This window comes from Acinetobacter faecalis, from assembly GCF_034187745.1.
GTDB classification, from domain to species: Bacteria; Pseudomonadota; Gammaproteobacteria; order Pseudomonadales; family Moraxellaceae; genus Acinetobacter; species Acinetobacter faecalis.
Window position 1 is genome coordinate 57,672 of the sequence record NZ_JAXHPF010000007.1, and the last position, 84,251, is coordinate 141,922.

At 36.0% G+C, this 84,251-nt stretch carries 84 protein-coding genes, 1 tRNA gene, 1 other RNA gene and 2 pseudogenes (1 of these 88 only partly in view); 26 read left to right on the forward strand and 62 right to left on the reverse strand.

Annotation, left to right across the window (positions count from 1 at the left end; genetic code table 11):
- A protein-coding gene (locus SKM54_RS09060) for a 3'(2'),5'-bisphosphate nucleotidase CysQ family protein (protein ID WP_321095200.1) crosses the window boundary here: on the reverse strand, positions 1 to 479 show its 5' portion. The gene continues 373 nt to the left of window position 1, outside the view; 479 of the gene's 852 nt are visible here — the first part of the coding sequence; its start codon is at positions 477 to 479; the stop codon falls past the left edge of the window.
- Positions 480 to 494: 15 nt separating this feature from the next.
- Between SKM54_RS09060 and SKM54_RS09065 the strand changes: the two genes are divergently transcribed.
- The 4 genes from SKM54_RS09065 to SKM54_RS09080 all read left to right on the forward strand — a co-directional run bounded on the left by SKM54_RS09065 (position 495) and on the right by SKM54_RS09080 (position 3,516).
- Entirely contained in the window at positions 495 to 1,181 is a 687-nt protein-coding gene (locus SKM54_RS09065) for an HAD-IA family hydrolase (RefSeq protein WP_321095201.1), read from the forward strand.
- Complete coding sequence (locus SKM54_RS09070; protein ID WP_154772918.1) at positions 1,174 to 1,614, forward strand: RNA-binding S4 domain-containing protein; 441 nt, start codon at positions 1,174 to 1,176, stop codon at positions 1,612 to 1,614. Before SKM54_RS09065 ends, SKM54_RS09070 begins: the two co-directional genes overlap by 8 nt.
- Before the next feature lie 144 nt (positions 1,615 to 1,758).
- A complete protein-coding gene (gene recA, locus SKM54_RS09075; RefSeq protein ID WP_154772919.1) occupies positions 1,759 to 2,799 on the forward strand; it encodes a recombinase RecA in 1,041 nt (346 codons plus the stop codon).
- Between the two features lie 102 nt (positions 2,800 to 2,901).
- Positions 2,902 to 3,516, forward strand: a complete 615-nt coding sequence (locus tag SKM54_RS09080) for a regulatory protein RecX (protein ID WP_321095202.1) — start codon at positions 2,902 to 2,904, stop codon at positions 3,514 to 3,516.
- A gap of 63 nt (positions 3,517 to 3,579) precedes the next feature.
- Here SKM54_RS09080 and ffs read toward each other — a convergent pair.
- Positions 3,580 to 3,676: signal recognition particle sRNA small type (gene ffs / locus SKM54_RS09085), an RNA gene on the reverse strand.
- Between the two features lie 279 nt (positions 3,677 to 3,955).
- On the opposite strand from ffs, the pseudogene SKM54_RS09090 reads away from it, so the two are divergent.
- A pseudogene (locus tag SKM54_RS09090) lies at positions 3,956 to 4,766 on the forward strand (YbgF trimerization domain-containing protein).
- A gap of 44 nt (positions 4,767 to 4,810) precedes the next feature.
- Here the strand turns inward: SKM54_RS09090 and lpxA are convergent.
- The 12 genes from lpxA to rimO all read right to left on the reverse strand — a co-directional run bounded on the left by lpxA (position 4,811) and on the right by rimO (position 17,074).
- Positions 4,811 to 5,599, reverse strand: a complete 789-nt coding sequence (gene lpxA, locus SKM54_RS09095; protein WP_321095203.1) for an acyl-ACP--UDP-N-acetylglucosamine O-acyltransferase — start codon at positions 5,597 to 5,599, stop codon at positions 4,811 to 4,813.
- A 2-nt stretch (positions 5,600 to 5,601) separates the two neighbouring features.
- Positions 5,602 to 6,081, reverse strand: a complete 480-nt coding sequence (fabZ, locus tag SKM54_RS09100; protein WP_154772942.1) for a 3-hydroxyacyl-ACP dehydratase FabZ — start codon at positions 6,079 to 6,081, stop codon at positions 5,602 to 5,604.
- Positions 6,082 to 6,086: 5 nt separating this feature from the next.
- A complete protein-coding gene (gene lpxD, locus SKM54_RS09105; protein WP_321095204.1) occupies positions 6,087 to 7,160 on the reverse strand; it encodes a UDP-3-O-(3-hydroxymyristoyl)glucosamine N-acyltransferase in 1,074 nt (357 codons plus the stop codon).
- Between the two features lie 3 nt (positions 7,161 to 7,163).
- A complete protein-coding gene (locus tag SKM54_RS09110) occupies positions 7,164 to 7,649 on the reverse strand; it encodes an OmpH family outer membrane protein (protein WP_154772923.1) in 486 nt (161 codons plus the stop codon).
- Between the two features lie 40 nt (positions 7,650 to 7,689).
- Entirely contained in the window at positions 7,690 to 10,137 is a 2,448-nt protein-coding gene (bamA, locus tag SKM54_RS09115) for an outer membrane protein assembly factor BamA (RefSeq protein WP_321095205.1), read from the reverse strand.
- A 38-nt stretch (positions 10,138 to 10,175) separates the two neighbouring features.
- The gene (rseP, locus tag SKM54_RS09120) at positions 10,176 to 11,531 is read right to left on the reverse strand and encodes an RIP metalloprotease RseP (protein ID WP_321088252.1); all 1,356 of its coding nucleotides are present in this window, start codon (positions 11,529 to 11,531) and stop codon (positions 10,176 to 10,178) included.
- Positions 11,532 to 11,543: 12 nt separating this feature from the next.
- Positions 11,544 to 12,734: a 1-deoxy-D-xylulose-5-phosphate reductoisomerase gene (ispC, locus tag SKM54_RS09125; protein WP_154772926.1), complete on the reverse strand. Its 1,191-nt coding sequence runs from the start codon at positions 12,732 to 12,734 to the stop codon at positions 11,544 to 11,546.
- Positions 12,735 to 13,559, reverse strand: a complete 825-nt coding sequence (locus tag SKM54_RS09130; protein WP_154772927.1) for a phosphatidate cytidylyltransferase — start codon at positions 13,557 to 13,559, stop codon at positions 12,735 to 12,737.
- 3 nt (positions 13,560 to 13,562) lie between these two features.
- Complete coding sequence (gene uppS, locus SKM54_RS09135) at positions 13,563 to 14,315, reverse strand: polyprenyl diphosphate synthase (protein ID WP_321095206.1); 753 nt, start codon at positions 14,313 to 14,315, stop codon at positions 13,563 to 13,565.
- 4 nt (positions 14,316 to 14,319) lie between these two features.
- A complete protein-coding gene (frr, locus tag SKM54_RS09140; RefSeq protein ID WP_154772929.1) occupies positions 14,320 to 14,874 on the reverse strand; it encodes a ribosome recycling factor in 555 nt (184 codons plus the stop codon).
- Between the two features lie 79 nt (positions 14,875 to 14,953).
- On the reverse strand, positions 14,954 to 15,682 hold the full coding sequence (gene pyrH, locus SKM54_RS09145; RefSeq protein WP_154772943.1) for a UMP kinase: 729 nt from the start codon (positions 15,680 to 15,682) through the stop codon (positions 14,954 to 14,956).
- Between the two features lie 48 nt (positions 15,683 to 15,730).
- On the reverse strand, positions 15,731 to 17,074 hold the full coding sequence (rimO, locus tag SKM54_RS09150) for a 30S ribosomal protein S12 methylthiotransferase RimO (RefSeq protein WP_154772930.1): 1,344 nt from the start codon (positions 17,072 to 17,074) through the stop codon (positions 15,731 to 15,733).
- A gap of 348 nt (positions 17,075 to 17,422) precedes the next feature.
- On the opposite strand from rimO, the gene glnL reads away from it, so the two are divergent.
- Positions 17,423 to 18,532, forward strand: coding sequence for a nitrogen regulation protein NR(II) (gene glnL, locus SKM54_RS09155; RefSeq protein ID WP_154772931.1), 1,110 nt, complete (start codon positions 17,423 to 17,425; stop codon positions 18,530 to 18,532).
- On the forward strand, positions 18,519 to 20,000 hold the full coding sequence (gene glnG, locus SKM54_RS09160) for a nitrogen regulation protein NR(I) (protein ID WP_321095207.1): 1,482 nt from the start codon (positions 18,519 to 18,521) through the stop codon (positions 19,998 to 20,000). Before glnL ends, glnG begins: the two co-directional genes overlap by 14 nt.
- A gap of 76 nt (positions 20,001 to 20,076) precedes the next feature.
- Here glnG and SKM54_RS09165 read toward each other — a convergent pair whose 3' ends face one another.
- Entirely contained in the window at positions 20,077 to 20,406 is a 330-nt protein-coding gene (locus tag SKM54_RS09165; RefSeq protein ID WP_321088258.1) for a hypothetical protein, read from the reverse strand.
- A gap of 56 nt (positions 20,407 to 20,462) precedes the next feature.
- Positions 20,463 to 21,071, reverse strand: a complete 609-nt coding sequence (locus SKM54_RS09170) for a carbonic anhydrase (protein ID WP_321088259.1) — start codon at positions 21,069 to 21,071, stop codon at positions 20,463 to 20,465.
- Positions 21,072 to 21,296: 225 nt separating this feature from the next.
- Between SKM54_RS09170 and SKM54_RS09175 the strand changes: the two genes are divergently transcribed.
- Positions 21,297 to 22,196, forward strand: a complete 900-nt coding sequence (locus SKM54_RS09175) for a LysR substrate-binding domain-containing protein (RefSeq protein ID WP_321088260.1) — start codon at positions 21,297 to 21,299, stop codon at positions 22,194 to 22,196.
- An 87-nt stretch (positions 22,197 to 22,283) separates the two neighbouring features.
- Here SKM54_RS09175 and map read toward each other — a convergent pair whose 3' ends face one another.
- A complete protein-coding gene (gene map, locus SKM54_RS09180; protein ID WP_321095208.1) occupies positions 22,284 to 23,078 on the reverse strand; it encodes a type I methionyl aminopeptidase in 795 nt (264 codons plus the stop codon).
- Positions 23,079 to 23,421: 343 nt separating this feature from the next.
- Here map and brnQ point away from each other — a divergent pair, with 343 nt between their 5' ends.
- The 3 genes from brnQ (at position 23,422) to SKM54_RS09195 (ending at position 26,393) form a co-directional block, all read left to right on the forward strand.
- Positions 23,422 to 24,714 (forward strand): branched-chain amino acid transport system II carrier protein, encoded by a 1,293-nt coding sequence (gene brnQ / locus SKM54_RS09185; RefSeq protein ID WP_321088261.1) that lies wholly within the window; start codon positions 23,422 to 23,424, stop codon positions 24,712 to 24,714.
- 378 nt (positions 24,715 to 25,092) lie between these two features.
- Positions 25,093 to 25,332 carry a hypothetical protein gene (locus SKM54_RS09190; RefSeq protein WP_321095209.1) on the forward strand — a complete coding sequence of 80 codons (240 nt, stop codon included), beginning with the start codon at positions 25,093 to 25,095 and terminating at the stop codon, positions 25,330 to 25,332.
- A 188-nt stretch (positions 25,333 to 25,520) separates the two neighbouring features.
- Positions 25,521 to 26,393 carry an alpha/beta hydrolase family protein gene (locus SKM54_RS09195; protein WP_321095210.1) on the forward strand — a complete coding sequence of 291 codons (873 nt, stop codon included), beginning with the start codon at positions 25,521 to 25,523 and terminating at the stop codon, positions 26,391 to 26,393.
- 69 nt (positions 26,394 to 26,462) lie between these two features.
- Here SKM54_RS09195 and SKM54_RS09200 read toward each other — a convergent pair whose 3' ends face one another.
- Positions 26,463 to 27,986, reverse strand: a complete 1,524-nt coding sequence (locus tag SKM54_RS09200) for a TerC family protein (protein WP_154772822.1) — start codon at positions 27,984 to 27,986, stop codon at positions 26,463 to 26,465.
- A 414-nt stretch (positions 27,987 to 28,400) separates the two neighbouring features.
- Here SKM54_RS09200 and SKM54_RS09205 point away from each other — a divergent pair, with 414 nt between their 5' ends.
- Entirely contained in the window at positions 28,401 to 28,865 is a 465-nt protein-coding gene (locus SKM54_RS09205) for a MarR family winged helix-turn-helix transcriptional regulator (protein WP_154772821.1), read from the forward strand.
- 124 nt (positions 28,866 to 28,989) lie between these two features.
- Here the strand turns inward: SKM54_RS09205 and SKM54_RS09210 are convergent, their stop codons facing one another.
- From SKM54_RS09210 to SKM54_RS09220, 3 genes are all read right to left on the reverse strand, one after another.
- Entirely contained in the window at positions 28,990 to 31,152 is a 2,163-nt protein-coding gene (locus SKM54_RS09210; RefSeq protein ID WP_321095211.1) for a malate synthase G, read from the reverse strand.
- A 378-nt stretch (positions 31,153 to 31,530) separates the two neighbouring features.
- Positions 31,531 to 32,652: a cell division protein ZapE gene (gene zapE, locus SKM54_RS09215; protein WP_321088451.1), complete on the reverse strand. Its 1,122-nt coding sequence runs from the start codon at positions 32,650 to 32,652 to the stop codon at positions 31,531 to 31,533.
- A gap of 87 nt (positions 32,653 to 32,739) precedes the next feature.
- A complete protein-coding gene (locus SKM54_RS09220) occupies positions 32,740 to 33,744 on the reverse strand; it encodes an AraC family transcriptional regulator (protein WP_321095212.1) in 1,005 nt (334 codons plus the stop codon).
- A 164-nt stretch (positions 33,745 to 33,908) separates the two neighbouring features.
- Between SKM54_RS09220 and SKM54_RS09225 the strand changes: the two genes are divergently transcribed.
- A complete protein-coding gene (locus SKM54_RS09225) occupies positions 33,909 to 35,375 on the forward strand; it encodes a flavin-containing monooxygenase (protein ID WP_321088449.1) in 1,467 nt (488 codons plus the stop codon).
- Between the two features lie 74 nt (positions 35,376 to 35,449).
- Entirely contained in the window at positions 35,450 to 36,358 is a 909-nt protein-coding gene (locus SKM54_RS09230; RefSeq protein ID WP_321095213.1) for a lysine exporter LysO family protein, read from the forward strand.
- A gap of 88 nt (positions 36,359 to 36,446) precedes the next feature.
- Here the strand turns inward: SKM54_RS09230 and pyrF are convergent, their stop codons facing one another.
- From pyrF to SKM54_RS09350, 24 genes are all read right to left on the reverse strand, one after another.
- Positions 36,447 to 37,127 (reverse strand): orotidine-5'-phosphate decarboxylase, encoded by a 681-nt coding sequence (pyrF, locus tag SKM54_RS09235; RefSeq protein ID WP_154772816.1) that lies wholly within the window; start codon positions 37,125 to 37,127, stop codon positions 36,447 to 36,449.
- A 232-nt stretch (positions 37,128 to 37,359) separates the two neighbouring features.
- A complete protein-coding gene (locus SKM54_RS09240) occupies positions 37,360 to 37,722 on the reverse strand; it encodes a LapA family protein (protein ID WP_154772815.1) in 363 nt (120 codons plus the stop codon).
- 20 nt (positions 37,723 to 37,742) lie between these two features.
- Entirely contained in the window at positions 37,743 to 38,045 is a 303-nt protein-coding gene (locus SKM54_RS09245; RefSeq protein ID WP_154772814.1) for an integration host factor subunit beta, read from the reverse strand.
- Between the two features lie 160 nt (positions 38,046 to 38,205).
- A complete protein-coding gene (rpsA, locus tag SKM54_RS09250) occupies positions 38,206 to 39,882 on the reverse strand; it encodes a 30S ribosomal protein S1 (protein WP_154772813.1) in 1,677 nt (558 codons plus the stop codon).
- 110 nt (positions 39,883 to 39,992) lie between these two features.
- Positions 39,993 to 40,676: a (d)CMP kinase gene (cmk, locus tag SKM54_RS09255; protein ID WP_154772812.1), complete on the reverse strand. Its 684-nt coding sequence runs from the start codon at positions 40,674 to 40,676 to the stop codon at positions 39,993 to 39,995.
- Positions 40,677 to 40,694: 18 nt separating this feature from the next.
- Entirely contained in the window at positions 40,695 to 41,126 is a 432-nt protein-coding gene (locus SKM54_RS09260; RefSeq protein ID WP_154772811.1) for an SRPBCC family protein, read from the reverse strand.
- Between the two features lie 56 nt (positions 41,127 to 41,182).
- Positions 41,183 to 41,692, reverse strand: a complete 510-nt coding sequence (tadA, locus tag SKM54_RS09265; RefSeq protein ID WP_248103033.1) for a tRNA adenosine(34) deaminase TadA — start codon at positions 41,690 to 41,692, stop codon at positions 41,183 to 41,185.
- A 3-nt stretch (positions 41,693 to 41,695) separates the two neighbouring features.
- Entirely contained in the window at positions 41,696 to 42,820 is a 1,125-nt protein-coding gene (locus SKM54_RS09270; RefSeq protein ID WP_321088447.1) for an enoyl-CoA hydratase/isomerase family protein, read from the reverse strand.
- Positions 42,817 to 43,530: a uracil-DNA glycosylase gene (gene ung, locus SKM54_RS09275; protein ID WP_321088446.1), complete on the reverse strand. Its 714-nt coding sequence runs from the start codon at positions 43,528 to 43,530 to the stop codon at positions 42,817 to 42,819. The genes SKM54_RS09270 and ung overlap by 4 nt, the downstream gene beginning before the upstream one ends.
- A gap of 45 nt (positions 43,531 to 43,575) precedes the next feature.
- A complete protein-coding gene (locus SKM54_RS09280) occupies positions 43,576 to 44,172 on the reverse strand; it encodes a 6-pyruvoyl trahydropterin synthase family protein (protein WP_321088445.1) in 597 nt (198 codons plus the stop codon).
- 337 nt (positions 44,173 to 44,509) lie between these two features.
- Positions 44,510 to 45,124, reverse strand: a complete 615-nt coding sequence (locus tag SKM54_RS09285) for a TetR/AcrR family transcriptional regulator (RefSeq protein WP_154772806.1) — start codon at positions 45,122 to 45,124, stop codon at positions 44,510 to 44,512.
- A gap of 48 nt (positions 45,125 to 45,172) precedes the next feature.
- On the reverse strand, positions 45,173 to 45,946 hold the full coding sequence (locus tag SKM54_RS09290) for a TatD family hydrolase (protein WP_321095214.1): 774 nt from the start codon (positions 45,944 to 45,946) through the stop codon (positions 45,173 to 45,175).
- A gap of 24 nt (positions 45,947 to 45,970) precedes the next feature.
- Positions 45,971 to 46,309 (reverse strand): PilZ domain-containing protein, encoded by a 339-nt coding sequence (locus SKM54_RS09295; RefSeq protein WP_248103036.1) that lies wholly within the window; start codon positions 46,307 to 46,309, stop codon positions 45,971 to 45,973.
- Positions 46,310 to 46,318: 9 nt separating this feature from the next.
- Positions 46,319 to 47,299, reverse strand: coding sequence for a DNA polymerase III subunit delta' (locus tag SKM54_RS09300; RefSeq protein ID WP_154772804.1), 981 nt, complete (start codon positions 47,297 to 47,299; stop codon positions 46,319 to 46,321).
- A gap of 14 nt (positions 47,300 to 47,313) precedes the next feature.
- Positions 47,314 to 48,075 (reverse strand): 3-deoxy-manno-octulosonate cytidylyltransferase, encoded by a 762-nt coding sequence (gene kdsB, locus SKM54_RS09305; RefSeq protein WP_321095215.1) that lies wholly within the window; start codon positions 48,073 to 48,075, stop codon positions 47,314 to 47,316.
- A 9-nt stretch (positions 48,076 to 48,084) separates the two neighbouring features.
- Positions 48,085 to 49,089: a tetraacyldisaccharide 4'-kinase gene (lpxK, locus tag SKM54_RS09310; RefSeq protein WP_321089862.1), complete on the reverse strand. Its 1,005-nt coding sequence runs from the start codon at positions 49,087 to 49,089 to the stop codon at positions 48,085 to 48,087.
- A 5-nt stretch (positions 49,090 to 49,094) separates the two neighbouring features.
- A complete protein-coding gene (gene msbA / locus SKM54_RS09315; protein WP_171501276.1) occupies positions 49,095 to 50,819 on the reverse strand; it encodes a lipid A export permease/ATP-binding protein MsbA in 1,725 nt (574 codons plus the stop codon).
- A complete protein-coding gene (locus SKM54_RS09320; RefSeq protein WP_154772801.1) occupies positions 50,819 to 51,241 on the reverse strand; it encodes an ExbD/TolR family protein in 423 nt (140 codons plus the stop codon). The genes msbA and SKM54_RS09320 overlap by 1 nt, the downstream gene beginning before the upstream one ends.
- A 9-nt stretch (positions 51,242 to 51,250) precedes the next feature.
- Entirely contained in the window at positions 51,251 to 51,883 is a 633-nt protein-coding gene (locus SKM54_RS09325; protein WP_154772800.1) for a MotA/TolQ/ExbB proton channel family protein, read from the reverse strand.
- A gap of 31 nt (positions 51,884 to 51,914) precedes the next feature.
- A complete protein-coding gene (locus tag SKM54_RS09330; protein WP_154772799.1) occupies positions 51,915 to 52,802 on the reverse strand; it encodes a ParB/RepB/Spo0J family partition protein in 888 nt (295 codons plus the stop codon).
- Complete coding sequence (locus tag SKM54_RS09335; protein ID WP_154772798.1) at positions 52,799 to 53,581, reverse strand: ParA family protein; 783 nt, start codon at positions 53,579 to 53,581, stop codon at positions 52,799 to 52,801. Before SKM54_RS09335 ends, SKM54_RS09330 begins: the two co-directional genes overlap by 4 nt.
- Before the next feature lie 24 nt (positions 53,582 to 53,605).
- Complete coding sequence (rsmG, locus tag SKM54_RS09340; protein ID WP_154772797.1) at positions 53,606 to 54,238, reverse strand: 16S rRNA (guanine(527)-N(7))-methyltransferase RsmG; 633 nt, start codon at positions 54,236 to 54,238, stop codon at positions 53,606 to 53,608.
- An 85-nt stretch (positions 54,239 to 54,323) separates the two neighbouring features.
- Complete coding sequence (gene murU / locus SKM54_RS09345; RefSeq protein WP_321088440.1) at positions 54,324 to 55,013, reverse strand: N-acetylmuramate alpha-1-phosphate uridylyltransferase MurU; 690 nt, start codon at positions 55,011 to 55,013, stop codon at positions 54,324 to 54,326.
- A complete protein-coding gene (locus SKM54_RS09350) occupies positions 55,014 to 56,027 on the reverse strand; it encodes an aminoglycoside phosphotransferase family protein (RefSeq protein WP_154772795.1) in 1,014 nt (337 codons plus the stop codon).
- A gap of 121 nt (positions 56,028 to 56,148) precedes the next feature.
- Between SKM54_RS09350 and SKM54_RS09355 the strand changes: the two genes are divergently transcribed.
- Entirely contained in the window at positions 56,149 to 58,584 is a 2,436-nt protein-coding gene (locus SKM54_RS09355; RefSeq protein WP_321095216.1) for an LPS-assembly protein LptD, read from the forward strand.
- Positions 58,584 to 59,891, forward strand: coding sequence for a peptidylprolyl isomerase (locus tag SKM54_RS09360; RefSeq protein ID WP_321095217.1), 1,308 nt, complete (start codon positions 58,584 to 58,586; stop codon positions 59,889 to 59,891). The genes SKM54_RS09355 and SKM54_RS09360 overlap by 1 nt, the downstream gene beginning before the upstream one ends.
- Before the next feature lie 113 nt (positions 59,892 to 60,004).
- On the opposite strand, the gene hfq is transcribed toward SKM54_RS09360, so the two are convergent.
- From hfq to tsaE, 4 genes are all read right to left on the reverse strand, one after another.
- Positions 60,005 to 60,520, reverse strand: a complete 516-nt coding sequence (gene hfq / locus SKM54_RS09365; RefSeq protein WP_154772792.1) for an RNA chaperone Hfq — start codon at positions 60,518 to 60,520, stop codon at positions 60,005 to 60,007.
- A 94-nt stretch (positions 60,521 to 60,614) separates the two neighbouring features.
- Positions 60,615 to 61,559 (reverse strand): tRNA (adenosine(37)-N6)-dimethylallyltransferase MiaA, encoded by a 945-nt coding sequence (gene miaA / locus SKM54_RS09370; protein WP_154772791.1) that lies wholly within the window; start codon positions 61,557 to 61,559, stop codon positions 60,615 to 60,617.
- A 6-nt stretch (positions 61,560 to 61,565) separates the two neighbouring features.
- Positions 61,566 to 63,509, reverse strand: a complete 1,944-nt coding sequence (gene mutL, locus SKM54_RS09375; RefSeq protein WP_154772790.1) for a DNA mismatch repair endonuclease MutL — start codon at positions 63,507 to 63,509, stop codon at positions 61,566 to 61,568.
- Entirely contained in the window at positions 63,502 to 63,978 is a 477-nt protein-coding gene (gene tsaE / locus SKM54_RS09380; protein WP_154772789.1) for a tRNA (adenosine(37)-N6)-threonylcarbamoyltransferase complex ATPase subunit type 1 TsaE, read from the reverse strand. The genes mutL and tsaE overlap by 8 nt, the downstream gene beginning before the upstream one ends.
- 130 nt (positions 63,979 to 64,108) lie before the next feature.
- Here tsaE and SKM54_RS09385 point away from each other — a divergent pair, with 130 nt between their 5' ends.
- Positions 64,109 to 65,017: a pseudouridine synthase gene (locus SKM54_RS09385; protein ID WP_248103522.1), complete on the forward strand. Its 909-nt coding sequence runs from the start codon at positions 64,109 to 64,111 to the stop codon at positions 65,015 to 65,017.
- A gap of 111 nt (positions 65,018 to 65,128) precedes the next feature.
- Positions 65,129 to 65,464, forward strand: coding sequence for a type II toxin-antitoxin system RelB/DinJ family antitoxin (locus tag SKM54_RS09390; RefSeq protein WP_154772787.1), 336 nt, complete (start codon positions 65,129 to 65,131; stop codon positions 65,462 to 65,464).
- A gap of 171 nt (positions 65,465 to 65,635) precedes the next feature.
- On the opposite strand, the gene SKM54_RS09395 is transcribed toward SKM54_RS09390, so the two are convergent.
- The gene (locus SKM54_RS09395) at positions 65,636 to 66,343 is read right to left on the reverse strand and encodes a pseudouridine synthase (protein WP_321095218.1); all 708 of its coding nucleotides are present in this window, start codon (positions 66,341 to 66,343) and stop codon (positions 65,636 to 65,638) included.
- A gap of 148 nt (positions 66,344 to 66,491) precedes the next feature.
- Here SKM54_RS09395 and SKM54_RS09400 point away from each other — a divergent pair, with 148 nt between their 5' ends.
- Entirely contained in the window at positions 66,492 to 66,944 is a 453-nt protein-coding gene (locus SKM54_RS09400) for a DUF441 domain-containing protein (protein WP_407061303.1), read from the forward strand.
- Between the two features lie 42 nt (positions 66,945 to 66,986).
- Here SKM54_RS09400 and SKM54_RS09405 read toward each other — a convergent pair whose 3' ends face one another.
- Both SKM54_RS09405 and SKM54_RS09410 read right to left on the reverse strand, forming a co-directional pair.
- Positions 66,987 to 67,907, reverse strand: coding sequence for a LysR family transcriptional regulator (locus SKM54_RS09405; protein ID WP_321088433.1), 921 nt, complete (start codon positions 67,905 to 67,907; stop codon positions 66,987 to 66,989).
- 207 nt (positions 67,908 to 68,114) lie between these two features.
- Positions 68,115 to 70,316: an OsmC domain/YcaO domain-containing protein gene (locus SKM54_RS09410; protein WP_321095220.1), complete on the reverse strand. Its 2,202-nt coding sequence runs from the start codon at positions 70,314 to 70,316 to the stop codon at positions 68,115 to 68,117.
- 413 nt (positions 70,317 to 70,729) lie between these two features.
- Here SKM54_RS09410 and SKM54_RS09415 point away from each other — a divergent pair, with 413 nt between their 5' ends.
- The 3 genes from SKM54_RS09415 to SKM54_RS09425 are packed head-to-tail and all read left to right on the forward strand — an operon-like array spanning position 70,730 to position 72,482.
- The gene (locus tag SKM54_RS09415) at positions 70,730 to 71,308 is read left to right on the forward strand and encodes a nuclear transport factor 2 family protein (RefSeq protein ID WP_154772782.1); all 579 of its coding nucleotides are present in this window, start codon (positions 70,730 to 70,732) and stop codon (positions 71,306 to 71,308) included.
- Complete coding sequence (locus SKM54_RS09420) at positions 71,278 to 71,778, forward strand: chalcone isomerase family protein (protein ID WP_321095221.1); 501 nt, start codon at positions 71,278 to 71,280, stop codon at positions 71,776 to 71,778. The genes SKM54_RS09415 and SKM54_RS09420 overlap by 31 nt, the downstream gene beginning before the upstream one ends.
- Positions 71,779 to 71,795: 17 nt before the next feature.
- Positions 71,796 to 72,482: a response regulator transcription factor gene (locus SKM54_RS09425; RefSeq protein WP_321095222.1), complete on the forward strand. Its 687-nt coding sequence runs from the start codon at positions 71,796 to 71,798 to the stop codon at positions 72,480 to 72,482.
- A gap of 44 nt (positions 72,483 to 72,526) precedes the next feature.
- On the opposite strand, the gene SKM54_RS09430 is transcribed toward SKM54_RS09425, so the two are convergent.
- From SKM54_RS09430 to SKM54_RS09465, 8 genes are all read right to left on the reverse strand, one after another.
- Positions 72,527 to 73,852, reverse strand: coding sequence for a sensor histidine kinase (locus SKM54_RS09430; RefSeq protein WP_248103528.1), 1,326 nt, complete (start codon positions 73,850 to 73,852; stop codon positions 72,527 to 72,529).
- A gap of 42 nt (positions 73,853 to 73,894) precedes the next feature.
- A complete protein-coding gene (locus tag SKM54_RS09435; RefSeq protein WP_321095223.1) occupies positions 73,895 to 74,944 on the reverse strand; it encodes an SAM-dependent methyltransferase in 1,050 nt (349 codons plus the stop codon).
- A gap of 8 nt (positions 74,945 to 74,952) precedes the next feature.
- Complete coding sequence (locus SKM54_RS09440; RefSeq protein WP_248103534.1) at positions 74,953 to 75,732, reverse strand: DUF1295 domain-containing protein; 780 nt, start codon at positions 75,730 to 75,732, stop codon at positions 74,953 to 74,955.
- Between the two features lie 35 nt (positions 75,733 to 75,767).
- Complete coding sequence (locus SKM54_RS09445; RefSeq protein ID WP_321095224.1) at positions 75,768 to 76,964, reverse strand: cyclopropane-fatty-acyl-phospholipid synthase family protein; 1,197 nt, start codon at positions 76,962 to 76,964, stop codon at positions 75,768 to 75,770.
- Positions 76,961 to 77,755, reverse strand: coding sequence for a DUF1365 domain-containing protein (locus SKM54_RS09450; RefSeq protein WP_321095225.1), 795 nt, complete (start codon positions 77,753 to 77,755; stop codon positions 76,961 to 76,963). The genes SKM54_RS09445 and SKM54_RS09450 overlap by 4 nt, the downstream gene beginning before the upstream one ends.
- A gap of 9 nt (positions 77,756 to 77,764) precedes the next feature.
- Entirely contained in the window at positions 77,765 to 79,051 is a 1,287-nt protein-coding gene (locus tag SKM54_RS09455) for an NAD(P)/FAD-dependent oxidoreductase (protein ID WP_321095226.1), read from the reverse strand.
- Positions 79,051 to 80,031, reverse strand: a complete 981-nt coding sequence (locus SKM54_RS09460) for an acyl-CoA desaturase (RefSeq protein WP_321095227.1) — start codon at positions 80,029 to 80,031, stop codon at positions 79,051 to 79,053. Before SKM54_RS09460 ends, SKM54_RS09455 begins: the two co-directional genes overlap by 1 nt.
- A gap of 145 nt (positions 80,032 to 80,176) precedes the next feature.
- A complete protein-coding gene (locus SKM54_RS09465; RefSeq protein ID WP_321095228.1) occupies positions 80,177 to 80,737 on the reverse strand; it encodes a lipocalin family protein in 561 nt (186 codons plus the stop codon).
- A gap of 204 nt (positions 80,738 to 80,941) precedes the next feature.
- Here SKM54_RS09465 and SKM54_RS09470 point away from each other — a divergent pair, with 204 nt between their 5' ends.
- The 4 genes and pseudogenes from SKM54_RS09470 (at position 80,942) to SKM54_RS09485 (ending at position 82,871) form a co-directional block, all read left to right on the forward strand.
- Positions 80,942 to 81,175: a TIGR03643 family protein gene (locus SKM54_RS09470; protein ID WP_248103548.1), complete on the forward strand. Its 234-nt coding sequence runs from the start codon at positions 80,942 to 80,944 to the stop codon at positions 81,173 to 81,175.
- Positions 81,176 to 81,507: 332 nt separating this feature from the next.
- The gene (locus SKM54_RS09475; protein ID WP_321095229.1) at positions 81,508 to 81,726 is read left to right on the forward strand and encodes a hypothetical protein; all 219 of its coding nucleotides are present in this window, start codon (positions 81,508 to 81,510) and stop codon (positions 81,724 to 81,726) included.
- Entirely contained in the window at positions 81,702 to 81,923 is a 222-nt protein-coding gene (locus tag SKM54_RS09480; protein WP_321095231.1) for a phytanoyl-CoA dioxygenase family protein, read from the forward strand. The genes SKM54_RS09475 and SKM54_RS09480 overlap by 25 nt, the downstream gene beginning before the upstream one ends.
- A 7-nt stretch (positions 81,924 to 81,930) precedes the next feature.
- Positions 81,931 to 82,871 (forward strand): annotated as a pseudogene (locus SKM54_RS09485) (IS5 family transposase).
- A 131-nt stretch (positions 82,872 to 83,002) separates the two neighbouring features.
- Here the strand turns inward: SKM54_RS09485 and SKM54_RS09490 are convergent.
- A complete protein-coding gene (locus SKM54_RS09490) occupies positions 83,003 to 83,734 on the reverse strand; it encodes a hypothetical protein (RefSeq protein ID WP_321095230.1) in 732 nt (243 codons plus the stop codon).
- Between the two features lie 79 nt (positions 83,735 to 83,813).
- A tRNA-Ile gene (locus SKM54_RS09495) sits at positions 83,814 to 83,890 on the reverse strand.
- Between the last annotated feature and the right edge of the window lie 361 nt (positions 83,891 to 84,251).

The following is an 84,251-nucleotide window of genomic DNA, read 5'->3' on the forward strand; positions in this document are numbered from 1 at the left end:
TCACTCTTTGAATAAATTGACCATTGGTGAGTTTCTATTTCGTATTTAAGTGGCAAACCTTCTTCAGGCGCAATATACAAAATATCTACACAAGGAATCGCAAGTACCGCAAAAGTCGTGTGTTCACCTTCAATCAAACTTAAATTAATGGTGAATTCAGGACGTTTATGTAAAAACTCCTTCGTACCATCTAGCGGATCTAACATCCAAAACTTTTGCCAATTTTGTCGTGTTAAATGATCACCTTCTTCCGAAAGCAAAGGCAAAGCTGATATTTCAGCCAATGCAGATGTCAAAAAATGATTCACTCGATAATCTGCCTGTGTTACAGGGGATTCATCTTGTTTTTTCTCTATATTAAAAGCCAAACCAGCGCAATATTGTTGATATTCTTCTCGCAAAATTTCACACGCTTGTGTCAGAATGGGAACAAGCTGCAAAGTCAAACTGTCTTGCGGTGCTGTTGTAGGCTTAAACATAGATTACCTTTAAATATGTCAAATCACTCTAAAAAACCAACAATCATTTTCGACATGGACGGAACTTTACTCGACCTTGCTTATGATGATTTTATTTGGAATCACCTATTACCTATTCGTTATGCAGAAACGCATCAATGCACAATAGAACAAAGTAAAAATACGCTTTATGATTTTTACCAAGAACATAATCATACGCTAAATTGGTACTCTTCACGCTTTTGGACAGCAAAAGTTGGTGTGGATGTTTTAGCTATGCAAATAGAATATAAAGATAAAGTCAAAAAACGTGAAGGCTGTTTAGAACTTCTCAATTATTTAAAAGATAATGATTATCCTATTTGGTTAGCCACCAATGCCGATGCAGCAGGCTTAAAATTTAAATTAGAAAAAACACATCTAGCAAAATATTTTGATGTAATTGTAAGCTCTGAAACCATTGGTCACGCCAAAGAATTTACCCAGTTTTGGGAAATACTAGCTAAACAGCATCCATTTGACGCTGAAACAAGTTATTTTATAGATGACACTGAAAAAGTGCTAAGTAGTGCAAAAAAATTCGGTATTAAAAATTTATTTAGCATTGTACAACCATCTTCCGATAACGCACCACGCACGGAATTTGCATATCCTATGCTAAATAATTTAACCGACTTAATTGAACACTTAGAACAAGCCGAGGAACGTGAAAAATATGCGTAAATCGAATCTAGCACCAGATGCTGTCGGCATGCGTGTTGATAAGTGGCTTTGGGCTGCTCGTTTCTTTAAAACACGCTCTATTGCTAAACATGCAATTGAAGGTGGTAAAGTCCACCAAAATGGCGAGCGCGTAAAAGTATCTCGTGAAATTCGTGTTGGAATGGAACTCACCATTCAGCAAGGAATAGAAAAAAAATCTGTAATTGTAAAAGCACTTTCTGATGTTCGTGGCCCTGCACCAGTTGCACAATTACTTTATGAAGAAACAGAAGTAAGTATTGCACGTAGAGATTTGATTAACACCCAAAGAAAGATGCATAATCTAGCTCGACCTGATCACCGACCAAGTAAAAAAGACCGTAGGGATATCAGCAAGTTCAAACAAGAAAATGATCAACAATTTGACCAATCTTGGTCTTATCATGATGATTGATAGACGCGTCATATTGTGTCGTACACAGTATGATTTCAATAGAACATAAGTAAACTTTCTGTCACTATAGTCAGGTGGAAATCGATTTAATGAAATACATCCACTTGAGTATATTGTTTAGTGACATCGTATTGAGGTTATAAGATGGATGAGAATAAAGGTAAAGCGCTGAATGCTGCACTTAGCCAAATTGAGAAACAATTTGGTAAGAACACAATTATGCGTTTAGGTGATAACGCTGTACAAGCTGTAGAAGCAATCTCAACAGGTTCTTTGACTCTTGATATCGCACTTGGTATTGGCGGCTTACCTAAAGGTCGTATCGTAGAAATCTACGGTCCAGAATCTTCAGGTAAAACAACAATGACATTACAAGCAATTGCTGAATGTCAAAAAGCTGGTGGTACATGTGCTTTCATCGATGCAGAACATGCACTTGATCCGCAATATGCACGTAAACTTGGCGTAGACATCGACAATTTACTTGTTTCTCAACCAGATAACGGTGAACAAGCGCTTGAAATCGCAGATATGCTTGTTCGCTCTGGTGCAATCGACATGATCGTTGTCGATTCTGTAGCTGCACTTACTCCTCGTGCGGAAATTGAAGGCGAAATGGGTGACTCTCACATGGGTCTACAAGCGCGTTTAATGAGCCAAGCGCTACGTAAAATTACAGGTAACGCAAAGCGTTCTAACTGCATGGTGATCTTCATTAACCAAATTCGTATGAAAATTGGTGTAATGTTTGGTAGCCCAGAAACGACAACTGGTGGTAACGCACTAAAATTCTATGCTTCTGTACGTCTTGATATCCGTCGTGTTGGTCAAGTAAAAGAAGGTGATGAAATTGTTGGTTCTGAAACAAAAGTTAAAGTTGTTAAGAACAAAATGGCTCCTCCTTTCCGTGAAGCATTATTCCAAATTCTTTATGGTAAAGGCGTAAACCATCTTGGTGAACTTATCGACCTTGCTGTTCAACAAGAAATTGTTCAAAAAGCAGGTGCTTGGTATTCATATCAAGGCGATAAAATTGGTCAAGGTAAAAACAATACCATTCGCTATTTAGAAGAACATAAAGAATTGGCTGAAACAATTGAAAAATTAGTTCGCGATCAACTTCTAACAATTGGTACTGTTGTAGAAGATACAGATGAGCAAGAACCTGATCTTTTAGATGCTTAATTCAGCATTTATATTATTTAAAGAATCAATACAGAGCGCCCTTCGGGGCGTTTTGTTATTATGTTGATATAACTTTTAGCAATACACTCAATTGGGAAAATCATGTCAGACGCAAAGTTTAACAAACTGCTCGATTATGAAACCTTAAAACAGCAATTTGGTGATGATGAAGATAAAGCTCAAACATCATCTGCAACTTCTGCTTTGGTTTTTAATCCTGAAGAGCGTCTTTTTGACCACTCCACTCAAGAAACTAAAAAACCAGGCTTAACAGGCTCTCGTTTGCGTTCTTATGCATTTGCCGTACTTACCCGTAAAGAATACTCGAAAGCAGAACTCATAGAGAAACTAGCGCTATATGCAGACAATAGAGATGAAGTTCTAAAGCTTGTAGATGAGCTATCTAAAGAAAATTACCAAAGCGACCAGCGTGTTGCTGAAATTATGCTTTCAAGCCAAAAGCGTAAAGGCAAAGGTCCAAATCAAATTAAAATGAAGCTTAAAAATAAAAAAATTGATGCTTCATTAATTGCAGATGAATTAAAAGAAACAGATTGGATTCAACAAGCATATGAACTAAAAGTTAAAAAATACGGAACCGAAGTAAGTAAAGATCCAAAAATTAAAGCCAAGCAAATACGATTTTTGATGTATCGAGGGTTTGAAATGGATGCAATTATTAAAGCGATTAGCAGAAAACCAAATGATTTTGAATAAATAGAATTGAAAGTTTAGATCAATAGAGAAAATTAAATATTTTTATTATAAAACTGGTGGCAACCCTACCAGCAAGACTTCGGCACATCATTATTCTGTTACCGTTGCTACCTTCCGGTCCTGGCGGGGTTCACAGAGAACAATTGCGAAGTAACCGGCAGGGCTACCATTGCAAGGAAAGAGTATAGTGATTTTTAATGAACTTGCAAGCGAACAAAGTTAATTTTCAGTAATGATTCATCCGATTGATTATTAATAAAACAAAATAATTATTTATTCACTTTATCTTCAATATTTTTCGCTAAACTCAATATCGCTTAAATAACGTAACTTTGTAAAAGCATATTGCAATTCACTGTGCAGACGTTTTAAATATCTCTATCAAATAAATCTTTGGTTATATGTTTTAACCAATACAGCAATCTAAAATGGACATCATATTATGCTAAAAAAGCATACTCTATTTACAATAACATTGCTCTGCTCTGCTCCACTTTATGCAATTCCTATTGAGTCTCGTGGACTAAGCCAAGATGCTGGAAACTATGTAGCAGCAACAGCTCCTGCCATTAATGTATCAAATTCACCTAATGATAATACTGCTACAACGCCAACGAACGTAAATTGGCAACTTATGCAAAAAGCAGATCGTTTAGAAAATGAGTTACGTAGTTTACGTGGAAAAATGGAAGAACAAGATAACGAAATTGCACAATTAAAACACGATTTGCAAAATCGTTATACAGATTTAGACCAACGCTTAGAACTACTTCAAGAAAAAGTTGATCCGGATTCTGTTACAAAGCCAGAGGAGGATAACCAACAGGATACTCCACCCAGTACAAGCTAAGGTAGAAACATCAAATTCCAATACTGTAGCAACGTCGAGCGCTGACAAAACTGCGTATACTGTTGCATTAGAAGCTTACAAACAAGGTGGTGCTAAAAAAGCTATTGCGCCAATGCAGGCTTTTGTAAAAAACCATCCCAATAGCATCTATATTAGTAATGCCTATTTTTGGTTAGCCGAATTTAATTTAGGAATTGATCCTGCAAATTATATTGAAGCTAAAAAGAACTTTGAGATTGTTGCAAACAAATATCCAAACTCATCGAAAGCTTCTAGTGCATTATATCGACTTCATAGCATTACGCTTAATGTTGATAAAAACACAGCTTTAGCGAATAAATATAAAACTCAAATTCTATCTAATTATCCAAAATCAGAAGAAGCTGGTTTTCTGAAGTAATAAAAAAGACACCATTTGGTGTCTTTTTTATTTTTAAACAGATTTTAACGAACAATACCACGCCTAGATTGCTCAACAGAGTCAATTAAACGCTGAACTTCAGGTACAGTTGGTAGAATTTCATTACGAATTTTATCAACAGCTTCTGTTGTAGTTAAACCTGTTTTATAAATCAGTTTAAAGGCCTCACGAAGTCCTTGAATCACTTCTTTAGACCATCCTTTACGACGCATTCCCTCAACATTCATTGCTGATGCATGCGCAGGATTTCCTGAAACCATAACATAGGCAGGAACATCTTTAAGAATTAATGATGCACCGCCAACCATGCTATAAGAATCAATTTTACAGAACTGATGAATACCAGAGTTACCACCAATTACAACAAAATCACCAACATGCACATGTCCTGCAACACCTACATTATTCGCAAAAATATTGTTATTCCCCACTACACAATCATGTGCAATGTGAGTATTCACCATAAGTAAATTATGGCTACCAACTTTTGTTAAGCTATTATCTTGTACCGTTCCACGATGTAAGCTGCAATGCTCACGAATCGTATTATAATCGCCAATTTCTAGCCAAGTTTCTTCGCCAGCATATTTTAAATCTTGGCAAACTTCTCCAATACTTGCGAATTGAAAAATTTCATTATTTTTTCCAATACGAGTATATCCACCAACAACAACGTGTGAGTGTAGCTTTGTGCCTGAGCCAATGCTAACTTTAGGGCCAATAATACAATATGGTCCTACTTGCACATCTGCTGCAATTTCAGCGGATGGATCAATAATAGCCGTTGGGTGAATAAATTCGTTATTACTCATGCCTACCCTGTTCTTTGGTGTGAAATAATGATTTCTGCAGCTGCAGCAACAATGCCGTCAACCGAAGCAGTACAATGATACTTGTAAATGCCACGTTTTTGCATTACTAATTCAGATTTTAATACAAGTTGGTCACCTGCAACCACCTGTTTCTTAAATCTTACTTTTTCTGCACCTGCAAATAGGAACAAAGAACCTGGTTTTGGCTTCTCACCATTCATTACAAAGCCTAAAACACCCGAAACTTGTGCGAGCGCTTCAATAATCAGCACACCCGGCATAATTGGATATTCAGGAAAATGCCCTTGAAAAAACTCTTCATTAATTGTGACATTTTTATAGCCAACAATTGAGTTTTCAGTAATTTCTGTCACACGATCGACAAGTAAAAAAGGATATCTGTGTGGTAGATATTCACGAATTACATTAATGTTCATTGGTAATGTCGGGATCGTGAATGTTGTAGTATTAGACTCTGTCATCATAATTATTTACGCAATTTAAATGTTGATTCAAGGGATTCAATTTGTGATTGCATATGATCAAGTCGTTTGACCAATTGGGTCAATGGCACATCTGCTAATTGTTTAAAGCGAACAGCGGCTTTTTTCCAAGCATTTGTTTCCATGAGCGCAGTACCGGAAGAATATGTACCTGCCTTAGAAATATTATTTGTCACCATTGACATTCCTGTGATTGTCACATTATCGGTAATATTAATGTGACCCACGATACCAACAGCGCCTGCAAGGACACAGTTTTTGCCAATTGTTGTACTTCCAGCAATACCACATTTTGCAGCAATTGCCGTATTTGCACCAATTTTCACATTGTGAGCAACTTGCACAAGGTTATCAATAATCACACCATTTTCTAAAATAGTGTCATCTAAAGCACCTCTATCGATACTACAATTTGATCCAATGCGAACATCATCACCAACAATGACCGAACCCAACTGTACAATTCTGTGCCATTTTCCTTGGTATGGAGCAAAGCCAAAACCCTCTCCACCAACCACCGTATTTGCATGAATACGAACACGATGACCAATTTTACATGCACCTGTTAAAGTCACATGAGAATCGATAAAACACTTTTTACCTACTTCAACAAAATCATCAATTTTCACATGAGAGTTAATAATTGAATCATCGCCAACAACACAATTTTCACCAATCACAACATAATGACCAATATATGCCGTTTCTGAAACGATTGCTGACGGATGAATCTGCGCAGTATTTTCAATACCACGCTCAATTTGTTTACGCTCAAATACATGCGTAAGTATCGCAAAGGCAAGATATGGACTATCTACAACCAAGAAATTAGAATGATGTCCCTCAAGCAAGTCTTTATATTCTTGAGTCACAATAAGTGCCCCAGCTTTAGACCCTTTCGCTTGATTGATGTATTTCTCACCATTTACGAATGCAAGCTGCTTTTCATTTGCCTTTTCAAGACTAGCCAAACCCAATAACTCAAGATCGGCTTGCCCAAAAAACTTCGCTTGTACTTGCTTAGCGAGAACATCTAAGCGATAAAATTGATGATTCATAAATTATTTAATTGCATTAACCTTTTGAATGATTTTATCAGTTAAATCAGCACTTGAATCAGATGCAAGTACTGAATTTTTGTTTAAAACCAAATCTAATTTATTTTCTTTGCGTAATTGCTCAGCAGCAGTTTTTACACGAGTTTCAAATACTGTGTTTGTTGCTTGCATAGTAGTTTGCACTTTAGACTGAACTTGCTGTTGTAAAGTATTAACTTGAGCAGCTTTTGTATCAAAGTCTTTTTTCAGTTTATCAACTTCAGCTTGGCTTTTAGCAGCATTTCCTTTTTGCTGAATACCTGCTAAATCTTTTTGAAGTTGTTCAATTTGAGTTGTTTGTGGCTTAATTGATTGTTGTAAAGCACTTTGCTGTTGCTTTAAATAAGCACTACCTTGCACAACTTTGTCAATATCAACAATACCGTAATCTGCTGCTTGTACCGCTGTAAAAGCTAATCCTGATGCCAATGCTAGTAATACTTTTTTCATTTTATAAGATCCTAATTAATATTAAGGAGATTAGCCGTACTTAGAAAGTACGACCAATTTCAAATTGAATATTCTTCGTTTCATCACCTGGTTTATCATTCAATGGGAATGCATAACTTAATGATAATGGACCAATCATGGTAATCCATGTAAAGCCAACACCCACGCTATAACGCATATTACCTAAGTCAAAACCATTATTATCTTTACAGAATTGTTTATCTGTTGGAGAGTTTGGTACATCACATTGCGTATCAAATACTTGTGCACCTTCTGCAAAGATTACAGGTCTAAATTGACGCGCCCAATCACCTTTAAATGGAACAGGTAACGCAAGCTCTGTACCAAATTGTACTAAGGCATTACCACCAACCTCTTCCTCATTGGCATAGTTAGATCCACCATTTTCAAAATCTACACTTGGATATTTTGGACCTAAAGTACTATTGTCATAGCCACGTACCGAACCATAACCACCCGCATAGAAGTTTTTATAGAATGGTAAATCGTTACCGTAACCTAATTTTCCGTAACCACGTAGGACAAAATCTTTACCTAATGGGAAAAATGCTTGTGCATCATAAGTAATTTTTTGATATTCAACATCACTGCCTGGAACCGCAATTTCAGCATTCACACGATGTGATGTACCAGATGTAGGGAAGATTGGACGGTTTAATGTATTATACGACCAACCCAAATTCAGGTTAAAGGTTAAGAAATCACCCTTAAACTCTGTACCTTTGTCGATACAAGTTGTTGGGTCACTCGGATCAGTACAATTATAACCGCTAGAATTCGTTTGCTTACCACCATTCGCTAACAAATAATCACGAATATATGTAGATACATAAGGACCCGTCGTCACTTCAGTATTATCAATATTTAAACCCATGCTTACGCTTTGGTTTTCATCAATTGGATAACCAAAAGTTAAACCTCCACCAAAACTATCTGTTACATAGTTATTAACGTTGTAATCATCATCTAGCTTAGTTTTACGGTAGTACATGTTATAACCACGACGCACACCATCAATAGTGAAGTACGGATCTGTAACACTCAGGTTGTAATAATCTTGTGTTTGCGAACGAGATAAATCAATTGCAACACTATTACCTGTACCAAAGAAGTTTGTTTGACTTAAACCAGCTTGGTAAGTCATACCACCACTTTGAGAGAAACCAACAGCCAGTGTACTTGTACCTGAATGTTGTTCTTCAACAGCAACGTTTAAATCGACTTGGTCAGGCGAACCTGGTACACGCTCAGGTTTTACATCAACAGTTTTGAAATAACCAGTACGCTCTAAACGTACTTTAGATAAATCAATTTTTTCATTACTTGCTAATGCACCTTCCATTTGACGCATTTCACGACGTAATACCTGATCATCAGTTTTTGAGTTACCTGTGAAGTTAATACGACGCACAGTTACTTTTTGACCTGGATTGATATAGTAGTTTAAGCCTACTTGTTTTGATTCATTATCAATTTCAGGTACAACGTTAACTTCTGCATAGTAGTAACCAGCATTACCATATTTACGTAATAGTAATTGCTTAACATTATTTACTTTTTCTTGTGAGTAAATATCACCATCTTTATAGATTTGTAGCGTTTTTAATTCATCAGTAGAATAAAGTGCATCACCTAAGAATTTAGTTTCAGCAAATTTGAATTGATCACCTTCATCAACAGAAACTTCAACAAATATATTTTTCTTATCTTCACTAATATTTAAATTAGAGTTGTTGATATTAAAGTTGATATAACCTTTGTTTAAATATAAAGCACGAAGAGATTCTAAGCTTGCTGCCATTTTTTCACGTGCATAGCGATCGTTACGAGTAACAATCGAACTCCAGCCGCTTTCTTTAATTGCAAATGCTTGCTTAATGTCACTATCTTTAAATACTGTATTACCAATAAGGTTGATATCTACAACTTTAGCCGCTTTACCTTCAGCAAATTCTACCGTTAAATCTACACGGTTATTTGGACGTGGCGTGCTAATCACTTTTACAGTTGCTTCATAGCGACCTTGCTGCATGTATTGCTGTGCAAGTTCTGATTCAAGCGTTTGAATTGCAGATTTTTTAAGAACTTCGCCCTCTGCAACACCCATCTTCTTTAAGCCTTCTTGCAAAGCTTCTTTTGGAATGAGTTTATTGCCTTTAAATTCTACTTTAGAAATAATTGGGCGTTCTACAACACGATAAACAAGCACATCATTTTCATTTGAAGCTTTAATATCATCGAATAGCCCAGATGCATATAAGGCACGAATTGAGTCTGCAATAACAGCGTCACTTGCACGATCTCCGCTGCTTACAGGAATCAAGCCATAAACATTGGCTGGCAATAAGCGAACAAGTCCATCTATTTTTATATCACGAACGACAAAATCATTTGCTGCATATACTTGTTGTGCTGAAGCCATCGCACTAATCAGTGCTAAAGGCATAAAGAGGTTTTTGTGATGCATGCCAGTATTTTCCAATGTTAATTTATATCATCTACGTTTTATAAACGCATAAAGTCGTTAAATAACGCCAAGAGCATCATGCTCCCTAGCAATACCATACCAATTTTCAAACCAACTATTTGTATTTGTTCAGAAACCGGTTTTCCACGGATTAGTTCTATAAAATAATAAACTAAATGTCCACCATCAAGCATAGGAATTGGTAATAAATTTAATATACCAAGGCTTACACTCATAAGTGCCATAAATGAAATGAACGTTTGCCACCCCATTTCAGCACTCTGTCCAGCAACTTTCGCAATGGTAATTGGACCAGATAAGTTATCTAAACCAATTAAACCACGAACCATTTTAACAATCGAGTTTAAAATCATCCCTGAAATCTGACCTGTTTTATCAACAGCCATGGTCAGCGCTTCTATAGGCGAATATTGAATCGTTTGTTTATATTCAGCAGGTACTGTAACCTTTCCTGGATCACTTTGTACACCAAGCACACCAGAAAAATTCCCCATGTTATCCCGTTTACCCTGAGGCATTACCTCAAGTTGTACCAATTTATTCTGTCTTAATACATCAATTTTTAGTAATTTTTCTGGTGATGCTTGTACAACTCGCACAACATCAAACCAATCATTCATTTTTACGCTATCAATTGCAACAATCTTGTCGCCAACTTTCATACCTTGACGAATTGCAGCACCATCATCACTCAATTTCGTAATAACAGCCGAAATATGTGGACGATATGGTGTAAAGCCCAAAGCATCTAATGGCGATTGACTTTGATCTTTTAAAAAATGCTCAATTGGAAGTTTGAAATTTTGAAATTGTCCTGCTCGTTCTGCATCGATACTAATAACACCCGTTTCACCCACACGATCAACAAGTGCAAAGTTAAGTTTCTCCCATGAAGAAACCGATGTACCATCAATTGCAGTAATTTTATCACCCACTTGCATTTGTACTGTTGCAGCAGGTGAATTTGGTACAACACTACCAACTCGAGTATTTAACTGTTCTTGAGATGGAAGAAATAAAATCCAAAATAAAACAACAGCAAAAGCTAAATTAATAAGTGGTCCAGCAGCAACAATTGCAATTCTTTTCCATGGACTTTGTCTATTAAAAGCTTTAGGCAAATCTTCTTCTGCAACATTACCCTCGCGCTCGTCTAACATTTTGACGTAACCACCTAAAGGCAATGCAGATAATTGGTATTGAATACCCGATTTTTTAGATGTCCACTTTAGAAGTGTTGGGCCAAAACCAATTGAGTAAACTAGAACTTTAACGCCTAACTTTCGTGCGACAAAATAATGACCAAATTCATGAATCGCAATTAAAGGTCCAAGTAATAAAATGGCTGCAATAATGATAAAAATAACACTCATTTTACTACCCCGTTAATGACCAATTACAAACTGCTCAGCAACTATACGAGCTTTTTGATCAATTTGTAAAATTGTTTCAATTGATTCTGCTGGCGCATTTGCAATGCTATTTAATGTCCGATCTACAATTTGATGTATTTCAGTAAATTTTATTTTATTTTTCAAAAATGCAGCCACAGCTATCTCATTTGCTGCATTTAAAATAGTGGGGGCAAGACCACCAACCTTCATCGCTTGTCTTGCCAAATTTAGCGCAGGAAAACGACTTGTATCTGGTTCTTGAAAATTCAACTGATTATTCACAAATAAATTCAGTGGTGGCACATGTGTCTGAATACGCTCTGGCCATGCTAAAGCATGAGCAATAGGCGTACACATATCAGGATTACCCATTTGTGCCAAAGTTGAACCATCCACATACTGAACCAATGAATGAATAATACTTTGTGGATGAATTACAACTGTAACAAATTGTTCTTCTATCGCAAATAAATGACATGCTTCAATAAGCTCCAAGCCTTTATTCATTAAGGTTGCAGAATCTACAGATATTTTTTGCCCCATAGACCAATTTGGATGCTTACATGCTTGTTCAGGTGTTACCGCTTCTAACTGTTCAATTGTATGATTTAAAAAAGGTCCACCTGAAGCTGTGAGCAAAATTTGAGAAACGCCCTGTTTAGGTTTTCCATTACGCTCAGTTTGTAAATAATTTTGCGGTAAACTTTGAAAAATAGCGTTATGTTCAGAATCTACAGGTAATAGTAAAGCATTAAATTCACGTGCAGTTTGCATCATGATATCACCCGACATCACCAATGCTTCTTTATTTGCAAGCAACACACGCTTACCTGCTTTTACAGCAGCTAAAGTTGGCATTAAACCTGCAGCGCCAACAATTGCAGCCATCACTACATCTACAGATGAATGTTCCGCAACAGCAACTAGACCCGCTTCATCTGCTAAAATTTCAATATGATTTAGCTTTTGAGCATTTAATTTTTGTTTTAATTCATCAACTTTTTGCGAAGGTACAACCACAACTTTTGGACTAAACTGTTTGCATATTTGAACAAGTTCATCAATTCGGCTGTACGCTGTAACAGCAAAAACTGAATATTGATCTGGATGCTGTTCGAGTATTTTTAACGTACTTTGACCAATTGAACCTGTAACACCTAATATACAAACAGTTTGAGACATTTATAAATCTACGCCAATAAGTTTTAAAACATACATACCTACTGCAAACACTGGTGCCGCAGCAAGTAAAGAGTCAATACGATCTAACACACCACCATGACCCGGTAAAATTCGACCTGAATCTTTAATACCTGCTCGGCGTTTAATCATAGACTCTAACAAATCACCCAATACCGAACTAAATACAGTAATGATTGAAAGAATTAAAAATAGAATGTGTTGTGCAATCGTCAAATCTAAATAAACTGCTTCAACCACAATAATAATTACAGCTGAAACAAATACACCACCAAATAAACCTTCAATAGATTTATTTGGACTAACATGCGGTGCAAGTTTACGCTTACCTAATTTACGCCCTACAAAATAAGCACCACTATCTGCACCCCATACCAATAAGAACAGGTACATAAGCCACCAAGGTGAGCTATCCCATACCGAGAAAATTGCGGTAACTGCAGCAGAAACGAGTACAAAACCAATAAAATTTAATGAAAAATTATACCAGCCATCATACTCAGGATAAGACTTCACCCAATGAATGCTTAATATCCAAATAAAAATTGATGCTATCCATAGCAACAGTGCAATTTCACTGTAGTAGAGAGCAAGAGTCGAAAGTGCTGCTGTAACAATACCAAAGCCCCAAGCAAGTGGTTTAATTACATTTGCAGAGCGCTTTGGCATAAGCTTAAACCACTCATACCCAGCAACCCCAGCAGCAACAATCATCAGCATAAGCATTGGATAGTGTGATTGCGTTGCAAACATACAACTCAAAACCACAGCAACCAAAACTAATGCGGTAATAATCCGCTCTAACATGTATTAATTCTCAATATTCTTTTGTTGAACTTGCTCTGATGTTTTACCAAAACGACGTTCACGACTTACAAACTCAGCAATCGCGAGATCAAACTCTTCGACAGTAAATTCAGGCCATAATGTTTTGGTGAAATACAATTCAGCATATGCTGCTTGCCACAATAAGAAATTAGATAAACGATAATCACCGCCTGTGCGAATGAGTAAATCCACCGCAGGCAAATCACTTAAACTCACATACTGACCAAATAGGTCTGCATCAATGTCATTTATTTTTAATTTTTCATTTTGAACATCTAAGGCAATCTGCTTTGCAGCTTGCGCCATATCCCACATACCACCATAACTAATCGCAATAGTTAAAGTCATACTGTCGAACTTAGCAGTCCTTTCTTCAGCTTGCAACATAAGGTCACGCAATTTTAGAGATAAACGAGAGCGATCTCCAATAAAACGTAATGCAATGTTGAATTCCTCCATACGAGGTATTTGCTCAAGAATTGTGTCTTCCAACAACTGCATGAGTAAATCCACCTCAAATTGAGGACGGTTCCAATTTTCACTCGAAAAAGCAAAAACGGTGAGTGCCTTAATATTTCTTTTACGGCAATGCTCAACAATTGGGTCTAGGACATTTTTACCTTCACGGTGTCCACTACCTGTATCCAATTGATTTTTTTTTGCAAAACGATTGTTGCCGTCCATAATGACGGCAACATGTTTTGGAAGATATAAACAGTCTTCAACGTCGGTCATTTAATTAGACCTTCATTAATTCTGCTTCTTTCGCAGCTAAACGCGAATCTACTTCTGCTACGAATTTATCTGTCATTTTTTGAACGTCATCACCCGCACGGCGCTCATCATCTTCAGAAATTTCTTTTTCTTTCAACAATGCTTTTACATCACCCAAAATATCACGACGAATGTTACGTAGAGCAACTTTTGCATGTTCAGCTTCTGCACGTGCAACTTTCTGCATGTCTTTACGTGTTTCTGCTGTTAATGCTGGAAGTGGTACACGAATCGCATCTGCTGTAATTGGGTTTAAGCCCAAGTCAGATTCACGGATTGCTTTATCAATTGCTGAAACCATTGTACGTTCAAATGGTTGAACCAGTAATGTACGTGAATCTTCTACACCCACGTTAGCAACTTGGTTCAAAGGTACGTCTGAACCATAATAAGGTACCATTACACCATTTAGAATTGATGGATGCGCACGACCCGTACGCACTTTAGCAAAACCTTGTTCTAAAGACTCAAGCGTCTTATGCATGCGTTGTTCGCCGTCTTTTTTAAGATCGTTAATCATATGATCTTCCTTACTAAATTCTTCAAAGATGTAATTTAAAAATAGCTTGTAGTATAAAGAGCTTTCAGGCTCACGTACATTAGTTAGTAACGTGAGTACCTTCTTTTTCGCCCATTACAACCGAGAGTAGAGAACCAGATTTATTCATATCGAATACTTGAAGTGGTACATTATGATCACGACATAAGCAAATTGCTGTTAAATCCATCACACCTAGTTTCTCATCTAACACTTGGTCAAATGTTAAAGCGTCGTATTTAACTGCATCTTCGTATTTACTTGGATCTTTGTTATATACGCCATCAACTTTTGTCGCTTTCAAGATTAAATTGGCTTCAATCTCAATACCACGTAAACATGCAGCTGTATCTGTTGTAAAGAACGGATTACCCGTACCCGCAACAAATACACATACTTCGCCTTGTGTTAAATGACGAATCGCATCACGGCTTGAATACTGTTCAACAACAGCACCAATTGGTAAAGCAGACATTAAACGTGTTTTGATATTACGACGTACCAATGCATCACGTAATGCTAAACCATTCATTACAGTTGCAAGCATACCCATTTGATCGCCAGTTACACGACCAACCAAACCATCTTTTTGCAATTGACTACCACGGTATAAATTACCACCACCAACAACAATACCAACTTGCACACCTAAACCAACCAAGTGAGCAATTGATAACGACATTTGATCGAGCACTTGTGCATCGATACCCATATCTTTATTACCAGCAAGTGCTTCACCTGATAGCTTTAACAAGATACGTTCATAACGTGGTTTTTTTGAATCCAACATCATAAAAAGCTCCGATTCTCTACAAACTATTTTTTATATATTTAACTTTTAAGCAGATTTGACGCGAATCAATTTAGCAAACAAATCGTATTCGTCTGCATCTGTAATTTCGACTTCAAGTAAATCACCTGCTTTGATTTGTGATTTGTCGATATCTTCAACGAACACATTACCATCAATTTCAGGTGCATCGGCATAAGAACGCGCGACAGCAACTGGGAATTCTTCTTCCAAATCATCTACAAGTACAGTCATAGTTTGACCAATACGTTTTTGAAGTTTAGCTGCTGAAATTTCTTGCTGAACTTGCATGAAACGCTCATAACGCTCTTGTTTGATTTCTTCAGGCACGTGATCTGGTAAGTCGTTTGCCGTTGCACCTTCTACAGGTGAATAGGTAAAGCACCCCACTCGATCTAATTGTGCTACTTTCAACCAATCCAATAACATTTGGAAATCTTCTTCAGTTTCACCTGGGAAGCCCACAACAAATGTTGAACGAAGAACAAGATCAGGGCATTTTTCACGCCAAACTTTTAAACGATCTAAAGTATTTTCACTATGAGCAGGTCGCTTCATAAGCTTCAATATTTTTGGACTTGCATGTTGGAATGGAATATCCAAGTAAGGCAAAATTTTACCTTGTGCCATTAAATCAATAACAGCATCTACGTGTGGATATGGGTATACATAATGTAAACGAACCCAAATACCCAACCGACCTAAAGCTTCGCACATGTCGAAGAATTTAGTCTTAACAGGCTGACCATTCCAGAAATCTAGTTTGTATTTAGTATCTAAACCATAAGCTGAAGTATCTTGGGAGATAACTAATACTTCTTTTACACCTGCATTTTTCAATGCTTGTGCTTCGCTTAATACAGAACCAACAGGACGAGAAACCAAATCACCACGCATACTTGGAATAATACAGAACGTACAACGATGGTTGCAGCCTTCTGAAATTTTCAAATAAGCATAATGTTTTGGCGTAAGACGAATACCTTGCTCTGGAACTAAATCGATAAACGGATTGTGTTTTGGTGGCTCAGGCACATATTCGTGCACAGCTTCCATCACTTCTTGATATGCCGCCGCACCTGTCACTTTCAATACATTTGGATGCATTTGGCGAATTTTGTCTTCGTCTTTACCTAAACAGCCCGTCACAATAACACGACCATTTGCGCTCATGGCTTCGCCAATTGCGTCTAAAGACTCTTGTACTGCAGATTCAATAAAACCACAGGTATTTACAACAACTAAATCCGCACCGTCATAATCTGACGCTACATCATAACCTTCAGTCTTCAACTGAGTTAAAATTCGTTCGGAATCTACCAATGCCTTAGGACAACCTAAAGAAACAAAACCGACTTTGGGGGATTTCATGAATCTGCGCTCCACTAGAATGCGCATATTGTATGTCTTTTCTAAAGAGAAAAATAGTTATAAAGCCTACTCTTTACATGTCGCACCAAAATACAGCCATAAAAATAAGCATATAACGACACATGCACCATAATTGTGCAACCACTATTTACATTAGTTTCTCTATCCGCTATATCTCTTTAGATTAGAACAATTTCAGGGCAATTTTGCTTTTATAGCAACAAATTATGCCCTTTTTGAATAAGTTGGCGCAGATGTTGCAATCATTTGGCTCAACTTATGTTCTTTATTCAAAATTATTGCTTTACGAAGATGCTTATGCGTTATTCAAATAGGATTTTATAACAAATGGATCAAGACTCAACGATCGACTATCGTTTGTTGGTAGACAACTTGGCAACAGCCATTCTACTTGTCGACAGTAATCTTAATATTTTTTATCTCAATTCATCTTGCGAAGCTTTGTTTGATATTAGTTTATTGCGTGCTGTGGGTCAGCCTGTTCTCAATTTATTACATGTTCCTAGCGATGAGTTTAATACAGAAGAAGCTTTAAATAACTCAATGCGTACAGGGCAACCTTATACACGTCGTGAAGCAACAATTAGTGTGAATTTCAAAGACATCCATGTCGATTATTCTGTATCTCAATTAAATTATGCAAAAAGTTATCATCCTTTACTTTTAATTGAGTTAAATCCAATTGATCGAATGTTAAAAATTTCAAAAGAAGAAAACCTAATTCAGCAACATCAAGTGGCGCGTCAGCTTATACGTGGTGTTGCACATGAAATTAAAAATCCGCTTGCAGGAATTCGCGGTGCAACTCAATTATTGGCGCGCAGTTTAAACGATCCGCAATACGCAGAATTTACTGACATTATTATTAATGAAGTTGATCGTTTACGTACACTTGCAGACAGCATGTTAGGTTCGCGCCTCTTACCAAGTTATGAACTTACAAATGTACATGAGCCTTTAGAACGTGTTCGCTCGCTTATTGCCAATCAAACCAAAAAGAAAATTAAAATTACACGTGATTACGACCTTTCATTACCTGAAGTATTTGCAGATCGAGATCAACTGATTCAGGTCATGCTGAATATTGGCGCAAATGCGGTACAAGCAATCACAGAAAATAAAGAGTTCTTTGTCGATCATCAGCCTGAACTTATTTTTAGAACAAGAATTCAACGCTTAGTTACGATCAACAGCGTATTAAACAGATCTGCTGTTCGTATTGACATTGAAGATAACGGGCCTGGTGTACCTGAAGATATTTTAGAATCTGTGTTTTATCCATTAGTTACAGGACGTGCTAAAGGTACAGGTCTTGGTTTAAGTATTGCGCAAAACATAATGCACCAACATAACGGAATGATTGAATGCCAATCAGTTCCTGGAAAAACAATTTTTAGCTTATATTTACCTTGGGAGTCGAATCATGTCGCGAAATAAAATATGGGTAATTGATGACGATCGCGCCATGCGCTGGGTACTAGAAAAAACATTTAGAGAAGAAGGTTTCGATGTTACCAGTTTCGAAGAAGCTCAATCGGCTTTAGATCAACTCACATTAGAAGCACCTGATGTCATTTTAACTGACATACGTATGCCGGGTATTGACGGTCTTACTTTCTTAGGAAAAGTAAAAGCAAACTTCCCCGACCTTCCTGTCATTATTATGACGGCGCATTCAGATTTAGAGTCTGCTGTTTCAAGCTATCAAACGGGTGCTTTTGAATATCTTCCAAAACCTTTTGATATTGATGAAGCTTTGGCTTTAGTCAATCGTGCAATTTTGCATATTACTAAATTACAGCAACAAGAATCTGCAAAAACAGCTCCACCTATTCAGTCCACTGAAATTATTGGTGAATCTCCTGCAATGCAGGAAGTTTTCCGAGCGATTGGTCGTTTATCTCAGTCTCACATTACGGTTTTAATTAATGGTGAATCTGGAACAGGTAAAGAGCTTGTTGCACATGCGCTTCATCGCCACTCTCCACGTAGTAGCAAGCCATTTATTGCTTTAAACATGGCGGCTATTCCAAAAGACCTCATTGAAACTGAGTTATTTGGACATGAAAAAGGTGCATTTACAGGCGCGAATACACAACGTCAAGGTCGCTTTGAACAAGCCAATGGCGGCACACTATTTTTAGATGAAATTGGTGATATGCCATTTGAAACGCAAACACGTTTACTTCGTGTTTTAGCAGATGGTGAGTTCTACCGTGTAGGTGGACATATTCCTGTTAAAGTTGATGTTCGAATTGTTGCAGCAACACACCAAGACTTAGAAAAATTAGTGCATGATGGACGTTTCCGTGAAGACTTATATCACCGCCTAAATGTGATTCGCATTCACATTCCAAAACTTGCACATCGTAGTGAAGATATTCCAATGCTTGCACAACATTTTCTTGCTCGCGCAGGCAAAGAACTTGGTGTAAGCCCGAAAATCTTACGTCAAGAAACGCAAGAATATATTCAAAAACTACCTTGGCCGGGTAACGTTCGACAACTTGAAAATACCTGTCGTTGGTTAACTGTCATGATTACAGGTCGTGAAGTTTATCCTGAAGACTTACCTTCTGAACTTAAACAAATTCCATTAAGCAAAATACCTGAAGGTGAAATTCCTCCAAATATTGAACGCATCACCATTCATCATTGGGATGAATTACTTGGTCAATGGGCAGGACAAAAACTTCAAAATGGTGAAATGAAGATTTTAGACATTGCGATTCCAATGTTTGAACGCTCACTGATTAATGCCGCTCTACAACAAACACGTGGTCGTAAACGCCATGCCGCTGAACTTTTAGGTTGGGGGCGAAATACACTTACACGCAAGCTAAAAGAATTGGGCATGGATACTGTAGATGATGAAGTTGAAGAAGAAGTTGAAACACCCAATTAACTACAAAGTCTAAAAATAAAAAAGCTCCTTTATGGAGCTTTTTTATTACATTCTTTTAATACAGCATGACTACAACTTAAGCCTGAATAAAACCAACATATCGAGAAAGGTTTTGAGCACCCAAATCACTTTGATAGATCACATAATTTGGATAGCTTGTTTCAGTTAATTCTTCAAACATATTAAGCTGATCATCATGTGCATGAATTTCATCAACACTACGTGACATACTTTGCTCAAACTCATCCGAAATATATTCAAAGCCTAAATCCATCGCAATAAACAATACATGTTCACACGGCTGAACATATTGCTCTTCAGACCAATCAACTACAGCGTGCTGACAATGTGGACATACAATATTACCTGTTGCAGTAATATCGGTTTGAATAAGTTGATAAGCCATTTTCGTCACAGCAGAAATTAATATATGCAATATTATAAAAGAATAAACATAAAAACTTAATCAAAGAATTCCACAACAGCACTTTCCATATTAAATTTCGCTGCCACAATTTTTAAATCTCCGCTATCAACACGTTGCTTTAAAAATGAAGAATCTTCACATAATTCACTCACAATATTCACAGCATTTTCTTTAATTGCTAAAGTTGAAATTTCATCTAATGCTGCTGTTTTATTATTTTCATAAACCTCAATAACAGTCGGTTTAATATCATCAACAATTTGCTGTAAATTTTCAGGTAAAACTTTATTCGGATCACGACATGCATTAATCGTTGATGCGATTGCACCACAATCACTGTGCCCCAATACAACCACAAGTGGAATATCATACTGCTTAACAGCATATTCAATACTGCCAATTTGCGAAGGCTTAGCAATATTCCCCGCCACGCGAATCACAAAAATATCACCAATACCTTGTGAAAAAATTTGCTCGGGCAACACACGTGAATCTGCACAACTTAAAATTACAGCAATTGGCTTTTGATCAGCTTGCATAATCTGCTGAGCATCTTGAAAGCTTTGCACAGCAATAGTTCCCGAACTAAACTTTCGGTTACCTTCCATTAAAATTGCTAGTGTTTGATCTGCTGTGTATTGCATCTTAAGTATCACAAATAAAGGAGATAGCGCATATTAATGAGTTATAAATCATGCAACAAATAAATCCATTTAAAACACACTAATTTAAAACATAATTTTTCAGTTTTATTACATTTAGCTTATTCATAAATCACTAGAAATTTAATGAATTTACTAATTTAAAATTGACTTTATAGAACAATAAAAATTTAATAGGCTTATTGTTGCATAAAGAGAATATTAAAAATGCTCACAGATTTAGATGATTTTTTTTGCTTTGCCATGGTTGTAGAACACGGTGGATTTAGCGCTGCTGAAAGAGCAACAGATATCCCAAAATCTAAACTAAGTCGCAGGGTTTATAATCTTGAAGAGCGTTTAGGTGTTCGTCTTATTCAACGAAGTTCGAGGCATTTTGCTGTTACTGACATTGGCATGAACATTTATCGCCATGCTCAAGTCATGCTTAATGCAGCACAAGCAGCACACGACTTAGTTGACCATTTAAGCACTCAACCACGTGGTGTTATTAAAATTAGTGTTCCTGTCACTATCGCTCAAAATGAGATGGCAAAAATACTGCCAAATTTTCTCAAAAAGTATCCTGAAATTAAACTACAAATGATGGTGACAAACCGCAGAGTAGATATTGTAAATGAAGGATTTGATATTGCTTTACGCGTGCGCTCAAGTTTAGATGATGATCCTAGTTTAGTACTGCGTCGCTTCGCCAATATTGAACAACATTTATTTGCAACCCAAGCTTATTTAAATCAATACGGTGAACTAAAAACACCTGAGGATTTAGCACAACATCAAATTTTAAGCATGGCTGATGAGCATATAGATCAATACATTACCGTTCATAACAACCAAAACGAACAAAAAAAAATTAAAGTAAACCCAACCATTATGGGTTCAGACTTGCTCATGCTTGCACAGCTCACTAGTCAAAATTGTGGCGTTGCATTATTACCAGATACAATTGCAACTGACTATCTACAAAGCGGGAAACTTGTTCGTGTATTGCCAGACTGGAAAGCTCAACATGGTATTTTCCATGCAGTTTATCCTTCTAAGCGTGGCTTGCTACCTGCTGTTCGTGTATTCATTGATTATTTAGTTGAACAATTAAGTAAACACTGAATCATTCAAGCTAACTTAAGAATCTAAAAAGTAAAAAAGCCCATAAATATTATGGGCTTTTTTACTTTACTATTATAATTTTATTTTTTAAATTTCAGGATACGAACCCACACCTTCAGGCCATGGCGTCAATAACTCAAAACCTGTCTCAGTCACAGCAACCATATGCTCCCATTGAGCAGACAATGATTTATCTTTGGTCACAACCGTCCAACCATCTTTAAGCTCTTTAATTCCTGCTTTACCCGCATTAATCATTGGCTCAATAGTAAAGACCATTCCTTTTTTAAGCACCATGCCCTGACCTACTTTTCCATAATGTAGAACACTTGGCTGTTCATGATACGTTGTGCCAATGCCATGCCCGCAATACTCACGCACAACCGTATAACCGTCTCTATGCGCAACAGATTGAATTGCAAATCCAATATCACCTAAAGTTGCACCAGGTTTAACCGCATGAATACCTGCAACCATTGCTTCATAAGTGGTGTCACATAATTTTTTAGCCGCAGGCGAAACACCACCCACATAATACATACGACTGGTATCGCCAAAGTAGCCATCTTTAATAATAGCAACATCAATATTAATAATATCACCATCTTGTAAAACTTTTGTTGAAGATGGAATACCGTGACAAACAACTTCGTTCACAGAAATACAAGTCGTTTTTGTATAACCATAATAGCCCACGTTTGCAGGAGTAACTTGTAAGGTGTTTACAATAAAATCATTACAAATATCATCTAAATATTCAGTTGTGACACCAGGCTTTACGTATTCCCCTATCATCGCTAAAACTTGTGCAGCAAGTCTTCCAGAAATACGTAACTTTTCTATATCTTGCTCAGTTTTAATTTTAACAGCGGAAGCTCGCATTTCTTTATGCCCCAAATTATATAAATATTTATTATAAACCTTTTAAATAAGCATGTAAGGGTTCGCTCCATTTTACAAATACCTATCAAGGTTGCTTTTTTGAACACTTAACCAATTTTTACAAAAAATTTAAATCATGCTCATTTATAATATTTTCTCATATTTTATTTAAATATACTTAATTAATACTTTAAAATCATAACTATAAATTGAATGATTTTTTATTTATAGTTTAATTTTAAATTTCACATATTTAAAATACCCATATACCGTCATTTTTCGATTAGAAAATAAGACTTTATTGCTCTAAAATCGCCATTTTTCTTAAAAACCTATCTCTTCCATGACGAATTTACGTACACGGGATATTATTGCTTTAGGTTTTATGACTTTTGCACTATTTATCGGTGCAGGCAATATTATCTTTCCACCTATTGTGGCTCAACAAGCTGGTGAACACGTTTGGTTAGCTGCTTTTGGTTTCTTAATCACTGCTGTTGGCTTACCTGTTATTACAATTATTGCTTTATCTCGTGTAGAAGGCTCAATTCAAAAACTAAGCTCACCGCTTGGTAAAGTAGCAAGTTTAATTCTGACAATTTCTTGTTATCTTGCTGTTGGACCCTTATTTGCTACACCACGTACTGCAACAGTTTCATATGAAATTGGCTTCTCTTCTTATTTTGGTACAAGCGCTTCAAGCCTACTAATTTACAGTGCAATTTATTTTTCACTCGTAACGCTTGTTTCGCTATATCCAAATAAAATTTTAGATACGATTGGTTATTTTTTATCACCATTAAAAATCTTATCTTTAGCTATTTTAGGTATTGCTGCATGCTTTATTCCAACAGGTAGCATTTCTCCTGCAATTGGTAACTATGTAAATAGCCCAGTTTCGGAAGGTTTTGTAAATGGTTATTTAACCATGGATACTTTGGGCGCATTAGTGTTTGGTATTGTGATTATTAATGCAATCCGTTCACGTGGTGTAACTGATGCAAAACTAACTACTCGCTACGCTGTTATTGCCAGCTTAATTTCTGGTATTGGCTTAACATTAGTTTATTTAAGCTTATTTAAACTAGGTTTAGGTAGTCACGATGTTGCTGCGAATGCTGCCAATGGTGCGGTAATTTTACATGCTTATGTACAACACGCATTTGGTGACTTTGGTTCAATTTTCCTAAGTGGCATGATCTTTATTGCATGTATGGTAACTGCAATTGGCCTTACCTGTGCTTGTGCTGAATACTTCTCACAAATTACCAAACTTAGCTACAAAAAATGGGTATTCCTTTTAGTTGGCTTCTCTTTTGTTATTTCAAACCTTGGTTTAACAAAATTAATTGCTTTCTCTGTACCTGTATTAAGTGCAATTTATCCACCTGCTATTGTGGTTATTCTTCTTGGATTCTGTTGGAAGTTCTTCAACAATCCATCACGCGTAATTACACCAGTAACAGCAGTAGCTTTAGTTTTCGGTATTGTTGATGGTTTAAAAGTTGCCGGATTAGAAAAATTCCTTCCTGACGCTATTACACATTTACCTTTAAGCGCACAAAACCTAGCATGGCTTATTCCATCGTTATGTGTATTGGTTATTTGTATTGTGATCGACAAAGTTAAAAAATAAGCAATTTTAACTCTTGTTCTAAAAATGGTGTTTTACCCAAAGACTATTTTTCATGTAACCAATAATTGTCTCGTTTTACCCAAACAGGCATTTATTGTTTATAGATCACAATCCAAATCATCCATTAAAGCCAAAAACCAATACTTTAATCTAATAGATATGGCTAAATTTTAAGCTTAGATTTATAAATATATAGTTGATTATGTGTACTTATTGAATAAAAAGTGAGTTTTTATTGTCATTTTACAATTTAATAGATATTTATTGTTTAAATAGCACGATCAACCATTGAAATAGCTTGAAATACAGCGTACAACTAATAACTAAATAACCAATTAGAATACTATGAATTAATTAAAACCCGAAGGAGGGATAGAGATGTTATCGCTACACTTCAATAAAGAAGTTTTCACTAATACTATGAAAACCAAGCATATAGTGACTTATGTAAGCACAACTTTAGCTATTATGATTATGCTCACTATTTATGGTTTTATTCAAGGTAACCTAAAACCAGAACTCTTTGTTTATGCTTTTGTTATGTCAATTGCTTTTGCAATTTGGAATCTTGTCGATCACCAATGCCGTAAAACTGAAAAATATAAAACTTTAGACTAGAAGGTGGATGCTAGACATCCATCTTCAAAGTCAGAATAAAAATAAGAACTCACTCAACATAAAAAATCATATCTCTTTTAATTTTAAAAAAATCTAATTATTGACCTCGTGGTCAAAAATATCACTGAATATCTTTATAGAATTTCTGTACATTACTTATAATTCATAACATTCAATGATGACTTCTTATGAGCACATGTGAAAATATTCAAATAGAATGCAAAGATCGTTATATTTTATCGGGACAGTTTTACTCTTCCCAAAAAAACACAAATCACAAATACCCTATTCTTATTTGCCCTGCTACAGGTATCACAAAAGGCTTTTATCATTCCTTTGCACAATGGTTAAGCGAACAAGGCTATAACGTGCTTAGTTTTGACTTTAGAGGTATTGGAGATTCTCTTCACGGTCGAATTCAAGATTCAAAAGCAAGTATTGTGCAATGGGGACAATTAGATATTCCTGCTGCAATTGAAACACTTTTAGCTAAAACCAAATCGAGCAAAGTTATTATTTTAGGACATAGTGCGGGCGGGCAACTTTTGGGTATTACGCCAAACTATGAAAAAGTTGCCAAAGTTGTTGCTGTGGCAGGCTCTACAGGACATATAAAAGGCTTAAAAGGACGTACAAAAATTCTTGCACCTATTATGTTTAAAGGCATTTTTCCTTTAGCAAGATTTACACTTGGTTATGGCCCAACCAATATGATTGGCATGGGTGAAAACTTACCTAGAGATGTTGCAAAACAATGGGCACAATTTTGTAGCAAACCTGGATATATTCTTAATGCGATTGGAAACTCAGTCAATATTACAGATAATTTTCATGAAAAAATCACAACACCCATTACAGCAATTTGGGCATCAGATGATGAAATTGCAACTGAAGAAAATGTTAAGGATCTGCTTCGCCTATACCCAAACAGCCAAACCAATTTAGTTAGACTCAATCCTCAAACATATAATCATAAAGCGATTGGTCACATGCTCATGTTTAAAAGATCACATCAAAATTTATGGTCAATTATTGAAAATGAGCTAAACATAAATGAATAAGTAAACTTTTTTCTTATCTTTTACATACAAAAAAGCCCCACTTATGTGAGGCTTTTTTTCAATTTCTTATTAGTGACGAATAATCACGGTCTTAATTCGATTCGAATCCATTTCAGTAACTTCAAAGTGAATACCTTGGTATTTCAACTCTGTACCTACCTCAACTTCACCGTCAACCTTTTCAAGAATTAAGCCAGCAACACTAATGTAGCCCGCATCTTCTTCAACAAGATCCAACATTCCCAACTCAAGTTCAAGTTGGTAAACATCTAGCATACCACTTGCCTTCCAAGTCGTATCATCCAACTTCACTAAATCAAGTTGTTCATCGGCATCTGGGAATTCACCCGCAATCGCTTCAAAAACATCAAGTGGAGATACTAAACCTTGTACAACACCAAACTCATCACTTACAAGAACCAATGAACCTTTTGATGTACGTAAAGTATTAATTGCATCAATCACTTTCATTTTTTCAAAAATGTAGATTGGACGATGACGTTTAATCAAGTCTTTTAACTGCTCTTGATCATCCACAACATCTAGCAATTCTTTCGCACGAACAACACTGAGAACCTTATCTAAACTACCGCGACAAACTGGGAATAAGCTATGTGGCACAGATAGAATTTTTTCACGAATTTCTTCTGGACTATCATCTAAATTCACCCAAGAAATTTGACTTCTTGGCGTCATAATAGAAGCAACAGAACGCTCAGCAAGTGTTAATACACCACCAATCATGTAACGCTCTTCGTCTGCAAAAGTATCTTTCGCTTCACTTACCTGACCATCAGCATCTTGAGTTGCAACTTGTCCACCCATCAATTTTAAAATTGAATCTGCTGTACGATGACGCAGTGGGATTTTAGACTCATGCTTAACAACATTTCGCTTAGAGAATTGGTTGAATGCTTCAATTAAAATAGCAACACCAATACCTGAGTAAATGTATCCTTTAGGAATATGGAAACCAAAACCTTCAGCAATTAAGCTAATACCAATAAGTAAAAGGAAGCTTAAACAAAGAATAACAACTGTAGGATGTCTATTTACAAATAATGTAAGCGGCTTAGATGCAATTAACATCACGATAACCGCAATTGTAACAGCTGCCATCATTACATAGATGTTATCAACCATACCAATAGCAGTAATTACAGAATCGAGTGAGAATACAGCATCTAGCACAACAATCTGCGCAACAACCATACCAAAACCAGCGTAAACCACTTCTGACGTTGATTTAACTTCTAGTTTACCTTCAATTTTTTCATGTAATTCTGTGACAGCTTTGTACACTAAGAACAATCCACCAAACAACAAAATTAAATCTCGCCCTGAAAAGGACAAGTCTGCAAATTCCACAATTGGTTTTGTTAAGGTAACGAGCCATGCAATAACAGAAAGAAGTCCCAAGCGCATAATTAACGCTAAAGAAAGACCAATAATACGCGCTTTATCACGTTGTTCTGGTGGAAGTTTTTCTGCCAAAATAGCAATAAAAACTAAATTATCAATACCAAGAACGATTTCCAAAATTATTAGAGTTATTAAACCAACCCAAATTCCCGGATCTAATAGAAACTCCATTAGCAAATTACTCCGGTATGGTTAGCTGGAAATTGCATATTAAGACCTGCGCACTGCGAGGGATCCATGTTTTTAAACCTTTTCAACGATAATTAACTCTATTATGCATAAAGTTTGATATTTGTAATTTATTTTTTTTAATATTTTGTAAATCATTGATACTTTAAGAGATAAGAACTAACCTTATGATTAAATGTTTAGTAATAAAGAAAGTAAAAAATAACACTTTCACCACAAATTAAAATATATTTTTTTTCAGCGAAAACATGCATTAAATTCAACACACTAATATATAAGGTTATTTGTTAATTATATATTTTAATAAACTATTGCAAAAGGTGAGCAATTTCACATAAAATATTAAATGTTCAGATATTAAAAACTACAAAACAATTCAAATATAAAGGCAACATCATGAGCAAAAAATATTCAAAATTTTTACCATCATCAGAAGATTTTACAATAGAACAATTTCCATATTATTGGATCGCACAGGTTTACTCTAAACAAGTAAATCAAGTGGATCATGCATTAAAAAAGTATGGTTTAGATAACTCACGTCGTCGTATTCTAATGGCTTTAAAATCTAATCCTAATGCAAGTGTTTCTGATCTTTCAGATATGGTTGTATCTAAAATGTCGACAACAACTAAAATTGTTTATCGTTTAAAAGATGAAGGTTTAGTACATACTTATTCATGTGAAGATGATGCTCGTATCACCCGTGTAATTCTTACAGAAAAAGGGATTGAAATGACCGATAAAATTAACGACTTAACATCTGTTGTTTTAGAGCAATCATTTGATGGATTAACACCACTACAAATTGAAAAGATGATGGAATGTTTACGCCATATTTTTAAAAACTTATCTCGCTAATTTTAAAATTAATTACAATTGTTAATTAAATCTCCTTAATTTCAAATAATTTCTAAAACTTGACTTTAGTATATCTCGAACATAAAAAAGCCTCTTACGAGGCTTTTTTATCTATCAAATGAAATTAATCACCTGTGTAACCTTTTAACTTTAAACGCGCTGCATGTAAAAGTGGCTCTGTGTAACCAGATGGTTGCTCCCCGCCCTCAAACACTAAATCATACGCAGCTTGGTAGGCATAACCATTAAAGTTTGGCGCCATTGGTGTATATAGTGGATCATTCGCATTTTGCTCATCCACAATTTTAGCCATACGTTGCATTACTTCTTCAACCTGCTCTTTCGTAACCACACCGTGACGCAACCAGTTTGCTACATGCTGTGAAGAAATACGTAAAGTTGCACGGTCTTCCATTAAACCAACGTTGTTGATGTCTAGAACTTTAGAACAACCTACGCCTAAATCTACCCAGCGAACCACATAACCTAAAATACCTTGAAGATTGTTTTCAAGTTCTTTTGTTTTTTCTTCCGCAGTCCAGTTTGTATTGGTAGCCAATGGTGGCGTTAACAAATCATCTAAAGAAAGTGCTTCTGTTTCTAGCAATTCTTTTTGACGTTCAGAAACATTACATTGATGGTAGTGAATTGCGTGAATTACAGCACCAGATGGTGATGGAACCCATGCACAGCTTGCACCCGCTTCAGGATGTTCAATTTTAGTATTGTACATATCTAAAAGCATATCTGGTTTTGGCCACATGCCTTTACCAATTTGTGCTTTACCACTTAAACCAGCCTGAAGACCAATCATTACGTTACGATTTTCGTAAGCTGGGAACCAAGTTTGAGCTTTAACTTCTGTCTTACGAACAAATGGACCCGCTTCCATAAAGGTATGAATTTCATCACCTGTACGATCCATAAAACCTGTATTAATAAAGATCGTACGATCTTTTGCAGCAGCAATACAGTTTTTCAAGTTTACAGATGTACGACGCTCTTCATCCATAATACCGATTTTTAATGTTTTAGCAGGTAAACCAAGTGCTTGCTCTGAACGCTCGAATAATTCAACCGCGAACGCAACTTCTTCTGGACCATGCATTTTTGGCTTAACGATATACATAGAACCTTTACGTGAGTTTCTATTTTCGTTTTCGCCTTTAATATCTGCAAAAGTTAATAATGGAGTAATTAACGCATCCATAATACCTTCGTAGATTTCAGCACCATCTACAAGAATCGCAGGGTTTGTCATTAAATGACCAACATTACGAAGAAGCATTAATGAGCGACCATGAAGCTTCGTTACACCACCGCTTAAATCTGTATAAGTACGATCTTTATTTAGTGTACGTGTAACTGTTTTGCCGTTCTTTTCAATAGATTCAGACAAAGTACCTTTCATTAAGCCTAACCAGTTACGGTAGCCTTCTACTTTCTCTTCCGCATCGACAGCTGCAATAGAATCTTCTAAATCTTGAATTGTTGTTACCGCAGCTTCAAGAACAAGATCTTTTACGCCAGCAGCATCTGCTTGACCAATTGGGCTTGTTGCATCAACTTCAACAATTACATGCAAACCATTATTCAATAGAATAATTTCTTTTGGTGCAGATGCATCACCATTAAAGCCAACAAACTGAGCTTCATTTGCTAAAGTTGTTGTTGAGCCATCTTTTAACGATACAGCTAATTTTTTACCATCAACAGCATATTGAGTCACATCTGCATGTGAGCCAGTTGCTAATGGGAAAGTTTCATTTAAGAAGTTTTTAGCGAAAGCGATAACTTTCTCGCCACGAACAGGGTTATAGCCTTTACCTTTTTCCGCACCACCATCTTCTGGAATTACGTCAAAACCGTAAAGTGCATCGTATAAAGAACCCCAACGTGCATTTGCTGCATTTAAGCAGTAGCGTGCATTACGCACAGGTACAACAAGTTGTGAACCTGCTAAAACTGCAATTTCTTCATCTACATTTTCAGTTGTAATTTGAAAATCTTCTACTTCTGGTAATAAGTAGCCAATTTCAGTTAAGAAAGCTTTGTAAGCTCCTAATTCAAATTTGTTATTACGGTGCCATTCATCAATTTTAGCTTGAATGTCATCGCGCTTTGCAAGCAATGCTTTATTTTTAGGACTTAGATCAACGACAACTTGTTCAAAGTTTTTCCAGTAAGTTTCACTGTTTAAACCAGAACCTGGTAATGCTTCATTTTCGATAAAATCGTAGAGTTCTTTAGCAATTGCTAACTTGCCTTTTTGAATACGTGCAGTCATTGTCTTTCCTGATATTGCTACTTTTTATACAAGAGTTTCTAGTATACCCATTTATACTTTAGTGAATAGCATTATCACATCGCGAAATAATCATCATTTATTATCAAATAGATACCTTTATTTTAAACAAATTGATCGATTAAAAATGCAACAACATTATTCTCCTGAATACTCTTTTATAATGTATAAATTTTCTTTATGACGAAATTAGACTTAAGTTCAGATTTTTGTTTTAAAACTATACAAAGTCTAGGGTTCATTAAACTAAATGAACAAAGATTAAGCCATGAATAACCATTCTTGTCGACCACTTCAACAAAAATATACAATAAAAAAGCATCCAAATTGGATGCTTTTTTAATCTACTTTTAATATATCTTAAAGTTGCTTATGTGCAGTATTTAGATACTCATCTGATTGCATTTCTAATAAACGTGAACGCGTGCGTTCAATTTCAAAGGCTAATTTTTCACCATTATATAAATCAATAATAGAATCTTCAGAGGTTAAGATGAGTTTTACACCACGATCATAGAATTCATCGACCAAATAAATGAAGCGTCGCGTTCCTTCAGACAATACATCATTCAAATGCGGAACATTACTCACTAAAACTGTATTGTAAACATTTGCAATTTCAATAAAATCGGCTGGACTACGTGGTTTCAAGCAAAGTTCTGAATATTCACACCACAATACATCTTCAGTATGACTAATTGTTTCAACTGTACGACTATTAATAATGATTGGTTCTTGCGACTGAACTTGAGTTTGCGTTAAAGCCGAGAAACGCTGAGCCATCCATAAATTATGTTCATGTGTTAATGGCGATTTAAACAATTGAGCCTGCTTCAATACACGTAAACGATAATCCACCCCTGCATCCACATTCAAAATAACGCAGTTTATTTTTACCAATTCAATTGTTGGAATAAAACGATCTCGATGGATACCATTTTTGTATAAGCCATCTGGTGCAATATTTGATGTCGCAATTAAGGTAACACCACGCGCGAATAATTTTTGGAACAAATCGCTTAGAATCATTGCATCCGTAACGTTTGATACAAAAAATTCATCGAAACAAATCACCACAGCATCTTTATAAATTTGGTCTGCAACCAAGTCCAATGGGTTTCTTTGCCCTGAAAGCTTATTTAGCTCTTTATGAACATGTTGCATAAAATGGTGAAAATGCATGCGTGTTTTTCTACGAAATGGAACAGAATCGTAGAATTGATCCATTAGCCATGTTTTACCACGTCCTACACCACCCCACATATACACACCTTTAGGTGGTACTTGTTTTCTAAAGCGACGAAATGCTTTTTTAGATGCTTTATAACGTTGGATTAATTCCTGCCAAACTCGATCTAACTCATGCACAGCTTGAGCTTGAGCTTCATCAGGCATAAATTGCCCAGATGATATTGCTTTGGCATATCGTTCTGCGGGTGACATTGGATTAAATGCTGTATTTGTTGAGTTTAAATCTGACATATTTTTCAAGGCTAATTTGGGGGCTGATGGATTATAACGAAGATTCTCATGTATTTTATATAACACTTTTGCATAAATTTACTTAGGCTATTTATATTGCCGTGGGCTGTAACCAAACCATCTTTTAAAAGCATGATTAAATGCCGCAGGTTCAGAATAACCAAGTAAATGTGCAATTGTTTCAATCGAATATTCCTGATACTCAATTAACGTAAGTGCTTTTTGTTTAATGACATCTTCACGAATTTGTTTATAACTTGTTTGCATTTGGCATAACTGATGACGCAAAGTACGTTCAGGTATTTTTAATGCTTTAGAGGTTTCAGCCATGCTTGGTATTGTACCCTGCTGAAGCTCTAAATAGTCTTTAACACGTTGTATAAGCGATGGATTATTATCAACTTCCCTTAAACGCATCAATTCATTTTCACATTTTTGTTCATATGCCTTGAATGAAATAGGATCGGCAGACATAATTTTCTTATGCAGTATCTCTCGATCGAAATAGAACATCGCCTGTTCAGAATTAAAGGCTATCTCATCTCCAAACACATCTGTATACATTTGCTTTAATTCAGGATTTTCTGGAAAATTAAATGGCAAACTGACCTGAATTGAAGGCAACTCTACATCCATTATATTAAATAAATCCAAAATAAAACGATAAGTACCTGAAACTTCACAATGTGCTAAGAAACAACCTAACTGTGTATCCAAATTTAAAGGCTTAAGGCGTAAAGCAATCTTATTTTCAAAATACTGAGCATCTAAATGTCCATTTAAATGCGTTAAGCGACTATATTCCACACCTTTTTCAAGCACTTTTTCAATATTGTCACTCGCAACAAGTAACATAAGCAAAGGACCATGACCCGCCAAGGAATATTGTTGACCTATAATTAAACCTTGCTCAGGTGCAATCCCCTCACCCAATGCAGCTAAAACACTTTGCTCCAAACTTGGATGAATGATTGAACTTGGATCTAACGCCTTTTCATTTAAACCAATTCTTTCTAGTTTTTGGTCGACATTAATCCCTGCTTTACGCATTCCTTGGATTAAATACAACAAACTAAGAATTGATCTTTTCATGTAAAAACAAAATTAGGGCTTTTGTATTTTTTACTCTATTTCATAATACTTTCATATTGCCGAAACTATCAATTTTTATGCCATTAAGATCATATGACATTCACATCAATTTCATTTATGCTAAAAATGAACAATTAATGCACTTATAAATAAAGGAATATCGTGTGATTAATAGAACAAAAATTGCAATTATTGGTTCTGGCTTTGGCGGAATCGCGATGGCCATTCGACTAATTCAAAGTAATATTCATGACTTTATTATTCTAGAAAAAGCCAATGATGTTGGTGGTACATGGCGCGAAAACCAGTATCCTGGAGCAGCTTGCGACGTACAATCACACATGTATTCACTTTCTTTTGCACCAAAAGCAGATTGGTCTAGAAGATATGCCGAAGCACCTGAAATTTATGCTTATATTCAGAATGTCGTAACAAAATTCGATTTAAAGAAATATGGTCAATTCAATACAGAAGTTTTAGCTGCAAAATACAGTGAAGATGAATGTGAATGGCACTTAACATTAAATAATAATGAAACACTTATTGCACAATTTGTTGTTTTTGCTTCAGGTCCATTACACGTACCCCAAATTCCACCAATCAAAGGATTAGAAAAGTTTAAAGGTGAAATTTTCCATTCTGCAAAATGGAATCATCAGTACGATTTAACTGACAAAAAAGTTGCATCAATTGGTACAGGTGGAAGTGCTATTCAATACATTCCTGAAATTGCAGACAAAGTAAATCACCTCTATGTTTTTCAGCGTACAGCCGCTTGGGTTATTCCACGTGATGACAGAAAATATTTAAATATCGAAAAAACATTATTTAAAAAATTCGATTGGATTAGAAAGTTACATCGAGCGCGTTTATATTGGTCTAATGAATCTCGTGTTGTCCCCATTGTTAAACCACATGTTATGAAATATGCGCAGAAACTTGCTAAAGCATATTTAAAATATCAAGTTAAAGATCCCAAAATCGCGGATAAACTTGTTCCTGATTATATTATGGGATGCAAACGCATCTTAATTTCAAACAAGTATTACCCTACTTTTAACAAAGAAAATGTTGAACTTATTACAGATAAAATTCAAGAGATTACATCTAATAGCATCATTACTCATGATGGAAAAGAACATGAAATTGATTGTTTAATATTTGGTACAGGTTTTATTACAGATCCACGCATATATCTAAAAAACTTCGAATGTCTTGGTGAAAATAGCCAAACACTTCAAAATGCATGGAAAGATGGTGCAGAAAGTTATTTTGGAATTTGTACAAAAGGTTTTCCAAATTTATTTCAACTACTAGGACCAAATACCCTGCTCGCACATAATTCAGTTATTTTTATGATTGAAGCGCAAGTTGAATATATTCTACAAGCTCTAGAAATGACTAAAATCACGAATAGCGATGCGCTTGTCATTAAAGATGAAGCTCAAGATGCCTTTAATAGAAAACTTGAAAAATTATTTAATAATACAATTTGGCAATCTGGATGTGTTAGTTGGTATCAACAAGATGGCGGTAAAAATTTCGCTTTATGGCCAACTTATACATGGAAATATAAGCAGGAAATACAAAAAATCAAACAAAGTCATTATCGTCTTCTGTATAAAAAATAATTTTGTGTAATTGATGAGCACAAATTAATTTTAAGTCTGCATAATAGACAGGTATTTTTTAGCTACCCTTTTTTATGCAATCTATTTGGCTCATCACACAATTATTCATTTGTTTATCTCTTGGCTTTTTATGTGCACACCGCATACCAAAACTTATAGAGAAAATTTCATTTAAAATTTTACCCTACTTTTCCTACATTTTACTTTTTGTAATTGCCTTTGAATTTGCACAAGTTATTGAAACAATTTCACATCCACAACTTATATTAAAAAATGCAATTGTACTTTCACTAAGTACAACTTTGGGTGCATTCATATGCTGCTACCTTATTTTTAAACTCGTTGGATATACATCAACTCACGGAAAAGTCTCCTTAGATTTATTCTTAAAATCATTACTGAATATTAGTTATGCACTTATTACATTGGCTGCTGGCTATTTCAGCGCATCACTCTTACAAAGCATAGATCAAATCATCCATTTAAATTCGTGGTATTTACTGCTTATCTTTATGTTCTTAATTGGCTTAGATTTAGCATACTCCCCACTCGATAAATCTTGGATGAATTGGAAGATATTACTCGTTCCAATTGGGGCAATTATTGGCTCATTATTAGGTGCTTGTTTCAGTATTCTAATTATTCAAAATATTGCGTTAAAAGATTTGATTATGCTTTCTCAAGGTTATGGATTTTACTCCATGACAGGCATTGTGATTACAGAATTACGTAATGCAGAACTAGGAAGCATTGCACTAATGAATGATTTATTTAGAGAAATTATTGCAATTTTATTGATGTACACATTAGGTTGGAAATATCCAAGATCTGCCATTGCATCTGCGGGTGCAACCTCAATGGATGCAACACTACCTATGGTGAAACAAGCGTGCGGTAATAATTTCATTCCTCATGCAATGGTTAGTGGTTTTATTCTTTCTATTCTTGCACCAATTGCGGTAAGTGTATTGGCAGCGATTTAATTTTTAAAAGCATATTTAATCTCCCTAAGTCCCTCTTTTACAAAGAGGGATCTCTCCTCCCTTTTCAAAAGGAGGTTGGGAGGGATTTTTACAACGTTGCCAAAATATCTTTTAAAGTCTGACCAGGGTTTTCAGATTTAGTAATCGGACGGCCAATAACTAAATGTGTAGAACCATCAAGCATTGCTTGTTTAGGTGTCACAATACGCTTTTGATCATCTGCATTTGATCCTTCAGGGCGAATACCTGGAGTTACCAAAGCAAAATCTTTACCTAAAGTTTCACGTAACATTTTAGCTTCTTGTGCTGAACACACCACACCATCTAAGCCACTATCTTTAGTTAAAGACGCAAGACGTTTTACCTGTTCAAATGGTTCAATATCTAAACCAATATCTTTAAGATCTTCACGCCCCATAGATGTCAAAACAGTTACTGCAATTAATTGCGTGTTGTAATTACCTGCTTTTAAACGCTCTACGCAAGTTTCCATCATCTTACGACCACCAGAAGCGTGCACATTCACCATCCAAACACCCATATCTGCGGCAGCACATACAGCTTGAGCAGTTGTATTTGGAATGTCATGGAATTTTAAATCTAGAAAAACTTCAAAATTCAAATCATGTAAAGCTTTTACAACACCTGAACCTTCATGTGTAAATAGCTCTTTACCAACTTTTACTCGACACAATGCAGGATCTAACTGCTCTGCCATTTTTAATGCGTCATATTGGCTTTTAGCATCTAATGCAACAATGATACTCAAGAGATTTACCTATCGTTCAGACAAAAAGAAAGTACATTATAAGGCTTATTCACTATTGAACAAAAGAATTAAAAGTGAAGATATATGAAGCAATTAATTTTAATTACACTTCTTTATAAAATTACACACATAAAAAAACACCCTACAGATTACTAAGGGTGTTTGATTAATTTCAATAAAATCTCATTATTCCATTTTAAAATGAAATAATGTCAAATTTTAGGTTACAACATTAAAGTCCAGTTGGACGATCATCACTATGGATGTCCAAAACTGTCTTTTCATGTCGTTTATTGGCCGCAGCTTCTGCGGCTGCCAATTGAGCAGTTTGAATCTGCTCTTTACGAAGATAATCTATGTCTTTACGTAAGCGTTTAATTTCCCAGCTTTTTTGGAATACTCGGAAAATTTGAACACCAAGCAATAACCCCAAAACAATACCCATAGATAGCGTTAGTAATAACAACAATCCTAAGCGCATTGCCGGTACTTGCGTAAACAATAAATCTACAGATAGTTCAGTACTATTTTGCAGAACAATTGCCAACGAATAGCCAAATAGTATAAGTAAAACTACAACTAATACGTAGCGCATAAATACCCCGTTAAATATTATTATTGTGCAGATTCATTCACTGCATCACGCAACGCTTTACCTGGCTTAAAGTGAGGTACAGCCTTAGCTGCAACTTCTACTGACTTACCAGTTTTAGGGTTACGACCAACACGTGGCTCACGGTGATGTAATGCGAAACTGCCAAAACCACGAATTTCAATTCGATCGTCTGAAGATAAAGATGCAATCATTTGATCGATCATTATTTTAACAGCTTCTTCCACCAAAGGCTCCGCCAAATGTGGGTTTTTAAGAGAAATACGTTCTATTAAGTCAGACTTATTAAGTGCTTCGCTAGTCATCTACGACCTCTTTAATTATCAAGCTACTTTAGCATACCTATGATAATAACCTGTTTAAATACAAAACGGTAGCGTAATAAGTTAATACTACGCTACCGTTTATTGTATTTGTGTAAAAAGTATTAGTTAATTTACATTAATAATACCTTTAAACGAATACTTAGTTGCCCATTTGAGCTTTGATCAAATCACCAATAGTCTTAGGACCATTGTCAGAGCCAGTCGCTGCAGTTTTCAAGTTTGCAACAGCTTCTTTCTCTTCAGCTTCGTCTTTCGCTTTGATAGACAAGTTGATAGCACGTGACTTACGGTCAACGTTGATGATTTTAGCTTCTACTTCTTGACCAACTTCAAGGAACTTAGTTGCATCTTCAACGCGATCGCGGTTGATTTCAGATGCTTTAAGAGTCGCTTCAACTTCGTCAGCTAACTTAATAGTAGCGCCTTTAGCATCAACAGCAGTTACAGTACCTTTAACCAATGCACCACGTTCGTTAGTAACTAAGAAGTCATTGAACGGATCGTTGTTCATTTGTTTGATACCAAGGCTAATACGGTTGCCGTCAGCATCTACAGATAAGATAACCGCTTCAACAGTGTCACCTTTCTTGTAACGACGGATAGCTTCTTCGCCTTGTTCGTTCCAAGAAATATCAGATAAGTGAACTAAGCCATCGATACCGCCAGGTAAACCGATGAAGATACCGAAGTCAGTGATTGACTTGATAGTACCTGAAACTTTTTCGCCTTTATCATGGTTTTTAGAGAACTCTTCCCATGGGTTAGCACGAGTTTGTTTAATACCAAGAGAAATACGACGACGTTCTTCATCAACTTCAAGAACCATAACATCAACTTCGTCACCAATCTGAACTACTTTAGATGGGTGGATGTTTTTGTTAGTGTGATCCATTTCTGAAACGTGTACTAAACCTTCAACGCCTTCAGCGATTTCTGCAAAACAGCCGTAGTCAGTTAAGTTAGTTACGCGAGCTTTAACGATAGAACCTTTAGGGTAACGGTTCATGATCGCTAACCATGGATCTTCGCCTAATTGCTTAAGACCTAAAGATACGCGGTTACGTTCTTTGTCAAACTTAAGTACTTTAACAGTAACTTCTTGACCAACTTCAACAACTTCTGAAGGATGCTTGATGCGTTTCCAAGCCATATCAGTGATGTGAAGAAGACCGTCGATACCGCCAAGATCAACGAATGCGCCGTAATCAGTAAGGTTCTTGATAGTACCTGTAACTGTTTGACCTTCTTCAAGCTGAGCAAGAAGAGCTTCACGGTCAGCTGAAGATTCAGCTTCCATAACAGCACGACGAGATACAACAACGTTGTTACGTTTAGCATCAAGTTTGATTACTTTAAATTCTAACTCTTTACCTTCTAAGTGAGTAGTATCACGAATAGGACGAGTATCAACTAAAGAACCTGGAAGGAATGCACGTACTGGACCGATGTCAACAGTGAAACCGCCTTTAACTTTACCAGAGATAACACCAGTAACGATTTCGCCGTCTTCAAAGATTTTTTCAAGTTTAGTCCAAGTTTCAGCGCGTTTAGCTTTTTCGCGTGAAAGAACTGTTTGACCCATACCGTTGTCAAGAGCTTCAACAACAACGTCTACAGTGTCGCCAACTTGAACTTCAAGTTCACGTTGTTCATTTAAGAATTCAGCACGGTCAACAACGCCTTCAGATTTAAGGCCAGTGTCAACAGTTACCCAGTCAGAGTCGATGCTTACTACAACGCCTTGGATGACAGCACCCTTTTCAACGTTAAAGTTTAATTCGCTTTCTTCAAAGAGGGCTGCAAAAGATTCGGTCATGATATACCTGATAAAGTCAGCGGTCTTGGATCAGACAAGGCCGGTTTAATTAAGCATCTACATAGTCCATATAAGACTGATCAAGCTATGCGTTTGCTGATAATATTAAGTTATTTGGCTAACTGCTGATCTACATAAGTAGTCATCAGCTTAAATACTTCATCAATATTCAATTCAGAACTATCAATGATGTACGCATCATCGGCGGGCTTGAGTGGAGCGACTTCTCGCTCCATATCTCGTTTATCGCGAGCGATGATATTAGCTAAAATGTCGCTTATTTTAACATCTAGCCCCATAGCCTGCAACTGATTTACACGTCGCTCGGCTCTAGACTGAGCAGAAGCAGTCAAATATATTTTTGCTTGAGCTTCTGGAAAGATAGAAGTTGCCATATCTCGACCATCTGCAACAAGTCCTGGTGCTTGTGCAAAATTACGCTGACGTTGTAGCAATGCAGCTCTAAACTCTGGTACTGCTGCCACTTTAGATGCAAAAGCCCCTACTTCTTCTGTACGAATTTCTTGGGATACATCTTCATTATCTAAAAGAACTTTTATGCCTTGCTCTGTCGTTAAAAATTGAATATTTAATTGTGACGCGATGTGTACGCATTGCTCTAATTGCGTATCCAATTGATCAAGCAACTGCTTATTCCGTAATGACAATCCAAGTAAACGATAAAGCGCACCTGAATCTAGAAGATGAAATTGATAATGTTCAGCAAGTTTTGCTGCAAGCGTGCCCTTGCCTGAACCACTTGGACCATCAATCGTAATAATTTGAACTGTCATTGCATTTCCGTTTTTAACTTATACAGTTTTAGCGAGTTTGGAGAAACCTAGTTTAATCCCAGATTTTAGCTGTGCAAGAATTAATTTACTCACAAATGGTAATCTCATTTGTAATTCAATAGTGTAATTTACACGGGTGATGCGTTCCTCAATCACTTCAAATGTGATAATTCCAATATGATGTTTTACTAGTGGATTTTTAATAATTTTATATTCAATGCGCTCATTGGGTAACAATAAAGTAATTTGCTCTTGCAAAGGCTTAACCTTACCCAGCCCCAATTTCCGAATAGATCCAACTCCATCGGGAAGATTTACATCTAATGCATCTTTTATACGTTCAACTTGAATAGGTGCAAATGCGACATTGTAAGTATCATGTTTTGACAACAACTCAAATATTTGTTCGATTGGTGCGTTAAAATCTTTTGTAATTAATATTGAATCCATAACAACACCCTCTCAAATAATAATTGAAATCTGTCTTGTAAAAAAAATGTGAGTTATTATGTTTTATTTGCTTCTTTTTCTAAATTCTTTAAATGTCGTTTTTGTTCTCGACGCATTTTAAAAAAAGCAGATAATTGAGCAGAACACTCATCAGCCAAACACCCTGCTTCAAATTCAAAAACATGATTGTAATAACCACTATTTAATAGTTGACGCGCACTTTGCAAAGAACCCGCTTTGGGTTCAGTTGCTGCAAAAACAACACGTTGAATACGAGAATGAATTAAAGCACCCACACACATTGTGCATGGTTCAAGCGTAACATAAAGCGTTGCATCTTCAGGCAATCGATAATTTTTAATCTGTTCACAAGCTTGTCGGATTGCAACAATTTCAGCATGCGCAGTCGGATCATTTAAAGAAATAGGGGCATTAAAGCCAGAACCAATAATTTGATTTTGGCTGACAATAATAGCACCTACGGGAATTTCCCCAATTGAAGCAGCTTGTGCAGCCTGCGCTATCGCCTGCTGCATCCAATATTCATCTGTAAACTTTTCAGACATAAATTAGCTAATTACACCGTAATGTTTCAGCAAAATATTCCAACTTTCAATTGTTGTTACAGGCGGATGTTCACCCAAAATTCCTTTTAGAGATAAATCTGTACCTTTGTACCAATCCGGTGATAAATCTTTATCGACCAACCGTGCACGCACGCCTTCAACGAAGTCTGGATGACGAATTTTCCAATCTGAAATTTGACGCTCTAGTTCGAATACTTCATTCCAAGAATGAATTTTCTTGCCCCATTGCCACAATAACCACGTTAATGCAGCCGTTGTTGGCGAGCCTTTTTGCAAGTTTTCACTTGCTTGACGTAACCAATCACTTCGCGCATCACTTAAACCAATAATTGATTCGTAGTCATGTTCAAAATTAACACCACGACAAACACTTTGAATCACATCTAAAGAATTTTGTAATGGACCAGGACCTACAGGTCTATGCATGCTATTCAATGTGTCATCAATTGCACGGAAATCACCTGCTGGGTAATGACTCCAATCGATGTTTACTACTTTATTTAATACTGAGTCACGCTGAGCATCACAAATATGCGTTGCCCAACCAATACCATAAGCACCTGCCGCAGTCATAATCGAGCCTGTTAAACCTGTAAACAAGCCAATTGCGCCACGATCTGCCAAGAAGCGAGTTCCACCCACATCTGGATATAGCCCAATATTAATTTCAGGCATTGCTAAACGAGAATATGGTGTTACTAAACGAAATGGTGCAGCCATAAACAGACCTAAACCACCACCCATCACATAACCTTCACCCCAAACTAAAACTGGCTTTGCATAGTTATGAAGCAATAAATCGAGCGCATATTCTTGTTCAAAAAACTTATTTGCAGTTTCAACTTCGTCGTTAATTACAAGCTGACGTAGTTTACGAACATCCCCACCTGCACAAAATGCTTTTGGTGTCGTTGAATCCAACCAAATTGCTTTAACATTATCATCTGTATGAAAGTCTTGAAAAACTTCCAACAATGCTGTCGCAATAGACTCATCTAAAGCATGTAAAGATTTTGGTCGATTTAATCGAACAATACGCCACCCATTCGTTGCTTCTTCAACAATTAAATCGGGATGATAATTTTTTGCTATAGGAGAATAAGTCATGCGTCCAGCTGCCAATCTATAGGCTCAATGCCATTTTGTTTAAGATAATTATTTGTTTTTGAAAACGCTTTACAACCAAAAAAACCACCTCGGTTTGCTGCCAATGGAGATGGATGTGCAGCTTTTAATACCAAATGCTTATTTTGATCGATTCGTTGTCCCTTACGTTGCGCATATGCTCCCCATAAAATGAAAACAATATGCTCGCGCTGTTCATTTAAAACATCAATCACATGATCTGTAAAGTCTTCCCAGCCACGTTTTTGATGCGACGTTGGTTGTCCTGCTTCCACCGTCAATACACTATTTAAGAGCAGTACACCTTGTTCTGCCCAACGACTTAAATCACCATGTTTTGAAATAGGCACTTCTAAGTCTTTATTTAATTCATGAAAAATATTACGCAAAGATGGCGGTAATGCAAGCCCTCTTTGTACAGAAAAGCTTAATCCGTGTGCTTGATTTGGCCCATGATAAGGATCTTGACCTAAAATAACGACTTTTACATTGGGTAAAGGTGTTGTATTTAAAGCATTAAAAATTAAATGACTTGGCGGATAAACTACTTTTTCCGCTTTTTTTTCTTGAATTAAAAAATCTTTTAACTCATCCATTTTAGGACTAAGCAAAAACTCACTTAAACTATCTTTCCAACTTGCTTCCAACTGCACTTTTTCTAACTTCGCAAGTTGTAGATCTGTTAAAGGCATACTTCTTCCCTAATTCCTAAAATAACGTCCAAATTTTATAAATAATTACAGTTTTACTTGCAAATCAACTGTTGGATTTTGGAACTTAATTCCATTTTTCAGCTTTTCATACATTGCCGAATCTGCCCACTCAGCTTGAATTTGCTCAGAGAATTCAATTTGATTTAATGCAAGTAAACCCATTTGCTCGTTACTAATATCTTCTGCAAAACTTTGTGCATAACCTGTATCTGTTTCATGAACAATTACAGAATACACCTCAACATCGCCCTCACCATTTTGAGTTTCTGTTGATGCTAAAACTTGTTGTGCTAAATAGAAAAAAATACGTGAAAATTGTTCCGCAGATGGCGATACAGGTAAAGACACCCAACGTGCACTAAATGTTTTACACGCTTGAATATATTCTTGGCTGTCATGTTCCCAAAAACAAATAGCATGATCAAAAGAGTCGATTAAATCTTTAATCACACCTTTGAGCAAACCAAAGTCATATACCATTTGACCATGATCTAATTTCGTAGCTTTAAGCAACAACTCAACCTTATAACTATGGCCGTGTATAGAACGCTTACAACGATCTGACGTGCAATTACGTACAACGTGGGCGTTTTCAAACTTAAATAACTTACGAATAATCATATGTCGTGATAGATACAATATTAGTGGGGATTGATTCGATTATAATGCAAAAATTCTATTACAAACATTAATTTTATAGTTCATTGTGATAGGGAAAACACATCATCGTTATTTTGGATAAATTTCAACTCAAGAATTATCTCAACACTTTATAATTTAGGTGTTTAACTACTTTTCAAAAGTTTTTTATTATTCAAAATTAGTCTTTAATATCATTAAATAAAACTACAATTTATTACTTTTAAACCTCAAAACTGTATCTTTTAAACTAAAAAAGAAGACTCCAACTTATTAAAATGAATATTCAAATAAGTTGAAATCTTCCTCAAATTTATTTTTAAATTACAGCATCTAAAGGTCTAGATTGCTTAGGAATTGCCAAAGCTTGATCGATGTACGCAACACGTAATGTATCGCGAGATCCTAAATAACGCTGATAGAAACTTGAATTCAATATTGCAGCAGCACCATGTGTTAATCCCCAAATTGAAGCTAAATAATCACGTACAGGCATCGTGCTTTTAATTGATTCCAAATAGCTTTCCGTCATACGAATAATAATGCGTAACCGTTGCTTGCGAATTTGATACAACTCTGTAAATAAATGATTTACACCTACACCAGTCGTCGACAATCTTTCTTCAATTTGGTGAAATAAAACCGTTCTTTCTGGATGATGTAAATGATGCAACATAAAGAATGCCAAATGCTCTGGGAATGCTTTTTCTGCGTCCTTGATCATTTCTAATAGCATATTTTCATTGCGAATAATGAGCATCATATAAAGCTCATCTTTGCTTTGAAAATGTTTATAAAGCGTACCTTTGGCTAAATCTAATTCAGCCGCGAGAGCATCAAGCGTCATGCCCGATTCGCCATTTTCAAGAAGTAATTGTTCTGCTACTTGAAAAATCAAGGTTTCTCTTGCTCTAAACTGAGCCTGACGATCCATCTTCACCTTATAAACTCTCTTTTGCTTTTATCCATCTAATGATGGCATTTATTTCATATTTAGGAGGTTTTCAAAATTTTTCGTTGTTATGAAAGCCATCTCTTCAAGCGACTTATCATATACGTCACTTAAGGCTTTGGCTACATAAGGAACGTACTTTGGCTCATTAGACTTTCCTCTATAAGGCATAGGTGCCAAATAAGGACTATCTGTTTCTATTAATACGCGATCTAGTGGAACTTGCTTTGCAACATCGCGTAAATCTTGCGCATTTTTAAACGATACAATACCTGAAAAGGAAACATAGTATCCGCAATCTAAAACAGCTTTTGCAGTTTCCCAATCTTCAGTAAAACAATGCAAAATACCATGTGTCGATTTTTCTGCACGGATAATATCAATCGTATCGTGCTTTGCAGAACGCGTATGAACAACAACTGGCTTTTTCACACTTTGAGATGCGTGAATATGTCGAGCAAAACATTCTTTCTGTTCTGCAACAAATTCTGTGCTGTGGAAATAATCTAAACCTGTTTCACCAATTGCCCAAACTTTTTCTGCTTGTGCAAGTTCAATTAAGTATTCTGTAGTTGCCCTTGCCATAACAGCAGGATCTTCACAAGGATGAACACCCACTGTATAACCAACATCTACATGGCGAGCAGCAATTTCTGCAAGTGCAATATGATCATCTAAGTCGACAGAGATACCCATAAACTTTGATACACCCGCTTCGCGGGCTTGTGCCAATGCCAAATCTAACTGACCATCATAAGGCGTTAAATCAAGCATAGTTAAATGGCAATGAGTATCTACAAACACGATGATTTCCTAAAGTACACTGAATTACATAGTGTAACTATTACGACCTGCCGCTTTAACCCCTGCTAGCAATTTTTCTGCTTCAGACTTGTAAAAAATACCTTTTTCGCCTGTTAACTGAATGCCAAAACCCTGTAATTTGATTCCATTTTGCTTATGTGAAATCCAAATCACTTTTCCTGTAAGTGGAATTTTTTGAGATTGATCTGGCAAAGTTGCCAAAACAAAAACCTCTTCTCCCATTCTTACAGGCTGTTTTGATGGAATAAATAATCCACCACCTACAACATACGGCATATAACTTTGATAAAGCGTGTCTTTATCTAAAATATTTGCTTGGATAATACCGCCACGTGGTTGCATATTCTTCCCCTAAATATTCATCAATTTGATACAAAGTTGGTCAACAACCAAATTTCCTTGTACGTTCTGCTGAATCAGTTTTTTTGCTTGTTGTAACTCTGAATATATCGTAAATAATGCTTCGAGTGAATATTGTTCAGCCAAAACATTGAAATCTATATCTATATTTTTAACGTGTTGATCTAGTTTGACACAAATTAAGTCTGCCAATAAATATTCAAACATTTGTGTAAAATCTGAAAAACTCAGCTCTTTATTCCACTTACTTGAAATAGCCATTGGCATATTTTTTTGAATAACTAACTTTTGCCAATCTTGAATAAACAAACTACGTTTACCCACCCAATCTTTTTCTGCTAATTCCAAAGCAAATAATGGCATTTGATTGGACAAATTGAGCAAAAGCGGAATTTGTGAATGGAACTCTTCAGCCAAATGTTCAAATAAAAAGTGTGCTGCTTGATTATGATCAATTCGATCTAAAGCAAAATGTTGTAATCGACTTCGAATGGTTGCAGGTAATTTTAAATAATGATCTGCCAACAAAATAAGAATGGTACGTTCACCCGGCTCTTCTAGAGTTTTAAGAAGCGCATTTGAAGAAGCAATGTTTAATGCTTCGGCAGGCTCAATCACAATAACACGCCAACCATCTACAGTTTGCTGAACAAATGGCTGTAAGTCTCGTACCTTTTCAATTTTAATTTTAGCATTTTGTTTTTTATTATCTTCATCTGTTGAAATATACACGTAATTAGGATGTGTATCTGCTTTCAACCAAAGACAACTCCCACATGTACCACAAGGTTCATTTTTTTCGTGCCTATTTAAACAAAGTACCCATGCAAGAAACTGTTGAGCAAATGCTTCTTTACCACAGCCTTTTTTGCCATAAAAAAGTAAGCCATGACCAATTTTAGGAAAGCGTGATGTTAAGTTTTCCCAAACTTGTTGTTGCCATGGATACACTTGCCCACGCTGTTCTTGCATGTTAAATCCCTAAATTATAGAAAAGCAGAAACATCCATCGCATTTAAACGATCTAAATCTTCTTGAGTATCCACGCCCGGTGGTAAATTTGCTTCAGCTACCGCAATCGCAATTTTATGACCATTTTCCAAAACACGTAACTGCTCAAGGCTTTCTAAACGCTCTAAAACACCCACATCCCAAGTTACATATTCTTTTAAAAGTTGCACACGATATGCATATAAACCTAAATGACGAAACGCTTGATCATGTAATTTTTGTTCAGCAACTTTAGCACCATCACGATCATACGGAATGGTTGCTCGGCTGAAATATAAAGCTTGGTTATGCTTAGACATCACCACTTTTACAATGCTGTTACGTTTAAATTCTTCAAGATGAAAAATTGGCTCGCAAAGCGTCGACATAGAACTTGTAGGTTGATCTACCAATAACTGTGCAACTTGCTTTACCAATTTTGCAGGTAAAAGCGGCTCATCACCTTGTACATTGACAATGATATCTTCGCTCGCCCAACCCTTAATACGTGCAACTTCACTTAAACGATCTGTACCTGAGGGATGATCTTTTGATGTGATAACAACATCTACACCATCTGCACGACAAATTTCTGCAATTCGCTCATCATCTGTTGCTACACATAAATCATCAAACCCTTCGACTTTTTTTGCCTGATCTACAACACGTAAAATCATCGGTCGACCATGAATTTCCAATAATGGCTTCCCTGGTAAACGAGAGCTTGCAAAGCGTGCAGGAATAACGATGTGTTTCATATACAAACCTTAATGAATTTGAATGCCTAATTTTTTAAGTTGATTATTTAACAATGTATAACATGGCTGACTTAATACAGCTTCTACAGGAACAACCCAAATTTCACGTTTAAAATCCGGATATTTCTTCAAAAGTGGTAATAATTTAACAGCATCTTTTTCTGTTGTGATAATTGGGTTTGCATCTTCAAATTGTAAATCTTGAATTTCATAATCGTGATGATCTGGAAATTCGTGACATTGAAACTGATTCACACCAAGTGATTGCAATGTCTTATAAAAGCGTTGCGGATAGCCAATTCCAACCACTGCGTAATAATCAAGCATTGGATCGAAAAATACGTCTTTATCCATATTCAATAAATACGGAATTGATACTTCCAAATGCATATTTAAATCAGACTTTGGCTGAGCTGCATGCTCAATAACAGTAGCTGTATTTAAACGACTTTTAGGCTCACGAAGATATCCTTCAGGCAATATTTTTTCATTACCTAAACCTCGATTATTGTCTAAAACAATCCATTCCAATTGACGATTTAGCGCATAGTGCTGCAAACCATCGTCACTAATAATCAAATCTAAATTGTGTTTAGCTAACAATAGTTCAATATTTTTTTGTCGATTTGCACCAACCACCATTGGCACACCTGTGGACTGAACAATCAAACAGGGCTCATCACCAACATCATTCGGTTCAGAATTAATATCAACATATGCTGGAAAAGGACCTTTCCCACCATAGCCTCGACTAATCACACCAACTCGCACACCTATAGATTCTAAATAAGCTACCAAGTGAATAAGTAAAGGGGTTTTACCACTGCCACCCACGGTAATATTACCAATAACCATAACAGGCACAGGTGCGGTATAAGATGACTTCACCCCAGCTTGATACAGCTTATGATTAAGCAAAGAAATAGAGCGATATAAAAGAGAAAGTGGTCGGAACACAATTAACCACTTGGCTTGTTTATTCCAAGCATCCTGAATAAATTGTGCAACCGACATTTAACTTATTCCTCAAAATTACGTTGATGTAATTGGAAATATGTTCCTTTCTTAGCGAGCAACTCTTGATGTGTGCCACTTTCCAGAATTCGACCTTGATCCATTACAACAATCACGTCTGCATTTTCAATGGTAGATAAACGATGTGCAATGACAATTGTAGTTCGGTCCTGCATGGCAGCATCAAAAGCTTGCTGAATAAAATGCTCAGATTCATTATCTAGCGCACTTGTTGCTTCATCTAGAATTAGAATAGGCGCATTTTTCAAAATAGCACGTGCAATTGCGATTCGTTGACGTTGTCCACCAGATAAGTTTAAGCCCTGTGCACCAAGCTCAGTATCATAGCCATTTGGCAATTGCATAATGAAATCATGTGCATATGCAGCTTTTGCAGCAGCAATCACATCTTCATCACTTGCACCTTCAAGTTGTCCATACGCAATATTTTCACGAACAGTACGGTTAAATAATACAACTTGTTGGTTCACCATAGAAATTTGAGTTCGTAAACTCGTTAAATCAATCTCTTTAATATCAATACCATCAAGCTTTAAGCTACCCGATGATATTTCTTGATAACGAACAAGTAAGTTTACTAATGACGATTTCCCTGCACCAGAACGCCCAACAAGAGCGACCGTTTGACCTGCTTTAATATTGAGGGTGAAATCTTTAATAGCTTCATGTCCATCGGCATATTGCATATTGACATGATCAAACTGCACATTACCTTTTAATTCAGGTTTTAAAGTTCCTTGATTATGCTCTTCTTCCATATCAAGTAATTCAAAAACTGAGTGTGCAGCAGCTAAACCACGTTGTAATTTTTCGTTTACTTCGGTTAAAGCTTTAATTGGTTTACTCAACATCCCAGCTGCCGTAATATAAGCAACAAATTCACCTGCAGAAATATCACGTAAAATTTCTGGTCTTAAAGCAATCCAAATAATAACAGCCATTGACATTGCCATACACAATTGAACAACTGGACTGTTTAATTGTGCAATAGCTGTCATTTTTAAGCCACGACGCAAGTTTTCCAATGAGTGTTTCTTAAAGCGCTCTTGTTCGGCTGGCTGACCACCAAAGCCTTTTACAATCACATTACCACTCACTGTTTCTTGTACAACATGGTTTACATCACCCATTGTGTTTTGCACAAGAATAGATAATTTACGCATACGCTTACCCGCTTTACGGATAAGTAATCCAATTAGTGGAGCAAAAATTAAAATACATAAAGTTAAACGCCAATTGGTATAAATTAAGAAACCCAATAAACCAATTGTAATTAAGCCTTGCTGAACCACTGTTCGCAGTGATTCTGTTGTTGCAGCAGTAAGCTGTTCAACGTTAAACATAATTTTAGCAGTGATATGACCGCTACTATTATCTAAAAAATACTGTGCCGGTAGACGTAAAATTTTTGCAAAAACTTCCTGTCTAACATTAAATACTAAATGTCGAGAAATCACTGCTGTATAGTAACCACCGATGTATTGCCCAACGCCTCGAAAGAAGATCAGAGCAACAACAAGCAATGGAAAAATCGTAGTGAAATGAGTATCTCTGTGCTGAATGGCATTAATAATTTTTTCTAATAATTTTGCCACAGCAACTTCTGTTGATGCGCTAATGGTAAAACCAATAAACACAACAATAGCAGTCCCCCAAAATGGGACTAAATATTTAAGTAATCGACGATAGACCTGAAGATCTGGCTTCACTAATAACCTCGGGTTGGTACTTTTGTACTAATGTTAATATTAACAAAACCGAGCTGACCTGCAACATCCATCACACGTATGACATCTTGATGTGCTGCTTTAGCATCGGCAGCAATAACAAACATTAAATCTCGACGATCATTCGAAACCTGTTTGATTGCTGTGTTTAAATCTGCCACTTCATTGGTAGAAAGTGCCTGACCATTCACAGAATAATGACCTGAAGCATCAACAACAACTTCAATTTTGTGATCATATTGTTTTGGTGGTACACCTTGTGCATCAGGCAGCGTTAAATTCATACGGCTCATTTGGTTAAATGTTGTAGATAACAACAAAAAAACCAATATAAACAACAAGCAATCAATCATTGGCGTTAAATTGATATGAATGTCTTCAACCTGTGAACGCTTAAATTTCATAGCTTCACCTTAATCTGCCAAATGAGAATCTTCATGCTTGGTTTTTTCAACAAAAAGACCTGCATGAAATAGTGTTGCTTGTTGTTCTAATTCTGCAATAAATTCTTGTACAAGTCGCTGGAAATAGCGATAGGCAAACAAAGCAGGAATTGCAATCAACATACCAGCAGCGGTGGTAATTAATGCTTTTGATATTCCTGGAATCATTAATGTTGGGTTACTATTGGTACCTAAATCAATAACCAAGAAAGATTCAATAATACCTAAAACCGTACCTAGCAACCCCAATAATGGTGCAACTGCGCTAAGCGTTCCTAAAAAATTAATATTCTTTTCTAGATAGCCAATTTCTTGCGATGCAGTTGCTTCCATTTGCGCACGTACATATTCAGGCGAATGGTTTTTACTTTGATAACCAGATATAAAAATACGGCCTAATGGACTATTTTTTAAAGTTGCTGATTGCTTTAATTGCTGCACAATCGTATCTGTACTTTGACCAACTTTAAGCAAAATAGCTTCGGGTAAAATTATCGACTTTTTTAAACGTATAAAGCGTTCAATTGAAATAGCGACTGTAAAAATTGAACACAACACCAAAGGCAGCATCAACCAACCGCCCGCTTTAACTAATTCCCACATTTGATTTTCCCCAATAAATCAAAAACATTCATTATTTAGATAAACAGATATTCAAAATGCCATCTAGTTCATCTAATGAATGATAACTAATAACAAGCTTACCCTTACCTTGCTTGTTATAGTCAATTTTTACATCTGCACTAAAACGCTCAGACAACTGCTGAGACAATTGTTGAATATCATACGAAACTTCTTGTTTCGGCTTTTCAACTTTTGGTGTATTTAGTTCACGAACCAATTGTTCTGTTTGACGTACAGATAAGCTTTTTTCAATGACAGTTTCTGCAACTTTTAACTGATCTTTTGCTTTTAACGTTAGAATTGCACGCGCATGCCCCATATCAAGCAAGCCTTGTTGCATAAAGTCTTTTACAGAATCCGCAAGTGACAATAAACGCAATAAATTACTCACTGTTGTACGCGCTTTACCAACAGTTTCTGCAATTTCTTGATGACTTAAACCAAACTCATCATGGAAGCGTTGTAACGCCATTGCTTGATCAATTGGATTTAAATCTTGACGCTGAATGTTTTCAATTAAAGCGAGAGCAATTGCAACTTGGTCTGTTAATTCACGAACAAGTGCAGGAACTTGTGTTAATCCTGCAAGTTGTGCTGCACGCCAACGACGTTCACCTGCAATAATTTCATAGGGATGTTTTTCATCTTCTGTAGGTCGAATAACAATAGGTTGCATCACACCATGTTTTTCAATAGATGCTGCTAACTCTTGTAAATCTTGCTCATTAATATAACGACGTGGTTGATATTCACCACGCTTCAATAAATGAACATCAATTTGTTTTAGCTGACCATAATCGATCGCTTGAGCTTCAAGTTGCAATTTTTCTTTTTGGATTGACCCAAGTAAGGCATCCAAACCACGACCCTTAGCTAATCCGCGTTTTTTTGTGGTCATGCTTTACTTCCTTTTTTAACTTTGCTTTTCTTTAACATCTCAGCTGCAAGATTTAAATATGCAACCGCACCCTTTGAACTTTTTTCGAAATAAATAATTGGTAAACCGTGTGCTGGTGCTTCCGCCAAACGAATATTACGCGGAATTACAGTATCGTATAGTTTTTTTCCAAAATATTGTGATAATTCTTCAGACACATCTTTGGTTAATGCGCTACGTGCGTCATACATTGTACGTAATACGCCAATGATTTCTAATTCTGGATTAAGTGCTTGCTGAATACGGTCAATCGTTTGTGTTAAATCTGCCAAACCTTCCAAAGCGTAATATTCACATTGCATTGGAATTAAAACACCATGAACCGCTGCAAGTGCATTCACAGTAATTAAGCTTAAACTTGGCGCACAATCGACAATAATATAATCAAAAGCGCTTTCAACTTCTTTTAGCGCATTACGTAAAATAAATTCGCGCCCATCTTGTTCTGCAATTGCAAGTTCTACACCTGCTAAATCACGATTTGCACCTAAAACTTTATAGCCAACTTCAGACTTAGCAATTGCTGTTTCAATTGGTACTTCACCCAATAAAACATCAGTTACTGAATACAGCAAATCATTTTTTTGAACACCAGAACCCATTGTAGCGTTACCTTGTGAATCCATATCCACAAGGAGTACACGTTTTTTTAATACCGCTAAAGAAGCTGCTAAATTTACCGCAGTCGTGGTTTTCCCTACGCCACCTTTTTGGTTCGCAATCGCAATAATTTGTGCCATAAGTTTCCCCAATCCTTTGAAAAATTAAATTTGCTTTAAAATCAATAAATGACGTTGCTCATCTAAACGTGGCACTTTTAGTTCAATAATGTCACAACTAAATTGATCTTTTAAGGCAATAATTTCTTCTTCTGGAATTAAACCTTTCATAGAAGCAATAATACTTTGCTCATGCATAAATGGTTTAGAAGCAGCTACGAAGTCTGTAAGCGATGCAAATGCACGGCTTGTAATGACATCAAACTTACCTAATTCTTCAATACTTTCTTCATTTTCTACGCGAGTTTGAACCGCAATCACATTTTGTAATTTTAAATCTGCAATAAATTGTTTTAAGAAACGAATTTTTTTACCGTTCGAATCTAAAAGTACGCATTGGCGTTCAGGCTGACATAACGCAACAATCATACCCGGCATACCACCACCCGTACCAATATCGAGTAAGCGACCCTGTGGTAAATCTTTTAAAATACTTAAACTGTCTAAAAGATGTTTAACCAGCATTTCTTTTGGGTCACGAATTGCCGTTAAGTTATATGCTTTATTCCACAATACCAAAGCGTCTTGGTATTTAAGTAATAAATTTAAAGCCTCTTCGCTTAGCTCCAAACCTAAAGCCTGACTACCTTGCTTCAATTCTTGATAAAACGTATGCATATGAAATAACAACTCGATTAAATTAAGTGGAAGTATACCGATTTATACCAATAGACACAGTATTATGTGCTTAGTGAATATTCAGTTAAGCAAAAACACCTTCTCTAATTTGAAAGTCTAGGGCGGTTAAACGCTCTGGCGTACCAACATCAACCCATACTGCTTGCATTTTTTTAGCAGAAATTTGCCCTTTTAGCATGGCTTCTTTTAAAAGTGGTGCAAGCGGACGTTTACCCTGCTCTAAACCATCAAACATTTTAGGATGAATCACTGAAATTCCGCTAAAAGTCAGATTCTCACCCTCAACTTCTTGATCTAAGGTATAAGCACGCCCATCTTTTAAAGTGAAATCACCTTTTGGATGTTGCGTTGGATTTTCAACTAAAATTAAATGCGCCAAATCATCTTGTAAATTTACGCTGAGTAAATCTGTAAAATCAAATGTTGTCCAAACATCACCATTCACCAAAATAAACGGTTCATCGCCTAATAGTGGCAAAGCATTGATAATTCCGCCCGCAGTTTCCAAACCTTCATCTTCACGTGTCCAAAGAATGTTTACACCAAACTGAGAGCCATTACCTAAAGTACCAATCAGCACATCTGCCAACCAAGCACTATTAATAACAATGTCCGTGACACCAATATTTTTCAGTTTTTCAATATGCCAAACAATGAGTGGCTTAGAACCCACTTCAAGCAATGGTTTTGGTTTATAAAGGGTCAATGGACGCATGCGATTACCTAATCCTGCGGCCAAAATCATCGCTTTCATTTATGCAACAACCTCATATTTGCCATATTTTTCTTCAAATTTAGGCATTACTTTTTCTTCGATGTACTGCATAAATGGCTTAAGCTCATCATATGCTTTACTTTCTTCAATTAAATACCACATTACACGCGGTAAATCTTTCAAATATCCAGATTTTCCATCACGTTCAAATAAACGTACAAAAATACCTAAAATTTTAAGATGACGCTGAATCGCCATAAAATCTGCATCTTTCTTGAATTGATCAAAATCACGATCTTCTTTAGATGCTTCTGGCAGCATGTCGTAAAACAATTTAAACCACGAATAAACACGGTCTGCATTCCATTGCACGTATGCATCACGTGTAATCGAAATAAGGTCATAAGTATCTGCACCAATCACAGCATCTTGAAAGTCGATCACACCAAGGTCTGTTTCACCCTCAACTTTCATTAAGTTACGACTATGATAATCACGATGCACAATCACTTGCGGTTGAGCTACAGCGGCATTCGCTAAAATTGCAAAAGTTCGCTTAATGAGTGCAAGTTCATCTGAAGTTGGTTTAATTTGTAGTGATGGCAACATCCAATCTGTGAGCAATTCCATTTCAGAAATTAACTTTTCATACGAATATTCAGGAAAGCTTCCTATTCCATCAATTTGTTGTAATTGGATTAACTGTTTAAAACTTTGTTCATAATAGAGATCTACAGTTTCGTCATTTAATAATGTAGAAAGCAGGATATCTCCAAAGTCTTCTAACAGTAAGAAGCCTTGCGTTAAATCTTTTGAAATAATTTGCGGTACTCGCACCCCATTTTCATGGAAAAACTCATCTATTGTCACAAAAGGTGCACAATCTTCTTTATCAGGTGGTGCATCCATGAGCATAAATGATTTATTATTAAAATGGATTCGTGCATAACGACGGAAACTTGCATCGCCTGCTAAATAATTAATTTCAAATTTATCTGAACCGAGTACAGATGTAATCCATGATTGTATCAATTGTTCGCGTTGTATATTCATTTGCAATAAATTCTAAGACAGGCAGAGTTTTTTGAAGTATTAAGTGTAGCCACTTATAGACTTTTTCTCTATGATGCGACAATAATTAATTGCGATTAAGCATTCTTGGTTAATGAGACAAATGAAGCATCACTTTAAATTTAATCCTTTAGCGACTGCGATCTTAACCCTTTTATGTGGCAGTACTGTCACAAGTTATGCTTCATCAGCAGATAGCACATCATCTACGACAAATGAACAATTAAAAACTGCAATAAAAGACGTTTATCCAGGTCAACAATTTTTTGAACAGTATTATGTAGATAAATCTGCACCTGAAGCACAGCAAAGACTTGGTGGCAAACCAAGCTCGTCTTTTTGTCAAGGTACTTGGATCACACCTATAACACCAGGTACTAAAACTGGTAATTCAACTACAGATAGTTCTGTTGTGACAGCCGATTATGGACACTACAATCCAAATGGTGATTCTATATTAGAAGGCAATGTTGTTATTGAACAACAAGGTCGCATCATTAATGCCAACCAAGTAACCATTGATAAAACACAAACTTTTGCCCATGCAAAAGGTAATGTGCAAATGGCGCAAGGTGGCTTGCTTTCTCAAAGTGATGAAATTAACTACAACTTAAAAACCCAAGAAGGTGATTTAAGTAATAGTTTATATATTGAAGAAACTCAGCATGCTCATGGTAGCGCTGAAAAAATTTCAAGAACATCTAATAATATCACTGTGCTCAATAATGCAAGTTATACAACTTGCCCGCCGAATGAAGCACCAACTTGGAATATTAAAGCCAAAGAAATTAAAATTAACCAAGAAACAGGGCGTGGTGAAACCAAGGGTACAAAACTGTACGTAAAAAATGTACCCGTTATGGCAGTACCTTATTTCAACTTCCCTATTGATGATCGTCGTACCACTGGTATTTTGACACCTAGTTTTGGTTTTACCAACAATGGTGGCTTAGAACTTGGCGTTCCTGTTTATTTAAACCTTGCACCAAATTACGATGCAACCATTACACCTCGCTACATTAGTGATCGTGGTGCAATGTTTAATGGTCAATTCCGTTATTTAACAGAAAATTTTGGTTCTGGTTTAGTTAGCGGTGGCTTTTTAGGTTCAGATAAAGAATACAACAATGAAGATCGTAAAGAGTTTCATTTTGAACATTTCTGGCAAATTAATAAGCAGTTCTCTACTCAAGCAGAATACAACTACGCTTCAGATAAAGATTACTTCTCAGATTTAAATAATAACCCCGATGCACGTACAGACTTAAACTTACGTCGTGCCTGGGAATTGAATTACAGCCATGGTATTCCTGGCTTAAAGGCAAAACTTAAAGTAGAAGATTTCCAAACATTAGATCCTACAGTTAAAGATAAAGATCGCCCTTATGCCCGCTTACCACAATTTTTATTAAACTATAAAACGGGCAATCCTCAAGGTTTCCAAGTTGAGTTTAATAACAATACTGCTTATTTCCAAAAAGACATTTCTGACTTTTCAGAAGTAGCTCAACCAAGTGGTACACGTATTTATAATGACTTTACTGTTCGCTATAACTATAGCAACCAATGGTCTTATATTCGTCCTGCTGCATCTATTCGAAATATAAATACATTCTTCGATGAAGACACAAAAGATCGAAGTAACACAACAGAAAATATTTCTGTAACAGTACCTCAATTCACTTTAGATGCAGGGCTCCTTTTTGAAAAAGAAGGTAAGTATTTACAAACACTTTCACCACGTGCTTTTTACGCTTATGCACCATATAAAGATCAATTAGGCAATCCAAACTTCGATTCTGTATCAGCATCTATTGGTTATGATCAATTATTTAGCTCTAAACGCTTTTATGGTCATGACCGTTTAGAAGACAATAACTTTGCATCTTTAGGTGTAAGTTACAGCTTATTTGATGAAGTCGGCTTAGAACGCTTACGTGCAAGTGTTGGTCAAAGCTTCTTCTTTGAAGATCGTCGTGTAATTTTAAATAATAAATACGATGAATTTGATACCCAAAAACGTACAGGTCCAATTGTTAGCCTTTCTAGCCAAATTACTCAAAATTTAAGTGTAAATGCAAATGGTTCATGGCTTTCTAATGGTGATAGCTCTCAATACAACATCAACACATTCTACGGTACAGACAACGGTCAACTTTATAGCTTAGGTTATATTTACCGTGCAGATCTAACTGACCGACAAAATGCTTATGATCAAATTGCTGCCTCTTTCGTACAACCAATTCATAACAATTGGCGAATTTTAGGTCACGCACAATACGATATTGATAATCGTGTTACTCGTGATTTACTTTTAGGGATTAATTACGAATCGTGCTGTTGGGGCATTTCTGTATATGGTCGCTCATACTACAATGACTTAGACAATGTAAACTCACCAGATGTTAAAGCTAATCGTGCTGTTATGGCAGAATTTACATTTAAAGGTTTAGGTGGTTTCAATAATAAACTTGCATCTTTATTAGAAAACCGTATTTTAGGATTTAATAAAGTAAATCAATCGTGGACACAACGTTAATGAAGACGACACAAATAAAATTATTATGTAAAGCAAGTGTTCTTGCGCTGAGCATTTCATTCGCAGCACCCGTATTTGCTCAAAACTCAAATGAAGTTGTGGCTGTCGTTGACAACAATGTAATTCTAAAAAGTGATTTAGCTCAGAGTGTGGCTGAAATTCAGCGTCGCTTCCAAGCACAAAAACAAGAATTACCACCGCAACAAATTCTTGAGCAGCAAGCTTTAGAGCAACTTATTATCCGCCAAGCACAACTTGAACAAGTTGCACGCTTTAATGTTAAGCCTGATGAAAAAGCATTAAATGATGCAGTTCTTAGCGTTGCAAGCCAATCTGGTATTAAAAGCTTAGCAGCATTTCAACAAAAGTTAGATGCTCAACAACCTGGTACCTATGCAGCTGTTCGTAGTCGTATCGCAGAAGACTTGGCAATTAACCGCTTACGTCAACAAGTAGTAATGTCACGCATTAAAATTAGTGACAAAGATGTTGCAAACTTCTTAAAAACACCTCAAGGTCAAGCAGCTCTTGGCAACCAAGTACATGTACTTCACATCCGTGTATCGGGTTCTGGTGATATTCAAACCACTGCTCAACAAATACGTAAAGAGTTCAGCAATAATAATGATGTAAAGGCACTTGCTAAACAGTTTTCATCAAATGATGTAAAAGTTGACGGTGCAGATATGGGCTTTAGAAGCTTATCGAATATCCCTGCTGAACTAGCTGCACGTGTAAGCCCTCTTGACGTTGGTCAAACAACTGACCTTATTACTGTTCCAGATGGTATTCACATTTTAAAACTTATTGATCGCAAATCTAGCGAACAAAAAGCAATTGTTCCACAATATCAAACTCGTCATATTTTAATTCAACCTTCGGAGGTTGTTAGCCCTGAAAATGCAAAACAAACAATTGATAGCATTTATAAGCGCTTAAAAGCTGGTGAAGATTTTGCGGTACTTGCATCAACATTCTCCAACGATACTGGTTCTGCACGTGATGGTGGTAGCCTTGGCTGGGTAACTCCCGGTGTAATGGTACCTGAGTTCGAAGCAAAGATGAAAAGTACAGCCAAGGGACAAATTAGTGAACCATTCCAATCTCAATTCGGATGGCACATTCTAGAGGTTACCGACACACGTCAACAAGATATGACAAGCCAATATCAAGAACGTATGGCACGTCAAATTCTTGGAGAACGTCAATTTGATACTGAACTTGACAGCTGGTTAAGAGAAGTTCGAAATAATGCTTTTGTTGAAATTAAAGACCCAAGTTTAGATCGTAAAAACAACGGTAAATAAACTTCAATTATTCCTAAAAAAGAGCTTCTATATAGAAGCTCTTTTTTTAAATTGAGCTTTTCTCAAATATAAAAAAGCCTCTCAATTGAGAGGCTTTTTTGAGTATTCAAAAATTAACGATTATTTTCGTCTTCTTGAACATCATCAAATTTAGTTTCGCCAGCTTCAAAGCCACCTTGACCACCAAAGCCACCTTGACCACCGAAGCCACCTTGTTGACCAAAGCCGCCTTGTTGACCGCCAAAGCCGCCTTGTTGACCACCGAAGCCACCTTGACCACCGAAGCCACCTTGACCACCGAAGCCACCTTGACCACCGAAGCCACCTTGACCACCGAAGCCACCAGCTTGACCACCAAAACCAGCGCCTTGTTGACCACCAAAACCAGCAGCGCCTTGAGCACCAGCAGGAGCACCAGCAGGACGTGGATTACGTGCAGGAACAACAGTTGAAATTGCATGCTTGTAAACCATTTGGCTTACTGTGTTTTTCAATAAGACAACGTATTGGTCAAATGACTCAATATGACCTTGCAACTTAATACCGTTTACAAGAAAAATAGAAACTGGAATACGTTCTTTACGGAGAGAATTTAAGAACGGATCTTGTAACGTTTGACCTTTAGACATGTTATAACTCCAAAAATTTTAAAAATATCAGCGCAAAAACTATCTTTATTTTTCAATTAAAAATTATCAAAAAGACAGTGGTGTAAATTCTGCTTTAATCGTAAAAGTTTCGCAAGTCTTCTTGTGCTTGCTTTACTGTACAGAATGTTTGAATTGTATGCGTTTTTTGCAAAGATCTTAACCAAGTATATTGACGTTTTGCAAGTTGTCGTGTTGCAAATAAAGCTTTGTCTTCCATCTCTGCTATCTTATTGTGAGATCTATCACCATTTTTAAGAAAATCTAACACTTGGCGGTAACCAACTGAGCGCATTGATGGCAAATTTTCGTTTAAATCGTATTTTTCAATCAAGGACTCAACCTCACTCAAAAAACCGATATCCCACATTATTTTTAGTCGTTGCTCTATTCGCTTGTGCAATTCTACACGATCAGGCATCAATGCGTAGTTATGAAATTTGTAACGATATGGTAAGTTTTTAGGCTGTTCTGCTTGTAATTGTGTAATTGGCTGCCCTGTTAACTTATAAACTTCTAATGCACGAATAATACGCTGCTTATCACTTACATTAAATTTTTGCCCTGCCAATGGATCTATAGCACATAAATCTGCATAAACAACATCCCAACCTTCACTTTCTGCTTTTGCTTCAATTTCATCACGAATAGCTTGGTCTGCATTTGGTAAATTACTTGAAAGACCTTCGAGCAAAGCTTTGAAATACAGCATTGTTCCCCCCACCAAAATCGGTGTTTTTCCCTTCGCATGTATTTGATCAATCAATAAAGATGCATCATCTACAAATTGCGCAGCGGAATAAACTTCAAGAGGTGAAATAATATCAATCAAATGATGCGGATATAGCTCCTGCTCGGCTTTTGTAGGTTTTGCAGTACCAATGTCCATATCTTTATAAACAAGCGCAGAATCGACTGAAATAAGCTCAAAACCACCCTTTTCATATAGCTCACATGCCAAAGCGGTTTTACCACTTGCAGTTGGCCCCATTAAATTGATGACCGGCAATTGATTTGACATGTACAGCTACTCTCCTCGAGCAAAAAGTTTATCTAGTTGAGCCAATGGAAATGCTCGCCAAGTTGGTCGACCATGATTACATTGACTTGCAAATTCTGTTTGCTCCATTTGACGAAGCAATGCATTCATTTCAGACAGGCTTAACAATCGATGCGCGCGTACTGCACTATGACATGCCATTCCTGCCAAAATTTGATCTCGTTTTTGCAATAAAGCTTGGGCTTCATCATTTGGATCTAAATCATTTAAAAGTTCAGGAACAAGTGATTCAAAATCTGCCTTATGCAAAATTGCAGGTACGCCACGTACAATCACTTGATCATCACCATATTGGTCTATTTCAAGCCCCAAACGTGCCAATTGATCTTTTAATTCATCAATACGCATGGCTTGCATACGACTAATATTTATAACTTTAGGAATTAACAATTGTTGCGAAGTCCAAAATTCAGGTTTATCCCAAGCAGATTTCATTTGTTGCAATACAATTCGCTCATGTGCTGCATGCATATCAACAATAATTAAGCCTTCGGTATTTTGCGCAAGAATATAAATACCATGTAGTTGCGCAATCGCAATACCTAAAGGATGCTCATCGACCTTTGGTGCTGCATCAAAAGTACTTAATTCATGATCTGAAGATGTTTGATCTACATTTTCACGCAAAGGTGCTAAATAAGTTTTAAGCACATTATTGAGTTGCTGTGAACCCGCATACGAATTTCGATTTTGCTGAGCATAATGAACAGTAGGCTGACTGGCATTAAATTCGGTTAATAATTCCGTTGATACTTGTGATTCTTGCTCTGATGCCACTTGTTCTTTATGTAATTGGAACTGCTCTTGATAACGTGGTTGTGCTTGATAAGGTTGCGCTTGTTCCGCAACATCCAGCTTCATTGCAGATGATAAATCTGCTGTCGCGGTTTGAAATTGAGCTAATGTATTTTTTGCATAGTGACGAACAAACTCATGAACTTCACGTTGATTTAAAAAACGAATTTCATGTTTAGTCGGATGTACGTTTACATCAATATTTTCAGGTTCAACTTCTAAAAACAACAAATATGCTGCATGTTGATGTCCATGTAAAATACCATCATAAGCCATACGTAGCGCATGAGAGATGGTTTTGTCTTTCACAATACGACCATTCACATAAACATATTGTACGTCTGCTTGTGAACGTGCGTCTGAAGGATGACCAAGCCAACCTGTTAAACGCATAGAAATACTATCGGAATCTATCCAATATGCATTTTCTGTAAAAGCACGTCCCAATAATTGCTGAACGCGCTGATAACGAAGCTCGCCACTATCTGCAATAGGCAAATTGAGCTTTATTGTGCCATTGTGCTCAAGCACGAATCGAATATCAAAATGAGTAAGCGCTAAACGTCGAACTATTTCTTCAATATGACCAAATTCTGTGCCTGGTTTTTTTAAGAATTTACGACGCGCAGGTACATTAAAAAATAAATCTTGCACACGAATATGTGTGCCTTTTGGCGTTGCAACAGCTTGAATTTCTTGACGATCAAATGCTGTTCCATTTACTTCAACCTGATAACCAATACCTTCATCATTTTGGCTACTGGTTAAGGTTAAACGAGAGACTGCTGCAATTGATGCAAGCGCTTCACCACGAAAACCCAAACTTACAATCGCGTGTAAATCTTCAGAAGTTTGAATTTTACTAGTTGCATGGCGCATAACAGCCAAAGATAAATCATTAGGATGAATACCTTTACCGTTATCCATAATTTCTATAAGCGTACTTCCGCCCTGTTCAACACGAATAATGAGTTCGGTTGCACCTGCATCAATTGAGTTTTCAAGTAATTCCTTGACCACCGATGCAGGACGTTCAATCACTTCACCTGCTGCAATTTGGTTGGCTAATGCAGCATCAAGTGTTCGAATACGACGTACGCTTAATTCATCACGCATGCTTAAAAGCACTCTCTAAGGCTTGTTGTAATTCAGAAGATGAAGATGTAAGTGTCACGATTCGTGTTAATTCATCTTCCGATTTTTCAATATTAATAATCAATTCTGCTTCAGGAATTTCTTCACCACCTTTCGATGGCCATTCAAATAAAAATAAAGCATTTTCAGTTTCTAAATAATCACGAATACCCATAAGTTCTAGCTCATAAGGATCGTTTAAACGGTATAGATCGAAATGAAAAATATCTTTACCTGAAATATTATAAGGCTCAACCAATGTATAAGTTGGACTTTTCACAGAACCTTGATGTCCCATACTTTGTAGTAAGTATCTGGTAAGTGTAGTTTTTCCTGCACCCAAATCACCAATCAAATAAACCACACCTTTGTTGAAATGTGTTGCCAAAACCTGAGCTAAATTTTGGGTATCATTTTCACTATTAAGCTGTAAATTAAATGAATACTGCATAATACTCACGATATGAAACAAAAGAATAATTATGATAGCATCGCACCGCTTTAAAGCCTATGTAAACGTAGCGAAATGTATAATTTTAATACGTGAAATTTTGACTGAAACACAACAGTTTGATGCCTAAATGATGAATACTCTCGAATTTTCACCACCAATGATTAATGGCGTGAGCGCAAGCAAGGTTTTTTTAGCAAAAATTACCACTGCACCAAGTAGCGTATTCGAATATTTATGTCAGGAATTCCACCATATTTCATCTAATGAATGGCAACAACGCTTTGAAGATGGCTTAATTTATGACGCTTTGGGAAATCGATTAACCATACAATCTGCTTATATTGCAGAATCGCATGTGTTTTATTACCGCTTTTTAGCACATGAAATTCACGTGCCATTTGAACATCATATTTTATTTGAAAATGAACATTTACTTGTGGTCGATAAACCACATTTTTTAACCATGAGTCCTACAGGACAATATGTACAAGAAACGCTTTTAGTTCGATTAAAAAAACAAACCAATAATGAATTTTTAACACCAATTCATCGACTAGATAGAGAAACAGCAGGTGTTGTTTTATTTTCTAAAAAAGTTGAAAGTCGTGGGATCTATCAACAAATGTTTGCAGAACGTAATGTTCAAAAAACTTATCATGCAATTGCACCTTATAAAAAAGAACTTAATTTTCCTTTCAATATTCAACTACGAATGGAAAAAGGTGAACCTTTTTATATAATGAAAATTGTAGATGGCACTCCCAATAGCGAAACGGAAATCCAACTTTTAGAACATAACAACACTTGGGCAAAGTATTTATTAAACCCCAAAACAGGTAAGCAACATCAACTTAGAGTTCACTTAAATTCACTTGATATTGCAATTAAAAACGACCCTTTTTACCCAATTCTAAAACATAAAGATGATGCTGACTTTTCACAGCCATTACAGCTTTTAGCAAAAGAAATATCATTTACAGATCCTTTACTATTCACACAAATGCAGTTTAAATCTCAATTTGAATTGACACTGTAATTTCATTGTAATTACAGTGTGTGAAAATAAATACTGTATATTTATTGAAATTACGTTAAGTTCCTTTACAATAAACGCATAAAATTTAAGTAATTTGCCGTTATAAAAATCATGAGAAAAACTGAAGTTTATCAAGTCCGTTTGGACTCACAAGAAAAGAAACAAGCCTTTGCTGTATTCAAACAGCTAGGGATCACACCTGCTCAAGCTGTACGATTGTTTTTTAAGCAAGTTGTGCTCACGAAATCAATCCCCTTTTCCATTGAAAATCAGAACATCAATCTTGAACAACTGATTAAATTAAGAAAGCTTAAACAAGAACAAAAAGGTTCAGATAATGAATCGGCAAATACATCGGTAAGTAATCATGAACTCATGTTGGATGATGATGACAGCGATTTATTTGAAGAATTAAATGCTTTATTAGGTGATTCTGACAAAGTTTAATATCTAAACTTCATCTAATTTTCTCATATATTTTTATTGTGCTTCATATATGAAATTCTATACATGGAGTAATTTAGAATCCGTCTAAATTACTCCATGTTTTTATTATTAGATTTTAAAACTTCTAAGCATGTTTTAAATCTAGTTTCAAATAACAATACAATTTACAGATTATTCATCTCTTTGCTTAGCGAGTTGAATTTGCTCTTCAGTTAAATAAATCCATTCACCTTCTGCAATATCACCCAAATCAAATTGCCCAATTTGTTGACGATGTAAACTTTCAACTTTATTTCCAACAGCAGCAATCATTCGCTTCACTTGATGATAAACACCTTGATGAACCGTCATTTGTAATTCATTTGAACTTAAACGAGTGACATCTGTTGCTGCAAAAATACCAGTTTCGTTACGCAGCTCTACGCCTGCTTCTAATTGCTGAACTTGCTCATCTGTTATTTCATCAGCCGTAAGCATTTTATAAACTTTAGGGACATGCTTTTTGGGATGTGTTAATGCTTGAAGAAATTGACCATCATCGGTTAACAGCAGCAAACCTGTCGTATCTTGATCTAAACGTCCAACACATTGAATACCACGGTTCGTTAAAATGTCATCAAATAAATCGAACACACTAAAATGATGTGTCGCTTGATGTGAACATTCATAACCTTTTGGCTTGTTCAGCGCGATATATACTTTCTCTCGGTAAGTATATTTCTCTTGGTAAACTTCAAACTCTAAATCATCTAGTTTTAATTTTTCTTTAGGATTATCTACAACAACACCATTAATACTTACAGCGCCATTTTTTATCAGTTGCTGACAATGTTTTCGCGCGCCAAAACCCTGTGACTGCAACATTTTTTCTAAAAACATAATCAACACCTAAATGTACATCAGTATAAAAATCATGTGCATTCTATACCGAAAAACTTAATTATTCTTATGTTTCCATATCACCACAACATCAACACTAAAAACAGCTACAATTCACTTTAATTTTAACGCCTAAGCCACATTTATGATGTCCAATTTAGATCTGAATTTAATTGTCTTACTTGTATTATTAGCATGTGGAATATTCAGCCACAATACTGCTGTTACAATTGCTGCGGGTGTTTTAATTATATTTAGAATCACCCCTTTAAGTGAGTTCTTTCCTTACTTGCAAGCACATGGTTTAAATATTGGCATTATTATTTTAACCATTGGCGTTTTAACTCCTATTGCGAGTGGAAAAATTTCAGGCGAAGCGATTATAAATTCTTTTATGAGTTGGAAATCTTTATTTGCTATTGGAGTTGGACTTTTTGTAGCTTGGTTAGGTGGTCGTGGCGTAACATTAATGACGCATCAACCCAATGTTGTTGCAGGCTTACTCATTGGCACTATTGCAGGCGTTGCTTTATTACGTGGCGTTCCTGTAGGACCACTCATTGCAGCAGGTATACTTTCATTGCTCATTGGTAAATCATAAATTTATGATTTACCAACTGAAACGCATCATTTAAAACAAAAATTAAGATGAATAATAAGAACTACGTTTTTGTGAAAATTTCTCAAGATGCTTTAAGAAACCTTCGAAATAATTTTTATCTTTTTCTTCAGTTCTAAAACCTGCATACAATGTACGGCGTAAACCAATTGGTGAAACACAACTTAAACGCCTAGATGTCACCCATCCCTTTTGTTCATATTCATTGACTACCCAATCAGGTAAAGCAGCAATCCCTCGACCACTTGCAACAAGCTGAATTAACATTTGTGTTAAGTCTGTTGTACGAACAGACTTTGGCATGATATTCGCGGGAAGAAATAGCTTTGCCATAATATCTAAACGGTGCTTATCTACAGGATAAGTAATTAAAGTTTCTTCTGCTAATTCTTTCACGGTAATGTTTTCTGCACGAACCAAAGGATGCGTATTTGAAAGAACTAAGCGAGATTCATATTCAAAAATTGGGAAATATTCAATTCCCTTTAACGCAATTGGATCTGCGGTAATAAGTAAATCAAATTCTGAATTTTGTAATAATTCATGCGGATTTGCTTCAAAGCCTGATGCAAAGTCTAAATCTACATCTGGATATTGATGTCTATACTGATTTAACAAAGGCATTAACCAATCAAAACAACTATGGCATTCTGACGAGAAAATAATTCGTCCCGTTTGCCCATGCACAATACGTGTAATATCAGACTGTGCAAGTTGAATCTGCGGCAAAATATCATCTGCTAACTTTAGTAATCTTTGCCCAACATTTGAAAACGTCACAGGACGGCTACGTCTATTTACAACCTCAACACCATACCAATGATCTAATTCTTTTAATTGATGTGAAATTGCTGATGGCGTTAAACATAAATCACTTGCAGCAGCAACCAATGAGCCATGCTCTCTTAAAGCAATAAGCGTTTTTAAATGACGAATTTCTAACATAAAACAATCCAATTTATCTTGAAGATAAATAGCAACAAGTGAATTAAATTCATCTTATCATATTTTTGGTTATTTTTATTCACAGTAAAATTCACCTGTTAAAATTTGGCTCATTTATTCATTTTCATTCATATTTCCTTATAAGTTTAAGAAATAAAAAAGCCCCTTTTCAGGAGCTTTTTTATTAATCTTTTTACAATTTAAAAATTAAGATACAGCGACAAATTTCGCGCGTGCTGCATGTAGTTTTTTATAACTATCAATTAAACGTAAATGACGATCTAAACCTTCAAGTTGCATATTTGTTTCAGTTAAACCATGGAAACGAATGCTTCCATCCATTGAACCAATTACAGCATCTATACGTTCGTCACCAAACATACGGCGGAAGTTAGGCTCAAAATCATTTAAGTCTAACTCATCATCTAACTCTACTTCTAAAACGACATTCATACATTGATAGAACAAACCACGCTCAACTGTATTAGTGTTGTATTGAAGGAAAGTTTCTACCAACTCTTTTGCTTCTTCAAATTGTTGCAATGCAATGTAAATTAACAATTTTAATTCAAGAATTGTGAGCTGTCCCCATTCGGTATTTTCATCAAATTCAATACCAATGAGTGTTTTGATTTCAGTGTAATCGTCTACTTCAACTTCTTCTAAACGCTCAACTAAAGCTTCAAGTTGCTCTTCATCTAAACGGTGAATATTTAAAATGTCTTCACGGAATAAAAGTGCTTTGTTGGTGTTATCCCAAACTAAATCTTCTACAAGATAAACTTCAGAATAATCTGGCACTAAAATACGACAAGCCGTTGCACCTAAATGTTGATACACCGCCATATAGCTTTCTTTACCTAATTCTTCAAGAATTGAGAATAATGTAGCAGCTTCTTCTTCGTTGGCATTTTCGCCTTCGCTTGAGAAGTCCCACTCTACAAATTCGTAATCTGAATTTGAACTAAAGAAATGCCAAGACACTACACCGCTAGAATCAATAAAGTGTTCTACATAGTTATTTGGCTCAGTTACAGCATTTGAGCTAAATGTTGGTTTTGGTAAATCGTTTAAGCCTTCGAAACTACGACCTTGTAGCAATTCCGTTAAGCTACGTTCTAAAGCAACTTCAAGTTTAGGATGTGCGCCAAATGAAGCGAATACACCACCTGTACGTGGGTTCATCAGCGTTACGCACATAACAGGGAATTGACCACCTAAAGATGCATCTTTCACCAATACAGGGAAACCTTGCTCTTCTAAGCCTTTAATACCTGCAACAATACCTGGATACTTCGCTAGAACTTCTTCAGGAACATCTGGAAGTGTAAGTTCACCCTGTAAAATTTCACGTTTTACAGCACGTTCAAAGATTTCAGATAAACACTGAACTTGTGCTTCCGCTAATGTGTTCCCTGCACTCATACCATTTGAAAGGTATAAGTTTTCAATGAGGTTAGATGGGAAATAAACCGTTTCACCATCTGATTGACGTACAAATGGCAAAGAACAAATACCACGTGCCGTATTACCCGAATTGGTGTCGTATAAATGCGTACCTAAAAGTTCATCTTCAGGGTTATAAATTTCTAAAGTGTATTCATCTAAAATTTCTTTTGGTAATTCGCCATTTGGACCTGGTTGGAACCACTTTTCATCTGGATAATGTACAAATTCTGCATTGGCAATATCTTCCCCCCAGAATTGATCGTTATAGAAGAAGTTACAATTCAAACGCTCAATAAATTCGCCCAAAGCCGAAGCCAAAGCACTTTCTTTTGTTGAACCTTTACCATTGGTAAAGCACATTGGAGATTGTGCATCACGAATATGAAGTGACCACACATTTGGCACAATATTACGCCAAGATGCGATTTCAATTTTCATGCCTAAACCTGCCAAAATTGCAGACATATTGGCAATGGTTTCTTCAAGCGGTTTATCTTTACCTAAAATATATGTGCATTTTTCAGAAGCTAGGCTTGGCATAAGTAAAGCTTGAGCATCAGCATCAATGCTTTCTACTTCTTCAATAACAAACTCAGGCCCTGTTTGAATCACTTTTTTAACCGTACAACGGTCAATTGAACGCAAAATCCCTTGGCGGTCTTTTTCTGAAATATCCGCAGGCAATTCGACCTGAATTTTAAAAATTTGTTTATAACGATTTTCAGGATCTACAATATTATTTTGAGATAGACGAATATTGTCTGTTGGAATATCACGTGCAGCACAATAAACTTTTACAAAATATGCAGCGCAAAGTGCAGATGAAGCAAGAAAATAATCGAATGGACCCGGTGCAGAACCATCACCTTTATAGCGAATTGGCTGATCGGCGATTACTGTAAAATCATCGAACTTTGCTTCTTGTCGAAGATTGTCGAGATAATTAACCTTTATTTCCATGCATGCACCTAAATATTCCTATATGTCTGCATCGACATATAAAAATCTAAATTTTGTAACCTAAGCCGTTTCAAATAGATGAGTTTGACTTAAAAAGATGTGACTTATGCGAAATTCAGTTGATTCACCAAATTTAGCATTCGTAATAATGATCGCTATTATAAAGGGATTTGAAGATATATATAACCGTTGTCTGAGAATGAATGTTGTCTATAACTTATGAATCTTAAACTGCCATTTAATCTACAGCTGATACTTTTTATAATACGAACAAAATATGACTTAAATAAAAATGATAAATTTCAATTAAAAAAACAATTTCCATCTTATTTCTTTATTCCAAAACTCTTCACACTCTATTCACACATGCCTACTTAGAATCTTAAAAACAAGCTTAAATGTGGAATATTAAGATGAAACATACAAAGAAAATTGTACTCGCTGCACTGACCATACCCGTACTTTGGCTATCAGGCTGTAAAAGCATTCCAAGTTATTCATCGGACTATCAACAAGCAAGAACTACTATACAAGGCGTAATGTTAGATGATCAAAAAGCCTTTGATATTGGTGCACGTTTCACAACAACATTTGACACTTTAGGTACACCCAATTTCGTTGAAAATGCCACTAACTTGTATGAAGAAAAACTATTTATAAATGACACACTCTCACAGTTTTCTTCACGTGAAAATTTAGTAGAACATTTCAAAGGCATGAACAACCGAGTTAGCAATGTAACGGTTACGCTTCTCAACACTTCATATTATCAAGATTCAGCGTACGTACATTGGTCTATGGCGTATGATTTCAAAATTTTTGGTACAACTCGCACTATGGCATCTCATGGTATTAGCGAAATGAAGATTAATGAAAATAATAAAATTATTTTCCAACAAGATTTTTGGGATCCAGCTGATGGCTTATACCGTTCATTACCATATGTAGGAGGTACTTACTCATGGTTACTCCCTTTCAAAAAATCACCTTAATTTCCAGCATACTGATAGCCTCTGCTATCAGTATGCCTAGCTTTGCCAAAACTGAAAAACAGTGTGGTAATGGTGAATTACTTGTGAGTAAAAAAATTGTAGGTACAGCAACTTACGCAGCTGAAAATTGCAATAAGCCTTGGTTAGGACAGAATATTCAGATGGAATTTAACTATACTGAAAATATTCCTGAATGGGCTTTTAAACGTGCCGCAACACATTTTCTGAAAAGAAATATGAATAACTTAAAAGATGATTCCGCACTTCACCAAGTTACGGCACTTTATCGACCTGTAAAAAAAGGTGCTGTATATAAATTATCTTATGTTCATGCAAATCAAACATTAACCTTATCTTTAAATAATCGTGTTTTGGGTAAAGTTAAAGATCCACAAATCCAGCAATATTTCGTAATTTGGCTAGGCAAAGCGCCATTTAGTGCTAAATTGAAACAGCAATTGTTAAATTAAGTGCAGAAGCAAAATTTATGTCAAAGCATTTTATTCTTATGGTCGAAGATCATCACGAATTAGCATCTACATTATGTGAATTTTTAGAAGAACATGATTTTGTGGTCGATCATGCACGTAATTTAGATGCAGCACGTAATTTACTAAAACAACGTCCCTATCACATGCTCCTTCTAGACATTAACCTACCTGACGGTTCTGGCTATGATTTGTGTGAATGGTTACGTAATCAAGAAAGTATGGATATTCCTGTATTAATGCTCACAGCACGTGACACCTTAGATGACAAACTGAAAGGTTTTAAATCTGGTACAGATGATTACTTAGTTAAGCCTTTTGACTTTAATGAATTAGTGATGCGTGTTAAAGCTTTAATTAAACGCTCATTAGGCGAAGTTTCAAACCGTGAACTCAGAATTTCAGATTTAGTTTTAGACCCTGGACGCCAATATGTAAGTCGAGCTGGGCAAGCAATTGAGTTACCACCTATTCAGTTCAAATTGCTTAAACTGCTTGTACGAAATGCACCAAATGTCTTAACTAAACAAGAAATAATGATGGAACTTTGGGGCGATGAAGAACCTGAAAGTGATGCTTTACGAAGTCATATTTATAATCTTCGTAAAATGATTGATAAACCTTTTGAGCAAAAATTGATTCAGACCATTTCGGGTGTTGGATTAAAAATTTCTACAGAAACTTAAATTTAAAGCTGATTAAATCGGTAGACCACTTCAAAGATGATCTTTTATTGATTCAAATACACCACCACAATTAAACCTGTGGTGTTTTCTAAATCTAAATCATGATGTGTATGTAAATAATATTGACGATCAAACAATTCAACACGCCAGCCTAGTTGCTTACAAAGCTTTTGTACCAACTGTAAACCAATTCCATGACCTTTAACTTCTAATTGCAATTGAAGTCCAGATAACTCCTGCACTTTTGCATCATTTGGTAATGGAATACCAATGCCATTATCTGCAATAAGAACTTTATTCTTTTGTAAAATAACGTCTATTTGTGAACCTTGAGAATAATTTAAGGCATTACGCAAAATATTTCCAAACACCATTTTGCTCATAGATGGATAAATTTTACGGAGCTTTTCATCTTCATCACTTTTCAAATTAATTTGAATTCCTTTTAGCTGACTTGAAGAATTTAAATCTTGAACTAGATCATTTAAAAAATCTGAAAGTCTTGCTTCTTCAGCCACCAATGTATTTGTTGTATTTCGTGCAATTGCTAAAAGTGTGTCTACCAATAATTGCATATCTTCAATTGTATTATGCAACCGTGTAAACGATTTGGTTTCGCCATAACGCGTCTGACACAACTGCACATTACCTTTTAAAATGGTCAGCGGTGTTCTAAGCTCGTGACTTACATCTCCCGTAAATTCACGCTCACGGTTAATAAACTCACTTAAAACTTGATGATATTTTTCTAAAGCTTGTTTCAAATATTCAGCCTCCATATTGGAGTCTGTACTAATACCCTGAAATGGAGATGCTTCTTTATTTTGATGTTCCCAATCAATATTATCTAAAGCATTGGCTAAACGTGTAATTGGAGAAAAATAGCGTCTTGCTCTACGGTTCCACCACCAAAGCAAGCTATATAAAACAAATAAGCTGACCATAAGTGGGGCAAGACCAAATAACCAAACAAGCTTATTAACGTTGCTTTCACCAAAGACTAAAAAAACATGCTGACCATTACGTTCGCCATACACAGTCATACGGTCTTTACCATCAATAAAATGACGACTTACACCATAATTTAAATGCATGTTTTGAAACTTAACGGGTACGTCTTTTTCCCAACGATACCCATATAAATTTTTAGTATCGGGTAAATCTGCATTCGGATTACGCTCCAAACGCTCCCAATAATGCGCCATTTCCTGTTCTAAGGCAGTTTTTAGTAATGTTCCTTTTATCACCCATGCACTACAGGTAATTCCTATCACCACCGAAAGTGCAATAAATCCTATTTGTAGCCAGTAATATCTATTAAAAACCTCACCTAAAGGATGAGCGCGTTTGTCGCGAAATAGCTTCAACATAAACTCATCTCTCCAGTGGTTTTTAATAAAAATATTTAATGATTATACGGCTTTATTCTTAAACAAGAAGTGACCAATTACCCATTCTCGACCTTGATCTAAACCGAATAATTCAGCACATGCCATAAAGAAAATACGCCAACGCTGCCACCAAGCCGCAGCATCTTTACCGTAAGTCTTTTCAAATAGCGGTTTAAGACTTTGTTCTTGCCGATCCATATTGTCTAACCAAGCATTTGCTGTTCGCTCATATGCTTGACCCGACCATTGCCAGTGCTGTTCAAGCTGTAAATGATCTTGGAAATGCAAGAAGGTAGATGCTGATGGCATTAGACCTCCACTAAAGAAGTACTTAGACATCCAATCATATTCATTTTTAATTTCAAATGGATAATGTAAAAAACGATGGCAGAAAATATGACACCAAAGTAAACCATCGGGTTTTAGCCAAGTGCTAATTTTTTCAAATAACTTTTGATAATTACGCACATGCTCAAACATTTCAACCGATACAACACGATCAAAAGATGCTTTATCAAGTTCTAAAACATTTACATCGCAAGTAATTACGGTCAAATTATTAAAGTTCTTCAGGCGTGCCTGTTCTTGAATATGAGCACGCTGTGTTGCAGAGTTTGAAACAACGGTAATCTTCGCATTTGAATAATGCTCCGCCATCCATAAACTGAGCGAACCCCATCCACAACCAATTTCTAAAATCGCTTGCCCATCTTGTAATTGTGCACGCTCACAATACGTTGCTAAAGCAAATTCTTCTGCTTCATCTAAGGTTGTAGATGCCTTATTAAATAAACTTGCGCTATATTTTAAACGCTTACCCAAAACTGCTTGGAAAAATTCAGTTGGCAATTCGTAGTGCTGTTCATTGGCTTTATCTGTTTCTATGGCAATTTCACTGCTTTTAAGCATGTGTAAAACGTCCATATATCGCTTTGCAGCCAGTTGAGGATCATAACGACCTTCTTGAGTAAGACGCTTTTTACTTAATGCACGAATTGCAGCGCGAATTGCTTGATCTGGAATTTTTCCACTTTCAATTAGCTTTAAACTTTGTTGAATCATAAAGTCCATTTGTTTACCTACTCTTTGGGTTGCCACGGAATAAAAATAGAAGTACGTCTTTGATAATCTTTGTAATTGTCACCACGATGTTGCAAAGCTTGTTGTTCACTAAATGGAATGCCTGTCACATAATATAAAAACAAGAACATTAGAATTGGGTAAATCCAAAGACTATACACACCAGCCGCTAAACCAATAATTGGATAAGCAAACCAATGTAACCATTCAAAAAAATAATTAGGATGGCGTGAATAACGCCATAATCCTTGATCCATTGTTTTCGCTTTATTTTCAGGATTTTGTTTAAAGCGATACAATTGTTCATCTGCCAAACTTTCACCCCAAAATGCCACCAACATAATGATTGCAGCAACTACAAGATAAATTATGGTTGATGAACCCCATTGCTCCATTGGTATATTTAACAATGCCAACATTGGATAAGAAAAAAGAACAATTAGCCCTGCTTGAAATAAAAAGAAAGCTAAAAAACCAAGATGTTGATATTTACCCATAGCACGGCGCATGTTGGCATAACGGGTGTCTTCTTCAGTTTCATGACAATAACGACGTAATAAATGCCAAGCTAATCGAAGAAACCATATTCCGCTTGCAACAGCTAGAAACACTCGAACCATAAGTGGTGCTGTTTCAAATATTAGCGATGCTAAAATTACATTGAGCGCAATACCAAATGCCCAAATGACATCAACTAAACCTGCACGTTTGTTATAGCTCACCCATAACCAAGCACAGAGCATCAGAAAAACATTGAGCCATATAAAATTAATAAACATACGCTACTCCCGATTCATCTGATTTAGCCAATGCATTAATATGAACTTGCCTCAAATAACAGGTGAACATCACTAATCACACCTTCTTTAAAACCACCTTCGCAGTAGCACAGGTAAAAATCCCACATGCGAATAAAGTCTTCATCAAAACCGAGTGCTAAAACTTGTTCACGTTGTGCAAGGAATGCATCACGCCAATAATGCAATGTTTGTGCATAACTTTGACCAATATCTTCTAAATGTTTTAAACGTAATTTTTGTTCAGATGCTGCTTGAGTCATCACGCTAATGCATGGAATAAAGCTGCCTGGGAAAATATAACGCTTAATATAATCAATGGTTTTTAGCGCTTTTTCATAACGAGCATCTTCAATGGTAATAGCTTGAATGAGCGCAAGACCATTTGGTTTGAGCAGTTGACGACACTGTTTGAAATAGGTTGATAAATACTGTTCTCCAACGGCTTCAATCATTTCAATGGAAACTAATTTGTCGTATTTACCTTCTAACAAACGATAATCTTTAAGCTGAATTTCAACACGATGCGAAAGACCCGCTTCTTCTACACGTTTAACAGCTTCATCGTATTGTGCTTGCGAAATGGTAATAGTCGTTACTTTGCAGCCATAATGCTGTGCAGCATAAATTGCAAAGCCACCCCAACCACTGCCAATTTCAACCAAATGATCGAGTGGTTTTAGTTGAAGTTTCTGACAAATAAGTTCTTTTTTATAATCTGAAGCCTGTTCCAAAGTCATCTCTGGATCTTTAAAAACAGCGCTTGAATACATCATGCTTGGATCTAAAAACAATTTGAAAAAATCATTACTTAAATCATAATGATCTGCGATATTTTTACGACTTCCCTCAATTGAGTTTTTACGACTGCTATACCAAGCCTTCAAAAATAATTGACTTACTTTAGAAAATACATTTTGATTCATTCGATCAAGCACATCTCTATTTCGTGCCAAAATCTGAACCACTTCAACTAAGTTTTCGCTTGTCCAATATCCCGAAATAAAACCTTCTGTTGCACCTAACACACCATTACGAAACAACAATTCAATCAATTTTTTATCGTGAACATGAATAACAGCTTTTAAATCACTTTGTTCACCAACCGTGCCATTCCAAACCCCTTTAAATATGATTTGACCATGACGTAATTTAAGCAAATGACGTAAAACAACTGGTAGTGAATCTGATTCACCCATAACAAGTGTCTTCATAGTTTAATCTTTCCATTATCTTTTTTAGGGTGCCGATAAAAAGGAATTTTCTTCTTCCATAAACGAAAGGCATTTATATAAATTCCTATCACCATTTTGAACGGCTCCAGTACACTTGAAATAGCATAATGCGTCTGTTGTGAAGGAAATGTGATGGGCTGTAATGAAAACCGCATAGTTGCATCAAACTGCAAAACACCTGTTTGAAACAACTGCATATGAATAATGGTCTGTTCATCTGAAAAGCTAAATTGCCAACGGTAATCTAAATCCATAGGCATAAATGGCGAAACATGAAACTCTTTTTTAAATTCGAATTGATGACTTTGATATAACGAATTCTGCACCGCATTTTCACGACAGTCATGAATATAGACTTTACGTTCATTCCAAGGCGTATTGGTAATTTCACTCAATAGAAAACATGGGGTTTTGGCATTATCAAAGACCACATAAAACACAACAGAATTAAAGCGAAAACCGAGTGTTCGAGGTAATGCTACAACTCGAATTTTCATATCTGGCTTAACAATGAAATCCTTTTTTTTAAGTAAAATTCGTTGAACTTTTTTACGAATACTCCGCGATTCCATATTTAAAAAATCATTTTCATTAATGGTTAGAACATTCCATCGCTTTGTTGACCATAACCATGATTTTTGGCTGAATTCCTCAATTTTATCTGGGTCAAAGCATAGATATTTGAGCTGCGCAGAAAACTCATGTGACTTTGGCAAATAACGTCTATGCCTAATATGACTGTGTGCAATTGCCAGACTATATCTATGCATATGATGCTCCTATACTACAACTTGTGTAGTTTTAAGAATGTCATCTACCACCCAAGAAGCACTACGCGCACCATCTTCATGGAAACCCCAGCCCCAATATGCTCCACAAAATGAACTTCGATTTTGTCCGTTAATTTCCATCCAACGTGACTGAGCATCAATAGCTTTTGCATCAAATACAGGATGTCGATAATGTCTTTCTACAAAAATATATTTCGCGTCTATATCGAAATTTGGGTTTAGCGTTGAGAAGATTTGTGTTTTGCACTTTAAATTTTGTAGCTTATTCATCCAATAACTAAAACCGTAATGGATATTCGAGTTTTGGAACGGCGTTTGCTCCAACGATTTACTTTGAGTCACATGAACATGCCAACTTGCCCACTGTCGCTTCGATTTCGGCATAATATTCGTATCACAATGTACAACCATATGATTATTTTGATATTTGAAATGCCCAAGCACATCTTGTTCAAGTTCTGTCGCATCTTGTATTAAAGCAAGCGTGTCATCTGCATGACTGGCAAAAACAACCCAATCAAATTGTTCCGTTGCATTATCTGTTTGTATTAACACTTCATCTTTTAAACGTGTAACAGAAGTCACACCAACTTGTTTAAACTTAATATTTTTACATTGTGCTTGTATTGCACGAACATAGGTCGCAGATCCGCCTTTCACGGTTTGCCATAAAGGTCGATCTTTAAGTTGCAACATTCTATGGTGCTGAAAAAAGCTCACAACAAATTTATATGGGATATTTCCTGCTTGCTCTGGCGGGCAAGACCAAAGCGCACCACACATTGGATACAAATGTTCTTGACGAAATGCTTCGCTATAAGCATTTTTATTTAAATATTCTTCAATACTTAAATCTGCATCGCAACTACTTACATCAAGGTCTTTATTTGCTGCATAAAATTTAAATAAATCCGACAGCATATTGCGGAAATTGGCGTTAAGAAAATTTTGTGGACGACACAATAAAGAAAACTTTTTTGAAGGATTATATTGCAAACCTGTCACTTGATTATTTACAGAAAACCCCATATCACTGCTTTGCGCTTCTACGCCAAGTTCAGCAATCATTTGGCTAAACAACGGATAATTATGATCATTGAAAACAATAAATCCGCTATCTACAGAAACTTTTTCACCGTTAATATTGAGTTCATGCGTATCTGTATGCCCACCAAAATACGTATTTTTCTCAAACACCGTGACTTCATGTTTTTGGCTTAATTTCCAAGCGGCATACAATCCAGAAATTCCTGAACCAATAATGGCAATTTTCATCATACTTCCCCAGATTCATTGTTTTTGGTGCTTGTCATGTCTTTTTTAAGTCTTCTCTTTTGAGAAATCTTACTTACATCATAAATGCGTGCAGGAATTGGTTTCATTCCCCAAACAAGCCCCAACCAAGACATAATTTTTAAAATGTAATAAGTCACATCAATTTGCCACCAATAGAAACCTTGGCGTGTACTTCCCGCATAAAAATGATGATTGTTATGCCAACCTTCGCCTAAGGTAATAATAGATAAAAATAAATTATTTCTGCTCTGATCTTGAGTATCAAAATCACGGCGACCATAAAGATGTGCCAGGGAGTTAATACATAAAGTTGCATGAATCAGCAGAACTGTAGATACAACAAAACCCCAAACTAGAAGTTGTAAGCCCGATGTTCCCAACTGAGGATGTGCAACAGCTAACCACTCACCCAATAGATAAATTGAGCCAGCAGTCAGTAACACCACAATCATACTAAACCGATCTAACCAAATAAGTTCTGGATATTTCAACCAATCTTTAATTACTTCTTTACGCGTGGCAAAGTTATAGTCATTTAAGAACCACCCCACATGACTGTACCAAAAACCATGTGTCGATGAATGTGGATCCTGTTCTGTATCTGTAAAACGATGATGATAGCGATGATGTGCTGCCCACCACAAAGGACCACGCTGTGCGCTCATGGTTCCTATTAAAACAAATATAAATTGAATAATACGAGAGGTTTGAAAAGTTTTATGCGATAAATATCGGTGGAAAAATGCTGTAATTGAAAACATACGAATGATATAAAACGCCCACCCAAAACACAGCGCAAACCATGACACGCCCACCCAAAACACAGCCAAACAAGCCAAATGCAGTAAAATAAATGGAATAATTCTGACCCATTGAATTTTTGCGTTTTCGGCTGAAATGGTTTGTATAGATGTAGGCATCGACCAACTATCTATCCATCGCATCAGACTATTCAACATGAATCATTCCTAGTTCAAATTGTTATGTTCATTTTCATAAGTTTAGCGATGAAAAGATGAAGTTTATGTGAAGCTAAATTCAATATAAAAAAAAAGCCGAACTAAAAAAGCATGAGTTCGGCTTATACAGAGAAACTTATACAAATTAAGGTTCCTGTGGAGTTTTAATCAATTTCTCAACATCATAACCATATTGTTTGGCAGTATTTAAATAAGACTGATATGTCGCATCATCAATTTGAGCATCACGCGACAAAATCCATAAATATTTATCACTTGGCCCGCCTACAAGCGCAACTTTATACTCAGGGTCTATGCGAAGAACCCAGTAATGACCTTTAGTAAATGGCAACCATCTTAAACCTTTAGGTAAAAAACTCACTTTAAGTTTGCTATTCCCTTCATTTTGAGAATAAGCCACGCCTTCAGAGCTAATTTTTCCACCATCTTTCGTACTACAACTATTGAGTACAGTCATGGTTTTGTCAGGATTCACGGTATATTGTGCTTTAGTGTTCGCAACACATTTACGTTGAAAATACATAGGTAAATGAGCAATTTCGTGCCATTGACCTGCATAACGCTGAATATCAACTTTATCGACTGCTTGCGGTGTAACTGTCTGGGCTTGTGTAGCTATGGAAATAGCTAAGCCACTTAAAGCCAATGCTGTACCAGCAAAAATTGATTTTATTGCTGTTTTCATATTGTTATACCTATAAATAATGTTAGATGACTTTTCCATCTTCAATGTAAAGTTACTACTGTGAACTAAGTGTGAAGTTACTGAATTTAAATTATTTTAATTAGCAGTATTTTTAAAAATTCACATAATTTTGACGTACTTCCTATTATTTTTAGTTCAACTTTATTGTGAATATATATTTTGAATGAAATATAAGGATGAAAAATGTCACAGTCTCAAAAAATATTAGATGCTGATACATCACGTATTATAGAAATGGCTTGGGAAGATCACATTCCTTTTGAAGCAATTGAACGTGAATATCATCTTAATGAATCTGCCGTTATTCAGCTCATGCGTAAAGAGTTAAAATTAAGTAGTTTTAAAATGTGGCGAAAGCGTGTAACAGGGCGCAAGGCTAAACACTTAAAACTAAAACAAGATGTAGATGTTGCATAGCAATTATATAAGCTTTGAAAATTAAAAAAGCACTTAGAGCTTTCACCTAAGTGCCTTAATAATTGGTGTTTCATACAAAAATAAGCATCTAATTTATTGTTTTAAAATTAGTTTATAAAAAATTAAAACACATACATCGAATCTTATTATTTAAATAAATATCAAGTTATTACCTATATTTATCACACTACTTATTAAATCTCTTTTTACTTTAAAAAAAACGAATTAGTACTTCTTAAATTGCGTATTTCTTCGCTCCTACTTTGGCGCTTATATTCTCTTTAACATCAAAACTTAAAGTCCAATGTAAACCTCATTTAGGAGCAGTAAGCATGTTGAAAAATGAACATGAATTATTTGATCGAGATGGTGTGGTTATCATCCGTGGATTATTTAAAGACTGGATTCCTCTGCTTGAAACGGGTGTAAAAGAAAATGAACAAAATCCAGGACAGTGGTTTCGTGACTACCCCCCCCCGCGCAAACCGAAGGTAAATTTTGGGCTGATTATTGTAATTGGCAACGAATTCATGCTTTCAACACATTTGTAAAAGATAGTCCTGCTGCTGAAATTGTAAAAGCCATTATGGGCTCTCAATCTGTTCGAATGTTTCATGAACATGTATTGTTCAAAGGTGTAGGCTCAGCTAAAGTCACACCTTGGCATCATGATGCTCCTTATTATCCTGTAGATGCCAAACGGCTTTGTTGCACAAAGCTATTCTTGAGGGCTTCTTTAGCAATATAATTTCCAGATGAAGAAGCCTGCACCTAAAACTTACCGTACAACCAATTGGTCCTCGTATAACCAAGCTTTAATCAAGCGAGGAAATATTTCAATCTGGTTTGATCCTAAGACCCAATGGTATGCACAACCACAAGGCAAGCACGGACGAAATCAAACTTATTCCGATACAGCGATTCAATGCTGTTTAATGATCAAATCTCTATTCCTTCTTTCTTTACGTATGGTCACTGGCTTTGCTCAAAGCCTGATTAAACTCTGTGGCTGAGCAGCCCCGAATATCAGTGATATTCGTACTCCACCCTCTGTAGACGACAAAAGCATATTGATATTGCGATAAGCTATCAGAAAAGTCGTGATGGGTTACACCTACTCGTCGACTCTACGGGTTTAAAATTTTTAGGTGAAGGTGAATGGAAGCGTAAGAAACATCAGCCTGAATACCGTCGGCAATGGCGTAAACTGCATATTGGTATAGATGCTGAAACACTGCAAATACGTGCCGTTCAGCTTACGACAAATAATGTCAGTGATTCACAAGTACTAGGTGATTTACTGGATCAAATCCCACCAAATGAGCGAATAGATTCTGTCTATACCAATGGGGCGTACGACACGAAGTGCTGCAGACAAGTGATTTCAGATCGTCAAGCACATGCAGTAATTCCACCCAGGAAGAATGCCAAGCCCTGGAAAGATTCTAAAATCAGTTCAATAGAACGAAATGAGTTACTTCAAACGGTTAAGCATTTAGGCAGAACCCTATGGAAAAAATGGTCGGGCTATCACCGTCGCAGTTTGGTGGAAACCAAGATGCATTGCATCAAATTATTAGGAGATAAGCTGACGGCAAGACATTTTCAAAGTCAGGTCAATGAAGTTCATGCGCGTGTGGCAGTTCTGAATAGATTTACGGAATTAGGTAGACCTCACACCCAAGTTGTCACTTAAATTTTAATGGATTGGGGAAAACTCAGCTTTTGAATGTTTATGCAACAAAGCCTGTTTATAATTCAAAACGGCGACATGGTTCCAATGGGCAACGTTCTCCATTAGATTATGAAAAGGCCCATCAAAGATGATTATTTGTGTCTAGAATTTTGGTGACTATTCTCTCTTCTAACTTCATCCCAACGATTCTTGAAATTCGTTTTATTAGATTCAAAATATTTCCTATATTCGCTTATAGTTAGCTTCTCAAAAACTGCATTTTTAAATCCTTTATGTCCCCGACTCTTATTTTCAAAAACCAATAAATCATCTTCAGTAAAATTTGAAATAATCCTACGTATAATACTTTTAGCCTCTAAGATCCTTTCCTTTTTATCTGAAATTGGCATCTCTTTATCAATAAGATTTGATTCCTTGAGCAAACTATTCAAATGACGGTATTGAATGAAATATAGCCTCATAGAAATCATAAACTTATCCCATTCACTTAAAAGTTCCATCTCTTTATATACATACTTATCAAGATCACTTAAAAACTCATCACTATCAATTTCTCCAAGCTCTTCAAAATCCACTTTAAATGTGCTTCTGGATTTTTTTAATTGACTTTTTATTTTTATTAATATTTTTATATAAAGTTTTACTAGCTCTGTTTCTGACATTTGTTCAATAGTCACTTGCTGCATATAAAAAGCAATTAAGTTAATTGCCTGTTGAAGAGAATATAAGGATATTTTTTGTTGTTGAATTTTTAAAATACTTTCTTTATGAGCATTTAATCTTTCTGACTTAAGTTGACTTAGTTTTATATCTTGAGTCACTTTCTCTCGCAGATCCTCACCAAAAAGAAAAGTATTACTCATATCTTGCTACCTATTTGCTACCTTTTTTATTATCAAAAAAAACCACTTAGGATTAATACACCTAAGTGGTTGTTTTATATGGTGGGCCCAGACAGACTTGAACTGTCGACCAACGGATTATGAGTCCGCTGCTCTAACCAACTGAGCTATAGGCCCTATATTAACTCAAAAGCTTATATATCAATGCTTTTGATGCGGGGTAATGCTATCCAATAAAATCTATTTTGACAAGCTTTTTATTGCGGTAGGCACATAGTAGGCTTTAGAAATTATTGTCATATATTGTCACATGTTGCGAACATACGTGATTCTATCCATCTCATCCTTAAGAGTAAAGCTCACTAAGACATTTATTAATCAACTCGACTAGATTTCTGCTATATGTGTATCAACCTCACTTTAAAAATAATAAATTACCACAAATGGATTAGCCTTTTACATAAGCAAAGATTGCACTGATGTGTGCTGAAATAACAGGACACTTCCACTTGGGAGATTCTAGGCAACCAACTTGTAA

Coding starts and splice junctions, on each gene's coding strand:
- SKM54_RS09260 (WP_154772811.1), bottom strand. CDS start 41,126: ATGGATTCAATATTAATTACAAAAGATTTTAACGCACCAATCGAACAA.
- SKM54_RS09335 (WP_154772798.1), bottom strand. CDS start 53,581: ATGGCACAAATTATTGCGATTGCGAACCAAAAAGGTGGCGTAGGGAAA.
- SKM54_RS09410 (WP_321095220.1), bottom strand. CDS start 70,316: ATGGAAATAAAGGTTAATTATCTCGACAATCTTCGACAAGAAGCAAAG.
- recA (WP_154772919.1), top strand. CDS start 1,759: ATGGATGAGAATAAAGGTAAAGCGCTGAATGCTGCACTTAGCCAAATT.
- frr (WP_154772929.1), bottom strand. CDS start 14,874: ATGATTAACGATCTTAAAAAAGACGGCGAACAACGCATGCATAAGACG.
- SKM54_RS09130 (WP_154772927.1), bottom strand. CDS start 13,559: ATGTTAGAGCGGATTATTACCGCATTAGTTTTGGTTGCTGTGGTTTTG.
- SKM54_RS09195 (WP_321095210.1), top strand. CDS start 25,521: ATGAGCACATGTGAAAATATTCAAATAGAATGCAAAGATCGTTATATT.
- kdsB (WP_321095215.1), bottom strand. CDS start 48,075: ATGAAACACATCGTTATTCCTGCACGCTTTGCAAGCTCTCGTTTACCA.
- SKM54_RS09300 (WP_154772804.1), bottom strand. CDS start 47,299: ATGCAAGAACAGCGTGGGCAAGTGTATCCATGGCAACAACAAGTTTGG.
- hfq (WP_154772792.1), bottom strand. CDS start 60,520: ATGTCTAAAGGTCAAACGTTACAAGATCCGTTCTTAAATTCTCTCCGT.
- rseP (WP_321088252.1), bottom strand. CDS start 11,531: ATGAGTGTTATTTTTATCATTATTGCAGCCATTTTATTACTTGGACCT.
- SKM54_RS09425 (WP_321095222.1), top strand. CDS start 71,796: ATGTCAAAGCATTTTATTCTTATGGTCGAAGATCATCACGAATTAGCA.
- map (WP_321095208.1), bottom strand. CDS start 23,078: ATGCGAGCTTCCGCTGTTAAAATTAAAACTGAGCAAGATATAGAAAAG.
- lpxA (WP_321095203.1), bottom strand. CDS start 5,599: ATGAGTAATAACGAATTTATTCACCCAACGGCTATTATTGATCCATCC.
- SKM54_RS09230 (WP_321095213.1), top strand. CDS start 35,450: ATGCAATCTATTTGGCTCATCACACAATTATTCATTTGTTTATCTCTT.
- SKM54_RS09355 (WP_321095216.1), top strand. CDS start 56,149: ATGAAGCATCACTTTAAATTTAATCCTTTAGCGACTGCGATCTTAACC.
- SKM54_RS09395 (WP_321095218.1), bottom strand. CDS start 66,343: ATGTTTTTAGAAAAAATGTTGCAGTCACAGGGTTTTGGCGCGCGAAAA.
- rpsA (WP_154772813.1), bottom strand. CDS start 39,882: ATGACCGAATCTTTTGCAGCCCTCTTTGAAGAAAGCGAATTAAACTTT.
- SKM54_RS09190 (WP_321095209.1), top strand. CDS start 25,093: ATGTTATCGCTACACTTCAATAAAGAAGTTTTCACTAATACTATGAAA.
- SKM54_RS09440 (WP_248103534.1), bottom strand. CDS start 75,732: ATGTTTATTAATTTTATATGGCTCAATGTTTTTCTGATGCTCTGTGCT.
- SKM54_RS09405 (WP_321088433.1), bottom strand. CDS start 67,907: ATGTTAGAAATTCGTCATTTAAAAACGCTTATTGCTTTAAGAGAGCAT.
- ung (WP_321088446.1), bottom strand. CDS start 43,530: ATGCCTTTAACAGATCTACAACTTGCGAAGTTAGAAAAAGTGCAGTTG.
- SKM54_RS09325 (WP_154772800.1), bottom strand. CDS start 51,883: ATGTGGGAATTAGTTAAAGCGGGCGGTTGGTTGATGCTGCCTTTGGTG.
- SKM54_RS09475 (WP_321095229.1), top strand. CDS start 81,508: ATGTTGAAAAATGAACATGAATTATTTGATCGAGATGGTGTGGTTATC.
- zapE (WP_321088451.1), bottom strand. CDS start 32,652: ATGTCAGATTTAAACTCAACAAATACAGCATTTAATCCAATGTCACCC.
- SKM54_RS09465 (WP_321095228.1), bottom strand. CDS start 80,737: ATGAAAACAGCAATAAAATCAATTTTTGCTGGTACAGCATTGGCTTTA.
- tadA (WP_248103033.1), bottom strand. CDS start 41,692: ATGTCTGAAAAGTTTACAGATGAATATTGGATGCAGCAGGCGATAGCG.
- SKM54_RS09320 (WP_154772801.1), bottom strand. CDS start 51,241: ATGAAATTTAAGCGTTCACAGGTTGAAGACATTCATATCAATTTAACG.
- rimO (WP_154772930.1), bottom strand. CDS start 17,074: ATGAAATCCCCCAAAGTCGGTTTTGTTTCTTTAGGTTGTCCTAAGGCA.
- murU (WP_321088440.1), bottom strand. CDS start 55,013: ATGAAAGCGATGATTTTGGCCGCAGGATTAGGTAATCGCATGCGTCCA.
- SKM54_RS09110 (WP_154772923.1), bottom strand. CDS start 7,649: ATGAAAAAAGTATTACTAGCATTGGCATCAGGATTAGCTTTTACAGCG.
- SKM54_RS09175 (WP_321088260.1), top strand. CDS start 21,297: ATGCTCACAGATTTAGATGATTTTTTTTGCTTTGCCATGGTTGTAGAA.
- SKM54_RS09445 (WP_321095224.1), bottom strand. CDS start 76,964: ATGAAGACACTTGTTATGGGTGAATCAGATTCACTACCAGTTGTTTTA.
- SKM54_RS09360 (WP_321095217.1), top strand. CDS start 58,584: ATGAAGACGACACAAATAAAATTATTATGTAAAGCAAGTGTTCTTGCG.
- SKM54_RS09200 (WP_154772822.1), bottom strand. CDS start 27,986: ATGGAGTTTCTATTAGATCCGGGAATTTGGGTTGGTTTAATAACTCTA.
- SKM54_RS09220 (WP_321095212.1), bottom strand. CDS start 33,744: ATGAAAAGATCAATTCTTAGTTTGTTGTATTTAATCCAAGGAATGCGT.
- SKM54_RS09435 (WP_321095223.1), bottom strand. CDS start 74,944: ATGGACTTTATGATTCAACAAAGTTTAAAGCTAATTGAAAGTGGAAAA.
- SKM54_RS09205 (WP_154772821.1), top strand. CDS start 28,401: ATGAGCAAAAAATATTCAAAATTTTTACCATCATCAGAAGATTTTACA.
- ispC (WP_154772926.1), bottom strand. CDS start 12,734: ATGTCTCAAACTGTTTGTATATTAGGTGTTACAGGTTCAATTGGTCAA.
- SKM54_RS09070 (WP_154772918.1), top strand. CDS start 1,174: ATGCGTAAATCGAATCTAGCACCAGATGCTGTCGGCATGCGTGTTGAT.
- SKM54_RS09165 (WP_321088258.1), bottom strand. CDS start 20,406: ATGGCTTATCAACTTATTCAAACCGATATTACTGCAACAGGTAATATT.
- miaA (WP_154772791.1), bottom strand. CDS start 61,559: ATGTCAAATCAATTGCCGGTCATCAATTTAATGGGGCCAACTGCAAGT.
- brnQ (WP_321088261.1), top strand. CDS start 23,422: ATGACGAATTTACGTACACGGGATATTATTGCTTTAGGTTTTATGACT.
- rsmG (WP_154772797.1), bottom strand. CDS start 54,238: ATGCATACGTTTTATCAAGAATTGAAGCAAGGTAGTCAGGCTTTAGGT.
- SKM54_RS09420 (WP_321095221.1), top strand. CDS start 71,278: ATGGTTACTCCCTTTCAAAAAATCACCTTAATTTCCAGCATACTGATA.
- SKM54_RS09270 (WP_321088447.1), bottom strand. CDS start 42,820: ATGACTTATTCTCCTATAGCAAAAAATTATCATCCCGATTTAATTGTT.
- SKM54_RS09415 (WP_154772782.1), top strand. CDS start 70,730: ATGAAACATACAAAGAAAATTGTACTCGCTGCACTGACCATACCCGTA.
- SKM54_RS09210 (WP_321095211.1), bottom strand. CDS start 31,152: ATGACTGCACGTATTCAAAAAGGCAAGTTAGCAATTGCTAAAGAACTC.
- SKM54_RS09385 (WP_248103522.1), top strand. CDS start 64,109: ATGATGAATACTCTCGAATTTTCACCACCAATGATTAATGGCGTGAGC.
- SKM54_RS09295 (WP_248103036.1), bottom strand. CDS start 46,309: ATGCAACCACGTGGCGGTATTATCCAAGCAAATATTTTAGATAAAGAC.
- SKM54_RS09350 (WP_154772795.1), bottom strand. CDS start 56,027: ATGAATATACAACGCGAACAATTGATACAATCATGGATTACATCTGTA.
- SKM54_RS09460 (WP_321095227.1), bottom strand. CDS start 80,031: ATGTTGAATAGTCTGATGCGATGGATAGATAGTTGGTCGATGCCTACA.
- SKM54_RS09330 (WP_154772799.1), bottom strand. CDS start 52,802: ATGACCACAAAAAAACGCGGATTAGCTAAGGGTCGTGGTTTGGATGCC.
- tsaE (WP_154772789.1), bottom strand. CDS start 63,978: ATGCAGTATTCATTTAATTTACAGCTTAATAGTGAAAATGATACCCAA.
- SKM54_RS09285 (WP_154772806.1), bottom strand. CDS start 45,124: ATGGATCGTCAGGCTCAGTTTAGAGCAAGAGAAACCTTGATTTTTCAA.
- SKM54_RS09240 (WP_154772815.1), bottom strand. CDS start 37,722: ATGCGCTACGTATTAGTTGTAGTTTTACTTATACTATTTGGCTATTCG.
- SKM54_RS09430 (WP_248103528.1), bottom strand. CDS start 73,852: ATGTTGAAGCTATTTCGCGACAAACGCGCTCATCCTTTAGGTGAGGTT.
- SKM54_RS09400 (WP_407061303.1), top strand. CDS start 66,492: ATGTCCAATTTAGATCTGAATTTAATTGTCTTACTTGTATTATTAGCA.
- cmk (WP_154772812.1), bottom strand. CDS start 40,676: ATGACAGTTCAAATTATTACGATTGATGGTCCAAGTGGTTCAGGCAAG.
- glnG (WP_321095207.1), top strand. CDS start 18,519: ATGTCGCGAAATAAAATATGGGTAATTGATGACGATCGCGCCATGCGC.
- SKM54_RS09245 (WP_154772814.1), bottom strand. CDS start 38,045: ATGACTAGCGAAGCACTTAATAAGTCTGACTTAATAGAACGTATTTCT.
- SKM54_RS09490 (WP_321095230.1), bottom strand. CDS start 83,734: ATGAGTAATACTTTTCTTTTTGGTGAGGATCTGCGAGAGAAAGTGACT.
- bamA (WP_321095205.1), bottom strand. CDS start 10,137: ATGCATCACAAAAACCTCTTTATGCCTTTAGCACTGATTAGTGCGATG.
- glnL (WP_154772931.1), top strand. CDS start 17,423: ATGGATCAAGACTCAACGATCGACTATCGTTTGTTGGTAGACAACTTG.
- mutL (WP_154772790.1), bottom strand. CDS start 63,509: ATGCGTGATGAATTAAGCGTACGTCGTATTCGAACACTTGATGCTGCA.
- SKM54_RS09455 (WP_321095226.1), bottom strand. CDS start 79,051: ATGAAAATTGCCATTATTGGTTCAGGAATTTCTGGATTGTATGCCGCT.
- pyrH (WP_154772943.1), bottom strand. CDS start 15,682: ATGTTGGATTCAAAAAAACCACGTTATGAACGTATCTTGTTAAAGCTA.
- SKM54_RS09390 (WP_154772787.1), top strand. CDS start 65,129: ATGAGAAAAACTGAAGTTTATCAAGTCCGTTTGGACTCACAAGAAAAG.
- SKM54_RS09170 (WP_321088259.1), bottom strand. CDS start 21,071: ATGCAATACACAGCAGATCAAACACTAGCAATTTTAATGGAAGGTAAC.
- uppS (WP_321095206.1), bottom strand. CDS start 14,315: ATGACCGACGTTGAAGACTGTTTATATCTTCCAAAACATGTTGCCGTC.
- SKM54_RS09470 (WP_248103548.1), top strand. CDS start 80,942: ATGTCACAGTCTCAAAAAATATTAGATGCTGATACATCACGTATTATA.
- SKM54_RS09280 (WP_321088445.1), bottom strand. CDS start 44,172: ATGATTATTCGTAAGTTATTTAAGTTTGAAAACGCCCACGTTGTACGT.
- SKM54_RS09080 (WP_321095202.1), top strand. CDS start 2,902: ATGTCAGACGCAAAGTTTAACAAACTGCTCGATTATGAAACCTTAAAA.
- lpxD (WP_321095204.1), bottom strand. CDS start 7,160: ATGAATCATCAATTTTATCGCTTAGATGTTCTCGCTAAGCAAGTACAA.
- fabZ (WP_154772942.1), bottom strand. CDS start 6,081: ATGACAGAGTCTAATACTACAACATTCACGATCCCGACATTACCAATG.
- SKM54_RS09065 (WP_321095201.1), top strand. CDS start 495: ATGTCAAATCACTCTAAAAAACCAACAATCATTTTCGACATGGACGGA.
- lpxK (WP_321089862.1), bottom strand. CDS start 49,089: ATGTCGGTTGCACAATTTATTCAGGATGCTTGGAATAAACAAGCCAAG.
- SKM54_RS09450 (WP_321095225.1), bottom strand. CDS start 77,755: ATGCATAGATATAGTCTGGCAATTGCACACAGTCATATTAGGCATAGA.